Source organism: Enterobacter sp. MGH120, assembly GCF_001037725.1.
Taxonomy (GTDB): domain Bacteria; phylum Pseudomonadota; class Gammaproteobacteria; order Enterobacterales; family Enterobacteriaceae; genus Enterobacter; species Enterobacter hormaechei_C.
This window is the reverse complement of sequence record NZ_KQ089940.1, coordinates 2,493,856-2,609,198: the sequence shown is the minus strand read 5'-3', so window position 1 is coordinate 2,609,198 and position 115,343 is coordinate 2,493,856. Positions and strand designations below refer to the sequence as shown.

The 115,343-nt window shown below is 54.1% G+C and carries 110 protein-coding genes, 5 pseudogenes and 1 other annotated feature (2 of these 116 only partly in view); of the genes and pseudogenes, 43 read left to right on the top strand and 72 right to left on the bottom strand.

Annotation, left to right across the window (positions count from 1 at the left end; genetic code table 11):
- On the top strand, positions 1-2,326 hold the 3' portion of the coding sequence (nifJ, locus tag SK54_RS12245; protein ID WP_048247274.1) for a pyruvate:ferredoxin (flavodoxin) oxidoreductase. It extends 1,199 nt beyond the left edge of the window; only the last 2,326 of its 3,525 coding nucleotides appear in the window; its start codon lies off the left edge, out of view; its stop codon occupies positions 2,324-2,326.
- Between the two features lie 385 nt (positions 2,327-2,711).
- Complete coding sequence (gene ompC, locus SK54_RS12235) at positions 2,712-3,827, top strand: porin OmpC (protein ID WP_045339863.1); 1,116 nt, start codon at positions 2,712-2,714, stop codon at positions 3,825-3,827.
- A 34-nt stretch (positions 3,828-3,861) separates the two neighbouring features.
- On the opposite strand, the gene SK54_RS12230 is transcribed toward ompC, so the two are convergent.
- The 3 genes from SK54_RS12230 to SK54_RS22745 all read right to left on the bottom strand — a co-directional run bounded on the left by SK54_RS12230 (position 3,862) and on the right by SK54_RS22745 (position 4,835).
- The gene (locus SK54_RS12230; protein WP_045339865.1) at positions 3,862-4,284 is read right to left on the bottom strand and encodes a GFA family protein; all 423 of its coding nucleotides are present in this window, start codon (positions 4,282-4,284) and stop codon (positions 3,862-3,864) included.
- Positions 4,285-4,286: 2 nt separating this feature from the next.
- Positions 4,287-4,484 carry a hypothetical protein gene (locus SK54_RS12225; RefSeq protein WP_000790642.1) on the bottom strand — a complete coding sequence of 66 codons (198 nt, stop codon included), beginning with the start codon at positions 4,482-4,484 and terminating at the stop codon, positions 4,287-4,289.
- A gap of 219 nt (positions 4,485-4,703) precedes the next feature.
- Positions 4,704-4,835, bottom strand: coding sequence for a hypothetical protein (locus tag SK54_RS22745; protein ID WP_255248861.1), 132 nt, complete (start codon positions 4,833-4,835; stop codon positions 4,704-4,706).
- Between the two features lie 70 nt (positions 4,836-4,905).
- Between SK54_RS22745 and SK54_RS21965 the strand changes: the two are divergent.
- A pseudogene (locus SK54_RS21965) lies at positions 4,906-5,103 on the top strand (tyrosine-type recombinase/integrase); the annotation flags it as partial.
- A gap of 49 nt (positions 5,104-5,152) precedes the next feature.
- Positions 5,153-6,088, top strand: coding sequence for a tRNA 2-thiocytidine(32) synthetase TtcA (gene ttcA, locus SK54_RS12220; RefSeq protein ID WP_001186974.1), 936 nt, complete (start codon positions 5,153-5,155; stop codon positions 6,086-6,088).
- 43 nt (positions 6,089-6,131) lie between these two features.
- Here the strand turns inward: ttcA and dbpA are convergent, their stop codons facing one another.
- From dbpA to SK54_RS12130, 19 genes and pseudogenes are all read right to left on the bottom strand, one after another.
- Positions 6,132-7,505: an ATP-dependent RNA helicase DbpA gene (gene dbpA / locus SK54_RS12215; protein WP_017382257.1), complete on the bottom strand. Its 1,374-nt coding sequence runs from the start codon at positions 7,503-7,505 to the stop codon at positions 6,132-6,134.
- Between the two features lie 57 nt (positions 7,506-7,562).
- Positions 7,563-7,709, bottom strand: coding sequence for a proline-rich small protein YnaL (locus tag SK54_RS22530; protein ID WP_275427718.1), 147 nt, complete (start codon positions 7,707-7,709; stop codon positions 7,563-7,565).
- A 281-nt stretch (positions 7,710-7,990) separates the two neighbouring features.
- On the bottom strand, positions 7,991-8,974 hold the full coding sequence (gene zntB, locus SK54_RS12210; RefSeq protein ID WP_017382256.1) for a zinc transporter ZntB: 984 nt from the start codon (positions 8,972-8,974) through the stop codon (positions 7,991-7,993).
- Between the two features lie 90 nt (positions 8,975-9,064).
- Entirely contained in the window at positions 9,065-10,195 is a 1,131-nt protein-coding gene (locus SK54_RS12205; protein ID WP_082195372.1) for a methyl-accepting chemotaxis protein, read from the bottom strand.
- Between the two features lie 316 nt (positions 10,196-10,511).
- Complete coding sequence (locus SK54_RS12200; RefSeq protein ID WP_032103614.1) at positions 10,512-11,000, bottom strand: hypothetical protein; 489 nt, start codon at positions 10,998-11,000, stop codon at positions 10,512-10,514.
- A 28-nt stretch (positions 11,001-11,028) separates the two neighbouring features.
- Entirely contained in the window at positions 11,029-12,345 is a 1,317-nt protein-coding gene (locus SK54_RS12195) for a VasL domain-containing protein (RefSeq protein ID WP_048247271.1), read from the bottom strand.
- A gap of 23 nt (positions 12,346-12,368) precedes the next feature.
- Positions 12,369-12,824: a type VI secretion system baseplate subunit TssE gene (tssE, locus tag SK54_RS12190; RefSeq protein ID WP_015570427.1), complete on the bottom strand. Its 456-nt coding sequence runs from the start codon at positions 12,822-12,824 to the stop codon at positions 12,369-12,371.
- Positions 12,824-13,369 carry a type VI secretion system lipoprotein TssJ gene (gene tssJ, locus SK54_RS12185; protein ID WP_045333095.1) on the bottom strand — a complete coding sequence of 182 codons (546 nt, stop codon included), beginning with the start codon at positions 13,367-13,369 and terminating at the stop codon, positions 12,824-12,826. Before tssJ ends, tssE begins: the two co-directional genes overlap by 1 nt.
- On the bottom strand, positions 13,347-14,432 hold the full coding sequence (gene tssG, locus SK54_RS12180; protein WP_048247269.1) for a type VI secretion system baseplate subunit TssG: 1,086 nt from the start codon (positions 14,430-14,432) through the stop codon (positions 13,347-13,349). The genes tssJ and tssG overlap by 23 nt, the downstream gene beginning before the upstream one ends.
- Positions 14,396-16,150 (bottom strand): type VI secretion system baseplate subunit TssF, encoded by a 1,755-nt coding sequence (gene tssF / locus SK54_RS12175; RefSeq protein ID WP_048247267.1) that lies wholly within the window; start codon positions 16,148-16,150, stop codon positions 14,396-14,398. Before tssF ends, tssG begins: the two co-directional genes overlap by 37 nt.
- Positions 16,151-16,191: 41 nt before the next feature.
- Positions 16,192-17,403 (bottom strand): annotated as a pseudogene (gene tssA, locus SK54_RS12170) (type VI secretion system protein TssA); the annotation flags it as partial.
- A pseudogene (locus tag SK54_RS12165) lies at positions 17,372-18,883 on the bottom strand (AAA family ATPase); the annotation flags it as partial. The pseudogenes tssA and SK54_RS12165, both read right to left, overlap by 32 nt.
- A gap of 172 nt (positions 18,884-19,055) precedes the next feature.
- Complete coding sequence (gene hcp / locus SK54_RS12160) at positions 19,056-19,547, bottom strand: type VI secretion system effector Hcp (RefSeq protein WP_009653685.1); 492 nt, start codon at positions 19,545-19,547, stop codon at positions 19,056-19,058.
- Between the two features lie 5 nt (positions 19,548-19,552).
- Entirely contained in the window at positions 19,553-21,259 is a 1,707-nt protein-coding gene (locus SK54_RS12155; RefSeq protein WP_048247265.1) for an OmpA family protein, read from the bottom strand.
- Positions 21,256-21,945 carry a type VI secretion system protein TssL, short form gene (gene tssL / locus SK54_RS12150; RefSeq protein ID WP_032104876.1) on the bottom strand — a complete coding sequence of 230 codons (690 nt, stop codon included), beginning with the start codon at positions 21,943-21,945 and terminating at the stop codon, positions 21,256-21,258. The genes SK54_RS12155 and tssL overlap by 4 nt, the downstream gene beginning before the upstream one ends.
- Positions 21,942-23,282, bottom strand: a complete 1,341-nt coding sequence (gene tssK / locus SK54_RS12145; RefSeq protein ID WP_015570415.1) for a type VI secretion system baseplate subunit TssK — start codon at positions 23,280-23,282, stop codon at positions 21,942-21,944. Before tssK ends, tssL begins: the two co-directional genes overlap by 4 nt.
- A 15-nt stretch (positions 23,283-23,297) precedes the next feature.
- The gene (gene tssC / locus SK54_RS12140; protein ID WP_023324775.1) at positions 23,298-24,833 is read right to left on the bottom strand and encodes a type VI secretion system contractile sheath large subunit; all 1,536 of its coding nucleotides are present in this window, start codon (positions 24,831-24,833) and stop codon (positions 23,298-23,300) included.
- A 40-nt stretch (positions 24,834-24,873) separates the two neighbouring features.
- Positions 24,874-25,365, bottom strand: coding sequence for a type VI secretion system contractile sheath small subunit (tssB, locus tag SK54_RS12135; RefSeq protein WP_003856899.1), 492 nt, complete (start codon positions 25,363-25,365; stop codon positions 24,874-24,876).
- Between the two features lie 613 nt (positions 25,366-25,978).
- Entirely contained in the window at positions 25,979-27,595 is a 1,617-nt protein-coding gene (locus tag SK54_RS12130) for a peptide ABC transporter substrate-binding protein (protein WP_048247263.1), read from the bottom strand.
- A 183-nt stretch (positions 27,596-27,778) separates the two neighbouring features.
- Here SK54_RS12130 and mpaA point away from each other — a divergent pair, with 183 nt between their 5' ends.
- Positions 27,779-28,492 (top strand): murein tripeptide amidase MpaA, encoded by a 714-nt coding sequence (gene mpaA, locus SK54_RS12125; RefSeq protein WP_017382234.1) that lies wholly within the window; start codon positions 27,779-27,781, stop codon positions 28,490-28,492.
- Here the strand turns inward: mpaA and ycjG are convergent.
- Positions 28,483-29,448: an L-Ala-D/L-Glu epimerase gene (ycjG, locus tag SK54_RS12120; protein ID WP_017693343.1), complete on the bottom strand. Its 966-nt coding sequence runs from the start codon at positions 29,446-29,448 to the stop codon at positions 28,483-28,485. The genes mpaA and ycjG overlap by 10 nt on opposite strands.
- A gap of 106 nt (positions 29,449-29,554) precedes the next feature.
- On the opposite strand from ycjG, the gene tpx reads away from it, so the two are divergent.
- A complete protein-coding gene (gene tpx / locus SK54_RS12115) occupies positions 29,555-30,061 on the top strand; it encodes a thiol peroxidase (RefSeq protein ID WP_015570410.1) in 507 nt (168 codons plus the stop codon).
- Positions 30,062-30,095: 34 nt separating this feature from the next.
- On the opposite strand, the gene tyrR is transcribed toward tpx, so the two are convergent.
- From tyrR to SK54_RS12100, 3 genes are all read right to left on the bottom strand, one after another.
- Positions 30,096-31,637 (bottom strand): transcriptional regulator TyrR, encoded by a 1,542-nt coding sequence (gene tyrR / locus SK54_RS12110; protein ID WP_045142579.1) that lies wholly within the window; start codon positions 31,635-31,637, stop codon positions 30,096-30,098.
- A gap of 111 nt (positions 31,638-31,748) precedes the next feature.
- Positions 31,749-32,801 carry a YcjF family protein gene (locus tag SK54_RS12105; RefSeq protein ID WP_032669702.1) on the bottom strand — a complete coding sequence of 351 codons (1,053 nt, stop codon included), beginning with the start codon at positions 32,799-32,801 and terminating at the stop codon, positions 31,749-31,751.
- Positions 32,798-34,195 carry a YcjX family GTP-binding protein gene (locus SK54_RS12100; RefSeq protein WP_023296695.1) on the bottom strand — a complete coding sequence of 466 codons (1,398 nt, stop codon included), beginning with the start codon at positions 34,193-34,195 and terminating at the stop codon, positions 32,798-32,800. Before SK54_RS12100 ends, SK54_RS12105 begins: the two co-directional genes overlap by 4 nt.
- A 155-nt stretch (positions 34,196-34,350) precedes the next feature.
- Here SK54_RS12100 and SK54_RS12095 point away from each other — a divergent pair, with 155 nt between their 5' ends.
- Positions 34,351-35,361 (top strand): LacI family DNA-binding transcriptional regulator, encoded by a 1,011-nt coding sequence (locus SK54_RS12095; protein ID WP_017693340.1) that lies wholly within the window; start codon positions 34,351-34,353, stop codon positions 35,359-35,361.
- A 33-nt stretch (positions 35,362-35,394) separates the two neighbouring features.
- Here SK54_RS12095 and SK54_RS12090 read toward each other — a convergent pair whose 3' ends face one another.
- From SK54_RS12090 to pspA, 15 genes and pseudogenes are all read right to left on the bottom strand, one after another.
- Positions 35,395-36,309 (bottom strand): OmpG family monomeric porin, encoded by a 915-nt coding sequence (locus SK54_RS12090; RefSeq protein WP_023303821.1) that lies wholly within the window; start codon positions 36,307-36,309, stop codon positions 35,395-35,397.
- A 65-nt stretch (positions 36,310-36,374) separates the two neighbouring features.
- Positions 36,375-37,456, bottom strand: a pseudogene (locus SK54_RS12085) (ABC transporter ATP-binding protein).
- A 13-nt stretch (positions 37,457-37,469) separates the two neighbouring features.
- On the bottom strand, positions 37,470-38,135 hold the full coding sequence (pgmB, locus tag SK54_RS12080) for a beta-phosphoglucomutase (protein ID WP_022648295.1): 666 nt from the start codon (positions 38,133-38,135) through the stop codon (positions 37,470-37,472).
- The gene (locus tag SK54_RS12075; RefSeq protein ID WP_032619599.1) at positions 38,125-40,404 is read right to left on the bottom strand and encodes a glycoside hydrolase family 65 protein; all 2,280 of its coding nucleotides are present in this window, start codon (positions 40,402-40,404) and stop codon (positions 38,125-38,127) included. The genes pgmB and SK54_RS12075 overlap by 11 nt, the downstream gene beginning before the upstream one ends.
- Positions 40,398-41,156 carry a Gfo/Idh/MocA family protein gene (locus SK54_RS12070; protein WP_048247952.1) on the bottom strand — a complete coding sequence of 253 codons (759 nt, stop codon included), beginning with the start codon at positions 41,154-41,156 and terminating at the stop codon, positions 40,398-40,400. Before SK54_RS12070 ends, SK54_RS12075 begins: the two co-directional genes overlap by 7 nt.
- Positions 41,157-41,170: 14 nt before the next feature.
- Positions 41,171-41,959, bottom strand: coding sequence for a sugar phosphate isomerase/epimerase family protein (locus SK54_RS12065; RefSeq protein ID WP_048247260.1), 789 nt, complete (start codon positions 41,957-41,959; stop codon positions 41,171-41,173).
- 17 nt (positions 41,960-41,976) lie between these two features.
- Positions 41,977-43,029 (bottom strand): zinc-dependent alcohol dehydrogenase, encoded by a 1,053-nt coding sequence (locus SK54_RS12060; protein WP_048247258.1) that lies wholly within the window; start codon positions 43,027-43,029, stop codon positions 41,977-41,979.
- A 28-nt stretch (positions 43,030-43,057) separates the two neighbouring features.
- A complete protein-coding gene (locus tag SK54_RS12055) occupies positions 43,058-43,900 on the bottom strand; it encodes a carbohydrate ABC transporter permease (RefSeq protein WP_015570402.1) in 843 nt (280 codons plus the stop codon).
- Complete coding sequence (locus tag SK54_RS12050; protein ID WP_045349646.1) at positions 43,887-44,768, bottom strand: carbohydrate ABC transporter permease; 882 nt, start codon at positions 44,766-44,768, stop codon at positions 43,887-43,889. Before SK54_RS12050 ends, SK54_RS12055 begins: the two co-directional genes overlap by 14 nt.
- A gap of 21 nt (positions 44,769-44,789) precedes the next feature.
- Entirely contained in the window at positions 44,790-46,082 is a 1,293-nt protein-coding gene (locus tag SK54_RS12045; RefSeq protein ID WP_045335001.1) for an ABC transporter substrate-binding protein, read from the bottom strand.
- A gap of 13 nt (positions 46,083-46,095) precedes the next feature.
- Positions 46,096-47,793, bottom strand: coding sequence for a sugar phosphorylase (locus SK54_RS12040; RefSeq protein ID WP_048247256.1), 1,698 nt, complete (start codon positions 47,791-47,793; stop codon positions 46,096-46,098).
- A 195-nt stretch (positions 47,794-47,988) separates the two neighbouring features.
- Positions 47,989-48,213 (bottom strand): phage shock protein PspD, encoded by a 225-nt coding sequence (pspD, locus tag SK54_RS12035; protein WP_003856857.1) that lies wholly within the window; start codon positions 48,211-48,213, stop codon positions 47,989-47,991.
- Between the two features lie 12 nt (positions 48,214-48,225).
- Positions 48,226-48,585: an envelope stress response membrane protein PspC gene (gene pspC / locus SK54_RS12030; RefSeq protein WP_006810819.1), complete on the bottom strand. Its 360-nt coding sequence runs from the start codon at positions 48,583-48,585 to the stop codon at positions 48,226-48,228.
- Complete coding sequence (pspB, locus tag SK54_RS12025) at positions 48,585-48,809, bottom strand: envelope stress response membrane protein PspB (protein WP_003856853.1); 225 nt, start codon at positions 48,807-48,809, stop codon at positions 48,585-48,587. Before pspB ends, pspC begins: the two co-directional genes overlap by 1 nt.
- A 49-nt stretch (positions 48,810-48,858) precedes the next feature.
- The gene (pspA, locus tag SK54_RS12020; RefSeq protein WP_015570399.1) at positions 48,859-49,527 is read right to left on the bottom strand and encodes a phage shock protein PspA; all 669 of its coding nucleotides are present in this window, start codon (positions 49,525-49,527) and stop codon (positions 48,859-48,861) included.
- A gap of 151 nt (positions 49,528-49,678) precedes the next feature.
- Between pspA and pspF the strand changes: the two genes are divergently transcribed.
- From pspF to sapF, 6 genes are all read left to right on the top strand, one after another.
- The gene (gene pspF / locus SK54_RS12015; RefSeq protein ID WP_169809162.1) at positions 49,679-50,671 is read left to right on the top strand and encodes a phage shock protein operon transcriptional activator; all 993 of its coding nucleotides are present in this window, start codon (positions 49,679-49,681) and stop codon (positions 50,669-50,671) included.
- A gap of 88 nt (positions 50,672-50,759) precedes the next feature.
- A complete protein-coding gene (gene sapA, locus SK54_RS12010; protein WP_048247252.1) occupies positions 50,760-52,400 on the top strand; it encodes an ABC transporter substrate-binding protein SapA in 1,641 nt (546 codons plus the stop codon).
- Positions 52,397-53,362 (top strand): putrescine export ABC transporter permease SapB, encoded by a 966-nt coding sequence (gene sapB / locus SK54_RS12005; protein WP_017383081.1) that lies wholly within the window; start codon positions 52,397-52,399, stop codon positions 53,360-53,362. The genes sapA and sapB overlap by 4 nt, the downstream gene beginning before the upstream one ends.
- Positions 53,349-54,239, top strand: coding sequence for a putrescine export ABC transporter permease SapC (sapC, locus tag SK54_RS12000; protein ID WP_003856843.1), 891 nt, complete (start codon positions 53,349-53,351; stop codon positions 54,237-54,239). The genes sapB and sapC overlap by 14 nt, the downstream gene beginning before the upstream one ends.
- Positions 54,239-55,231, top strand: a complete 993-nt coding sequence (gene sapD / locus SK54_RS11995; protein ID WP_003856840.1) for a putrescine export ABC transporter ATP-binding protein SapD — start codon at positions 54,239-54,241, stop codon at positions 55,229-55,231. Before sapC ends, sapD begins: the two co-directional genes overlap by 1 nt.
- A gap of 1 nt (position 55,232) precedes the next feature.
- Positions 55,233-56,039, top strand: a complete 807-nt coding sequence (gene sapF, locus SK54_RS11990) for a putrescine export ABC transporter ATP-binding protein SapF (protein WP_003856838.1) — start codon at positions 55,233-55,235, stop codon at positions 56,037-56,039.
- Here the strand turns inward: sapF and SK54_RS11985 are convergent.
- Positions 56,036-56,626: a TetR/AcrR family transcriptional regulator gene (locus SK54_RS11985; protein ID WP_015570397.1), complete on the bottom strand. Its 591-nt coding sequence runs from the start codon at positions 56,624-56,626 to the stop codon at positions 56,036-56,038. The two genes, sapF and SK54_RS11985, sit on opposite strands and share 4 nt — an antisense overlap.
- Before the next feature lie 132 nt (positions 56,627-56,758).
- Here SK54_RS11985 and SK54_RS11980 point away from each other — a divergent pair, with 132 nt between their 5' ends.
- Positions 56,759-57,160: a RidA family protein gene (locus SK54_RS11980; RefSeq protein ID WP_023303828.1), complete on the top strand. Its 402-nt coding sequence runs from the start codon at positions 56,759-56,761 to the stop codon at positions 57,158-57,160.
- Positions 57,161-57,207: 47 nt separating this feature from the next.
- Positions 57,208-58,029: a helix-turn-helix transcriptional regulator gene (locus SK54_RS11975; RefSeq protein WP_048247250.1), complete on the top strand. Its 822-nt coding sequence runs from the start codon at positions 57,208-57,210 to the stop codon at positions 58,027-58,029.
- A 2-nt stretch (positions 58,030-58,031) separates the two neighbouring features.
- Here SK54_RS11975 and SK54_RS11970 read toward each other — a convergent pair whose 3' ends face one another.
- Positions 58,032-59,378 carry a sensor domain-containing diguanylate cyclase gene (locus tag SK54_RS11970; protein WP_048247247.1) on the bottom strand — a complete coding sequence of 449 codons (1,347 nt, stop codon included), beginning with the start codon at positions 59,376-59,378 and terminating at the stop codon, positions 58,032-58,034.
- A 393-nt stretch (positions 59,379-59,771) separates the two neighbouring features.
- Between SK54_RS11970 and fabI the strand changes: the two genes are divergently transcribed.
- The 4 genes from fabI (at position 59,772) to pdeR (ending at position 65,918) form a co-directional block, all read left to right on the top strand.
- Positions 59,772-60,560: an enoyl-ACP reductase FabI gene (gene fabI, locus SK54_RS11965; protein WP_047735488.1), complete on the top strand. Its 789-nt coding sequence runs from the start codon at positions 59,772-59,774 to the stop codon at positions 60,558-60,560.
- A gap of 152 nt (positions 60,561-60,712) precedes the next feature.
- Positions 60,713-61,699 carry a CMD domain-containing protein gene (locus tag SK54_RS11960; protein WP_048247245.1) on the top strand — a complete coding sequence of 329 codons (987 nt, stop codon included), beginning with the start codon at positions 60,713-60,715 and terminating at the stop codon, positions 61,697-61,699.
- 88 nt (positions 61,700-61,787) lie between these two features.
- A complete protein-coding gene (locus SK54_RS11955) occupies positions 61,788-63,722 on the top strand; it encodes an exoribonuclease II (RefSeq protein ID WP_047365568.1) in 1,935 nt (644 codons plus the stop codon).
- 204 nt (positions 63,723-63,926) lie between these two features.
- Complete coding sequence (gene pdeR / locus SK54_RS11950; protein ID WP_048247950.1) at positions 63,927-65,918, top strand: cyclic di-GMP phosphodiesterase; 1,992 nt, start codon at positions 63,927-63,929, stop codon at positions 65,916-65,918.
- Here the strand turns inward: pdeR and SK54_RS11945 are convergent.
- On the bottom strand, positions 65,915-66,784 hold the full coding sequence (locus SK54_RS11945) for a crotonase/enoyl-CoA hydratase family protein (protein WP_017384209.1): 870 nt from the start codon (positions 66,782-66,784) through the stop codon (positions 65,915-65,917). The genes pdeR and SK54_RS11945 overlap by 4 nt on opposite strands.
- A gap of 190 nt (positions 66,785-66,974) precedes the next feature.
- Here SK54_RS11945 and SK54_RS11940 point away from each other — a divergent pair, with 190 nt between their 5' ends.
- The 3 genes from SK54_RS11940 to osmB all read left to right on the top strand — a co-directional run bounded on the left by SK54_RS11940 (position 66,975) and on the right by osmB (position 68,428).
- A complete protein-coding gene (locus SK54_RS11940) occupies positions 66,975-67,157 on the top strand; it encodes a YciZ family protein (RefSeq protein ID WP_003856825.1) in 183 nt (60 codons plus the stop codon).
- Between the two features lie 37 nt (positions 67,158-67,194).
- On the top strand, positions 67,195-67,947 hold the full coding sequence (locus SK54_RS11935; RefSeq protein WP_048247243.1) for a DNA-binding transcriptional regulator YciT: 753 nt from the start codon (positions 67,195-67,197) through the stop codon (positions 67,945-67,947).
- Between the two features lie 262 nt (positions 67,948-68,209).
- Positions 68,210-68,428 carry an osmotically-inducible lipoprotein OsmB gene (osmB, locus tag SK54_RS11930; RefSeq protein WP_017384212.1) on the top strand — a complete coding sequence of 73 codons (219 nt, stop codon included), beginning with the start codon at positions 68,210-68,212 and terminating at the stop codon, positions 68,426-68,428.
- A 104-nt stretch (positions 68,429-68,532) separates the two neighbouring features.
- On the opposite strand, the gene yciH is transcribed toward osmB, so the two are convergent.
- The 5 genes from yciH to pgpB all read right to left on the bottom strand — a co-directional run bounded on the left by yciH (position 68,533) and on the right by pgpB (position 72,181).
- A complete protein-coding gene (yciH, locus tag SK54_RS11925; protein WP_003856822.1) occupies positions 68,533-68,859 on the bottom strand; it encodes a stress response translation initiation inhibitor YciH in 327 nt (108 codons plus the stop codon).
- Positions 68,859-69,596 (bottom strand): orotidine-5'-phosphate decarboxylase, encoded by a 738-nt coding sequence (gene pyrF / locus SK54_RS11920; RefSeq protein ID WP_048247241.1) that lies wholly within the window; start codon positions 69,594-69,596, stop codon positions 68,859-68,861. Before pyrF ends, yciH begins: the two co-directional genes overlap by 1 nt.
- Before the next feature lie 184 nt (positions 69,597-69,780).
- Positions 69,781-70,950 carry a lipopolysaccharide assembly protein LapB gene (gene lapB / locus SK54_RS11915; RefSeq protein ID WP_003856819.1) on the bottom strand — a complete coding sequence of 390 codons (1,170 nt, stop codon included), beginning with the start codon at positions 70,948-70,950 and terminating at the stop codon, positions 69,781-69,783.
- A 6-nt stretch (positions 70,951-70,956) separates the two neighbouring features.
- Positions 70,957-71,265: a LapA family protein gene (locus SK54_RS11910; protein WP_003856817.1), complete on the bottom strand. Its 309-nt coding sequence runs from the start codon at positions 71,263-71,265 to the stop codon at positions 70,957-70,959.
- 148 nt (positions 71,266-71,413) lie between these two features.
- Positions 71,414-72,181, bottom strand: coding sequence for a phosphatidylglycerophosphatase B (gene pgpB, locus SK54_RS11905; RefSeq protein ID WP_045345097.1), 768 nt, complete (start codon positions 72,179-72,181; stop codon positions 71,414-71,416).
- A gap of 197 nt (positions 72,182-72,378) precedes the next feature.
- Here pgpB and ribA point away from each other — a divergent pair, with 197 nt between their 5' ends.
- On the top strand, positions 72,379-72,969 hold the full coding sequence (gene ribA, locus SK54_RS11900) for a GTP cyclohydrolase II (protein ID WP_003856813.1): 591 nt from the start codon (positions 72,379-72,381) through the stop codon (positions 72,967-72,969).
- 37 nt (positions 72,970-73,006) lie between these two features.
- Here ribA and acnA read toward each other — a convergent pair whose 3' ends face one another.
- From acnA to topA, 6 genes are all read right to left on the bottom strand, one after another.
- Positions 73,007-75,682: an aconitate hydratase AcnA gene (gene acnA / locus SK54_RS11895; RefSeq protein WP_017693321.1), complete on the bottom strand. Its 2,676-nt coding sequence runs from the start codon at positions 75,680-75,682 to the stop codon at positions 73,007-73,009.
- A 164-nt stretch (positions 75,683-75,846) separates the two neighbouring features.
- Positions 75,847-75,945: a small membrane protein YmiC gene (gene ymiC, locus SK54_RS22740; RefSeq protein ID WP_032103392.1), complete on the bottom strand. Its 99-nt coding sequence runs from the start codon at positions 75,943-75,945 to the stop codon at positions 75,847-75,849.
- A gap of 137 nt (positions 75,946-76,082) precedes the next feature.
- Entirely contained in the window at positions 76,083-76,247 is a 165-nt protein-coding gene (locus SK54_RS22655; RefSeq protein ID WP_162183706.1) for a hypothetical protein, read from the bottom strand.
- 8 nt (positions 76,248-76,255) lie between these two features.
- Entirely contained in the window at positions 76,256-76,396 is a 141-nt protein-coding gene (locus tag SK54_RS11880; protein ID WP_213083754.1) for a YmiA family putative membrane protein, read from the bottom strand.
- 336 nt (positions 76,397-76,732) lie between these two features.
- The gene (gene cysB, locus SK54_RS11875; RefSeq protein ID WP_006810844.1) at positions 76,733-77,707 is read right to left on the bottom strand and encodes an HTH-type transcriptional regulator CysB; all 975 of its coding nucleotides are present in this window, start codon (positions 77,705-77,707) and stop codon (positions 76,733-76,735) included.
- 185 nt (positions 77,708-77,892) lie between these two features.
- The gene (topA, locus tag SK54_RS11870; protein ID WP_017384217.1) at positions 77,893-80,490 is read right to left on the bottom strand and encodes a type I DNA topoisomerase; all 2,598 of its coding nucleotides are present in this window, start codon (positions 80,488-80,490) and stop codon (positions 77,893-77,895) included.
- Between the two features lie 398 nt (positions 80,491-80,888).
- On the opposite strand from topA, the gene SK54_RS11865 reads away from it, so the two are divergent.
- Entirely contained in the window at positions 80,889-81,140 is a 252-nt protein-coding gene (locus tag SK54_RS11865; RefSeq protein WP_003856804.1) for a YciN family protein, read from the top strand.
- Positions 81,141-81,175: 35 nt separating this feature from the next.
- Here SK54_RS11865 and sohB read toward each other — a convergent pair whose 3' ends face one another.
- Entirely contained in the window at positions 81,176-82,222 is a 1,047-nt protein-coding gene (gene sohB, locus SK54_RS11860; protein ID WP_023296716.1) for a protease SohB, read from the bottom strand.
- A gap of 252 nt (positions 82,223-82,474) precedes the next feature.
- On the opposite strand from sohB, the gene SK54_RS11855 reads away from it, so the two are divergent.
- Positions 82,475-83,236 (top strand): YciK family oxidoreductase, encoded by a 762-nt coding sequence (locus SK54_RS11855; protein ID WP_048247239.1) that lies wholly within the window; start codon positions 82,475-82,477, stop codon positions 83,234-83,236.
- Complete coding sequence (gene cobO / locus SK54_RS11850) at positions 83,233-83,823, top strand: cob(I)yrinic acid a,c-diamide adenosyltransferase (protein ID WP_048247238.1); 591 nt, start codon at positions 83,233-83,235, stop codon at positions 83,821-83,823. Before SK54_RS11855 ends, cobO begins: the two co-directional genes overlap by 4 nt.
- Positions 83,824-83,857: 34 nt before the next feature.
- On the opposite strand, the gene rluB is transcribed toward cobO, so the two are convergent.
- The 3 genes from rluB to rnm all read right to left on the bottom strand — a co-directional run bounded on the left by rluB (position 83,858) and on the right by rnm (position 86,341).
- The gene (gene rluB, locus SK54_RS11845) at positions 83,858-84,733 is read right to left on the bottom strand and encodes a 23S rRNA pseudouridine(2605) synthase RluB (RefSeq protein ID WP_003856794.1); all 876 of its coding nucleotides are present in this window, start codon (positions 84,731-84,733) and stop codon (positions 83,858-83,860) included.
- Positions 84,734-84,830: 97 nt separating this feature from the next.
- Entirely contained in the window at positions 84,831-85,451 is a 621-nt protein-coding gene (locus SK54_RS11840) for an L-threonylcarbamoyladenylate synthase (RefSeq protein WP_003856793.1), read from the bottom strand.
- Entirely contained in the window at positions 85,448-86,341 is an 894-nt protein-coding gene (rnm, locus tag SK54_RS11835) for an RNase RNM (RefSeq protein WP_048247237.1), read from the bottom strand. Before rnm ends, SK54_RS11840 begins: the two co-directional genes overlap by 4 nt.
- Positions 86,342-86,468: 127 nt before the next feature.
- Between rnm and trpL the strand changes: the two genes are divergently transcribed.
- The 8 genes from trpL (at position 86,469) to yedF (ending at position 94,756) form a co-directional block, all read left to right on the top strand.
- A complete protein-coding gene (gene trpL, locus SK54_RS22525) occupies positions 86,469-86,513 on the top strand; it encodes a trp operon leader peptide (protein ID WP_071524153.1) in 45 nt (14 codons plus the stop codon).
- Positions 86,490-86,584, top strand: a sequence feature (Trp leader region). It overlaps the preceding gene by 24 nt.
- 23 nt (positions 86,585-86,607) lie before the next feature.
- Entirely contained in the window at positions 86,608-88,170 is a 1,563-nt protein-coding gene (locus SK54_RS22355; protein ID WP_048247235.1) for an anthranilate synthase component 1, read from the top strand.
- Positions 88,170-89,765, top strand: coding sequence for a bifunctional anthranilate synthase glutamate amidotransferase component TrpG/anthranilate phosphoribosyltransferase TrpD (gene trpD, locus SK54_RS11825; RefSeq protein ID WP_047738681.1), 1,596 nt, complete (start codon positions 88,170-88,172; stop codon positions 89,763-89,765). The genes SK54_RS22355 and trpD overlap by 1 nt, the downstream gene beginning before the upstream one ends.
- 3 nt (positions 89,766-89,768) lie before the next feature.
- Positions 89,769-91,127, top strand: a complete 1,359-nt coding sequence (trpCF, locus tag SK54_RS11820; RefSeq protein WP_048247233.1) for a bifunctional indole-3-glycerol-phosphate synthase TrpC/phosphoribosylanthranilate isomerase TrpF — start codon at positions 89,769-89,771, stop codon at positions 91,125-91,127.
- A 10-nt stretch (positions 91,128-91,137) separates the two neighbouring features.
- A complete protein-coding gene (trpB, locus tag SK54_RS11815) occupies positions 91,138-92,331 on the top strand; it encodes a tryptophan synthase subunit beta (RefSeq protein ID WP_003856780.1) in 1,194 nt (397 codons plus the stop codon).
- Positions 92,331-93,140: a tryptophan synthase subunit alpha gene (gene trpA / locus SK54_RS11810; RefSeq protein ID WP_045335032.1), complete on the top strand. Its 810-nt coding sequence runs from the start codon at positions 92,331-92,333 to the stop codon at positions 93,138-93,140. Before trpB ends, trpA begins: the two co-directional genes overlap by 1 nt.
- 174 nt (positions 93,141-93,314) lie before the next feature.
- Positions 93,315-94,526 carry a selenium metabolism membrane protein YedE/FdhT gene (gene yedE / locus SK54_RS11805; protein ID WP_023296721.1) on the top strand — a complete coding sequence of 404 codons (1,212 nt, stop codon included), beginning with the start codon at positions 93,315-93,317 and terminating at the stop codon, positions 94,524-94,526.
- On the top strand, positions 94,523-94,756 hold the full coding sequence (gene yedF, locus SK54_RS11800) for a sulfurtransferase-like selenium metabolism protein YedF (protein WP_003856774.1): 234 nt from the start codon (positions 94,523-94,525) through the stop codon (positions 94,754-94,756). Before yedE ends, yedF begins: the two co-directional genes overlap by 4 nt.
- A 286-nt stretch (positions 94,757-95,042) precedes the next feature.
- Here the strand turns inward: yedF and ompW are convergent, their stop codons facing one another.
- Positions 95,043-95,675, bottom strand: a complete 633-nt coding sequence (gene ompW, locus SK54_RS11795; protein WP_045345089.1) for an outer membrane protein OmpW — start codon at positions 95,673-95,675, stop codon at positions 95,043-95,045.
- Between the two features lie 282 nt (positions 95,676-95,957).
- Here ompW and SK54_RS11790 point away from each other — a divergent pair, with 282 nt between their 5' ends.
- The 5 genes from SK54_RS11790 (at position 95,958) to yciA (ending at position 100,545) form a co-directional block, all read left to right on the top strand.
- Positions 95,958-96,362 (top strand): YkgJ family cysteine cluster protein, encoded by a 405-nt coding sequence (locus SK54_RS11790; RefSeq protein ID WP_023296724.1) that lies wholly within the window; start codon positions 95,958-95,960, stop codon positions 96,360-96,362.
- Between the two features lie 25 nt (positions 96,363-96,387).
- Positions 96,388-97,131: a YciC family protein gene (locus SK54_RS11785; protein ID WP_045347760.1), complete on the top strand. Its 744-nt coding sequence runs from the start codon at positions 96,388-96,390 to the stop codon at positions 97,129-97,131.
- Between the two features lie 13 nt (positions 97,132-97,144).
- Positions 97,145-97,684, top strand: a complete 540-nt coding sequence (locus tag SK54_RS11780; protein ID WP_003856762.1) for a septation protein A — start codon at positions 97,145-97,147, stop codon at positions 97,682-97,684.
- A 180-nt stretch (positions 97,685-97,864) separates the two neighbouring features.
- On the top strand, positions 97,865-100,051 hold the full coding sequence (locus SK54_RS11775) for a TonB-dependent siderophore receptor (RefSeq protein WP_048247227.1): 2,187 nt from the start codon (positions 97,865-97,867) through the stop codon (positions 100,049-100,051).
- A gap of 98 nt (positions 100,052-100,149) precedes the next feature.
- The gene (gene yciA / locus SK54_RS11770) at positions 100,150-100,545 is read left to right on the top strand and encodes an acyl-CoA thioester hydrolase YciA (protein WP_003856759.1); all 396 of its coding nucleotides are present in this window, start codon (positions 100,150-100,152) and stop codon (positions 100,543-100,545) included.
- Between the two features lie 38 nt (positions 100,546-100,583).
- Here the strand turns inward: yciA and tonB are convergent, their stop codons facing one another.
- Complete coding sequence (tonB, locus tag SK54_RS11765; protein ID WP_017384230.1) at positions 100,584-101,312, bottom strand: TonB system transport protein TonB; 729 nt, start codon at positions 101,310-101,312, stop codon at positions 100,584-100,586.
- Positions 101,313-101,533: 221 nt separating this feature from the next.
- Here tonB and SK54_RS11760 point away from each other — a divergent pair, with 221 nt between their 5' ends.
- A complete protein-coding gene (locus tag SK54_RS11760) occupies positions 101,534-101,830 on the top strand; it encodes a YciI family protein (protein ID WP_003856755.1) in 297 nt (98 codons plus the stop codon).
- A gap of 33 nt (positions 101,831-101,863) precedes the next feature.
- Here SK54_RS11760 and leuE read toward each other — a convergent pair whose 3' ends face one another.
- From leuE to SK54_RS22520, 4 genes are all read right to left on the bottom strand, one after another.
- Positions 101,864-102,499, bottom strand: a complete 636-nt coding sequence (leuE, locus tag SK54_RS11755; RefSeq protein WP_006810877.1) for a leucine efflux protein LeuE — start codon at positions 102,497-102,499, stop codon at positions 101,864-101,866.
- A gap of 67 nt (positions 102,500-102,566) precedes the next feature.
- On the bottom strand, positions 102,567-102,977 hold the full coding sequence (locus SK54_RS11750; protein WP_015570374.1) for an Exc2 family lipoprotein: 411 nt from the start codon (positions 102,975-102,977) through the stop codon (positions 102,567-102,569).
- Positions 102,978-102,988: 11 nt separating this feature from the next.
- The gene (locus tag SK54_RS22795; RefSeq protein WP_213822333.1) at positions 102,989-103,114 is read right to left on the bottom strand and encodes a KPN_01571 family protein; all 126 of its coding nucleotides are present in this window, start codon (positions 103,112-103,114) and stop codon (positions 102,989-102,991) included.
- A gap of 118 nt (positions 103,115-103,232) precedes the next feature.
- Positions 103,233-103,406, bottom strand: coding sequence for a YciY family protein (locus SK54_RS22520; protein WP_017384232.1), 174 nt, complete (start codon positions 103,404-103,406; stop codon positions 103,233-103,235).
- A 143-nt stretch (positions 103,407-103,549) separates the two neighbouring features.
- Here SK54_RS22520 and cls point away from each other — a divergent pair, with 143 nt between their 5' ends.
- Complete coding sequence (gene cls / locus SK54_RS11745) at positions 103,550-105,010, top strand: cardiolipin synthase (RefSeq protein ID WP_003856750.1); 1,461 nt, start codon at positions 103,550-103,552, stop codon at positions 105,008-105,010.
- Between the two features lie 33 nt (positions 105,011-105,043).
- Positions 105,044-105,373, top strand: coding sequence for an HI1450 family dsDNA-mimic protein (locus tag SK54_RS11740; protein ID WP_003856748.1), 330 nt, complete (start codon positions 105,044-105,046; stop codon positions 105,371-105,373).
- A gap of 31 nt (positions 105,374-105,404) precedes the next feature.
- On the opposite strand, the pseudogene SK54_RS11735 reads toward SK54_RS11740, so the two are convergent.
- The 7 genes and pseudogenes from SK54_RS11735 to SK54_RS11705 all read right to left on the bottom strand — a co-directional run bounded on the left by SK54_RS11735 (position 105,405) and on the right by SK54_RS11705 (position 113,286).
- A pseudogene (locus SK54_RS11735) lies at positions 105,405-106,272 on the bottom strand (ion transporter).
- Positions 106,273-106,286: 14 nt separating this feature from the next.
- The gene (gene oppF, locus SK54_RS11730; protein WP_017384233.1) at positions 106,287-107,291 is read right to left on the bottom strand and encodes a murein tripeptide/oligopeptide ABC transporter ATP-binding protein OppF; all 1,005 of its coding nucleotides are present in this window, start codon (positions 107,289-107,291) and stop codon (positions 106,287-106,289) included.
- Positions 107,288-108,301, bottom strand: coding sequence for an ABC transporter ATP-binding protein (locus tag SK54_RS11725; protein WP_017384234.1), 1,014 nt, complete (start codon positions 108,299-108,301; stop codon positions 107,288-107,290). The genes oppF and SK54_RS11725 overlap by 4 nt, the downstream gene beginning before the upstream one ends.
- An 11-nt stretch (positions 108,302-108,312) precedes the next feature.
- Positions 108,313-109,221 (bottom strand): oligopeptide ABC transporter permease OppC, encoded by a 909-nt coding sequence (gene oppC, locus SK54_RS11720; RefSeq protein ID WP_003856740.1) that lies wholly within the window; start codon positions 109,219-109,221, stop codon positions 108,313-108,315.
- 12 nt (positions 109,222-109,233) lie between these two features.
- On the bottom strand, positions 109,234-110,154 hold the full coding sequence (gene oppB / locus SK54_RS11715; RefSeq protein ID WP_048247226.1) for an oligopeptide ABC transporter permease OppB: 921 nt from the start codon (positions 110,152-110,154) through the stop codon (positions 109,234-109,236).
- An 82-nt stretch (positions 110,155-110,236) separates the two neighbouring features.
- Entirely contained in the window at positions 110,237-111,868 is a 1,632-nt protein-coding gene (oppA, locus tag SK54_RS11710) for an oligopeptide ABC transporter substrate-binding protein OppA (RefSeq protein ID WP_048247223.1), read from the bottom strand.
- A 770-nt stretch (positions 111,869-112,638) separates the two neighbouring features.
- Complete coding sequence (locus SK54_RS11705; RefSeq protein WP_017384236.1) at positions 112,639-113,286, bottom strand: YchE family NAAT transporter; 648 nt, start codon at positions 113,284-113,286, stop codon at positions 112,639-112,641.
- Positions 113,287-113,766: 480 nt separating this feature from the next.
- Between SK54_RS11705 and adhE the strand changes: the two genes are divergently transcribed.
- Positions 113,767-115,343: the 5' portion of a bifunctional acetaldehyde-CoA/alcohol dehydrogenase gene (adhE, locus tag SK54_RS11700; protein WP_017693311.1), read on the top strand. Its footprint extends 1,105 nt past the window's final position; the window shows 1,577 of its 2,682 coding nt (coding positions 1-1,577); it begins with the start codon at positions 113,767-113,769; its stop codon lies off the right edge, out of view.

Here is a 115,343-nt window from a genome sequence, read left to right as displayed (position 1 = left end):
GACTAACCTTTCTCTCCCCTTGCCGGAAAACACCCTGCCCTCGAATGCGAAACTGGAAGCGCTGTTCTACGGTCTGGGTAGCGACGGCAGCGTCTCGGCGACCAAGAACAACATCAAAATTATCGGCAACTCTACGCCGTGGTATGCGCAAGGATATTTCGTCTACGACTCCAAAAAAGCGGGCGGACTGACCGTCTCCCATCTGCGCGTCAGCGAACACCCGATCCGCTCGGCATACCTGATTTCTCAGGCGGATTTTGTTGGCTGTCACCAGCTCCAGTTCATTGATAAATATCAGATGGCCGAGCGCCTGAAGCCCGGCGGTATTTTCCTGATCAACACCCCTTACAGCGCCGACGAGGTCTGGGCACGCCTGCCCCAGGAAGTGCAGGCGGTGCTTAACCAGAAACAGGCGCGCCTGTATGTCATTAACGCCGCGAAGATCGCCCGCGAATGCGGCCTGGCGGCGCGCATCAATACGGTTATGCAGATGGCGTTCTTCCACCTGACCAATATTCTGCCGGGCGACAGCGCGCTGATGGAGCTTCAGGGTGCAATCGCCAAAAGCTACAGCAGCAAAGGTCAGGAACTGGTTGAGCGCAACTGGCAGGCGCTGGCGCTGGCCCGCGAATCGCTGTTCGCGGTGCCGTTGCAGCCGGTCAATGCCAGCAGTCCGAACCGGCCGCCAGTGGTGTCTGACGCCGCCCCGGATTTCGTCAAAACCGTCACGGCGGCGATGCTTGCCGGACTGGGCGACACCCTTCCCGTCTCTGCGCTTCCGCCTGACGGAACCTGGCCGATGGGCACGACCCGCTGGGAAAAACGCAACATTGCCGAAGCGATTCCCATCTGGAAAGAAGAGCTGTGCACCCAGTGCAACCACTGCGTGGCGGCCTGCCCGCACTCGGCCATTCGCGCCAAAGTGGTGTCGCCAGAAGCGTTAGATGGCGCGCCGGAAAGTTTGCACTCGCTGGATGTAAAATCCCGCGATATGCGTGGTCAGAAATATGTCCTACAGGTGGCGCCGGAAGACTGCACCGGCTGTAACCTGTGCGTCGAGGTGTGCCCGGCGAAAGATCGTCAGGACCCGTCAATCAAAGCCATCAATATGATGTCGCGTCTTGAACATGTTGAAGAAGAGAAAGTGAATTATGATTTCTTCCTCGACCTACCTGAAATCGATCGCAACAAGCTGGAACGCATTGACATTCGTACCTCGCAGCTCATCACCCCACTCTTCGAGTACTCCGGGGCGTGCTCCGGCTGCGGCGAAACACCGTATATCAAACTGCTCACTCAGCTTTACGGTGACCGAATGCTGATTGCCAACGCGACGGGCTGCTCGTCAATCTATGGGGGTAACCTGCCGTCTACGCCATACACCACCGACGCGAACGGTCGCGGCCCGGCGTGGGCAAACTCGCTTTTCGAGGACAACGCAGAATTTGGTCTGGGATTCCGTCTGACGGTCGATCAGCACCGCGCCCGCGTAATGCGTCTGCTGGCACAGTTTGCCGATAAGATCCCGGCAGAACTGAATGATGCCCTGCATGCGGAGGGCACACCTGACGTTCGTCGCGCGCAGGTTGCTGAACTGCGCAACGCGCTTCAGGGTGTTGAAGGGGCTGAACAACTCCTGACTGATGCTGACGCGCTGGTTGAAAAATCTGTCTGGCTGATCGGCGGCGACGGGTGGGCCTACGATATTGGTTTCGGCGGTCTTGATCATGTCCTGAGCCTGACCGAAAACGTCAATATTCTGGTGCTTGATACTCAGTGCTATTCCAACACCGGCGGACAGGCCTCGAAAGCAACGCCATTGGGGGCGGTCACGAAATTTGGTGAGCACGGCAAGCGCAAGGCGCGTAAAGATTTGGGCGTCAGCATGATGATGTATGGACACGTCTACGTCGCGCAGATTTCGCTGGGGGCGCAGCTCAACCAGACGGTGAAAGCCATTCAGGAAGCGGAAGCGTATCCAGGCCCGTCGCTGATTATCGCCTACAGTCCGTGTGAGGAGCATGGCTACGATCTGGCGCTCAGCCACGACCAGATGCGTCAGCTCACCGCAACCGGCTTCTGGCCACTGTACCGCTTCGACCCGCGCCGTGCCGATGAAGGGAAATTGCCGCTGGCGCTGGATTCGCGTCCTCCGTCAGACGCCCTTGCCGAAACCTTACTTCAGGAGCAGCGTTTCCGCAGGCTGAACGCTCAACAGCCAGAAGTGGCAGAGCAGCTATGGAAGGATGCGGCAGCGGATCTACAGAAGCGTTATGACTTCCTGGCGCAACTGGCGAGGAAAGCCGAAAAATCGACCAGTGAATAACTTTATGCCCGGCTTGTCCGGGCATTTTTTTGCCAAAAAAAGCCCGATGCACGTGCACCGGGCGAATCCAGAAGATCGGTGAAAATTGCCTCAATGTTCTGAACAATATTCACGTGAATTATGGATGAAAAAATCTTAAAGGCATATAACGGCGTGGAGGTTACCTTGTTTTCCACGTAATTAATAATTTTTATTTTGTATTGATTATAATAATTCATTCATGGCATCAATCGTTATTTCTACCGCATCATTTAGTTTAGATTTTACTTAACCCGTAACAATTATATTTTATTCATCCGCCGTCAGAGTGATTTAGCATGGGACAGCTTTCCAGCCCGGAAAGTTCACGAAGTAATAAAAAAATAACTGCAAAGGAATAATCAAAATGCAAAGAAAAGTACTGGCACTGATGATCCCCGCTTTGTTAATGGCTGGCGCCGCTCACGCAGCTGAAATTTATAATAAAGACGGCAATAAACTGGATCTGTATGGCAAAGTAGATGGTCTGCATTATTTCTCTGACGACGCGTCTAAAGATGGCGATCAAACCTATATGCGACTGGGCTTCAAAGGTGAAACCCAAATCAACGACATGATGACCGGCTTCGCACAATGGGAATACAACATTCAGGCAAACAACACCGAAGGTTCTGACAATCAGTCCTGGACGCGTCTGGCCTTCGCGGGTGTGAAGGTGGGCGATTACGGCTCCTTCGATTACGGCCGTAACTATGGCGTCCTGTACGACGTTGAAGGCTGGACCGATATGCTGCCAGAATTTGGTGGCGACTCTTATACTTATGCCGATAACTTTATGACCGGTCGTGCAAACGGCGTGGCTACCTACCGTAACACCGACTTCTTTGGTCTGGTGCAGGGTCTGAACTTCGCGGTGCAGTATCAGGGTAATAATGAAGATGCCAGCAACAATCAGGAAGGCACCAATAACGGCCGCGATGTACGTCATGAGAATGGCGACGGTTATGGTCTGTCCGCGACTTATGATTTTGGCATGGGCTTCAGCGCGGGCGCGGCATATGCGTCATCTGACCGTACCAACGATCAGGAAATGCATACCACTGCGGGTGGTGATAAAGCGGATGCATGGACTGCTGGTCTGAAATACGATGCAAACAACATCTATCTGGCGGCGATGTATTCCGAAACACGTAATATGACGCCTTACGGTGATGCTCATGACGAAAACACCGTGGCAAACAAAACCCAGAACTTCGAAGTCACCGCACAATATCAGTTCGATTTCGGTCTGCGTCCGGCTATTTCCTATTTACAGTCCAAAGGTAAAGACCTGGGCAATGGCCAGGACGATAAAGATCTGGTGAAATACGCTGACGTCGGTGCTACCTACTATTTCAACAAAAACATGTCCACCTATGTTGATTATAAAATCAACCTGCTGGATGAAGATGATTCGTTCTACAAAAACAATGGCATCGGTACGGATGACATTGTAGCGTTAGGTCTGGTTTACCAGTTCTAATCCCGTTAGCCCGCAGCGATCTGCGGGCTAATTTTTATCGCTGTTTCGCCTGTTCTTTGCGGAAAGAGAGATAGCCAAATACTCCGCTGTCGCCATCCATAGGGTGATTAACTCCATCCATTACCACCACTTCCGGGAAGTCGAATGGCGTGACATTTTCCAGACAGGCAACATTCACACCATATTCATTGGGATTGGAACGTCGTTGATGGAACGTGTAAATACCGCAAATCGAACAGAAGAAATGGCGCGCCATGCCGGTGTTGAAACGGTACTCTGTGAGCGTGTCCGCGCCCTGCGTCACCTTAATGCCCGTCAAAGGCGCTGAAACCACTACCGCCCCACGCATCCTGCAAAACGAGCAGCTACATCGACGTGCGGTATTCAGGCCGTCCGTCAGCTCAACCGTAAATTTCACCGCCCCACAATGACACTGTGCATGACGAATGTCAGCCATCGTTATACTCCTTTTCTCACTAACTCAGCCGCTTTTAAAAAGACCTCATCTTCGACACCATCCCCCTTCTGCCTGCCGAGCCTTACCAGCTCAGCGACAATACTTTCACGGTTGATGATCTTCTGGGATGAAACCAGCCCGATAACGGCGGCACCAATCGCCAGCCCAACTAATCCTGTCTGCTCGTCTTTATTTTTCATAGAAGCGCTCCCTTGTCCCCCTCAAAAGCGTAGCAGAAGAAATGTAAAACGCGCTGGTACGCGGGAATGAGATCCGTGCTTTATCTCAGCTGTTCGCCAGGCAAAACAGGAGGGGTGCTGAGCGGTTATCAGACAACGTTGATGAGGACAACATGAATAGCGGTGCGCGTAGAGAGGCCGAATGGGTGTTAAAACCGCCTTCGAAAAGGCGGCAGGTCATTACTCTGGATCTTTATCGCCTGATTCAGGCGCTGAGCCAGGATCATCTTTCGCTTTTCTTCCATCCTTTTCCGGGTTATCCGGGCTGGGATTATAATCAGGATGGTCACCATTAACGGGACGGTCAGTCATTTTCACCTCCGTTTTTACTGCGTAAGCTGTAAGTGTAGACAACCCTTCAGTCTTAACCAAACTTCTCCTGTGGAGCTCATTTGTAAATCGTGCTGGCATTCGGCGCTGCAATCCGTACCATACACGACACACTTTCGCATGCTGGTTTTTACCGGTAGCCGCAAACCCGTCTTTTATCGCTAACCAGATGGGGCACGTAAATGCGCAGATGGTGTATGAAATCTATGCTACATGGATAGAAGAGATGAACACGAAGCTGACGCTTTGAAATCGTTTTCCTCACCCTGTGCCCCATTTGAGATCTGAGTAACGAATAGATGCAACAAAATCAAGAAATTAACAAGAAAGAACAGTACAACCTGAATAAACTGCAAAAGCGACTGCGCCGTAACGTGGGCGAAGCCATTGCAGACTTCAACATGATTGAAGAAGGCGATCGCATCATGGTCTGCCTGTCGGGCGGTAAAGACAGCTACACCATGCTGGAGATCCTGCGCAATCTACAGCAAAGCGCACCGGTGAACTTTTCCCTGGTCGCGGTTAACCTCGATCAGAAACAGCCCGGCTTCCCGGAACATATCCTGCCGGAGTACCTTGAGAACCTGGGCGTTGAGTACAAAATCGTAGAAGAGAATACCTACGGCATTGTTAAAGAGAAGATCCCAGAGGGCAAAACGACCTGCTCGCTCTGCTCACGTTTGCGTCGCGGCATTCTGTACCGCACCGCAACCGAACTGGGCGCCACCAAGATTGCGCTTGGTCATCACCGGGACGACATTCTGCAAACGCTGTTTCTGAATATGTTCTATGGCGGCAAAATGAAGGGAATGCCACCGAAGCTGATGAGCGACGACGGCAAACACATCGTGATCCGCCCACTCGCCTACTGCCGCGAGAAAGACATTGAGCGTTTCTCCCAGGCCAAAGCCTTCCCTATCATTCCGTGCAATCTGTGCGGCTCACAGCCGAACCTGCAACGTCAGGTCATTGGCGACATGCTGCGTGACTGGGATAAACGCTATCCGGGCCGCATCGAAACCATGTTCAGCGCCATGCAGAACGTGGTGCCTTCGCACCTGGCCGACGTTGAACTGTTCGATTTCAAAGGGATTAACCACGGTTCAGAGGTGGTGAATGGCGGGGATCTGGCGTTTGACCGCGAAGAGATCCCGATGCAGCCTGCTGGGTGGCAGCCAGAGGAAGAGGATGCGCAATTCGATGAACTGCGCCTGAACGTGGTAGAAGTCAAGTAACCTGGGAGCGTCTCAGATATCATTTCTGAGACGCGTTTTAAGCTTATTTCAGCAGTCGAACGCGGCAGGTCTTCCCTTTAATCTTCCCGCCCTGCAACTGTTTCCAGGCCTTATGCGCAACCGACTGGCGTACCGCTACGTAGACATGCGCAGGATGGACCGTGATCTTGCCAATATCTGCCCCGTCGAGACCGATATCCCCAGTTAACGCCCCCAGAACGTCACCGGGACGCATTTTGGCCTTTTTACCGCCGTCGATGCACAGGGTGGCCATTTCCGCCGCCAGCGGAGCGATGCTGATATTACCAGGGGTATTCACCCAGTTGAGTTTCAGTTGCAGCATTTCCGCAAGAATATTGGCGCGCTGCGCCTCTTCAGGTGCGCAGAAGCTGATGGCGAGACCACTGTTACCTGCGCGCGCGGTACGCCCGATGCGGTGGACATGCACTTCCGGATCCCATGCCAGTTCGAAATTCACCACCAGCTCAAGCGATTTAATATCCAGGCCACGGGCCGCCACATCCGTTGCAACCAGCACGCGTGCGCTGCCGTTAGCGAAACGCACCAGCGTCTGATCGCGATCGCGCTGTTCCAGATCGCCATGCAGCGATAATGCGCTCTGTCCCGCATCATTCAGGGCATCGCACACCGCCTGACAATCTTTTTTGGTATTACAGAACACCACGCAGGACGCTGGCTGGTGTTGGCTCAGCAATTTTTGTAGCAGTGGAATTTTGCCGTGCTGCGATGTCTCGAAGAACTGCTGCTCAATCGCCGGTAACGCATCGACAGTATCGATTTCAATGGTCAGCGGGTTCTTCTGCACGCGCCCGCTGATCGCCGCTATCGCCTCTGGCCAGGTGGCAGAAAAGAGCAGCGTCTGGCGTGTGGCTGGGGCAAAGCGGATCACTTCGTCAATCGCATCGCTGAAGCCCATATCCAGCATGCGGTCAGCTTCATCCATCACCAGCGTTTGCAGTGCATCGAGTGAAACGGTGCCTTTTTGCAGGTGATCGAGCAGACGGCCCGGCGTTGCCACAATGATATGCGGCGCGTGCTGAAGGGAATCGCGCTGCGCACCGAACGGTTGCCCGCCGCAGAGCGTTAAAATTTTAGTGTTAGGCAAAAAACGCGCCAGACGACGCAGCTCACCCGCGACCTGGTCGGCCAGCTCGCGCGTCGGGCAGAGTATCAGGGACTGGGTCTGAAACAGGGTTGCATCAATGTGTTGTAACAGGCCTAGCCCAAATGCAGCCGTTTTTCCACTGCCGGTTTTCGCCTGCACGCGCACGTCACGGCCTTCAAGGATAGCCGGCAGCGCGGCGGCCTGGACAGGGGTCATAGTGAGGTAGCCCAACTCATTCAGGTTAGTCAGTTGGGCTTCAGGCAGAACGTTCAGCGTGGAAAAAGCGGTCACAATATACTCTCGTGGTAATGATTGCAGTCAGATGGCGCGTATCCTCGCAGATCTGCGCTAACGATGCGACAATTTAATCGGTTCTTCATCGGGCGGCGGATCCGGCATCGGCTGCGGACGTGGGACAGGATCGGGTATCGGCGTCGGATCGGTGGGCACCGGATCGGACTGCCAGGTGTTGAGGCGTTGCAGGGCAAGTAGCATACTCATCTTTTCCTCCAGATTAGGGTGCTGACCCCTAAAGGGTAGACGCAGATAAACAGGAGGCAAAAAAAAAGCCGACTATGAAGTCGGCGTCGTACGAATCAATTGTGCTATGCAGTAATTCAAAAAAAGGAAGTAAGACAATATGGAGCGCAACGCCCATCGCTTGACGTTGCATTCACCTGCGGGAGTAATATTGCACCTAACATGGTCGGAGTTTATTGACTTCGCTCAATTAAAATGTCGTTTTGAAGCCGACTCTGCCTCAGAAAAGCGTAAATTTACAGCCATTTACTACGATGCAACCACCATGCAACACCCCCAATCAAAACCACTAACATGACGCAAAACGTGGTGAAGCCATAGTGATATTCACCGCCGGGGATCCCTCCGAGGTTTACGCCAAACAACCCCGTCAGGAAGGTACTCGGTAAAAAGACCATCGCCATCAGCGACATGGTGTACGTTCTCCTGGCTAACGACTCCTGCATTACCTGGGCTATCTCATCCGCCATGACTGCCGTTCTGGCAATACATGAGTCAATCTCGTCCAGTCCACGTCCGAGCCGGTCAGCGATATCCTGCATTCTGCGGCGTTGATCGTCGTTCATCCAGCTCATGCGTTCGCTGGCCAGCCGCGCATAAACGTCGCGCTGAGGGGTCATATAGCGGCGCATCACGATGAGCTGCTTACGCAGCAGCGCCAGAAAACCACGTGGGGGGATTTGCTGATCGAGCAGGTTATCTTCCAGATCGATGATTTTATCGTGAAGTTCTTCTATAAACTCGCTGGCATGATCGGTCAGCGCATCACACACATCCACCAGCCAGCTGCCGCAATCCGTAGGCCCCGTGCCCTCTTTCAGATCGTTAATGACGTCATCCAGCGCCAGCACTTTTCTCTGGCGGGTGGAAACAATCAGCCGTTCATCCATATAAACACGCATTGCCACCAACTGATCCGGACGCTCATCCGTACTGCCGTTTATACAACGCAGCGTAATTAACGTCCCCTCACCCATCCGGCTGACGCGGGGTCTGAGACTTTCTCCCGCCAGCGCATCCCGAACGTTGTTGGGCAATAGCGGCGTGGACGCGAGCCACTCGGCGCTGTCCGGGTGCGTGTAGTTGAGGTGCAGCCAGCATGGATGTTCGCTGTCGATGTGATCCTGATCTTCAAGCGGCCTTGCGCCGCCTTGTCCATCAAACACCCATGCAAAAACTGCGTCAGGTACGTTAACCTCAGACCCTTTAATGCTCTCCACAGCGCCTCCACCGTTTTATCTCTTTCGGTGTCAGTCTAGCTTTCGCCGAGGGTTAAGCAATAATTATGTGAGGCATCGTCCTGAATACGTTCAGGAATTCACCGCCCATTCGCGGCTTTTTAATGCATTATCAGTCTGGAACTCATTTTCCAGACGGAAATTACGTGTTCGTGTCTGGAGCTCAATCACCTGATTGCGCAGCACATCTGACGACCCATTGAGTTCCTCAACCATCGACACGTTGCTCTGCGTTACGCGTTCAAGCTCTGACAATGCCTGCGTAATTTGTGAAATACCTTTTTCCTGTTCTGATGTTGAGGCGGATATTTCATCCATCAGTCTGCTCACATTGCCCGAACCGGTAACAATGTCATGCATGTTTTTTTCGGCTTCAGAGACCACGTTAACGCCCTGCGTCACGTTATGGCTGGTAACTTCAATCAGTGACTTAATATTTTTTGCCGCTTCGGCGCTACGATGCGCCAGGCTTCTCACCTCACCCGCGACCACAGAAAACCCTTTACCATGGTCGCCCGCTCTTGCCGCTTCAACGGCGGCGTTAAGCGCCAGAATATTGGTCTGAAAAGCGATACCGTCAATCAGCGAGATAATCTCTGTCATTTGCTGGGCGCAGTCGGTAATCGACTGCATATTGTTCGCGACCTGCCCCATTAATTCTCCGCCTTTACGCGCCTGTAACGTCGCGATATTCGCCTGCTCGCTGGCTAAACGGGTATTGTCGGCATTATTTTTTGTACTTGCAGCCATCTCTTCCATGCTGGCTGCCGTTTGCACCAGCGAAGCTGACTGCTGTTCTGTTTTGACGGAAAGCTGCGCGCTGCGTGAAGAGAGTTGATCTGACAGGGTCATCGCGGTTTGCGAGGAGGCGCGGATCTCACGGACCAGGGTTGCAATGTTGCTGGAGAGACTATTAATCCCCGGGATCAGGCGTCCCGCACAATTGTTGCCAAATTCAGGTATCGACACGCCAAGTTTGCCTGACGTCACTTCTTCAATACTTTTTTTCACCGTATTGATCGGCGTCACAAGATATATGGTCATGTACGCCCAGAGTAAAAATAAGGCGATGAATTGTACAATTATGACTGCAATAAAAAGCGAAGAATTTCGTGAAAATAGCGCTATAACTCCATCACTTACCAAAAATACACATAAAAGGAAATAGACAATGAACGTTCTGACACTAATATTTCTTAGCATACGTTTTCCTGGGACATTATATTTTGGTTGGCATTAAGGGTTATAGCATTGCCATACGAATTTGTCCTCACGTTCGTCGCTGGTTTGTTGTTTTGCAGTTTGATTTGCGCAGTTTTACTTAAGGCGGATAAAAAGCATGTTTTACGCTAAATATCTGGCTTGTCGTTGGGTTACTGATACCCCTTCAAAAATGTTAATTATATATTTAAGGAGGGGTACTGTAGGCCGCCGGTGTGTAGTGGTGCTTAATAAGTTAACGTAGTTAATATATATTAACTACGTTAATGCGCGCTCCTTCCGTTAGGGTGACTTACGTTCAGGCCAGACAGTCGATAGCCTGGAAAAAACAGTCCTCAGTCATGAGAATATTCTCTTTTGCACTTTGATGCCCGCGACGAATATACCAGCCTGTATCAGGCGCCATGCTTAAATGGAATATCCTCGCCCCCGACAGACTATCGGGGACATTAATACTCATCGTCACACACCCCTTCTCCGGCCCCCTGATCACCTGTTCTGGCATAATGGTGACGCTGCGATCCCCATTTTGCAAAATGATCGTCGTAATGGCATAACGACATATACCGCTACTGAGGCTGTAGCCAACCGTACTTAAATCGGTGATATGTTTTTTAGATAAAAATATTTCAATACCAGAACCTTCAAACCATGTAATGATTTGCTGCGCAAGATCCTCCATCCGCTCACAAAACGCCCTGACTTCGGCCTCAGCCGTATTAACATAGATCGGTTTGTCCCCGATGCTCTGCTGCACTTTCTTAAAAAAACGCTCTCTTGCTGACATGTCAACTCCGTGTTTTTCGCCAGTCTCATTATTCTTTTTGGTGCTTCAGCAAGGCATAGCTGGCAATCAACTGCTGAAGATGCTGTTCGGCCTGGTTTAGCTGCGCTGCTGACACGGGTTGCCCGGCAGGTAAAATGGAAAGCAGACGAAGCTGCTCCTCAAGCGGAACGGTATGGCTGAAGGACTGCGACATGGCAAACACGGCTGATTTCAGTTCGCTGACCGTCATGTACTTCCCCTTCTGTTCATCCAGCGCGTTTAGCCTGTTCGTCAACTGCTGTAACTGCGTCATTCCCTGATGCCAGCCATTCAGCTCTGACTCTGCAAGTCCGGCAACGCTAATCTGCTTGTGCCACTGTTGCGCCAGGGGTTTGGCCTCTTCAGGCCACAGCGTCAGCGCCTGCTGCACCAGACGGTCGCCGTAGCTTACTGCCCAGTCTGGTTTCAGGTGTAAAAGCTGCGCTAACAGCTGCTGTGTCTTGCTGATCCCCGGTTCAGGTGGCGGTGACGTTTGTTGCAGCGCCTGCAACTGTGCTGTAGAGAGTCCATCAGGTAAAGGAGTCAGGGACGCGGCCAGCTGAGTTTGTACTGAATCTGGCGCATGCATCGTCTGCCATCCCACTGCGACAATGCTGGCTGCCACCAGCATGAACAACATACCCGCAGCAAATGGCTTCCACTGCTTCGCGGGTACAGGAGGCTCTTTATTCGGCAACGGCTCGGGCTGAACCACATAAACCCATTTACAACGCTCTGTCGGTTCTGTGAGGTGGAGTTCCGCGGCCCCTACCGCGTTACCCGGCAGACTTACGCCCGTATTTTCGCTGTTTTCCAGACGCACTGCTGCGTTCTGCATCATCGTGCGCAGAGCATCAAGCTGAGCAGCATGCTTAAGTTCGAGGCGCTGCAACATGTCACTCAGCGCGTTCAGATTCTCCTCAGCCTGATAAAGTTGTCCTAAATCGGCATACGTCAACGTCAGCGTTCGCACCACCTGTTGCAGGCGTTTGCTCAGTGCGCTGAGGATTTCAACTCGCGCATGGACAGGCTGTGGCCAGAGGCTACCCCACTGACGGACGACCAGTGCAGCCAGTAGCGCCAGCCCTTCATTCATGCCGTAGAGTCCGGCGAGATGCGTGCGGGCGAGCGTATACCAGGCAGCCGTTTGTAGCTCCACACCGTTATGCTCGAACAGTGACAGACAGAGCGTTTCCGCGTGTTGCCAGTTAACATCCGGGCGTGCCGGATGGGTGAGCTTGTTCATTTCTTCGAGCAAGGCAGCGTAATCCGCAAGTGTGCGCGGATCCCCGCCGGTTTTAAGTTGGCGTTCAGAATTTATTGTCATAACTGTTTTAACCTGAGTAATAACTAGATGGCGGCTCGTGCATCGAGGTATTGCTGTTGTTTCAGATGACGGATTAATACCCTGCCCTCGGGCATAAATTCCGTGCCGTAGCGCACCAGCCCGACCCCCTTCAGCTCCGCATCAATGGCGTAGCGGAGTTCACCGGGCTGAATCTGTTCCTGCATCACCACGTTAATCCGGCTCAGGCGCGGCTCATATTTCAGCAATATGGCCGACAGTGTGGTAATCAGCTGATGGGCGGTACCGGGCATTCCCTGGAGGATTTTTGTCATATCCGGCAGGCCGTAGTCCGGCAGGTGAGCCAGCGTACCGGCGCGGCAGTTGAGGATGCGCTGCATGTTATCGAGTACTGATAAAATCACCTGATTCTGTTCGCTGACCTGGTTGAGGCTCAGGCCACCTGAGAAATTGCCGCTCAGCATTTCATACAGCGATGGCGTATTATGTCCCTTAGGCATCAGTCATCCTTCAATGGCTGTAACGTCAGGTGGTTATTCCCGGCCTCCAGAATGCGCGGCTTATCCGGATCGAGATCTTCACGTTTTAGAACCTGCTTCCAGGTATTGTTTACCAGGTCCGGGTGACGAAACAGGCCGACTACCGCGACAAACTGCGTTTCTTCTTCCATTGGCATATCAAGATTTGTATCACCGCCCGGTTTTACGACCACATCGCGGGTCGCCATCAGGTCGGTTTTCAGAATAGTTTCGCCATCGTTCAGTAGTTGCTGGTAAACCGTTTTATCGAAGATTTTACGGTCTTTCAGCTGATAGACACGGACTACCACCGGCTCGGAGAGTGAGTTACTTTCGCGGGAATCGGTGTTTAGCGCTTCACGCGCCGTGAAATCCAGGTGCAGCATCTTAATTTTTTTGTAGAACACGGCGTTAAATGCCGATTTGGTGCCATCGGTGATACCCTGCGTCATCCCGCACCCCGTCAGGCTGAACGCCAGCAGTGCAGGCAACCAGCCTGCGGATTTAATCAAACTTGTACGTAACACGTCGGTTTCCTTGTTGTGGTATTGCCGGCTTCAGGCCAGTGTAATAGCCCAGTTCCGTCGTAAAGGTCGGTGGGATATCGTCTTTAAGTTCCCCCTCATCAGCACCCAGCACGCCGTTCATCCCGAGCCAGAAAGGGCCTTCGCCAAGCGGCGGAACGGCCAGCAGTCGGGTCCGTGTGGTCAGGGTGATCTTTGCTTTAAAACGCCAGCCGAGCCAGACACGAAGCATCACCAGAAAGTCCTGATACAGCAGACCGTCCGGCTTCCAGCCCTGTACCTCCTGTTCATTATCCGTTGTAAGCGCAACCAGCAGTTGGCTACCCGCATCCATCGCTTCGTCACCCAGTGGCGTGTTGCCGTCCAGCAGAAAATCGTCATCACCGTAAAAGCCCAGCGGCTGACCCATTTCCACCGGCCGCAGGCAGTATGGACTGACCTTCACGGTGGTATCCGGGGCCAGCAACGTCACCAGCGCCTGCATTCCCTCCTGAGTTTTGCCCGGTTGCTGTAGAACACCCAGCAGAGCCAGAAAACGGGATACCGGTGTGGCGATGTGGTCTGCTGTGCCGGGAATACCCAATCCCACCAGGCCCAGCAGTGACTGCGAGATGCTGTCCGTACCACCGGGTTCAAAGGTGGCCGGATAAGAGTATTTACGCCAGATACGGTAAAACTGCGTCAGAATGCGATGGCTGAAAATATCCAGAAAACCCTGTAGTGCGTCATGCCCTTCCCGACGCTGAGCGATGTCATCGAGATACGCCATCGGCAGGGGTGAGTCGACACCGTACATTCCCATAAAGGTCGTGCGGATAAGTGGTGGCCGGCTGTCATCATCCTCATCATACTCCACGGCTTTCAGCTCACTGGCCGGAAATCCCATGCCCGGATGCGGGGCAAAGCGTACCGGGTCATCGCCCGGGTGACTGGTCGAGCCCATCAGCGGCCTGCCCGGGTTACGCTTCTCCAGCAACTGGCATAAACGGTAAAAGTTAATACGATGCAGGTCGGCTTCCAGCCGTGGGCTCAGCCGGGAATGCGGCGGTTGTGCTTCTCTTCCCATTCCAGGCGTTCTCCGGTCGGTTGCAGAATGATAATCAGGCGGTTAAACAAATAGATGTCAGTGTATAGCGCAAAGAATCGGCTCAGCATCTCGCCAAATAAGCAGATGTCGCCGCTTCCGGCAAAGCCATTGCTGTCCAGCGTGACTTCAATCTGCACGCCACGGACCAGGTAGCCCTGTTCAAAGCGCTCCGTTTCACTGTGCTTCACCTCGAGGATGGCTTCCAGGCGGCGACGGTTCATCTCGCTGTCGGTCCATTCATACAGCGCCAGGGTACCGCGCAGCACGTCGGCATTATCCATCATCGACAGAAATCCGCTGCCAAGGTGACTCAGTACGCGCCAGTGGAAACGGTCCTGCGCAGGTGGGTAACAAGGCAGCGTCGGCGCACACAGGTTGCGCACGGCAATGCTGACCGAAGTGGTTTTCATCACCGTATCAAGTACGGTGCTTTGCAGCGCACGTCGTGGCAGTTGACCATTGGTGCCAGTTAGCGTCAGCGACAGGCTTTCGTCTTCCGGGACGGTATGATTATCAAATGCTTCGCCGCCAAGGATGAGCCAGGTGTTATGCAGACCGGACGGACCGCGGCGCACGCGGGTGTGGTAGTAATATTCCGGTGCTTCATGACGCATCATTCCTCCCTTATGACGGAAGCTCGAAAACGGCACGTAGGTGTGCTGGCTCGATGACATCACCGAATCCACGGTATATATCTCGGTATGGCCATCCTGCACGCGCATCGGGCGCAGCATGTATTCGGTTTGCAGAGAATTGAGCGTCAGCGGATCGGATTCCAGCGGGAACAGGTTAATGACCGGCACGCAATTCAGGCGCAGGTGCTTTTCGGTAAAGCTGAAGTCATGCTCCCAGCGTTCCGCCAGCACCACGTCGATTTCAAACCACGGGATCTCAGCCGGAAAGACCACGCTCTCCAGCCCGCGCAGCCCCGTAAACATGAATTTCTCGCGAAAGGTGAAGTACTCCAGCAGCAACTGGTAACCGCTGAAACTACTGTCCCCCTTCGGCCACAGCCTGTCATCATCACCAAACCCCAGTGCGGTGAAATACCCGTCCATCGGCCTTCTGTCCTTGTCACCCGGCATGCGCAGCCACAGACGCGCAGTATTCATGGTAAAAGCTTCATGCATAGCGCAGGCCAGCGGTGCGTCAGCATTGAAATAGAACGGGATCTGGCTGAGATCGACACGGCTCCAGTCAGCAAGATGGCTACAACTGAAGCGCAGGCTGATGACAGAGCGCCCGTCAGGATCAGTCGACAGGCGGGCATGCTCCAGCGCCAGTGGCTGAAGAGTTAGCTCTTTAGTTGTGGTGTAGCGACAACGCGTGCCTTTTTCACCGATCGGCCGCGAATTGACCTCGAAACCTCTGGCAATACGCATCGGTTCTTTCATCTCACGCCAGACAGGAGTGAACTCCACCACCGACATCGAGGGAATAGTGCGCAGGTAATGCGGCCACAGCAGACTGACCAGCCCTTCAGTTAGTTCAGGCAGGTCGTCATCAAGCTTCTCACGCAGGCGGCCCATCAGGAAGGCAAAGCCCTCGAACAGGCGCTCCACGTATGGGTCGCGCGCGCCCGCTTTATCGAGATTGAGCATTGCTGCCTGCTCCGGGTGAGCGCGGGCAAATTCTTCGCCGGCTTCCAGCAGGTAGCGCATTTCAGCGTCGTAATAACGCAGGGTTAAGTCGTCCATAAGAACCTGAATATGTGTGTTTTAAAGGTATGTCAGTCGCTTTACCCGCAAAGCACCGCACTGCCTGCCGGGTCAAGCGCAATCAGACCCGCCAGAAGCTGGTCCATCTCTGGCTGAAGCCGTGACTTGTCGGTTTCACTGCGGGCGGCTTTCATGCGCAGCAGCCTGAGACGGCGCGATTTCACTTCAAACAACAGCGCTGGCGTCCACTGAGTGAGGGTGATGGCCTGTGCTGCACCGTCAAGTTCACCCAGCAGATGCAGGGCCAGTTCATTCCTACCCTTCTGCTCCGCCACACGTGCCATCAGCAGGCGCACCAACCATTTGTCTTTTGTGGTTTCGGTGCCCGGGCGCGTTTGCAGCCAGTGGAGTGTGGCATCCAGACCAACCGTGTCAGCTTTCTCCAGTGCTTCCGGTTCAAGGGCCAGAATATCGTTGCCAGTTTCACTCACGGCATTGACAGGTTCATCCCGCCAGTTGGACATCTCGTCGAGCACGCTCTGGTTTATCCAGTTCAGCGTGACCTCATCAGCAAAGGGTGTGCCGTCATTAAAGGCCAGCGTTTCAAGTCCAGGGAGGCGCCGCAGCAGCCCTTTCAGGTCAGCGGTAATGATATCGGCCAGCACATCCTGGCCTGATTTAATCAGGGCCTGATGGATGTACCACTGCAAATCCAGCCAGAGATGATTGGCGCCACGCGAGAAAGTGCTATCCGCTTGTTCCAGTATCTCCAGCCAGCTCTGTTGCAAATACAGCCGTTTAAGCATTGCACGCTGGTCAGCCCGCGGCGGTTCGATGCGCGTTTTCCCTTCGGCATCCGGTGCCGGGATTGCTCTCAGCGTGTCGTGACGCAGACTTTTCATCAGCCGGTGTGCGGCAAGCCAGCCATCAGGTTGCTCACGCAAATATCCCGTCAGGGTTCGGGCCTGAGCCAGCAAATCCTGACCGGACGTGATGCGGCTCAGCACTGGCGCGTCCTGTTCTGCCGTGTGAGATGCCGACTGCGGGCGTGTCTGACTGCTGGCGTTCTGGGGTATTACCGCATCCACGCCACCGGCTTTCATCAGGCGGGCTCCCAGCGCGCTGTACAGGGCACTCAGATCTGGACGTGACGCTTCAGGCTCAGTTTCAAGACTGTCTCGGATGAGCAGCAACGCACCGGTCGTACGCTGGGCATCGTCGCGTACCACTTCTGGCCAGAGTAACAGGCTGTCAAGTAGACGAGAGCCTGCGAGCCACTCCAGCGCCGGTTTCCCGTTCGTCGAGCTGCAAAATGATGGCGACCTCTTCCTCTCCGATGGCGGCCAGACGTTCGCCGTGAGCGGTGTTGCTCACCGCGATATCCTCCAGCAACGCCTGCTTCTCCATAGTCAGTGCCGTGAGCTGCGCCTTCATGCGGGTCAGCGGCTCCGGCACCGTATCCAGGCTCATACGGACACGGGCAGAGGCAGTATCCAGCAAATCCACCGCCTTGTCAGGAAGCTGGCGTCCGGTCAGATAGCGTCTGGACAACGTGACGGCAGCTTTAACCGCCTCATCCGTAATGTGTACGCCATGGTGCTCCGCGTAGCGTGACTTGAGTCCGCGCAGCATCAGGCAGGCGGTGTCGTCGTCCGGCTCATCAACTTTAACCATCTGGAAACGACGCTCCAGCGCGGCGTCGCGCTCAAAGTACTGTTTGTACTCACTCCAGGTGGTGGCGGCGATGGTTCTGAGCTCACCGCGGGCGAGCGCCGGTTTCAGCAGGTTGGCCGCATCGGCGCCGCCCGCCTGGTTGCCCGAGCCGATAATGGTGTGCGCCTCGTCAATGAAGAGCAGAACCGGCTGGGGTGACTGCTGCACCGCGTCGATGATGTTTTTCAGGCGCTGCTCGAATTCCCCCTTCACACCCGCCCCGGCCTGTAACAGGCCGAGGTCAAGGGTGCGTACCGAGACCGGCTTCAGCGCGTCCGGCACATTGCCCTCATGAATGCGCAGCGCCAGTCCTTCCACGAGCGCGGTCTTACCCACCCCCGGTTCGCCGACCAGAATCGGGTTGTTCTTGCGGCGCCGGGAAAGAATGTCCACCATCTGGCGGATTTCATTGTCGCGGCCATAGACCGGGTCGATTCTGCCCTCACGGGCGCGGGCGGTGACGTCGAGGGTGAACCTGTCCAGCGCATTCTGCAACGCCGGGTTCAGCTCTCCTTTTATATCCGCATTCACCGGACGACCGACAAACTCCACCTCATCACCCTGCGTAAGCTCCGCTTCCTGCTGCACCTCCGGGCGTTCATCCGACTGCGCATCCAGAAGTCCACGCAGGCGCTCAAGCTGGCTCTGCGCCAGCGTCAGCAGCGGCCACAGGCCGTCGCAGCGCAGCAGTTTCGGTTTTTCCACCAGAGCCATCAGGAGGTGAATGCTGCGGATATGCTCTTCCTCCGCCAGCGAGGCGTGCAGCCAGGCATCCTGCATCAGTGACTGCACGCCCTCCGAAAGCTGCGGACGGCTGCGCACTGACCGTGGCAGGCTGTCCAGAAAACCCAGCATATCCTGCCATATCGTATCCATATCCCATTCGTAGCGCCGCGCCAGCACCGTCAGGTCGCCCTCACCCTGTTCCAGCAGTTTCAGCAGCCAGTGCTCAGGCAGGATTTCCGCATGGGCGCGGGTCTGGCACAGGGAAGCGGCCCCTTCCATCGCGCGGGCACAGTAAGGGTTAAGACGGCGTAACAGGATGGCTGGATTTTCCATGAGACTCTCTCTTTATCAGTTCCGGACACGCTACCGCCCGTCGCTGTTCCCTGTTATTCAGGAACCCAAAGCGCATCAGGTCGGGCAGGCAGATTGTGTTTTTCTTTGCTGACCACCCGTCAGTGCAGGCGCTCAGCAAAAAAAGCAGACGGCTGACCGTCTGCTCGGGGACTTACGCAGTGGCGCGTTCGTTCCAGGAATCGGAATGAATGATGTTGCCGTCCTTGTAGGTCCAGGTGATTTTTTCGTAGCGCAGTTCAATCTGCTCGAGGTGGTTGTGCTTCTCGAAAGCAGGATCCTTGATGTCATGCATCTTCGGATTCACTTTCACCAGCTTCACGTTCTCAAGCTTCGTGTTGAAGTACTCCACTTCCTGGCCTGCGTCATTGATTCTGTACCATTTGAACTCAGCAGATTTCAGGGTCTGGCCGGTCGTCACCGCCTTGTACAGGTACGGGCTGGAGGAGTCGATTTCCTTGGTGAACAGGAACGGGGTGTGGATACGGGTGCCGGTCAGCTTGCCGGTATTGTTATCGGTCGGGATGTACAGGTTGTGCTCCTGGGCCACCACTTCGATACTGCCTTCACGATCCTGAACGTCCACGGACCCTTTGATGTCCGCGCCGCCGTCGTCCTTCAGCCACAGATAGACTGGAATTGCCATGTTAATTACTCCGTTACATTGTTATCAGCGCCATCATCCTGAGATGACGCTTGGGTCGTGCCCGGCGCCTGACAGGCATTCGCCTGCGGTACCAGACTGATTTCGACACGGCGGTTCAGCGCCCGGCCTTCCGCCGTGTCGTTGGTGGCGACAGGACGGCTTTCACCATAGCCCTGCACCGCAAAACAGCTCTCCGGCACATCGCCGGTATCCCGCATCCAGTCGCGCACCGACTCCGCACGCTTAAGCGACAGCACCTGGTTGGACTGGTCATCCCCGGTGCTGTCGGTATGGCCCGCGACCACAATCAGCCAGCCGGGCTTCGCCTTGATCCCCACAAGCGAGTTCACCAGCAGCTTTGTTGAGGCGGGTTTAAGCGCCCACTTTCCGGTATCGAACAGCGACATGCTGTCGAGGCGGACAATTTTCGGTGCCGGTTTGAGTTCCGGTTCAGGCGGCGGAGGCGGAGGCACATAAGAGCGAATCGCATTCAGCACTGGCATACGCAGACGTCCGCCCTGATACAGACCCAGACTCAGCCGGGCCGGTACACCGTTACGTGCATGGTCGTCCAGCAATGCCGCATCCTCGCGCAGCACGGCAACGGCGTCAGCTTTCGGCCCGGAGTCATTCATCGGTATACGTTCATAGCGTGCAATATCGAAGCTCACGCGTTGCAACAGCTGGCGATTATTCCAGCCACTGCTGAGTAGCGCAGCAATGGTCGCCAGCGTTAAGATTCCGAGCGCACCGCGCCAGGTTCGACCATGCGGTGTCAGGCCTCGTCCTTCTGGCAGTAACGGGAGGACAAAATTCGGGAACAGGGAAATAACCGTACTGTCCGTTCCCGCCGGCTGCCAGCCAGACACCTGCTGCATCGCAGTATGGCGGGACAACCACGCTGTCCAGACAGAGGTGACCATGCTTCCGGTCAGGATCGGACCCAATCCCCACAGAACCGCAACAGGTTCAATGACAGGAATATCGGGGTTTTCATCCATAAGGACAGCCTGGACGTGCTGTTGGAACCAGCTCATCAGGCTGTTCATCAGCACCTGTTGCTGCATCGCAGGCGTTCCGCCAGTATTAACCCATTCAGCAACTGAGCCAGGCGCTGAAGTCCCACTCCAGACCTTTACCCCTTCCCCCAGGATCGCCGTCTGCCAGAGCATGTCATTCATCATCGCACTGCCGACCTGTCCATTCAGAACCAGTGGCACAGAATGGCCGGTTGCTTTACGCAACCGGCTAATCTGCCAGCGCAGGGCAAGCAAACGACTGGTAAGGCGCTCACTGTCAGGGTGCTGCTGCGGACAAACACTGACCATCACTGACAGCTGACGTCCCCAGTCGGGGCGCAACCACAGTACCTGACGGGCGGCCTGCTCCAGTTCCAGATGATCCTCCACACGGATCCAGCAGCCCTGCGTGACAGTAAGCACAGGTGACTGATGCGGCCAGGCAAGCGGCAGATCGCCACAGACCAGTACCACGGGCTGACAATAATTGGCTTCAGGCAGGTCCTCCAGACACAGGGTGAAATCGTGCTGCACGCGACGGCAGGCGACAGCCCAGAACGCTATGATGAGTCCCAGTACCGCCAGCAGGACGAGAATGGAAACCAGACGGGATGCTGGCAGAAACCACAGGCAGACCACTGCACTCAGCAGGGCAGCCCAGAGCGCAAGCCCGCGCTGTTGTGCAGGGCTCATTTCACGGCTCCCGGCAGCAGGGTAAGCAGTGTCTGATCCAGCCAGCAATCCAGTCCCCACCATAATGCGGTGACCACCACCACACTCAGGCCAATGCGCATAGGCCATGATGCCAGCCAACCCCCTATCCCCCGTCCGGCATGGCTTTCCGCCAGAACGGGATGGGGTTGTGAATAGCTGAACGGCGCAACATATTCATTCAGTGCATTCATGAGTTTCTGCCGCTCAGGATCGTTCAGGGAGCGGAAGTTGCCGAGGAATCCGAGCATCATGACTCGCTGGAAGCAGGTCACAACGGCGTGGTCAGGAGCCGGTTCACGCAGCACATCACGCATCCGATCGCATAACGTGTCACCGGCGTCCATGGTGCCAAGAAAGTATCCCTGTAAGGGAATGTCATACCACTGTATACAGGCGTCATCCGCTACACCGCGACCTTTGACCGCCTCATCAAGCAGCGCACACTGTGCCGTAAGAATATGCTGGCAGCTGGCTTCATCGAGTTCGCTCGCTTTCAGTTCTCGCTGCACACGCCCGACATCATCAATGCAGCGCTCCCAAAGCGTACGACCTTCCCCGTCCTGGAATGTCGGGCCGTGACGCAGACTGATCACCTGTAGCCAGGTGTCCTGTAACAGGGCATCAATATCAATGAACGCGGCAGTAGCGCGTTTACGATCATTCATGTTCTCAGTACCGCAAAGAGTTCAAGTTCAGGCTCGGCGAGCATTCCCGGAACGTAAAACATACAGGTGCCGCTCTGGAACATTTCGATGGCCAGAGGATGAGAGACATCAAGGCTGAAATACTGATTTTCCAGACGTAGTGGAATGGCTGCCGGCACATGGCGCAGCGGCATCAGAGGGACGCCCACCCGCGATGAATTGACGATACTCCTGACATGATCGGGACTGCCGACCTTGCACTGGCGCGGGAACTGCTCCTGCAATTGTGCCACCGGCATCGGTGAACGCACGGAGAGGTAATAATCAGCCCCTTCGCGCAGACGTGGATCATGCAGACGGGCCTGCCAGAAGTGAAGCCGGTCATCATGCTCAAGCTCAATTGCCACCACCCGCGACGGCAGGCTGGCTTCCAGAAGATCGCCAAGTAAATCAAACAGCGGCGGGAAGACGTTATTCAGCTGCTCATGCTGCCATGCCGGGATCGCACTGACCTGATGCTCCAGCGAGAATGTCAACAGGCTGCCTGCAAGCCTTGCCAGCTCCGGATAGAGACGCTCAGGCGGGCTTTGCGGGTGGCGCTGAAACTGACCCAGTACGGGCTCAGCACTGTTCAGGGCATTGAGCAGCCAGAACAATGAAACATCGGCTACGGCAAAATCCGCCATGCGCTCATTACTTTCCCGGCGCATGTCCATCAGGCGGCCCAGACGGGCGCGCAGTTGCGTCAACAGTTGCTCCAGCTGGGTCATCAGCCAGCGACTGCCCAGTAACGCCAACAGCGGCGGAAGGTATGTCTCATCAAGTGCCCAGTTCCCCTGCGAATCTTGTTGCAGGCGGGCAACCGGACAGGTCAGGTAATCGCTGTTGTTCTGATGGGCAAATCGCAACGTCAGCTCTGGCCGCATCACTGCAATCTGGCGGGTATCATCGCCAAAAAGGTTGCGGACATCCCGCCAGCGCTGGCGATAGCGAACAGGACGCGCGGCCACCTCATCGGGCTTAAGGCAGTTGCCACCATTCGCGCGCAGCAGCGGAAGAGCCAGAACCACCACCACGTCCTGTGTTTCACTCTCAAGCGCCAGCACCGGTGGCAGGTCGTCAGCATTATCCGTATCGATTAATGTCCCGTCAGGGAACCGGAGGTGCAGATGACGGGCCTGTAGACGGCCCAACTTCAGTACATCCGGTTCGAAAGTGGCATTAATCACCCCCCAGGGATGGGAGAGACCCAGTCGGGCGATACATTCCGCAGACCAGGCCGCATAGGCGGCCTGTTGCTGGAAGTGCTGGGGAGAGACCATCTGGCCCCTGCCCCATAACGGTTGTTCCGTTTTCATGCTTCCTGCCTTACGTTACGCTTTCGCTTTCGGCATCTGGCTCACCAGAGACAGGTTCACATCCATGCCTTCCACCTGGAAGTGCGGCACCGCAAACAGCTTCACGCGGAAGAAACCCGGGTTGTCTTCGATATCTTCCACCACCACCTTCGCGTCACGCAGCGGATGAGAAGCCTGCAACTCATCGCCCGGATCGGTCATTTCCGTCACCAGACTACGCACCCAGGTATTCAGCTCCAGCTCCAGCAGACGGCGGTCCTTGGTGGTGCCAATGTTCTCGCGCTGGATGAGCTTCAGGTAGTGCGCAATACGCGACAGCAGGAAGATATACGGCAGACGGGCGTTGATGCGGCTGTTGGCCGTGGCATCTGCGGTGTCATACAGCGCCGGTTTCTGCGCGGAGTTCGCCGAGAAGAAGCAGGCATAGTCGCGGTTTTTGTAATACGAGAGCGGGATAAAGCCGAGGTTGGCAAACTCAAACTCGCGGGTCTCCGGGATCATCACCTCAGACGGGATTTTCACCTGGTTGCCGGTACCCAGATCGTACAGATGAATAGGCAGGTCTTTCACCGCCCCGCCCGCCTGCGGGCCACGGATCTGCACGCACCAGCCGTTATTGATGAAGCTCTTCACCATGTTTGACGCGAAGGAGAACGACGCGCTGGTCCACAGGTATTTCTCGTGATCCGGGCCTTTCACCTGCTCAACGTAGTTAAAGCTGCGTACAGGTACGGTGTCCGGGCCATACGGCAGACGCCCCAGCACGCGCGGCATCACGAGGCCGATGTAGCGGGCGTCGTCGGTGTCGCGGAAGGATTTCCACTTGATGTATTCCGCGCGGTCGAAGTAGTTGCCGATATCCTTAATTGCAGCCACCTCTTCCATGGAGTCTTTCAGGAAGAATTTCGGCCCGACAGAGCCAATAAACGGCATATGTGCGGCAGCTGACACTTTAGAGATGTTGCGCAGCAGCGCCACATCCTGCGGGCTGGCGTCAAATTCATAGGATGAAATCACGGAACCAATCGGCTCTCCGCCCGGGGTGTCGTATTCGGCGGTATAGGTGTGCCAGTAGAGGCCGCTCTGGATAAGTTCCGGCGCGTCTTCAAAGTCCTGACGCAGATCTTCTTTCGACACATCCAGAATTTCGGTTTTCACGTTCTGGCGGTAGTCGGTGCTGTCCACCAGCTGCTTCAGGCCGCGCCACAGGGACTCCACCTTCTGGAACTCCTGGTGATGCATTACGGCATCCAGCTGACGGCTGATCTGGAAATCCAGCTCAGCGATATGGTGGTCAATCAGCGTTTTGTCGAGCTTCTCCACAGGCTGACCGGATTTGCGGATGCAGTCCATAAACACCTGCATCGCCGCCGTCAGGCGTTCACCCGCCGGAGCGTCAGAAAGCGCGGCGTCATCCAGAAACGCATTGATATCCCCCAGGCTGGAGGCCGGGGTCAGGTTGATTTTTTCAAACAGGGAGGCGTAAACGCCCTCTTTTTCCAGTACGGTGGTCTGCCCCTGCGCGGAGGCGGTTTCAGTATTCACAGACATCAGCATATTCCCGGTTAATCCATTAAATTACACATGCCGCTTATTTCGGGGCCAGTGCACTCATTTCGTCGCGTAATTCCTGAGACAGCGCCGGGTCTTTAAGAATTTTCTCAAGTTCTTTTCTGAAAGTGGCGTTATCAAGAAGATTGGATTTGAGATCGCGTAATAAATTACGCATGGCCAGCATGGCGCGGAGCTGGGGGATCTGGCGGGCAACCTGTTCAGGTTCGAAATCCTTAATATCGGAGAAATTCAGTTTTATGCTTTCTTCCGAACCATCCCCGGCCATTGTGTTAGGAACCGTCAGATTCACTTCCGGGTTAAATTCCGAAAGTACGCTGTTGAAGTTATTTTTATTGACGTTAATTTTCTCCCTTTCCGATAATGGACGATTCTCTTTTCCATTACTGAAATCACCGACGGTGAGGAGTTTAAGCGGCAGTTCGATTTTCTTCTGCGCGCCACCTGTATGCAGAGCCAGCTTTAAGTTTATGCGTGCCTTGGGCACCTCATTCTGGAATGAATCGGCCATAGCAGTCCCTTTCTTTAAAAGAAATAAATGTTAAGTGAGTGACGTTTCTTTACAAAACCATATTAGAGCAAAAGCCCATTTAAAATCAACTTATCAGATCAAAGATCTACCATTAGACTTTTCTTAAGAATATTCCACTAAATTATTGTACTCATAAATGCCATAGATACATGACACACAGTAAAAATTAACTATTTATTCACATTAATTTGGCAGAAATGACTGCTTTGATTGGAAATATTGAACTTATTGTTCCATGAGGTTGAATAATTGATTTACATCAATGCATTTATTAACGCGTCCCTTAACAGTGCAGAGAAATAAGGTTTTAATTCAATAAATGGCCTGAATATGAAAAATCCTGTATCGGACAAATTTAATCTTAAAAAAAGTAATGACTACACTGCTACTGGAATGGCGAATAAATGACTACGCGTTTTTCGATAAACGGGAGGAAGAATCTCTCTGAAGATATTCATCATGACAATGAGTGATGGGCTGATATGAAGGGGATATTCGGAAATAACCAGGCTGTAAAACAATCAACCCTGAGAGCGGGCGCTTATGCGGTTAATGGATGTTAACCATAATCACGTAGCGCCCTGAGCTCTTTTTAGTGCTTTTCAATATACATTGTACGGCTGTACGCAACATCCTCTGGGTTATTTATCGGATAACCTTTAACCCATGGTTTGATGAGACGGCCATTGGTGTACTGATAAATAGGGGCAATCGGTGCTTTCTCGGTGAGGATCTTCTCGGCCATGTTGTAGTCGGCATTACGCGCTTTTTCAGTAGTTTCGAGCGTCGCCTGATGAATAATCTTATCGTAAGCAGGATCGTTGAATCGTGAGATATTCCCGCTATGGGAGGATGTCAGCAGCGACAGGAATGTTGACGGCTCATTGTAGTCCCCTACCCACGATGCACGGATGACGTCAAAATTCCCGGTATTGCGGCTGTCGATGTAGGTTTTCCACTCCTGATTCTGCAACTTAACGTCAACACCCAGATTTTTCTTCCACATGGATGCAACGGCAATCGCAATTTTCTGATGGTTTTCAGACGTGTTGTACAGCAGCGTTAATTTAAGCGGGCGCTGAGGGCCATAGCCTGCCGCCTGCAACAACGTTTTCGCCTGCGCATTTAGCTCCTGTTGCGACATCTGCTCAAATGGCGAGGTTTCCGGCGTAAAACCCGCAGTGACATCGGGAGTAAAATGCCAGGCCGGTTTCTCGCCGGTCCCCAGGACTTTTTCCGCCATAATACGTCTGTCGATAGTCATGCTGAGCGCGAGACGTACGCGGGCATCCGCGGTTGGGCCTTTTTGCGTATTAAACGCGTAGTAATAGGTCCCAAGCTGTGGCGGTGTGTATACCTGTCCCGGAATATCTTTAAGCAGCTTCTGGTACATGTTTTTCGGAAACGATTCTGTAATATCGATATCGCCCGCCAGATAGCGTTTGGTCGCTGAGGACTCCTGGTTGATTGGCACAAAGGTGACTTTTTTAAGCACCGTCCTGCCGTTATCCCAGTAATGAGAATTTGGCTCAACCACCAGTTTTTCATTCACCACGCGATCTTTCAGCACATACGCACCGTTGCCAATGAGCGCGCCAGGGCGCGTCCATTCCTTACCGCTTTCCACATTGGCCTTTTGAACAGGATAAAACGCGAAGTTAGCCGTCAGATTGCTGAACCAGGGCAGCGGTTTGTCCAGCTGCACGCGCAACGTTTTAGCATCCACCGCCGTCACGCCGAGGGTATCCGGAGCAGCTTTGCCGTCGATAATGGCCTGGGCATTGTTAATGCCCGCCAGCGCCGCAAACCAGGCGAAAGGTGACGTTGTTTTAGGATCAACCAGACGACGCCAGCTATAGACAAAATCTTGTGCCGTCACCGGGGTTCCGTCAGACCACTTAGCGTTATCCCGCAACGTGAACGTCCAGACGCGGTTGTCATTGCTCTGCCAGCGCGTCGCCACGCCGGGAACTAACTCCCCTTTTTCGTTCTGATTTACCAGCCCTTCATAGAGGTCGCGGATCACCTGTATCTCGGGCAACCCCACCGCTTTTGCCGGATCGAGCGAAGCGGGCTCATCTTTAATATGTCGAACCAGCTCCTGCTTTTGCGCCAGAACCGTTCCTTCGGGAACCTCCGCGGCATATGAAAGTGAAGAAAGCCCGCACAGCCACAGCGCAGTACAAAGAAGCGAAACAGGATGCTTCATACGATCCCCTTAATGATGTCAGGTAACAGGCAGATGCGTAATTATTTGTTTCGAAACGGAGAAATGCAAATGCTTCCTCCGGAAAGTTGATGTCAGGCAATTTTCCACACACACGGAAACTATTTGATTAAGCGCGGCTTTTGCACAACACTGCCAGAAGTGACTTTATCATCAGGGTTTACTATGGCAACTACCCGACCAAGAACGGAACGCGGCGCCTTCCCGCCCGGGACTGAACATTATGGACGCTCGTTTTTAGGCGCGCCGCTGATCTGGTTTCCGGCACCCGAGGCCGATCGCAATAGCGGCTTAATCATTGCGGGCACGCATGGCGATGAAAACTCGTCTGTCGTGACGCTCTCGTGCGCGCTACGTACGCTGGCCCCCGATTTACGACGTCATCATGTGATTTTGACCGTCAATCCGGACGGTTGTCAGCTTGGATTACGGGCGAATGCACGCGGCGTTGACCTGAACAGGAACTTCCCGGCGGCAAACTGGCGCGCCGGTGAAACGGTGTATCGCTGGAACAGTTCGGCGCAGGAGCGAGATGTTGTCCTGCTCACGGGAGACAAACCCGGTTCCGAACCGGAGACTCAGGCATTGTGCCAGCTTATTCATAAGATCCACCCGGCCTGGGTTGTCTCTTTCCACGATCCCCTCGCCTGTATTGAAGATCCTCGTAATACGGCGCTCGGGCAGTGGCTGGCGGATGCGTTTGCTCTACCTCTGGTGAGCAGCGTTGGCTATGAAACACCCGGGTCGTTTGGCAGCTGGTGCGCAGACCTCAGCCTTCACTGTATCACCGCAGAGTTTCCGCCCATCTCCTCGGATGAAGCGAGCGAAAAATACCTGCGGGCGATGACAGATCTCCTGCGCTGGCAGCCTCAAAGATGAAGTACGCCGGAGGTAAAATTCAGGGCGGGTGATACGTCAACCGCCAGCCAGGTTGGGCCGTCCAGATCGGCAAAACGCACGCTGTTCACCAGCGGGAGCGCAGCGCCGATCGCTCTGGACGTGCACAACATGCAGCCCAGCATCAGAGCAAAGCCTTGCGCCTGCGCATCTTGTGCCAGTGCCAGGGCCTCGGTTAATCCACCTGTTTTATCCAGCTTAATGTTCACCATCTCGTAGCGTCCCTTGAGAGCTGACAGGCTCTCACGGGTATGACAGCTTTCATCTGCACAGACGGGAAGCGGATGAATAAAATTCGCCAGGGCGGCATCGTCTTCTGCCGGGAGGGGTTGCTCCAGCATGGCAACGCCCAGATCGGCAAGCAGCTGACAACGGGCTGCCAGCCCTTCGCTATGCCATGATTCGTTCGCATCGACGATAAGAGTGGCATCAGGCACCGCCGCACGAATGGCGACCATGCGTTCGCTAATCAGACGATCGTCGAGCTTCACCTTTAATAATGTTGCACCGGTGGCATACAACGCCTGAGCGCTGGCGGCCATTTGCTCTGGTTCACCGATGACCACCGTTTGCGCGGTGACGATCGATTGCGGCAGCGTAACGTCCAGCAGCGCAGGCAGCGGTTTTTGTTGTTTCGCCGCTTCCAGACTCCAGAGTGCGCAGTCAATCGCGTTGCGTGCCGCGCCGGCCGGCAACCGAAGCTGAAGAGCCTCGCGCGTCAGACCCGCCTGCAACTCGGGCACCACCGTCATAATTTGCGCCATGACTGACGCCAGGCTTTCTCCGTAGCGAGGATAAGGGGTACATTCCCCGACGCCTTTTACGCCGTCCTCTTCACATTCAACCACGACCACACAGGCCTCATTACGGCTGCCACGCGAGATCACAAACGGGGTGTGCAATGGCCAGGCTTCTTCATAGACCTTAACGCTTCTCATCACTGACTCCTTGCAGGCCGGAAAGGCAGAAAATTGGTTTGCCGTGCTAACTGCGGATGACATACACTAGCCACGACGTTAACTATTTGTAAACAGGAAGATATCTATGTCACAACTCGTTCATTTCCAGGGCAACCCGGTTGCTGTTGCAGGTTCCATCCCACAGTCTGGCAGCAAAGCACAGCCTTTTACTCTGGTGGCTAAAGATCTGTCTGACGTCACGCTGAGCCAGTTTGCTGGCAAACGTAAAGTCCTGAACATTTTCCCAAGCATCGATACTGGCGTTTGCGCTGCATCAGTGCGTAAATTCAACCAGCTGGCGACCGAAATGAACAACACCGTAGTGCTGTGCATTTCTGCTGACCTGCCGTTTGCCCAGTCCCGCTTCTGCGGCGCTGAAGGCCTGAGCAACGTCATCACCCTTTCCACTCTGCGCAGCCCGGATTTCCTGGAAAAATACGGTGTTGCCATCTCCGAAGGCGCGCTGAAAGGTCTGGCTGCTCGTGCGGTGCTGGTGATCGACGAAAACGACAACGTTGTTTTCAGTGAGCTGGTTAACGAAATCACTACCGAACCGGATTACACCGCTGCACTTGAGGCGCTTAAAGCCTAAACGTAAAAAAGCCTCTGCAAAGAGGCTTTTTTATTTATTCGTCACCCTTCTTCTGATTTAACCCATACTCGCGCAGCTTATTCGCAATCGCGGTATGAGACACCCCAAGACGTTTAGCCAGCTTGCGCGTGCTCGGATAGCTGCGATAAAGCTGCGTTAACACCGAACGCTCGAAACGGCTGGTGATGTCATCCAGCGAGCCTTCCATTGCCTCTTCGCCTACCGAGACCGTCCCGGCATCGTAATCCGGCAACAGAATATCCTGAGGGCGCAGTTCATACCCTTCAAGCTGAGTTAATGCGCGATAGACCGCATTTTTAAGCTGACGAATATTGCCCGGCCAGCCGTAACGCGTCAGCACGGTGCCCAGGTCGGCAGAGAGCTTCGGACGCGGCACGCCCTGCTCGTCGGCAAAACGGGCCACGAACAGTTCTGTCAACGGCATGATGTCCTGCGGGCAATCGCGCAGCGGCGGAATATTGAGCGTCAGAACGTTGAGACGATAGTAGAGATCTTCGCGGAATACCCCTTTCTGCACCAGCTCCACCAGGTTTTTCTGGGTGGCGCAGATGACGCGCACATCCACGTGTACTTCATGATCTTCCCCCACGCGGCGAAACGTGCCGTCATTGAGAAAACGAAGCAGTTTCGCCTGCATGCGTGGCGACATTTCGCCAATCTCGTCCAGCAGCACCGAGCCGCCATTCGCCTGTTCAAAGAAGCCTTTTTTACCTTCCGGCGCATGCCCGAACAGCTCACTTTCCACCGCATCTTCAGGAATAGAGGCGCAGTTCAGCGCCAGATACGGTTTTGCCGCACGCGGGCTGGCCATGTGCACAGCATGCGCCAGCAGATCTTTCCCCGTACCGGTATCCCCGGTAATCAGCAGCGGCGCCGTAAGATTTGCCAGCTTGCGCGCCTGGTCGATTACATGACGCATCTTCGGGCTCACCGCAATAATCTGGCTGAATGCGCAGACGTCCTGGCTGGAAAGGTTCTGTAACTGACGCCCCATGCGCACCGTGGAGCGCAACATGATCACTGCGCCGGTCAGCACCCGCGCGGCATTTTCCCCTTTCAGGTAGACCGGCGTGATCTCCATCAGGAAATTCTGTCCGTTGATGACGACGTGCTCGCTATGGGTATTTTGCGGGTTGCTGTCCAGCCAGCGCTGGAAATTAAACCCGGTGATCAGTTGCGTGGCGTGGTGCCCGATAAGTTTTTCCTGAGTCTGCGCAAACAGCTGGCAGCTGGCCTGGTTAACGCGCTCGACTTTATTTTTCAGATCGAGAGAGAGAAACGGCTCCGGCATTGCTTCCAGCAGCGCGCTCAGCGCAAGATGTTCCCGCTCGGACGGCATCCAGGGGATGGTGCGTACATCCGTAACGCCAGCGATACGGCGGATTTCCGCCATCAGGCTACTGAAGGTATTAAATTCAATTTCGGCAAAATTGAGGTAAATTCGCCCGACAGGGTCGATCTCTATGCCACGTAAATCAATGCTACGTAAAACAAGAAGATCGAGTAACTCGCGGGTCAGACCGAGACGGTCCTCACAAAAGACTTCCAGACGCATGGGAAATTCACCGTTTAAGCCAATAACAGTAAAATGATATGTCAGATCACGGTGTTCGGGAAGGTGGCTGTCAACAAATATTGACAGCCCGCACGATTAGTAAACAAAACCTCACTGAGCAGGTTTTTTATTGAGCGTCTCTTTAAGCTGGCCAATTAATTCGCGACGGAAATCCCCCAGCCGCGGCTTATCGCCATCGATCCAGGGGAGTGGACGACAAACTTCCATCGCTTTGATGCCCAGGCGTGCCGTCAGCAGACCGGCACCAATCCCCTGCGCCGCCCGGGCAGAGAGACGCGCCGCAAGATCCTGCGACATCCAGTCCATCCCGACCTCCCGCACCAGTTCGCTTGCCCCGGCGAAGGCGATATTCAGCAATACCAGTTTGAACAGGCGCAGTCGGCTGTAATAGCCAAGCTCAATGCCATACAGTCTGGCGATGCGGTTGATCAGGCGCAGGTTGCGCCAGGCAATAAAGGCCATGTCCACCATTGCCAGCGGACTGACGGCGATCATCAGGGTAGATTCCGCCGCCGAGCGGCTGATCTCACGACGAGCCTGCGCATCCAGCACCGGCTGAACAATGTGGGCATAGAGCGTGACCACTTCCTGGTCATTCTGGGTTTCGTGGATCGCCGCATACCAGCGCTGAAGCGCCGGGTGAGAGTGATCAATCCCGGCCTGAGCCGCAAGCTTTTCACAAAAAGCACGCCCTTTTCCTGTGCCGTGACTGTGCAGCAGATCCCGCGCTTCATCGCGTTCGTGGGCACGCTGACGCAAACGCCAGAGGCGACGCCACTCGGTGACGACTGAGCCAACGCCCGCACCAACAATCAACGCCCCGGCGGCGCATCCCCCCAGCGCCACCCAGTCCTGCGTTTGCCAGGCATTGACGCCCCACTGCACGCCCTGACCGATTACGCTCACCCCAAAAAGGGCTAACCCGGCGGTCACCATCTTGCGCCACAGGCTGCGTTTCGGGCGCAGTGCCGCATCAACAACCGCTTCCGCCTGCCCCTCTTCAACCATCGGTTCGTCTGCCAGCACGGGAGCAAAGTTGTCGGCCTGCGGCCCGCTGAAGGTTTGCGCCGTTTTAAACGCCTCATGCGGGGACTGCTCAAGCTGGCCGGTAAAATCAATGCGTGGTTTTAACGGTTCCGTCATCGCAATTTATCTCCAATTAAAAACTCCAGCGCGGCATCCAGACGGATATGCGGCAATGGCTGGTCAACGTTCATACTCTGCGGACGGAAGGCTTCGAACTGAAAACCCTGGCTTTGCCAGAAAGCCTGGCCCGGCAGACGCGCCGGAACTTCCCCCGGATAGACCGTGAGCGGCGCACCGTCGCTGAGACGGTTGCCCCGCAGGGCCGGAATTTTCTCGCCATTCAGGTCAATCAACCCACTCTGCGTAGCCTGTACGGACGCCAGCCCCAGACAATCCATACTGATCCCTTCGAAGGCCGCATTCTGCCAGGCATCCTGCACCAGCTGTTGCAGCAGGGATACCATGTTGGCGTGCTGATCGACCGTCACATGGTCAGCTTTTGTGGCGGCAAACAGCAGCTTGTCGATGACCGGCGAGAACAAACGGCGAAACAGCGTACGCTGGCCATAATGAAAGCTTTGCATCAGCTGCGTCAGCGCCAGCCGCATATCATTGAACGCCTGCGGCCCGCTGTTGAGCGGTTGCAGGCAGTCCACCAGCACGATCTGGCGGTCAAAGCGTAAAAAGTGATTTTTATAAAAGCCCTTAACCACCTTCTCACAGTAATAATTGTATCGCTCGCGGAGCATACCGGCGTTGGTGGTCTTGTCCGCCTGCGCCAGTTTCGATTCACCGATGCTGTCAACGTCCGGCCACGGGAAAAACTGTAGCGCGGGAGCACCGGCTAAATCACCCGGCAGAACAAAGCGGCCCGGCTGAATAAAATGCAACCCCTCCTGCTTGCACTGATGCAGGTAATCCGTCCAGGCTTCGGCTATGACGGCCAGACGGTTTTCATCCGCCGGTGCCAGCGGATCCAGCCCTTCGCAAAGCTGGCGCCATTTGGTCGACCACTCTGCCCGCTGCCCCTGCAACAGACCGGTCATCTGTCGGGACCAGCTCAGGTAATCCTGCGCCAGCATCGGTAAATCGAGCAGCCATTCTCCCGGGTAATCCACAATTTCGAGATAGAGCGTGGACGTTTCTTTGAAGTGACGCATCAGGGATTCATTCGAGCGGAAACGAAGCGCAAGCCGGATTTCGCTCACGCCACGCGTCGGGGTGGGCCAGGCGGGAGGCTCCCCGTATAACTGCGCCAGACCTTCATCATAGGTGAAACGGGGTATGCCAAAATCACGTTGCGGTACGCGTTTCACCCCAAGCAACCGCTCCTCGCGCACTGCGCTAAGCAGTGGCAGGCGCGCCCCTGCATGCAGGTTCAACAGCTGATTGACCATCGCCGTAATGAATGCTGTCTTACCGCTGCGGCTCAGCCCCGTCACGGCAAGACGCAGATGGCGATCAACGCCACGGTTCACCAGAGAATTGAATTCGTTTTTAAGTCGCTTCATCGCCGTCCTTCATTGCCTGGAACCCTGAAAAAAGTCACTTCAGAATACAGTAAATTGGGGCAGATCGTTGATTATCAATTCTTAATTATTGCTATTGCCGTTTTCTCTCCAGTAAGATGGGCGCAATTGCTGTCCGTCTGGAGTGAGTAAGGTGTATGTCACCCACCATCTATGATATTGCCCGCGTTGCTGGCGTTTCGAAATCAACCGTGTCGCGCGTTCTGAATAAACAAACGAATATTTCTCCTGAAGCGCGCGAAAAGGTGTTGAAGGCGATAGAAGAATTAAATTATCAACCGAATAAACTTGCCCGCGCACTCACCTCTTCTGGCTTCGACGCCATTATGGTTATTTCGACCCGTTCAACCAAAACCACCGCAGGCAATCCGTTTTTCTCTGATGTACTACATGCCATTACGGCAAAAGCAGAAGAAGAGGGTTTTGATGTTATTTTACAAACGTCCAAAAGCAGCGAAGATGATCTGCAAAAATGCGTGGGTAAAATAAAGCAGAAGATGATCAAGGGGATCATCATGCTAAGCTCGCCGGCGAACGAGTCTTTTTTCGCGACGCTGGACGAATATGGCGTGCCCGTGGTCGTTATTGGTAAAGTGGAAGGTAATTACCAGAATATCTATTCTGTCGACACGGATAATTTCCGCGACAGCGCCATATTAACCGACTCATTTATCAAACATGGTCGCACTAAAATTGCCTGCCTGCATGCCCCGCTCGATTATCACGTTTCTATCGATCGCCTGGCGGGCTATAAATCGAGTCTTGAGAAGCAGGGTATTGCAGTTAACCCGGACTGGGTTATTGATGGCGGATATACCCATGAAAGCGCGCTTCAGGCGGCCTGTCAGCTACTCTCTTCAGACAACCCGCCCGATGCGGTTTTTGCGACAGACAGTATGAAATTGCTGAGTCTTTATCGTGCCGCGGATGCGCTAAACCTGACGATCCCCGAACAGGTCGCAATGGCAGGATACAGCGACCCAATGCTATCTCTCATTTTAACCCCTGCGCCTGGCGGCTTTGATATCCCCACCAGAAAGCTGGGCGAAGAGAGCTGCGATGTGTTGTTCAGGTGCATAGCGGGTAAACCTGCCCCGCATAAGATATTGGTTGAAACGCATTTTTCAGATGCGGCTTCATTACGCTAAAAACCAGGGGCAAACGCCCCTGGTGAAGTGTTATCAAAACGCGTAATTCACGCCGATACCGGCATAGTGGAAGCGGTCACTTTCCCCTTCGTCATGGTTTTCCCATTCGTAGGCATATTCCAGCGTCATGGATAAACCATTGTTAAAATCATAGGCGTACAGCATACCCAAACGGTTGAAATCATGTCCTTCACGCTCAGGATCGTCTTGCCAGTCCCAGTTTGACCAGCGATCGAGTCCCAGACGGGTATAAGGCGTTAGCGTCGTCTGACCCAATGAAATCGGCAGATAGGCGCGAATTTCCTGAGTGGAGAATTCACCGTTATTTCGTGAGCCGTCCATATTAAAACCGCGCTCTAAATAGTAATTAACTTTTGCCGAGACCGTTTCGTTAATTGTCCAGGTAAAACCGGTTTCGGTCTCGACGCGGCTGTCAGAATAGCCGGTTTTTTCCAGATCGTTGGCAAACTGATACATGGCAAACCAGCCGCCAAAACGCCAGTCGTCGGTTAGTTTAATATCCCAGTCAGGCTGAACTTTATAGCGCTGCATATTAGCACTACCGTCTTTAGCACCATGCTCATCCTTAAAGTGATAGCCATAATTACGGAAGCCACCGGTCAGGCCGAACGTAAAATCATCGGTGCCGATAAAACGATAGCGTAATTCTACTTCAGGACGATCGAAATAGGTGCCGCGCGTCATGCTACTGTAATCGACCGGCCCTTCCTGATACATAGCCAGCGAAATGGTCCAGGCATCCCATGTGGCATTAAACCACACGGAGGGTTCATATAATCCATCTTTATCGTCGGCCTGACCTTCGACGTTTTCAATTTCATACATGGCGCCAATATTAAATTCCCACTGTTTGGCTGATTCTGTTGCTTGCGCGCAGCTCACCCCTGCGCACAGGACGAGCGCAGCACTTCTTAGTAGAGTACTCATTAAAATATTCCTTTATAATTAACACACAAAAAACCGGAAACTTTCATTTCCGGCGAACACCTTTCTTATCTAATAGCTGTTTCAGTATCAGCATCGAAGAAATGGCACTTATTCATATCGAACTGGATGCCGATATTATCTCCGGCAACGTAATCATCCGCCGCTCCCGCACGGACAACCAGTTCATGCCCACCCACGGTGGCATAAAGCATAAATTCAGCCCCGGTCAGCTCAGCAACGCTGATCTTCGCCGTGATGTTTTCACCGCTTCGCTGTGCGGTGAGAATGTCTTCCGGACGGATCCCAAAGACAACCGCTTTACGCTGGTAACCTTGCGCATTCAGTACGGCCAGCTTGTCCTCCGGGATCTCCAGGCGCAGCGTTTCCGTCACAAAGTAGCGGTCGTCGATCGCGCCACGAATGAAGTTCATCGCAGGCGAACCAATAAACCCTGCAACGAACATATTCGCCGGCTCGTTGTATACCTGCTTCGGCGCGCCCACCTGCTGAATGATGTCGTCCTTTAAAATCACGATGCGGGTCGCCATCGTCATGGCTTCCGTCTGATCGTGCGTCACGTAAATCATGGTGGTATTAAGCTTCTGGTGCAGCTTGCTGATTTCAGCGCGCATCTGCACACGAAGTTTGGCATCGAGATTGGATAAAGGCTCATCCATCAGGAAGACCCCCGCTTCGCGCACTATCGCCCTGCCTAACGCCACGCGCTGGCGCTGACCGCCGGACAACGCACCAGGTTTACGCTGGAGATAGTCGCGCAAGCCCAGGATCTGTGCCGCCCAGGTAACGCGTTCTTCAATGACGGAGGGCGCAATTTTTGCATTTTCAGGCCAAACGCCATGTTGTCGTAGACCGTCATATGCGGATAGAGCGCATAGTTCTGGAAGACCATCGCAATATCACGGGACTTGGCGGGAACATCATTCATGCAAACCCCGTCAATAATCAGTTCACCCGCGCTGATCTCCTCGAGGCCGGCAATCATTCGCAGCGTCGTGGATTTCCCACAGCCCGATGGACCGACGAAGACAATAAATTCTTTGTCTTCAATTTCGAGGTTGAAATCCTTCACCACGTGGACCTGGTTATCATAGATTTTCTGAATGTGTTTCAGAGACAGTTGAGCCATTATTAATTCCTTATCAATACGCCCGGGATGCCCAGAACGCCGTCAGGCGTTCCCAGGTCAGTTCCTGCGTTGAATGAAGTTGTAATCCCGCATGGTTCAGGCCAGGCCCAATCCCGACCGACAGCATTCCTGCGGCGTTAATCGCATCTACTCCTGCGGCGGCATCTTCGATACCAATGGCCTCTTCAGGACGCACGTTCAGTCCTTTACAGGCCGCAAGGAAGATTTCCGGGTCCGGCTTTGAGCGGCAAATGCGCGAAGCATCGGCGCAAAAATCGAAAGCCTGATGAATACCCAACGCGTGCAAAATCCCAGGAGCATTAAGCGATACGGATGCCAGGCCAATTTTGACCTTCGCGGCGCGAATATCCGCCAGCACGTCGCGAATACCCGGCAGCAGCGAATCCTGCGTCAGTGATGCCAGCGACTGGACGTAAAGCGCGTTTTTTTTCGTCGCCAGCGCCAGGCGCTGCTCGTCACTGAACATCCCCTCTTTCCCGCCATGTTTCAGAATGCGCTGGAGGGAGTCCATACGGCTTATTCCCTTCAGCTGTTCGTTAAATACTTCATCGAAGGTGATACCAATCTCCTCCGCCACGGCGCGCCAGGCCAGAAAGTGAAGATGCGCGGTATCGGTGATCACCCCGTCCAGATCGAATACAACAGCGTTAAGTGTCATGGCGCCCCTCCGTGGTAGCGGTCCCATTAACAGATGCAAGAAAGTCCTTACGCTCACAGACCTTTCGCCCTGATACGTGCAGCGTTTTACCCCACAGCGTCAACGTGACAGGTGCGGTGGTTTCAATGGTTAACTGGTCATCTTCACAGGTAATGTGCATCGTTGCGTCCCGCCACCGCAGCGGAAAGGCGAGTTTCTGCCAGTGAGCAGGCAGCTTCGGCGCAAGATGCAGCTCCCCTTCGCTAATGTGCAGGCCAGCAAATCCCTGAATGGCGCCCAACCAGATCGCACCGGTGGCGGCGGCATGAATACCATCATCGCTGCTGTGCGGGTCGTCCCCCAGGTCGATGGCAATCCCATCACGCCAGAAGGCATACGCCCCGTCGGTGTCACCGCAGCGTGCGAGCACAATGCCGTGAATGGCTTTACTCAGGGATGAATCATGGATCGTGCGTGGCTCGTAGAACGCCAGATTGGCGGCACATTGCTGCGGCGTAAACCGTTCCGGCAGCAGGTAGTTAAGCATCACCACGTCGGCCTGCTTCAGGATCTGCATCTCGTTCACTTCCGCGCGAGAGTAATCAAGCAGAATGGTTTGCTTACCCGCTTTGGCTTTATAGCGGCTCAGATCGATGGCAGGTTTTGCCATGAAGGTATCATCCTGCGGGATCACACCCTCTGCGTCGGCCTCTGGCAGCCACAGGCGCGCCAGAAACGTCCCGGCATTCTCCGTAAAACGCGCATCTTCACGCCCAAACATCGCCATAAACTGACGCGCGCAGGCAACGTTGTGCCAGGCCAGATAGTTGGTGTAGGCGTTGTTGTTGACATGCTCGGTGTATTCATCCGGTCCGATTACGTCATGGATCTCAAGACGACCATTAATTTCCGCCGCGCGTCCCATCCAGAACGAAGCGGTTTCCATCAGCAGCGTCAGGCCCTCATTGCGCATAAAGGCATCGTCGTGTGTTGCCTGCCAGTAAGCGACAACGGCCCAGGCAATATCAGCCACGATGTGGTGTTCAGCGAGTGCGGAGGCGACCTTCTGGCGAACCCCGGTGCGGATGTTAATGGCCGCAAATTCTGGCGTCTCTTCCTGTCCGCTGGCGGCGCTTTCCCACGGGAACAACGCGCCCGGCCAACCGTTACGGCGTGCTTTTTCACGCGCGCCCGAAAGATTGAGCCAGCGATAGCGCAGCAGACTGCGGGCAATCTGTGGACGGGTAAACAGATGGAACGGCAGCAGGAAAATTTCGGTATCCCAGAAGACGTGTCCCTTATACCCCTCACCCGTCAGCCCTTTCGCCGCAATACTGCTTCGCTCATCATGAGCAGGCGTCATTGTCGTCAGATGCCAGACGGCGTAATCCAGCGCCAGCTGATCCTGCTGTTCTGCACACGTCACTTCCACCCGAGCGTCACGCCATACCGCTTTCCAGGCGTACGCTGAGCTTTCAAGCAACGCATCGTAGCCTCTTGCGGCGCAGACTTTGAGATCGGCCAGCGCGTTGCGGGCGAAAGACTCCTGAGAGAGCGATTTATCGCAGCGATGCGTCAGCCAGACGATTTTTTCAAGCGTGACAGTGTCACCTTGCGAGATAGTCAGAGAATGATGAACGCTGAGGCGACGATTTTTGGCGGTGAAACAACTGTCGCTCTTAGCGGAGAGCTGACAAAACGCCGAAACAACAACTTCAGACGCCCGGTCCTGCGTTTCATACACACCCTGCATGTAGTGCTGGTCAAAGACCCTGACCGAGATTTCATCCAGGTGCTGCCTGCCGCTGTTCGTTTGTGTCGCATCTATGCCGGTTTTCAGCACGGCCTGAGCGGCGCCGTCAAGCGGTGTGATCGAGAGCTGCATTACCACTAAGGGCAACTGGTCCAGCGAAACAAAACGACGGCTCTCGAGGCGATAGCGTTTTCCGTCCGGCGAACGCCAGACAACGTTACGATGCAGTTCGCCGTTAGCAAAGGCCAGCTCGCGTTGCCACTCAAGAATTTCGCCTGAAAGGAGCGTGAAATTGACGCCGTCCAGCTCAACTTCAATCCCGGTGACATCCGGCAGATTGATCAGCTCAGTGGTTTCGTTGCGTCCCGCGCGATGATACAGCCCCGCGAGATACATGCCTCTGGTCTGCTGGGTGTAATCTTCTTCATGCGTGGCGCGCATGCCCATGTAGCCATTGCCGCAGGCCATAATGGACGCGTACTTATTCAGACTATGCGGGCAAAAGCCCGGATCGGTTAATACAGACTGGTTCAGCATAACGTCACGCTTTCCCCTGTTTCCGCGGCTTCATATAACGCCGCGACTAATTGCTGGATCACCAGCCCCTGCTCCGCATCGGCAATCATGACCGGCTCGCCCAATACGTGGCGAACAAACGCGTCCATACTGCGCAGATGTCTCCGATCGTCAGCTTCTTCACGCTGGATCAGCGTCTGCAAAACACCGGCTTCGTCGTTATAAATGTGTGCCGGGAACAGCGTTGCACCCGCCTTCTCACCGCAGAAAGAAACGTTCATGATCGACAGCTCGCGGATATTAAGCGCAAAAGAGGTGTCCAGACGCAGAATGCCACCGTTGCAGAACTCAATCGTGCCAAACAGGGCATCTTCCACGGTAAACTGCGCAGGATCCCATTCGCCAAACTGGCCGGTGTGTTTCCGGTTCCCCAGTCTCTGGAAGCTGTGCGCGGTTATCGCCGGCGGCTTTTCACACATCACATGACAGCCTGCTTCGAGAGCCGCCATCACATGTTCAAAATGGAACCGGTTAGGCGAACAGACGCTCACCACATCCGGTTTTACTTCCTGCAACATCTCGTGAGCGTCCTGCCATGCCGATGGAATAGCATAACGTTCCGCGAACGCCTGTGCCTGCTCAAGGCGGCTGTCCATGACAGCCACCATTTGAACATCACTGCGCGTGGCGTAATACGAGGCATGCACTTTGTCTGCAACCTGCCCGGCGCCAATAATGGCGACGCGCAGAGGCAAAGGTGTAGAAGCACTCATCACGCTCGTCATCCTTAGCATTCACGCAAGTAAGTGAGAGAGTCCTTATAGGCCTGAGCCGGATCGTCGGCACGCACCCGGCACTCGTACACGACGTAACCCTGATAGTTATCGGCACGCAGCTGATCGAACAGGCTGGCGAAATCGAGGCTGCCGCTGCCCGGCTGATAGCGGTGGTTATCAGCAATGTGCACATGACCCAGCAGGTCGCGGTTGTGATGCAGCGCTTCCGTCAGGGAGTCTTCTTCAATATTCATGTGGTAGAAATCACCGATGATCTGCACGTGCTTCAGGCCGTTCTCTACGATATAACGACGCGCGTCGGCCAGGGTGTTGATCATATGATCCTGATAGCGGTTCAGCGGCTCCAGGTAGACGGTAGTACCGGTGCGCGCTGCCACCTCATCCAGCCAGCGCAGGGAAGCGCTGACCGCTTTGCGATCGCCGTCCAGGCTACGTGGCGAAGTCATTGGCGGCAGACGGAAGGTAAACATCCCCCAGGCAGCCGGAACGATAATCCCCTTTCCGCCCACTTCTGCCAGCGCTTCCAGAATGCGTTCAATCTGCTGTATACCGTTCAGGCGGCGTTCTTCGATGAAATCCCCGATCCAGCCATCGTATCCGCCACAGGCCGTCGTGACCGGCAGGCCGGTGGCTTTGATAGCCGCTTTTACTTCGTCGAGATTTTCCACCAGCAGTCGGCCATCGATTTCGTAGCCATCAAATCCCATCGCTTTGATGTATTCGAATTTTTCCATGATAGCGGTCGGGAAAAAGGCCTGGTTTTGTGTTGCGATTTTCATGATTTGCTGTCCTTAGCTTAAAAAGTGACGCCCATTTTGATACTGAGTTCCGGGTGCTGATCGACATACTTCATATAGCTTTCCGGGCTGGTGGTGAAGGTGACGACCGGGTCGATCAGATCTTCGCAATTGAGATAACCGTTCATCAGCAATTCCCAGCAGGTCTCTTCAATACGCTTGCGGCTCCAGCGCGGATAATCCGGGTTGGGTTCACTGCATGCGCGGGAGAAGACAATTTTGGCGTTGTTGAAGTGTGCCTCGCGACCAAGGTTGAAGCCCGCCGCAAACGGCTTGGCGAAGGCCACGTAGGAGATTGTTCCTCCGTAGGCGAGACCGCGCAGCGCAGATTGCAGCGCATCTGCAAATCCGCTGGTTTCGATGATCACATCCGCGCCCTGCTTGCCGGTCAGTTTCTTAATTTCCAGACCGACATCGGTACCGATTGGGTTCAGGCAGTGGTCTGCACCGTGACGGCGGGCGATCTCACAGCGATGTTCGATAGGATCGACACCAATAACCACTGACGCGCCGGCTTTTTTCGCCAGCTGAATCGCAATCTGACCAATCGCGCCCAGTCCCACAATCACGACGAAATCCCCTACGCGGACGTTAGCATCACGCACGCCGCTCATGGCGAACTGCGCCGGATCGTAGCAAACGGCGTTTTTCCAGGATGCGCCCTGCGGCATTTTGCGCAGCTTATAGTTGTTCACCGCGTTAACAATGACCGTTTCCTGCAACGGGCCGTAGCAGCAGACGCTGTCGCCGATCTGGTATTCCGTCACGTCCGCACCACATTCGATGATGTCGCCGACGATCATGTTCCCCAGCTGGAATTTACCAAATTCGATGCCGCGCGCTGCACCTTCTTCACGCGGGGTAAACATCTGCCACTCCGCGTTGAACTCTTCATCGATGAACGGGCTTGCCGCGCGGAAATCCACGACTTCAGTGCCGTGTTTTGGGGCGCCATAACGGGCACGAATCTTCACCTCGTGTGCTGCAACAGGACGATCTTCGTATTCCACCAGCGCCGCTACACGAGGCGCTGTCGCAACTAATTTTTTCATGACTGACTCCTTGTTAAAATCGGCCGCCTCAGCCCTTCACGCCGCCGGCGGTCAAACCACTTTTAATGAAACGTTCAGACAGGGCATACATAATGACGACCGGAAGTGCCGTTACCAGCGATGCAGCCATCATGCGACCCCAGATGTAATCTGGCGTACTGAAGAGCGTGTTCAGCCCGACCGGCAACGTGAAGTTGCTGGCGCTGGACAGGAAAATGGAGGCGAACAGATAGTCATTCCACGCCACCATGAAGCAGTAGACAAAGACCGACACCAGACCCGAGATCGCCAGCGGCACGGTGATGCGAAAGATGATTTGCAGGCGGTTCAGGCCGTCCATCATCGCGGCTTCTTCGATTTCGTCCGGGATGGTGTCGAAATAGCTGCGCAGCATAAAGACCGCGGTAGGCAACGTCTGCGTCACCATGGTGATGATCAGCGCCAGTTCGGTGTCATAAATGCCGAGCGCGGTGATGATTTTGAACAGCGGCACCACCAGCAGGATCCCGGAGAACATATAGACGGTGTAGAAGCTCGCATTGATCGTCGTGCGCCCTTTAAAGCGCAGTTTGGATAACGCATACGCGCCCAGCGTGCCGAGAAACACCGCAATGACCGAGGAGGTCAGCGACACCACCATGCTGTTACGGAAGTAATCCACAAACGGGAAAATCAGCGGGTTAAAGATGTCGATGTAGTGCTGTAGCGTCCACTCCTGCGGCAGAATGGTCGGGTGCAGCGAGATCGCCTCTTTCGCGCTTTTGAACGACGTCATCAACATCACAAAAAACGGAAACAGCGTGATAATCAGAAATAGCGCCAGTCCCAGATAAAAACCGATACGGCCCAGAACGCGTTTATTTGTTGCCATTGAGGTTTACCCTTTTTCTGGTCAGCAGAATGACCGCGAAGATGATCACAAACAGCACAACGGAAATGGCGGCTGCTTTACCCAGGTCATTGAACGCAAAGGCGGTTTTGTAGAGATATACGCCAAGAATGTCGACCTTGGTGGTGAGCAGATACACATCCGCAAACATGTAGAACATCCAGATGGTTCGCAGCGTGACCACCGTGGCCAGCACCGGCATGATGGCGGGCAACGTCACGATACGAAAACGCTGCCAGGCATTTGCTCCGTCCATCTCTGCCGCTTCGTACAATGATTTATCAATGGTCTGTAAAATCGCGAGGAACGAGATAAAGGCATACGGGAAGTAACGCCAGATGGCGAACAGCACAACCAGGACAAAACTGCTGCCAGGATTATCGAACCACAGCGGCGCCTGATCGTAGAGATGCAGCAGATCAACGCCCAGGTAGTTCACAATCCCGTAGCCGTTGTTGAACATATATTTCCAGGCAAATACCAGTGAAATAGACGGCGTCACGTAGGACAGGATCACCAGTGAACGTGCCGTTTTCCGCATGCGGAATTCACGGTTAAAGAAGATCGCTACGGCCAGCCCCAGCCCGGTGCTGCCGAGCACGACCAGCGCCGTGTACCAGAACGTCATCCACAGGGAGTGCCAGAACGCAGCATCGCCCAGAATGCGAATGTAGTTATCCAGGCCGACAAACACCGCATCAATACGCGGGTTCAGCGGTAAACGTAAAAAACTGATTTCAATGTTGGAAATCATTGGCCAGGCCACCAGGGCCCCCAGCAAAATCAGGCTGGGGGCCAACAGCAGCATGGCGAAAGGCATATCTGAACGACCAGAAAACAACGTCTTCATAATTCCCTTCGCAAAGCGCTCCTATCGTTGTGATATCAGGTCAGTCAGTTTCTTCTGGCTGTTGCTTAACGTCGCATTGAGATCTTTTCGTCCCACCGTCACGTTATGCACCATGGAACTGATAATGCCGGACCCGGTAACGTCTCCCATGCGGGTAAAGTTTTTATCGCCCACGGCGCCAAATACCTGGACGTTCGGGAACTGCGCAATCAGCTCGTAAGGCAGTTGGCCAAAGGCTTTGATCACGTCGTTGTTTTTCCAGCTCTCAGTGCCCACCACGAGTTTGTTCACCGGCAGCGCCGCGCCAGGGGACATCATCACCCAGTCAGACGCGTTTTGAGCCTGCTCCATCCAGGTCACAAATTTTTCTGCCGCCTGCGTTTCCTCTTCGGTCTGGCCGGTCGTGATCGTCAACGAGGTGATCATGCCGTACACGGCTGATGATTTTTCCGTCGGGACCACGAACCCCAGGTTGGCCGGATTGCCATCTTTGTAGACCGCGGGCAGGATATAGGTGGAGTAAACGGCCATAGGCGCAGAGCCGTTCATGAAGGCGTCTTTGATCTCCATGACATCATTGGAGCCCGGCATGGTGTTCGCGGCCAGTGCCCGATAAAACGCCAACGCTTTCGACATTTCAGGGGTATCGATTTTCACGTTGCCGTTTGCATCAAAGACGTTGGCTCCGCCTGACAACGCAAACTGCGAGAAGGCCTGCTCCGTCATGACGCTTTCTGCGGTTGGAAGCGCGATACCGTAATGTTTTTTCGCCGGATCGTTGAGCGCCTGACTGGCTTTCAGCAGTCGCTCCCAGTTGTGCGGTTCTTCGATTCCCGCTGCCGCGAGCGCATCTTTGTGATACCAGACGCCGGACAGCCACGCGCTAACCGGCACCCCCGTCCATGCCTTGCCGTCTTCGGTGCGAACAACGCGTAAAATACCGTCGTAAAAGGTATCTTCACCGACGGCGTTAATCGCGTTGCCGATCGCGTCACGGTCCAGCAGTTGCTCTTTATCCATGACTTTGGCGTAGTCATGGCTGACTTCAATCACTTCCGGCAGCGCGCCGGTACGGGCCAACGTAATGACCTTGGTGTTATAGGCATCTTCCTCAACGGGGACCTGTTTCACCGTAATAGTCGGGTTTTCTTTCTCGAATTTTTCGATCAGTTTCGTAATAACTGCCTGACGCTCCTGTTCTACCGACGAGTGCATAAACTCAATGGTGACCTGAGATGCTTTATCGTCCTTACAGCCTGCTAACAGGGCGCACGAAACCAGTGCTGATAACAGCACAATTTTGGGCATTTTCATTTTAGGGTCCTTTTTAGTTTTCTTTAATCCACATTACCTGCCATGGATTGAGGGTCAGTTCCGTACCGCTAATATCTTGTCCTGAGAGTAATTCCCTACCAAAGAGCGTTTGTCCATAAACGGTCAGCATTTTATTGCTAAAATTAAATAATGCTGTCATTCGCTCGCCATTTTCAGCAACACGAACAATTTTAAGAATATGTTCACCGATTGCGTCAAAAATAGCCTGACTATCCGGATGGAACGCACGCTCGCCGCGACGAATAGCAATAAGCTCACTCAAACGAGAATAAATCTGATAACGTATACTCTTATTATTATTAAGCTCCCGATCAACCTGACCTGCGGTGTATTTCTTCCTGTTTATCGCGCGATTATATCCGAGACGTTCGACACCTTCATAATCGTTACGCGAACCAAGAATGCTTTGAATATATACAGCCGGTACGCCAGGAAAACTTAATAACACAGCATGCGCCAGGATGAACCGCGCAATGCGCTCATCATCTGAGCTGTCTCGCAAACTCAACGCATCAAGATAGGTGACATTAATTTCATAGGGGCTTCGCGTTCCGTCAGGATTATTTTTCCAGTTGACCAGCGCGCCTTCCTGCTGAAGCTTTTCGACCAGCGAAAGGATCTCTGATTCCGGAAGGATGCCGCGTAACGGGTTCAATCCGATACCATCATGTGAAGCCAGGAAATTAAACCAGGTGGTGTAAGTTGAAGGCAGCGCCAGCGAGCCCGCCCACCGGCACAGGGCTTTGACATCCTGACGATGAACGGCGTGCAGCACCAGCGGTGGTAAGGAAAACTGATAGACCATCTGGGCTTCATTTTCACCATCACCGAAGTAAGAGATATTGTCTTTGTGGGGAACATTTGTCTCAGTGATGATCACCGTTCCAGGCGCCACGGCGTCCGTAATGGCGCGGAACAGCTGGATAAGGCAATGGGTTTGTTCCAGATGGATACAGGTGGTTCCCGGGATCTTCCACATAAACCCGACCGCATCCAGACGGATATAACGCGCCCCTTCCATGAGGTAATGGAGCAGAACGTCAACCATGGCAATCAGCACCTGCGGCGAGGCGAAATTGAGATCGATCTGGTCATCGCTGAATGTGGTCCACAGATGACGAACGCTGCCATCATTAAGCGTGAACGGCGTCAGCAGCGGTAATGCGCGGGGACGCGTCACCGCCGATAAATCGGTTTCGGGATCGACAGAAATAAAGAAATCTTCGTAGCCCGGCTTCTGCGCCAGATAATTAGCAAACCATTCGCTTTTCGCTGACATATGGTTGCAAACGAAGTCAAACATTAAGCTGGCAGACTGTTTTAATTCCGCGACATCTCGCCAGGTTCCGGTTTCAGGTGCAACTTCGTGATAATCAATAACGGAAAATCCATCATCCGACGACCACGGATAAAACGGTAACAGATGGACATGAGAAAACGTGCGAGAAAGCCATTCATTATAGAAACGGGTAAATACCGGCAACGCTTTCTCCCCTTTCGCGGAGAACTGATCGGCATAGGTAATCAGCACAACGTCTTTTTCATCCCAGCCTGACTTACGCTTTTCTGTAATATTAACCGCCGCCTTTTCAAGCTTAGTTAATAACACGTTAAGGTGTGCATCTGAAAATGATTCACCGTAAATATGATTGATAAGTTTTTTAATTTTTGCGTTCACATTATTTTCCATGGTAGCGGTCCCACGGATTGGCAATCTACTCCCATGTAAAATATCTGTCAACGGACCCGGGGGCAGAAAGCAGCAATCTCAGCGCAGCGCAACGCATTATTGTGAGCTGCCGCAAAGAAAGCAGAAAAGCAGAAGAAACGCAGAAGGGAAAGTCATGCCCCTTCTCTGGGCGAGAAAGGGCTAATGCGGGAGAAACTAGCGTGACAGGTAGCGCCGGGAAACGCGTTTTGCCAGCTTCTGTAACAGCGGCTCCAGAGCGACCGCCAGCATCATTCTGACCGGCTTGCGGGCAACAGACTTGATCGCCCAACCCGCCACACCGGCCGGGCCATAACGTAACGCCGTCATCAGAACCAGTTTACCTGCGATTTTCAGGCCGGGTTTTACCTTCTGACCGGCCTGTTGCCAGTTTTGTTTCATGTAAGTTCTCTCTTAAAGCTGACGAAAACGACTTCTCAGCGTAAAGGTATCGGAGGTGACATAACGTTCCATCTCGCGCAATCGCTTCTCCCCTGCGCTCAGCTGTTCATCCACCGCGTTCAGGAGATCGCTGCTGGTTGGCGTGTTCTCCGCATCCAGCTCACCTTCCGGCATAGGATCGAGCACAAACGACAGAATGATGTATGCCACCAGCGTAATAAAGGCCAGACCGAAGAAAATCGATAATACAGTAACCACACGCACCAGTTTTACCGGAACATCCAGATAGTGCGCCAGCCCGGCGCAAACACCCCGAACCATGCCCTGCTGTGGGATCCGCCACAGTTTTTTATTCAGATTCAGTCCAGCCATTACCGTTCCCTCCAGTTCGGGTGTTCCGCGTCCAGGATCGCTTCCAGCGCCTGAATACGTTCGCGCATTTTATTTGCCTCGGCAGAGAGCTGCGCCAGCCGCTGTTGTTCACTCTGCGACAGCTCACCGCGTGAAGAGCGGTTGCTGTAGTGCAGCCATAACCAGATGGGCAGAACAAACAGCACGAAAATGGTCAGGGGTATAGCCAGAAAAAGCGCGCTCATGTGTACTCCTTGTCTTACGATGCGGCACGCTCAGGTGCCGCAGGAATTATTATTGGTTGTCTTGTTTCATTTTGGCTTTCAGCGCAGCCAGTTGCTCGCTAATTTCATCATCGGCTTTCAGGTCAGCAAACTGCTGATCGAGGGTTTTCTGTTTACCGATGCTGTGGCTCTCGGCTTCAGCTTCCATGTGGTCGATACGACGTTCAAACGATTCGAAACGGGCCATCGCTTCATCCAGCTTGCCGCTGTCCAGCTGGCGACGCACGTCGCGGGACGAGCTTGCAGCCTGGTGGCGCAGCGCCAGCGCCTGTTGACGTGCACGGGTTTCGCTGAGTTTGTTTTCAAGCTCACCAATCTCTTTCTTCATACGCGCCAGAGTATCATCCACCAGCGTCACTTCGTGTTCCAGCGTGGCAACCATGTCGGTCAGCTTCTGCTTCTCAATCAGCGCAGCGCGAGCCAGATCTTCTTTATCTTTACGCAGCGCCAGTTCCGCTTTTTCCTGCCATTCGTTAAGCTGGGCAGTTGCCTGCTCGATACGACGCGTTAACTGCTTTTTCTCTGCCAGCGCGCGGGCGGAGGTGGAGCGTACTTCAACCAGCGTGTCTTCCATCTCCTGAATCATCAGGCGCACCAGCTTCTGCGGATCTTCCGCTTTCTCCAGCAGCGAGTTGATGTTGGCGTTCACGATGTCGGCAAAACGAGAAAAAATACCCATAATTCAATCCTCATAGTTCTGTTATCGGGCGATGCCCTGCTGAGTAGTTAATACAAATCCCATGCCAACTTTTTATCTTATTGATTTTACTGAGTGTGATTGATATTTATCCAGCCAGCAGCTATTCTCACTTGGTGAATATCACTAAGGAGTGGTTAATTTCATCATGGCTGAATATAAAGATAATTTGCTTGGCGAAGCTAACAGCTTCCTGGAAGTGCTTGAACAGGTATCGCGGCTCGCACCGCTGAATAAACCGGTGCTGATTATCGGTGAGCGCGGAACGGGTAAAGAACTTATCGCTAACCGCCTGCACTTTCTGTCTGGCCGCTGGGACGGTCCTTTTATTTCCCTTAACTGCGCCGCGTTGAATGAAAATCTGCTCGACACCGAGCTGTTTGGTCATGAAGCTGGCGCCTTCACCGGCGCACAAAAACGCCATCCCGGACGCTTTGAGCGCGCCGATGGCGGAACGCTCTTTCTCGACGAGCTGGCGACCGCGCCGATGCTGGTGCAGGAAAAACTGCTGCGCGTCATTGAGTACGGTGAACTGGAACGCGTTGGCGGCAGTCAGCCCCTCCAGGTCAACGTTCGCCTGGTATGCGCCACCAACGCCGACCTGCCCGCGATGGTGGCTGAGGACAAATTCCGCGCCGACCTGCTGGACAGGCTGGCTTTCGATGTTGTACAGCTGCCGCCGCTGCGGGAGCGGCGCAGCGATATCATGCTGCTGGCCGATCAGTTTGCCATTCAGATGTGCCGGGAACTGGGTCTGCCTCTCTTTCCGGGCTTCAGCGAACGGGCCACCGGGACCCTGTTCGGTTACCACTGGCCGGGCAATATTCGTGAACTGAAAAACGTGGTGGAACGGTCCGTTTACCGGCATGGCAGCAGCGAGACCGAACTGGACAACATTATTCTCGATCCTTTTCGGCGCGAGGATAAACAGCTCCCTGCTCCGGCGACGCGCCAGCAGGCTCCGGCGTTGCCGCTCGATTTACGCCAGTTCCAGCATCAGCAGGAGCAACAGCTGCTTGAGCAGAGCCTGAAAGAGGCGAAATATAATCAGAAACGGGCGGCTGAACTGCTGGGCCTGACCTACCATCAGTTAAGGGCATTGCTCAAAAAACATCAAATGCGCTGACATTATCAGCACTTACCCCCAGACATTTTTACGAAGCAGGCGTAAGTGCGATACACTTTGCAGATCGAATCTAAAAACCTTAAAAACTATGCGCCTGGTTTTATCGTCCCTGTTTGCACTCGGTTTGTTCAGCAATCTGGCCTTTGCTGCGCCCGATCGCGCTGTGCCTCCTGATATCCGTGATAGTGGTTTCGTCTACTGCGTCAGCGGGCAAGTTGATATTTTTAATCCGCAAAAAGCGGGGAGTGGCCTGATTGTCGATACGCTGGCCGCACAGCTCTACGATCGCCTGCTCGACGTCGATCCTTATACCTATCGGCTGGTTCCGGAGCTTGCTGAAAGTTGGGAAGTGCTTGATAACGGCGCCACATACCGCTTTCGTCTACGCGATGATGTCGCATTTCAGCACACCCCGTGGTTTACCCCAACCCGTAAGCTCAACGCGGATGACGTGGTTTTCACCTTCCAGCGCATATTCAACCGCAATCATCCGTGGCATAACGTTAATGGCGGGAACTTCCCCTATTTCGACAGTCTGCAATTCGCGGACTCGGTCAAAAGCGTTCGCAAACTGGATAACCGTACGGTTGAGTTTCGTCTGAATCGCCCGGATGCCTCCTTCCTCTGGCATCTGGCGACGCACTACGCCTCGGTCATGTCAGCCGAATACGCGGATCAGCTGACGAAAAAGGATCGTCAGGAACGTCTCGATCGTGAGCCTGTAGGCACCGGTCCGTTCCAGTTAGCAGAGTTCCGCGCCGGACAATACATTCGCCTGCAACGCCACGATCGTTTCTGGCGCGGCAAGCCGCTGATGCCGCAGGTTATTGTTGATCTGGGTTCAGGTGGAACAGGCCGACTCTCCAAACTGCTGACCGGCGAGTGCGACGTGCTTGCCTGGCCTGCGGCCAGCCAGTTGACCATTTTGCGCGACGACCCACGCCTGCGCCTGACCCTGCGCCCGGGCATGAACATCGCTTATCTGGCGTTTAACACCGATAAGCCGCCGCTGAATAATCCGGCCGTGCGCCATGCGCTGGCGTTAGCGATCAACAACCAGCGTCTGATGCAGTCGATTTACTACGGTACCGCGGAAACCGCCGCCTCTATTCTTCCGCGCGCCTCCTGGGCCTATGACGGCGAGGCGAAGATTACGGAATATAATCCGGCGAAAGCGCGCGAACAGCTTAAAGCGCTGGGGGCAGAAAACCTGACGCTACAGCTGTGGGTGCCCACCAGCTCTCAGGCGTGGAACCCCAGCCCGCTGAAAACGGCTGAGCTGTTGCAGGCTGATATGGCGCAGGTGGGCGTTAAGGTGATCATCGTGCCTGTCGAAGGCCGTTTCCAGGAGGCGCGTCTGATGGACATGAATCACGACTTAACGCTGGCTGGCTGGTCCACCGACAGTAACGACCCGGACAGCTTCTTCCATCCGCTGCTGAGCTGTGCGGCAATCAACTCCCAGACCAACTACGCCCACTGGTGTAACCGGGAATTTGATGCCGTGCTGCAAAAAGCGCTGGCGTCTCAACAGCTTGCCTCACGCATTGAGGCCTACGATGAAGCGCAAAATATTCTGGCCAGAGAACTTCCCGTGTTGCCGCTTGCCTCTTCCCTGCGCCTCCAGGCCTACCGTTACGATATTAAAGGGCTGGTACTCAGCCCGTTTGGTAACGCCTCCTTCGCGGGCGTGACCCGTGAGAAAGAACAAGAGGTGAAGAAACCATGATTATATTTACCTTGCGTCGGCTACTGTTACTGCTGGTGACCCTGTTCTTCCTGACCTTTGTCGGCTTTAGCCTGAGCTACTTTACGCCGCACGCCCCGCTTCAGGGCTCATCTCTCTGGGACGCCTGGCTGTTCTGGTTTAATGGCCTGCTGCACTGGGATTTTGGCGTGTCCAGCATCAACGGACAGCTCATCTCCGAACAGCTGAAAGTGGTTTTCCCGGCCACCATGGAGCTGTGTATACTCGCCTTTGGCTTTGCCCTCATGGTGGGGATCCCGGTGGGAATGCTGGCGGGAATTTATCGTAATAAATGGCAGGATAAATTTATTAGCGCGCTTGCCTTAATTGGCTTTTCCATCCCTGTTTTCTGGCTGGCGCTGCTGCTTACCCTCTTCTTCTCACTGACGTTAGGCTGGCTGCCGGTATCTGGCCGTTTTGACCTGCTGTATAACGTGCAAACGGTTAGCGGCTTCGCCATCGTTGACGCCTGGCTTTCTGATTCAGTCTGGCGCGACGAAATGATCGTGAGTGCGCTGCGCCACATGGTGCTGCCGGTGCTTACGCTGGCCGTCGCGCCGACGACCGAGGTGATCCGCCTGATGCGCATCAGCACTATCGACGTCTTCGATCAAAACTATGTGAAAGCCGCCGCCACGCGCGGACTGTCTCGCCTGACGATTTTACGTCGCCATGTGCTGCACAATGCGTTGCCCCCCGTAATCCCACGTCTTGGGCTGCAATTCTCAACCATGCTGACGCTGGCGATGATCACCGAGATGGTTTTCAGCTGGCCGGGCCTTGGGCGCTGGATGATCAATGCCATTCGCCAGCAGGATTATGCGGCGATCTCCGCCGGCGTGATGGTGATTGGCTCGCTGGTCATTATTGTTAACGTTATTTCCGATATTTTGGGTGCCATGGCCAACCCATTGAAGCATAAGGAATGGTATGCCTTACGATAACGTCTACAGCGAAAAGCGCACGCCCGGTGCGCTACGCACCGTGTGGCGTAATTTTTACGGCGACACCACGGCGATGATCGGCTTTTACGGCTGCATTGGCCTCGTGTTGCTGTGCGTTTTGGGTTCGTGGTTTGCGCCGTATGGCATCGATCAGCAGTTCCTTGGCTATCAGCTTTTACCGCCGTCGTGGTCGCGCTACGGGGAGGTTTCGTTCTTCCTGGGGACTGACGATCTCGGACGCGACGTGCTAAGTCGTTTGCTGAGCGGCGCCGCACCTACGGTGGGCGGCGCGTTCGTGGTCACCCTGGCTGCCGCGATCTGCGGCCTGGCGCTGGGCATTTTTGCCGGCTCAACCCACGGGCTGCGGTCGGCCGTGCTTAACCATATTCTTGATACCCTGCTCTCTATTCCTTCGCTGCTGCTGGCGATTATCGTCGTGGCCTTCGCGGGGCCGCACCTCACCCATGCGATGTTCGCCGTCTGGCTGGCCATTCTGCCGCGCATGGTGCGCTCGGTTTACAGCCTGGTTCACGACGAGCTGGAGAAAGAGTATGTCGTCGCCGCCCGTCTGGATGGCGCCACCACGTTTAATATTTTGTGGTTTGCCGTGCTGCCTAACATTGCCGCCGGGCTGGTGACGGAGATCACCCGCGCCCTGTCGATGGCGATTCTGGATATCGCAGCGCTGGGCTTCCTGGACCTTGGCGCGCAGCTCCCTTCCCCGGAATGGGGCGCTATGCTTGGCGATGCGCTGGAGCTGATTTACGTTGCGCCGTGGACGGTCATGCTGCCGGGCGCGGCCATCATGGTGAGCGTGCTGCTCGTTAACCTGCTGGGCGACGGGATCCGCCGCGCAATCAATGCGGGGGTGCAATAATGCCGTTACTCGATATCCGCAACCTCACGATCGAAATTAAAACGGGCGAAGGCTGGGTCAAGGCCGTGGATCGCATCAGTATTACGCTCGCAGAGGGCGAAATCCGCGGGCTGGTGGGCGAATCGGGTTCAGGGAAAAGTCTGATCGCCAAGGCCATTTGCGGCGTGGCGAAGGACAACTGGCGGGTGACCGCCGATCGTATGCGCTTCGACGACATCGATCTGTTGCGTCTCTCCCCGCGCGAACGCCGTAAACTGGTGGGCCATAACGTCTCGATGATTTTCCAGGAGCCTCAATCCTGTCTCGATCCGTCCGAGCGCGTCGGGAAACAGCTGATGCAGAACATCCCCGGGTGGACCTATAAAGGCCGCTGGTGGCAGCGTTTCGGCTGGCGTAAACGCCGTGCCATTGAGCTGTTGCACCGTGTCGGGATCAAAGACCATAAAGACGCGATGCGCAGTTTCCCCTACGAACTGACCGACGGTGAATGCCAGAAAGTGATGATTGCCATCGCCCTGGCGAATCAGCCGCGTCTGCTGATTGCGGACGAACCAACGAACGCGATGGAGCCAACCACCCAGGCCCAGATTTTCCGCCTGCTCACGCGTCTGAACCAGAATAACAACACCACCATTTTGCTGATCAGCCACGACCTGCAAATGCTGAGCAAATGGGCGGATAAAATTGATGTAATGTATTGCGGCCAGACGGTAGAAACCGCGCCAAGCGAAGACCTGGTGACGACGCCGCATCATCCCTACACGCAGGCGCTGATCAGGGCGATCCCGGACTTTGGCAGCGCGATGCCGCACAAAAGCCGGCTGAATACACTGCCTGGCGCGATACCGCTGCTGGAATCGCTGCCCATTGGCTGCCGTCTGGGTCCGCGTTGCCCGTATGCTCAGCGCAAATGCATTGAAACACCGCGCCTGACAGGGCCGAAAAACCATCTGTTTGCCTGTCATTTCCCGCTGAACATGGAGAGAGAGTGAAATGGTCGAAACCTTACTGGAAGTACGTAACCTGAGTAAGACCTTTCGCTATCGCACCGGCCTGTTTCACCGTCAGACCGTCGAGGCTGTTAAACCGCTGAGCTTTACGCTGCGCGAAAAGCAGACGCTGGCGATTATCGGTGAAAACGGCTCGGGCAAATCGACCCTGGCAAAAATGCTCGCGGGTATGGTCGAGCCGAGCGGCGGTGAAATACTGATTGACGATCATCCTCTGGAATTTGGGGACTACTCTTTTCGCAGTCAGCGCATCCGGATGATTTTTCAGGATCCGTCGACGTCCCTGAACCCGCGTCAGCGTATTTCCCAGATCCTGGATTTCCCGCTGCGGTTGAATACCGACCTGGAGCCGGAAGCGCGTCGCAAACGGATTGTCGAAACCCTGCGTCTGGTAGGCCTCCTGCCCGACCATGTCAGCTATTACCCGCACATGCTGGCCCCGGGCCAAAAACAGCGTCTCGGTCTGGCCCGCGCGCTGATCCTGCGCCCGAAGGTCATCATCGCCGACGAAGCGCTGGCGTCGCTGGATATGTCGATGCGTTCGCAGCTCATTAACCTGATGCTGGAGTTACAGGAAAAGCAGGGGATCTCGTATATTTACGTGACTCAGCATCTGGGCATGATGAAGCACATAAGCGACCAGGTGCTGGTGATGCACCAGGGAGAAGTTGTCGAGCGCGGCAGTACCGCTGACGTACTGGCCTCCCCGCTCCATGACCTGACGAAACGCCTGATTGCCGGACACTTTGGTGAAGCGTTGACGGCGGACGCGTGGCGTAAAGATCGTTAGCCGCTGCGTAACCCGCTTGCCAGCAGAGTAAACACCTCTATGGCATGCGGGAGAGTCTTCTGCGGTTCATCACTCGCGGCAATCAGCAGAGCCGCATTCAGAGCAGCGCCATTCAGCAGATGGGCTGCGACTCTGGCATCCATCTTTTTGATTACGTTGCACTCCATCATTTTTTCGATGGTCTGACGGGTCGACTCAAGGCAGCTGTTCTGGCTGGGCCATTGCGCCGGGTCGCCCAGAACAGCCGGACCGTCAAGAAGGACGATACGCTGAACTTCAGGAACGAGCGCCATTTTGATATAGGCGATGCCCTCCGCCAGCAGTCGCTCCCAGTCATCTTCGGCGGCGGCGGCAATCGCTTTTGCGTTTGCTGCCATTTCGCTGTCTATCTGCGCGACCACCGCCGCCAGTAATCCCTTCTTATCGTTGAAATTATGATATAGCGCGCCGCGTGTTAACCCCACGCTTGCCGTGAGTTCATCCATTGACGCTGCGGCATAGCCTTTTTCAGCAAACGCCTTCCGCGCCGCCTGAATCATTTTCTCGCGATTTTCCTGGGCCGTTTCAGCGCGACGTTTTGTAGCCATGGGACTTCCTTAATTAAGCGATAACTATAATTTGACATACGCGACGTATGTGAATTACATTTTTCACATACATCGCGTATGTTACTTCTACCGCGTAAGCACAACAATACCTCTGACAGAAAAGGAAAAGCCATGCCTTCACGTGATCCCGTCTTCCCGGCTAACCGACATGCCCTCTATGAAGAGCATGGCTATTCAGCTGCAATCCGCTCTGGCGATCTGTTATTTGTTTCCGGTCAGGTTGGCAGCCGCAGCGATGGCACACCTGAACCCGACTTTCCCGCTCAGGTGCAGCTGGCGTTCGATAATTTACGGGCGATCCTGGCAGCCGCGGGATGTACTTTTGACGATCTGATTGATGTCACGACGTTTCATACCGATCCTGAAAACCAGTTTCCCGTCATCATGGAGGCGAAAAAACTGGCATTTCCGCACGCTCCTTACCCAAACTGGACAGCAATAGGCGTTAACTGGCTTGCGGGTTTTGATTTCGAAATTAAGGTTATCGCCAGGATCCCTACGCCCGCGAATTAACATCTGGCAGCAAACTGATTTACCGTTAAACTATCACTGACGCACAAATGAAAGACAGCATCAGTAACTATATTCTCTCCTGGGTAGAAGAAAATAACTTTACTATTTTACACATTGATGATTTGGTTGCAGATATTGGATACAGCAGAAGAACCATCGAAACATGGTTTAAAGAGAAGTATCGGCTCTCTCTAGGTGAGTATATTCTCCGACGGAGGTTAAGCCGTGCCGCCATTATGCTGAGAATGACGTCGATTCCGGTGACGGATATTGCGTATTTATTCCATTACCAGAGCAGCCAGGGATTCTCCAGAGCCTTTAAAAAAATGATGGGGCTGACACCCTCTGAGTACAGATGTGCCAGAGGGTGGAATTTTGACATCTTACAGCCCTCTTTTTTATTAAGCGAACTGGAAACGCCTGAGCTCGAGGTCTGCTTTCTAGATGAAACGTTTGTCTATACGCATGAAATTATCGAGCACGATCATCTTTTTGATACCTCGGTGCATGATATTACTAAAAAAATCAAAAAGCTCCTGACAGAAAACCGCCATGATATCGATAAAATTATTCTGATGCCCCGCCGCCCCGAGTTAGGCAAAAGCCGATCGTATCTGGTCGAGGTATTAATATCGTACGCTTTACAAAGCGACACGGTGACAAATAAAAAATCCCGCGTTGTGCGTGGGAGATACGCAAGAATGCCCTTTAGCGGTAGCTGGGAAAGCTACAGCGCGTTTAACAAGATTGGCTTCGTTAAGGCGATGGTAAATAAACGCCGAACGTTGCGCGACGGTATTTACCTGATGAAAATTAATGCGTACAGCGATGAGCGTGTCGATTTTGATGTTTTCATCCCCATCCTGTAACCTCAGCTGCATTCCGCCTGTCTGGTAACGATTCTGTTTTTACCGTTGTGCTTAGCCTCATACAAAGCCTCGTCCACGTCACGCATAATATCATTGCTGTTGACGTTATTCTGAATGGCTGAGCACACGCCGATACTTAATGTGACCTTTACAGGGAGAGCATAATGGTAGCCCGGCCCGGTGCGCTGTTGAACGTTCTGGCGAATACGTTCCGCGACGGCAATAGCCTGCCTACTGTCCGTATCCGGCAGCAGAAGACCAAATTCCTCGCCTCCCAGTCGGGCAAAGATGTCGTTATCGCGAATGCTGTCTTTGATAATATCCACGACCGCCAGAATCACGCGATCCCCCACAAGATGGCCCCAGTTATCGTTAATCGACTTAAAGTTGTCGATGTCCAGCATCATGATGCTGGCCCCCTTTTCTGTCCTGAGCGAGCGGATCCGCGGAAGTGCCTCGTAAAAATATTTACGGTTGTAGATCTGAGTAAGCGGATCGCGATCAACCCGATCGCCGAAAATTTTCAACAGGTTAAAGACATGGAACATTAAGGTACAAATCACAAATAATTTACTGAGGACCTCTACTGCCCGGCTGATATACCAGAGCGACAGATTGTAGGTATCAAGCAGTAAGAGGAAAAAATTGTAAACGATGGCGGAAAGGCAGACCACAATAATACTGTTCCAGATCCCGGACGCCAGGCGTGTCACTGAAATCATATAACAAAGTAAAGCCGACCAGAGCAGGATCAGAACGTTTACGTACCTGATATCCCAGACAGGATGATGATGTTCATCTTCGTATGCTGCAATCGTTAATGTCCAGGCCGGATGGTAGCTGCTGAGATAATGGGCCAGCATCGGAAACATAACCAGTGACATCATTAATGCTAACGTCATGCTGATCTTATTTCGGAATCTGAGCGTAGATCGTATCGTGATTTTCTCCACACGGACCGCCAGCGCCAGTAATACGATAAAGCTCAGCTGCCGGAAAAAATAGAATACCGCCGTATCGTTGGTTTTTGCCGCCTGGGTAAAACCAGCATGCTCCGGAAGCTGAATAACAATGATCGTCTCAATAAAATAAACCAGCCCACTAAGAAATGCCAGGCTCAGAATGAATAATGAAAAACGCGTTCGGTCGGAGGCATACAGCATCTGGATAAAAATAAAGATAATGGTATCCAGAAAGAACAGCGCAATCATGACGATCAAATAGGTGGTCATAGGCACCCTGAAACCAGGATTATCATTCACGCAAAAGGAATTCACCGCGATCATAAGCGCAAAAAGCACCGTACCTGACAGCATGATCAGTTTTTCGGCCAACGTAATATTTTTCATCTTCCTACTTACCGCACACAGATAAAGACGCAAAATGGCATAGCCGTTATCAACCCTCGCGCAATTTTAAAGCGTTTAAAGGGCTAAACGGATCATTTTGCGCAAAAGGCGCTGGACACATCAGCATGAGGGCGGCGTCACGGTGCCCGCTGGTTGGATGAGGCGAACCCCGCGTGCGGTGATATACTGCTGAAATACACACGAAACAGCCTGATGAAGAGCCAGTTCAACCTCTTCCGTGAGCCCATTCACGGCGCAGGAGCGAGAAATATCGTGACACATGGGGCTGTGAGTGGGCTATAATTTCGAGCTAATTTCGAATGATTTTGAAATACTGCCTGTAACGCTATGAATTACAAGGCAAAATAAGCAATGAATATAAGGATTAAAGCTATGGGTTTTCTTTCCGGTAAGCGCATTCTGGTGACTGGCGTTGCCAGCAAACTGTCCATCGCATACGGCATCGCACAGGCAATGCATCGCGAAGGCGCTGAGCTGGCGTTCACCTACCAGAACGACAAGCTGAAAGGCCGTGTTGAAGAATTTGCCGCGCAGCTGGGTTCCAGCATTATTCTGGAATGTGACGTTGCACAAGACGAAAGCATTGATGGCATGTTTGCTGAACTGGCAAAAGCATGGCCGAAATTCGACGGTTTTGTTCACTCCATCGGCTTCGCTCCTGGCGACCAGCTGGACGGCGACTACGTGAACGCGGTTACCCGTGATGGCTTCAAAATCGCCCACGACATCAGCTCCTACAGCTTCGTTGCAATGGCAAAATCCTGCCGCGCGATGCTGAACCCGGGCGCAGCCCTGCTGACTCTGTCCTACCTCGGCGCAGAACGTGCTATCCCTAACTACAACGTTATGGGTCTGGCGAAAGCGTCTCTGGAAGCCAACGTGCGCTACATGGCGAACGCGATGGGTCCTGAAGGCGTGCGTGTTAACGCTATTTCTGCGGGTCCAATCCGTACCCTGGCCGCTTCCGGTATCAAAGATTTCCGTAAAATGCTGGCACACTGCGAAGCGGTTACCCCGATTCGTCGTACCGTTACCATCGAAGATGTGGGTAACTCTGCGGCATTCCTGTGCTCTGACCTTTCCGCGGGCATCTCCGGCGAAGTGGTTCACGTTGACGGCGGCTTCAACATCGCTGCAATGAACGAGCTGGAAATCAAATAAGCTTGTCACTCTCTTCCCGCCAGGGAAGAGAGTTTCCTCCCGCCCCGCCCCTCGTTATTCCGTTCAGCTATTTGTTATCACCTAACAATATTTTTCCCCTCATCCGCCTTACGCCAGGATATTGATCGCCATTTTGAGATCAAGGAACGCCCATGGAACAACGCCGTTTTTCCGGCAAAGGCCACTGGTATCATGAAACCCAGTCGAATCATTCGCAGACGGACGTTCTGCCGCTGGTGCCCGAAGCCGCTAACGTCAACGACCGTTTTTTGCTCGATCTAGCCCTGCCCGATGACATTCTCGCAAGCTGTGCTTGTTGGCTTACGCCTGCCCGAACCCTCTGTCATCTTTTGTTCCCGCTTGATACTCCCGTGAACCGTCTGCATACGCTCAGCGCCTACGACAGGCTGAGCACGGCATTAACGGTTGCCCAGGCGTGTGGCGTTCAGCGGCTCTGTAACCACTACGCTGCTCTGCTCGCCCCTCTTCCGGGGCCGGACTCCTCCCGGGAAAGCAATCGACGCCTTGCAGAAATTACCCAGTATGCCCGCCAGTTAGCCAGCTCACCCGATGTCATCGATGATAAAGCCCAAAACCAGCTTGATGAGGTTGGACTCACAACGTATGACATTGTGCTTATCAACCAGATCATCGGCTTTGTCGGTTTTCAGGCGCGAGTGGTCGCGGTATTTCAGGCATTGCTTGGCCATCCGGTACGCTGGCTGCCCGGGCATCACATTCAGCCCCATACGCTGCCGGTCAGCTTCAGCAGATGGACCGCCACGCTACCCGCGGTTGAGCTAAAATATGCCAGTGCGCTTCAGCTTGAGGCGCTCTCACGCTGGCAGGCGGAACCGGCACTCGAAGCGCTTACTCCTGTGCTGTGTCATGAGCCGATGCTGCTTGATCTGACGGGCGAAATTCTGCTTAACCATCCGCGAAGTGAAGGTCCCGCCTCTTCGATGCTCTCAGCCGCTCGTGCGCTGCTTGTCGCCTCTCCGGATCGCTTTAGCGCCGCCCAGTTAACGCCCCTGACCGGGTCAGGTCTCTCGCCAGAGAAGGCCATCAACCTGCTTACGCGAGATGCATTTTATGGCTGGCTGGACCGTCTGCGCGTGGCGCTCGGTAAAGAGGAATAACCATACTCTTTACCTAAAGAGCGCTTGCTGTAGCAGTGAGATTCGCGTAAAACTGTCAGCCGCTCAATGGCTACGAAAATAGAACATTATGTTTCAGGACAACCCGCTGCTAGCGCAGCTTAAACAGCAACTGCATTCCCAGACGCCGCGTGCAGAAGGGGTCGTAAAAGCCACGGAAAAGGGCTTTGGCTTTCTTGAAGTTGACGGGCAGAAGAGCTACTTCATTCCGCCTCCTCAGATGAAGAAAGTGATGCATGGCGACCGCATTTCGGCCGTTATTCATACCGAAAAGGAACGAGAGTCTGCCGAGCCGGAAGCACTGATCGAACCTTTCCTGACCCGCTTTGTCGGGAAAGTGCATAAAAAAGACGATCGTCTTTCTGTCGTGCCGGACCATCCTCTCCTGAAAGATGCTATTCCGTGCCGCGCCGCGCGTGGCGTTGAGCATGATTTTGTTGAGGGTGACTGGGCGGTTGCTGAGATGCGCCGTCATCCTTTAAAAGGCGATCGCGGTTTTTACGCCGAGCTTACCCAATACATTACCTTCGGCGACGACCATTTCGTCCCATGGTGGGTGACGCTGGCGCGCCACAACCTCGAAAAAGAAGCGCCTGAGGGCGTGGCGACTGAAATGCAGGACGAAGGTCTGGAACGTCGCGATCTGACGGCGCTGGACTTTGTCACCATTGACAGCGCCAGCACCGAGGATATGGACGATGCGTTGTATGCCGAAGATACAGCCGATGGCAAACTGCATCTGACCGTCGCCATTGCCGACCCTACCGCATGGATTGTCGAAGGCAGCAAGCTGGACGAGATGGCCAAAGTGCGCTCGTTCACCAACTACCTGCCGGGCTTTAACATTCCGATGCTGCCGCGTGAACTCTCCGACGATCTTTGCTCGCTGCGTGCGCATGAAGTGCGTCCGGTGCTGGCCTGTCGGATGACCATTGCGGCTGATGGTACCATTGAAGAAGATATTGAATTCTTCGCCGCCACCATCGAATCCAAAGCCAAGCTGGCCTATGACGACGTGTCCGACTGGCTGGAGAACACGGGTAGCTGGAAACCTGAGTCCGACAACATTGCCGCACAAATTCGTCTGCTGCACCGCGTCTGCCTGAGCCGCAGCGAATGGCGTCAAACTCACGCGCTGGTCTTCAAAGATCGTCCGGACTACCGTTTTGTGCTGGGTGAAAAAGGTGAAGTGCTGAATATCGTCGCTGAGCCGCGCCGTATTGCCAACCGCATCGTTGAAGAAGCGATGATATCCGCCAACATTTGTGCCGCCCGCGTGCTGCGCGACAAATTAGGCTTTGGCATTTACAACGTGCACACCGGGTTTGATCCGGCGAACACCGAAGCGCTGGCTGCCCTGCTGAAAACCCATGACGTACACGTCGATCCTGAGGAAGTGCTGACCCTGCAAGGTTTCTGCAAACTGCGCCGCGAGCTGGACGCGCAGCCTTCAGGGTTCCTTGACAGCCGTATTCGCCGCTTCCAGTCCTTTGCGGAAATCAGCACCGAGCCAGGCCCGCACTTCGGCCTTGGCCTTGAGGCTTACGCGACCTGGACCTCCCCGATCCGTAAGTACGGCGACATGGTTAACCATCGTCTGCTGAAAGCGATCATCAAAGGGGAATCAGTTGCCCGCCCACAGGATGATACGACATTGCAGATGGCAGAACGTCGCCGTCTCAACCGTATGGCGGAGCGTGATGTCGGCGACTGGTTGTACGCGCGCTTCCTGAATGATAAGGCAGGGACTGACACCCGTTTCCCGGCTGAAATCATTGACATCAGCCGCGGCGGTATGCGCGTTCGTCTGGTGGATAATGGCGCCGTTGCCTTTATTCCTGCCCCGTTCCTGCATGCCGTTCGCGACGAACTGGTTTGTAGCCAGGAAAACGGGACCGTGCAAATTAAAGGCGAAACGGTTTACAAGGTCACTGACGTGATTGATGTCACCATCGCTGAAGTGCGCATGGAAACCCGCAGTATTATCGCGCGCCCTGCCGCCTGATAACCGCGTAAACTTCCGGCCGTTCCGTTAAGGGGTGGCCGGGAGTTCTCACCTGAATTATCTCCCGCAAAATCATCGTTTTTTCTCACACTTTTCTGTTTCCCATCGCCACATTTCGCCAGAATTATCTACAGTAAAAGAGAGCCGTCATTGTCGACTGCAAATGAATAATTTGTGCGCTACTCAGCAGCCGCGGGAGAAAACGTGATGGACGATCTGGAGCAGAATTTGCTGTTTCGTTACATGGGTACGCATAGCCCCTGGTGGCGACTGACAGCAGACAGCAATGCTCTGCATCTTGCTGCCAGTGAAAGCGCTGACATCATTCAGGTGGTTGCGCTGGATGATGAGCAGGCCGCGCTGATCCGCCAGCTCACCGTGATAACCTCCAGCATTGCCATGACCCTGCCCTTGTACGGTGTGGACGTTCCCGTTCATCTTGTCGGCCGTAAAATTAACAAAAATGAGTGGGCAGGAACGGCATCAGCCTGGAACGATACTCCTTCCGTGGCGCGGGACCTGGCGCAGGGGCTCTCCTTCGCCGAACAGGTAGTGTCCGAAGCTAACTCCGTGATTGTGATCCTCGACCAGAACGGGAATATTCAGCGCTTCAACCGTTTAAGTGAAGAATATACGGGCCTGAAGGAACAGGAAGTTATCGGGCAAAACGTGTTCAAACTGTTTATGAGTCGTAGCGAAGCCGCGGCCTCCAAACGCAACATCACCGGTTTTTTTCGTAACGGCAGCTCGTACGAAGTTGAACGCTGGATCAAGACCCGCAAAGGGCAGCGCCTGTTTCTCTTCAGAAATAAATTTGTTCACAGCGGCAGCGGGAAAAATGAAATCTTCCTCATCTGTTCAGGTACCGATATAACCGAAGAGCGTCGGGCCCAGGAGCGCCTGCGCGTACTCGCCAATACGGATACGATTACCGGTTTGCCTAACCGAAACGCCATCCATGAGCTGATCTCTGATGCCATCACCGCTCGGGGTGACACCCAGGTAGGCGTGGTTTATCTCGATCTGGATAACTTTAAAAAAGTGAATGATGCCTATGGGCATATGTTTGGCGACCAGCTGCTACAGGCCGTTGCGCTGGCGATCCTGAGCTGCCTGGACGAAGGACAAATCCTGGCGCGCCTGGGTGGGGATGAGTTTATCGTGCTGGCCACCGATACCTCGCAGGGCGCGCTGGAAGCCATGGCATCGCGCATACTGACCCGACTTCGTCAGCCTTTCCGCATCGGGCTGATAGAGGTTTACACCGGCTGCTCGCTGGGCATCGCGCTTGCGCCCCAGCACGGTAACGATCGCGAAAGCGTCATTCGTAATGCCGACACCGCCATGTACACCGCCAAAGAAAATGGCCGGGGCAAATTCTGCGTCTTCTCGCCAGAGATGAACCAGCGCGTATTTGAATACCTGTGGCTGGATACCAACCTGCGTAAAGCGCTGGATAACGATCAGCTGTTAATCCACTACCAACCCAAAATAACCTGGCGCGGCGAAGTCAGAAGTCTGGAGGCGCTGGTGCGCTGGCAGTCGCCAGAGCGTGGCCTGATCCCGCCGATGGAATTTATCTCCTATGCTGAGGAGTCAGGGCTGATTGTGCCCCTGGGCCGCTGGGTTATGCTTGATGTGGTGCGCCAGGTGGCGAAATGGCGCGACAAGGGGATCAACCTTCGCGTCGCGGTCAACGTCTCCGCCCGTCAGCTGGCGGACCAGACCATCTTCAGCGACCTGAAGCAGGCGCTGAAAGACCTGAGTTTTGAATACTGCCCGATTGACGTGGAATTGACCGAAAGCTGTCTCATTGAAAATGAAGAGTTGGCCCTGTCAGTGATCCAGCAGTTTAGCCGCCTGGGAGCGCAAATTCACCTGGATGACTTTGGTACGGGGTACTCTTCCCTGTCGCAGCTGGCGCGCTTCCCTATCGATGCCATTAAGCTTGACCAGGCTTTCGTGCGGGACATCCATAAGCAGTCCATTTCACAGTCGCTGGTGCGTGCGATAGTCGCCGTGGCGCAGGCGTTAAATTTGCAGGTCATTGCTGAAGGGGTGGAAAGTGCAAAAGAAGACGCCTTTCTGACGAAGAATGGCGTCAACGAACGGCAGGGTTATCTTTTTGCTAAGCCCATGCCCGCTGCCGCATTCGAGCGATGGCTAAAGCGCTATCAGGCCAGAAATGTCCGTTAGCTGGCTTTGCGTAAGCCCGTCGCCTGATGGCGATTTTGCAGCATAACCAGCCGCTCCATGTAGGCGATATCCTTCGGTTCAAGGCAGAAGGCGGCATCAACCCAATCCTCAGTAATGTCCATCAGCTCGCTTCGCGGAAGTGGCAGCACGCGCGTACGCGCACGCAGCATGGCCCTTACGCCGTTGAGCTTCGGCTGTAGCGTGTCGATAAACGTCCGCACCGAAACATAGCTCTGTAACGGCTCGAATAAGAGATCCACAAGACCATACTGCTCATACCATTCCGCCGTATGCGTCTCACCTTTGTAGATCAGCGCCTCCGCCATTTTCATGCCGGCGCGACGCGCCACCAGTGAATAGCCGCCCATGCCCGGGAACAGATTGAACGCGATTTCCGGAAAGCCTAATCGGGCATCGCGCTGGGCCAGAATGAAATGATGCGCCAGCGCGGCTTCAAACCCGCCCCCTAACGCGCTTCCTTCCACCATAGCCAGCGTGACAGCACCGGTATCAAACCCTCGCGAGGCGGCATGAACGCAGTCCACACAGGCCCGGGCATAGGCGCGTAACGCTTCGCGTCGGTTGTTTTTGATGCACTCAACGAAGAACTGTAAATCACCGCCGGTATTGTAGATGTCGGGGACCAGCGATCCGGTGACCCAAAAATCAACGACAAATCCGGACTGTCGAACCAGCCAGGAGAGATTCATGATCTCCTCGATCAGCGCATGATTGAAGCAAGGCCGTGGCGTGGCACGTAACATCATCCACACCGTACGCCGTTCGGCCTCATAATAAGCCGCCAGTTGAGTGAATCGTTCAGCATCAGTAAACAATGTGCAGGTTGTCTGGTTGATAACTGTCATAGTCGAATTCCTCTTATAAAAAGCGCGTTGCGCGCAGTTTTAGACTAATCCACCCCTACAACCCGCAGCATACGGGGGCCAAATTTATCACTTTCATTTATGAACTTTGGTTATTGCATTTTTTACCTTCTCTTTTGAATCAATTTTCTGCATCATTGATAATATTAACTTTTCGCTTCAGGGTGAGCTTATGTCTAACATTGATGCAACAGCCGTGGCACAGCGTATTGATACTGTGCTGGATATTCTTGTCGCAGGCGATTATCACTCTGCTATCCGTAACCTTGAAATCCTCAAGTCTGAACTGCTGGCTGAGAACGGCGCTGATAACGCTCCAGAATCCACTCAACCTAAAGCCCCGTGGGAAGTGTAGCCACGTCGTTTCCGCCCTTGCCTTTTAAATGGATGCTATGAATTCCCGACAACAAATCATTTTGCAGATGGTGATCGATCAGGGACGCGTAAGCGTGGTCGATCTCGCTAAAGCCACCGGCGTTTCTGAAGTCACCATTCGTCAGGATCTGAATCTGCTGGAAAAACAGAGCTACCTGCGGCGTGCGCACGGATATGCCGTTCCACTGGACAGCGACGACGTCGAAACCCGCATGATGAACAATTATGCGCTCAAGCGGGAGCTGGCGGAGTTTGCTGCATCCTTAGTGAATAACGGTGAGACCGTCTTTATTGAAAATGGCAGCAGTAATGCCCTTCTGGCGCGCACGCTCGCCGATCAAAAAGACGTTACCATCATCACCGTAAGCAGCTATATCGCCCATCTGTTGAAGGAAACTCAGTGCGAGGTGATACTGCTGGGCGGCATTTACCAGAAGAAAAGCGAAAGCATGGTGGGGCCATTAACGCGTCAATATGTTCAGCAGGTTCACTTCAGTAAGGCATTCATTGGTATTGACGGCTGGCAGCCCGACACCGGCTTTACCGGTCGCGACATGATGCGTACAGACGTGGTTAACGCAGTGCTCGCCAAAGAGTGTGAAGCGATAGTGCTGACCGACAGCTCTAAGTTTGGCGCCGTACACCCTTATACGATGGGTCCGGCTTCACGCTTCAGCCGTGTGATTACGGATGAGCGTTTGCGCGATGAATATCGCCAGCAATTAGAACAAGACGGCCTGACTGTCGATATCGTGAAAAAAACGGCCTGATTATCCTGCTGCGCCCGAATAATGGGCGCACTTAAACCTTTCTCTGAGAGTATTCTGACCCTGCCTTTAAGAGTTTTTACCTGTTGAAACCGTTCTAAACACGTAAAATTAATATTAGCGATATAACAGGAAGTGACTATCACCTGCGTGATGATGAAACACCTGCGCGACCAGCTTTCACGGGAACAGAATTTAAGTATGGATATTGTCTATACTTAAAGTGCATTCCTTTCCGTGAATCGATAATTCAGGAGAAAGTATTATGACCTTTACCAGCAAAAAATTAGCCGCCGCTGTTCTGGCAATCACTGTAGCAATGTCCCTGAGCGCTTGCTCTAACTGGTCTAAACGTGACCGTAACACCGCGATTGGTGCCGGTGCTGGTGCGCTTGGTGGTGCAGTATTAACGGATGGTAGTACGCTGGGTACATTAGGTGGTGCTGCCGTAGGTGGTGTTATCGGTCACCAGGTGGGCAAATAATCACCATAACGGCTCTCACCGGTATAATAATATATTTTGTATTTTCAGGTCTGACTTACGCACGTAAAAAAAAGAGCCACGGCAATGTCCGTGGCTCATTTATTTTAGCCGCCCGCCAGTTTAACTTTCATTCCTTTGGCTTCCAGCAGCGTTTTAATTAAATCCCGTTTATCACCCTGAATCTCAATAATGCCGTCTTTTACTGCCCCACCGCATCCGCACTTCTTTTTAAGTTCAGCGGCGAGCTTTACCAGGTCTGCATCATCCAGATCAATGCCAGTGACAAGGCAAACCCCTTTACCTTTCCTGCCGCTGGTCTGGCGCTGAATTCGCACGATACCATCGCCTTTCGGACGTTCAGCTTTCTCTTTTGGCTCTTCAATGCGCCCGGTATCCGTTGAATAGACCAGACGACTGTTGGCGTCACGCATTATGCCCCCTTTTTCAGTGATGCATTAATCGCTTTCAGGGTCTCTGCCGGATGAGCGGATTGCGTCACCGGGCGACCAATCACCATATAGTCTACACCCGCGCTCAGCGCCTGCTCTGGCGTCATGATGCGTCGCTGATCCCCAGACTCGGTGCCTGCCGGACGGATGCCCGGCGTTACCAGTTTAAAGTCGCGGCCTAGCTCAGATTTGAAGCGAACCGCCTCCTGAGCCGAACAGACCACGCCATCGAGACCACACTGTTGCGTGAGGCGCGCCAGACGCTCCGCGTGTTCGGCAGGTGACAACGTCACACCCAGATCGCGCAGGTCGGATTCATCCATACTGGTCAGCACGGTGACGGCGATCAGAAGCGGAGCGTCATTGCCAAACGGCACCAGCGCTTCGCGCGCAGCCGTCATCATGCGTGCCCCGCCGGATGCATGAACGTTAACCATCCACACGCCCAGTTCAGCCGCCGCAGCTACGGCGTGCGCAGTGGTATTTGGAATATCATGGAATTTCAGGTCGAGGAAAACGTCGAAGCCACGCTGGTGCAGATCGCGGACGATTTGTGGGCCGAACAGCGTAAACATCTCTTTGCCTACTTTCAGACGGCAATCGCGGGGATCAATGCCATCAACAAAGGCCAGTGCGGCGTCACGGTTATTGTAATCCAGAGCAACAACTACGGGAGAATCGGTAACTACGCGGGAAGTGGAGGATGTAACAGACGTCATGACCAGCCCTTTTCGTCTATGGGCGCGCAGCGGCGCGGAACAGATAAACGGCGTGCATTCTACCTGCCCTCGGGGTAAATGAACAGAATCGAATGATTTTCCTGCCGAACCCCAGACCGCACGGTGCTGACGAAATCACTGTAACCATTAGTATGTTGTAACTAAAATGCGGAGTTTTAAAAAATCACTGCCCGTCCAGACCTCGGATTGGCTTAATGGTGGACCACGCCCGGCAGGAAGGGCAATGCCAGTAAAGCGAATAGGCGGTGAAGCCGCATTTCTGGCAGCGATAGCGCGGTTTGCTCCGCACCTGCTCACCCACCATGTCTCGCAGCACCATCAGGCTCTCTTTAGCGCGCCCTTCTTCTGCGTCATTAAGGTGGTAATCCATCAGCTTATGGAATACCCGCATGGTAGGATGACGCTGCAACTGACGGGTAATGTATACCTGGGCGGTATCACTCCCTTCGTGCTCTTCAACGACGTCGGACAGCATCAGCTCGGCTGTGGCACCGGTGTTTTCTTCAACGCAGCGACGCAGAAACGCAACCCACTCGTCCTGCTTACCTAACTGCTGATAGCAGGTTTGCAGCATTTCCAGCGTTTCGCTGACCAGCTCTTTGTCCTGATCGATAACGCGAAGCAGGCTCTCCACGGCTTTGGCGTAATCACCGTTAGCCATAAAGACCCGCCCCATCATGATCGAGATGCGCGCGCTGTTGCGATCGGCCGCGGCGCCTTTCTTTAACAATGCCATGGCTTTATCCATGTCATCGCTACCCATCTGCTGGAGAGCCAGCTCGCAATAGAAGTGGGCAATTTCGACGCGCTGTTTGTCTTTACCGAGTTTGACCAGCCGTTCAGCAGTATCAATCGCTTTTTGCCAGTCGCTGGTGGCCTGATAGATTTGCAAAAGCTGCTGAAGCGCACCGATACGGAAGTCCGTCTCATCCACCAGCTGAGAGAACATATCCTCGGCGCGATCGTAAAGCCCCGCGGCCATGTAATCCCGCCCAAGTTGCTGCACGGCCAGCAACCGTTGCTCATAGGTCAACGAAGCGCTTTCCATCAGGGTCTGGTGGATACGAATGGCACGGTCAACCTCTCCGCGCGAGCGGAACAGGTTTCCCAGGGTGAGATGCGCCTCAACGGTGCCGGTATCCTCTTTAAGCATGTCGAGGAACAGATCCACCGCTTTGTCCTGCTGATTGCTCAGCAGGAAGTTCACCCCCGCTACGTAGTCACGGGAGAGTCGGTTTGCTTCATCCTGTTTTGTTTGTTGCGCGCTTCTGCGGCCCATATACCAGCCATAGGCTGCGGCGACAGGCAAAAGCAGAAACAACAACTCCAGCATATTCGATTATTCCTTGACTACCGGCACACCAGAGCTCGCCGGAATGTCAGACGCAGGCGTAAGTTGATGTTCAAGTCGTTTAATTTTACGTTCAGCGCGAACAAGAGAAACACGAACCTTAAGCCAGAACAGGCCGCATACAAGCCAGCCGATGACAAAACCCGCCGCGAATAACACCGCCAGCAGGCTCGACACCCGGTACTCGCCCTGCGCCAGCAGATAGTTAAAACTTACCTGTTGATCGTTTTGCGCGCCCAATGTGACTGAAATGACAAAAATCGCCAACACCAGTAAGAAAATGAGTAAATATTTCACATGACTTCCCGTTATGTGGTTCGAGCGTATAAAGCGTGTTCAACTCACTGCAATCAGCCTTATAAGCTACCATTTTAGTGGCGGGCGCGAAATGGAAAAAGTAACGCGCCCAACATGGATTTATGGTCAAAATGCGGAATATCAACCTTCAGGTTCCGCCAGACTCCCTTTCGGCTATTTCTTCCTTCTCTTCCGGCGGCGGCGTCAATGGTCCGCAAAAACGTTGTGCAAGCCAGGTCGCCAGCGTCACCAGTACCCACGAGATCAGCGTTGCCACCACCAAATCACGCGGCCAGTGCATCCCCAACAGCATCCGGCTGCCCATTACGCCTGTCGCCCAGACCAGCAAAATCGCAATCGTGAGGGTACGCCGACGCGGCCACAGCAGTCCCACGCCAAGTAGCGCCCAGCTGGCAGCAAACATCGTATGCCCGGAAGGAAACGCAAAGCCGGTCTCTTTTTGCCAGTGTTTGCGTATAAAGGTCGGGATATCCTGCTGTTCTGCAAGCTGCTCCTTTACCAACGCACCGCGATCTTTACGCTTTAAATTGTAGAACTCATCCACCGGAACATGATGCGTTTTTTCCAGCCAGACGACGAAAGGACGGGGTTCCTGCACACGATCCTTGACCCACGACTTCACCCCTTGCCCGATAAGTATGGCGCCGCCGAGAATAGCGAACAGTACCAGCGCCGCGCGAAGGCGAAAGCGCAGGCACCACAGGAACCAGCCACAGAGCAGCACGTGCGTAATAATCCCCCACGGCTGGGTGACCGTCTCGGTTATCCAGTATAAGGCTTTCAGCCACGTCTCGTTTTGTCCGGGCTGCCACATCCAGCCGGAGAACCAAACGACCAGGGGTATAACGAGCAATACGGCAGCTCCTGCGGCCGTTCGTCTGGCAATTGAAAGCATGTCCTCTCCTTTTTCACTAAGCACCACAATCATAACTGAATTTCATCATTCTGGTGGATATGTCGGATTGTGCGTTTAACGTTTGTAAAGCGTGGTGGTGATTAGGTGAAGTTGCCGGGCTTGTGGCAAAATAGTCCGATACAGAAAGCATAATGGGGCAAAGGCACGAAACGTGTCAGCCTGGTCTGGAGAATCACATGCAGCTTAAACGTGTGGCAGAAGCCAAACTGCCAACCCCATGGGGCGATTTCCTGATGGTGGGTTTTGAAGAACTGGCAACCGGGCAAGATCACGTCGCCCTGGTGTTCGGCGACATTTCGGGGCAAACGCCGGTGCTGTCCCGCGTTCATTCAGAATGTCTGACCGGTGACGCGCTGTTCAGTCTGCGGTGCGACTGCGGTTTTCAGCTTGAAGCCGCCCTTTCTCATATCGCAGAGGAAGGACGTGGCGTTCTGCTGTATCACCGTCAGGAAGGTCGCAATATTGGACTGCTGAATAAAATCCGCGCCTACGCGTTGCAGGATCAGGGCTACGATACCGTCGAAGCGAACCATCAGCTCGGCTTTGCTGCTGACGAGCGCGATTTCACCCTGTGCGCGGATATGTTCAAGCTGCTGGGCGTGGACGAAGTGCGTCTGTTGACCAATAACCCGAAAAAGGTGGAAATCCTCACTGAAGCGGGCATCAATATTGTGGAACGCGTACCGCTGATTGTCGGCCGCAACCCGAAAAACGCGCACTACCTCGATACCAAAGCTGCCAAAATGGGGCATCTGCTGAGCGAGTAAACGCAAAACGCCCGGCACATGTGCCGGGCGAGTTTTATCAGTCCAACATCTTACGAATCACATAATGTAAAATGCCGTCGTTCTGATAATAGGTCAGCTCTGTTGCCGTATCAATACGACACCGGCAATCCAGCACTTCTGTCGTTCCATCTGCGCGCGTTAACTTCACCGGAACGGTTTTACCCGGTTGCAGATTTTGCAGACCGCTGATATCAATCTGCTCTTCCCCGGTCAAACCCAGCGTTTTACGCGTTACGCCCTGCGGGAACTCCAGCGGCAGGATCCCCATCCCGATCAGGTTTGAGCGGTGGATACGTTCAAAGGATTCGGCAATCACCACGCGAACCCCGAGCAGACGCGGACCTTTTGCCGCCCAGTCGCGACTGGAACCGGAGCCGTACTCTTTACCGGCAATAACGGCCAGCGGCGTACCCTGCTGCTGATACTTCATGGCTGCGTCATAAATTGAAATGACCTCTGTATCCGGCAGGTGGCGCGTCATACCCCCTTCCACGCCTGGGACCATTTCATTGCGAATGCGGATGTTGGCAAAGGTCCCGCGCATCATCACTTCGTGGTTACCGCGGCGCGAACCGTAGGAGTTGAAATCGCGACGTTCCACGCCACGACTTTGCAGATACCGACCTGCCGGACTGTCCGCCTTGATGCTACCCGCAGGGGAGATATGGTCGGTGGTGACGGAATCGCCCAGCATCGCCAGAATGCGCGCGCCGTGAATATCTTTCAGCGGTGCAGGCTCCGCCAGCATTTCGTCGAAGAATGGCGACAGGCGAATATAGGTGGAATCATCCTGCCAGTCATAGGTATCGGAACCCACCACGTCGATCGCTTTCCATTCCGCTGTGCCTTCGAACACTTCCGCATACTCTTTGCGGAACATCTCGGTGGAAACTTTCTCTACCGCGCGCGCAATTTCGCGCGATGATGGCCAGATGTCTTTCAGATAGACCGGTTCATTTTTGCGATCGTGACCAATCGGATCGGTCGCCAGGTTAATGTTCATGTTTCCGGCCAGCGCATAGGCTACAACCAGCGGCGGCGAGGCCAGCCAGTTGGTTTTCACTAGCGGATGAATACGCCCTTCAAAGTTTCGGTTACCGGAAAGTACCGCGCCAACGGTCAAATCCCCCTGCTTGATCGCCATTTCAATAGGTTCAGGCAGTGGACCAGAGTTACCGATGCAGGTCGTACAGCCGTAGCCCACCAGGTTAAAGCCCAGCTCGTCGAGGTAAGGCGTGAGTCTGGCCTGTGCCAGGTAATCGGATACCACTTTCGAACCAGGCGCCAGGGAGGCTTTAACCCAAGGCTGTGGCTTGAGCCCCAGCTCTACCGCTTTTTTTGCCAGCAGCCCGGCAGCCATTAACACACTCGGGTTGGACGTGTTGGTACAGGAAGTGATAGCGGCGATCACCACGGCGCCGTCAGGGAGCTGATACTGATGCCCGTTCAGAACATAGTCCACCGGACGGTGATCTTTTTGTGCGGCGTTAACTTCCAGCTCATTGCTGGCGGCAAAGGCTTTCGGAACGTTGCTCAGGGCGACGCGGTCCTGCGGACGTTTTGGCCCTGCGAGGCTTGCCTCAACTGTGCCCATATCCAGCTCCAGCGTACTGGTAAATACCGGCTCGTCACCCGGGTTACGCCACATGCCCTGCGCTTTGGTATAAGCCTCAACGAGAGCCACCTGCTCCTCGCTGCGACCGCTGAGGCGCATATACTCCAGCGTAACGCTATCAATCGGGAAAAAGCCGCAGGTCGCGCCATATTCCGGAGCCATGTTGGCGATGGTGGCCCGGTCCGCCAGCGGCAGTGAATCCAGACCATCGCCATAAAATTCAACGAATTTGCCCACCACGCCATGCTTACGCAGCATCTGGGTGACCGTCAGAACCAGATCCGTGGCGGTAATGCCTTCGGACAATTTACCGGTCAGCTTAAAGCCCACCACATCGGGAATGAGCATTGATACCGGCTGGCCGAGCATGGCCGCTTCCGCTTCAATACCACCGACGCCCCAGCCCAGAACGCCAAGGCCGTTAATCATGGTTGTGTGTGAATCGGTACCCACCAGCGTATCCGGGTAAGCCACCCACTCTTTATCCTGCAATTCACTCCAGACGGCTTTGCCGAGATATTCCAGGTTGACCTGGTGACAAATGCCGGTGCCCGGTGGAACAACGCTGAAGCGGCTGAACGCCTGCTGACCCCATTTCAGAAATACGTAGCGTTCATGGTTACGTTCCATCTCCAGACGGACGTTTTCGCCGAAAGCATCGTCGTCACCAAAGTGATCGACGGTGACGGAGTGGTCAATGACGAGGTCTACCGGGGACAGGGGGTTAACCTTAGCAGTATCGCCCCCAAGACGCTTAACGGCTTCACGCATAGCTGCCAAATCCACCACCGCTGGCACGCCGGTGAAATCCTGCATTAGCACCCTGGCCGGGCGATAGGCAATTTCTCTGTCTGCATGAGCATTTTTAAGCCACCCTGCCAGAGCCTGGATATCCTCCTCGGTAACCGAGTCGCCATCCTGCCAGCGCAAGAGGTTTTCCAGTAAGACTTTCAACGACTTGGGTAACCGCGAAATGTCCCCAAGCGTTCTGGCAGCCAGCGGTAAGCTGTAGTAGCGCCAGGTTTTATTTTCCGCCTGTAATGTGTCCTTACTGGCTTCGCGTAGGGTTAACGACATAAGCTCCTCCTTAAAAACAGGGATGTCCTGACAATCATCAGGGCTGTAATTAAAGATAACACAAAGATGTCGTAACGTTTTGATAACAACCCAAATTGATAAATTTAGGAATGGTCCAACGCGAGGGATAAAACAAAAACCCCGCCGTGGCGAGGTTTTACGATTTAGTGCAAGGCCAGCCAGAGGAGCTGACACCAGAAGAGGATCGACGCTGAGAATACGCCGAGCCATGACCAGTATTTTACGGTTGTCATGTTATTCATCATAGGGACACCAGACTTTAATTATTTAAGGTTGCGAGGTCTGCCCTCGTTCTATATTGCTGATGTGTATTTATTAAGGAGTACAAAAGTGCACAGTCTATATTCAGACTATTTGCATCATTACGCAAAAATCAAAATTATTGTTTTTTGGGTTCGTCTTCCGCGAACACATCAATAAAGGCCTGCTGCTGCGGCGTCAGTTTCCAGGAAGCTGGCACGCTGGTTGCTGGCGCCTTACGGGCTTTGTGAGCATTGTCACGAAGCTGACACATCTCTTTTCTCGCTTCTGTACGCACCGTCATGACCATAATCAACCCCAGTAATTCCAGACAAGAAGAGCAACCACCACCCAGAATAGGGCAGAGCCAAGAAAGACCGCCAGCCAGGCTTTACGCTTAAGCGCGGGATCCCTTTGCGGTTCTTCACTTCCTGACGGCATTGCTAACCTCATACAATCGATATCGCTTATCATTTAGAGACCAAACAATTGGCACAAGTAATCATCTGATGAGATAAATCCTAAAGAAACTTTAGCCGAAAAGCCAGTGAATTTACGTATCCGAGCCCGGGAAAATTCAATCTTTTGACCCGAAATAAATAATTGAAAAGAATAATTTGCACAGCTGTAAATTAGTTTCTACTTTTGTCGCAAATTTGCGACAGTAAAACCATAGTCATCAAATGGGTTATGACGATATATGACAGTGGGCGTAGATGATGATAATTCTAATTCAGGTTTAAAGCGGAATGACGGTATCTTTCCGCAAGAGAAAGATACCGGGAGTGATTATTTGGCTGGAAGTTTAATGTCTTTAAACATCTCTTCGATGTCTTCATTGGAGCGTAACGCCACAGCTGTATCCACCACATCGCGCGTTAAATGTGGCGCAAAGCGTTGAATAAAATCATACATATAGCTGCGCAGGAACGTGCTGCGACGAAAACCTATCTTGGTGGTGCTGTGACTGAAAATATCATGCGCATCCAGACGCACCAGATCCGGGTCTGAGACAGGATCCACCGCCATGCTGGCAATAACCCCAACGCCCAGGCCCAGACGTACATACGTTTTTATGACGTCCGCATCCGTCGCCGTAAAGACAATCCGTGGCGTTAATCCGGCGCGGTTAAACGCGGTGTCCAGTTCAGACCGGCCCGTAAAGCCGAACGTATAGGTCACCAGCGGGTATTGCGCCAGTTCTTCGATTGTCACTTCGCCCTTCCCCGCCAGCGGGTGATCCGGGGTCACGACAATAGAGCGGTTCCAGTGGTAGCACGGGAGCATGACCAGATCATCGTACAGATGGAGCGCTTCCGTCGCGATAGCGAAGTCTGCATTGCCTTTAGACACGGCCTCTGCGATTTGCGTCGGTGATCCCTGATGCATATGCAGGGAAACGCGGGGATAGCGTTCGATGAAGCCTTTGATTACCCCGGGAAGCGCATAACGCGCCTGTGTGTGCGTGGTGGCAATATACAGAGAACCTTTATCCGGCCAGGTATGTTCCCCGGCGACGGATTTAATGGCGTCGACTTTGGAGAGCACTTCCCGTGCGATGCGTATGATTTCCTGTCCTGCCGGCGTGACCTGAGTCAGGTGCTTACCGCTGCGGGCAAATATCTGAATACCTAACTCATCCTCCAGCATACGCACCTGCTTACTGATGCCGGGCTGAGAGGTATAAAGACCTTCTGCGGTGGAAGAGACATTGAGGTTATGATTGACGACCTCAACGATATAGCGAAGCTGCTGTAATTTCATGCCAGACCATCCGATTTAGCGCATGCGTCAATCGCTTAAGACGATTTGATAATAAGAAACGGGTTAACTATAACCACTATATCATTTATAGCCAGGCTGTATAGTACGGAACAAAAAATAATAACTACGTAATAAAAAAGGGCCGGAAGTCCGGCCCTTTACAGGTAAGTTACGGTAAGGGAAGATTATTTCTTGCCTTCAACCCATTTCCCGTCGACAAAGAAGGCTGACCATCCGGTCGCTTTGCCCTCTTTCTCTGCCGCCACGTACTGCTGCTTCGTTTTACGGCTGAAGCGCACCACGGTTTTGTTGCCTTCCGGATCCTGCTGTGGCGCATCGGCCAGGTAACGCAGTTTCTCCGGCAGACGGTCGCGGAAGCGGTACAGCTCTTCTACCAGCGGCGCACGGGTTTCGCGCGATTTCGGGAAGGTGTTGGCCGCCAGGAATACCCCGGCAGCACCGTCACGCAGCACGAAATACGCGTCTGACTTCTCGCACGGCAGCTCAGGAAGCGGAACCGGATCTTCCTTCGGCGGCGCCACTTCACCGTTACGCAGGATCTTACGCGTGTTTTTACAGTCGTCGTTGGTGCATGCCATGTACTTACCGAAGCGTCCCATTTTCAGGTGCATTTCGGAACCACATTTCTCACACTCAACGATTGGACCGTCATAGCCCTTAATACGGAACTCACCTTCTTCGATCTCATAACCATCGCAGGTCGGGTTATTGCCACAAACGTGCAGTTTGCGTTTTGGATCGATCAGGTAGCTGTCCATCGCCGTGCCGCATTTCTTACAGCGGCGTTTGGCGCGCAGTGCGTTGGTCTCCGCATCGTCACCTTCCAGCACGTTGAGAACTTCGTTCTCCGGCACGAGGTTGATGGTGGTTTTGCAACGCTCTTTCGGCGACAGCGCATAGCCAGAGCAACCGAGGAACACGCCCGTGGTCGCGGTACGGATCCCCATTTTACGGCCGCAGGTTGGGCAGTCGATGCTCGTCAGTACCATCTGGTTAGGCAGCATGCCGCCCTCTTCAGGATCTTTCTCGGCTTTCTCAAGCTGATTGGTAAAATCGCTGAAGAAGCTGTCGAGAACTTTCTTCCACTCTGCCTTATGGCTGGCAACCTCATCGAGGCTGTCTTCCATCTGCGCGGTGAAGTCATAGTTCATCAACTCGCGGAAGTTCGCTTCCAGACGGTCGGTGACAATCTCACCCATTTTTTCAGCATAGAAACGACGGTTCTCGACGCGAACGTATCCACGATCCTGAATGGTCGAAATGATTGACGCATAGGTGGACGGGCGACCGATGCCGCGTTTTTCCAGCTCTTTCACCAGCGATGCTTCGCTGAAGCGCGCAGGTGGCTTGGTGAAGTGCTGAGCCGGGACCAGATCAACCAGCGACAGCTCGTCACCTTTGTTGACTGAAGGCAGCGTTCTGTCTTCATCGCCTTTACGCAGCGCTGGCATCACTTTTGTCCAGCCGTCGAAGCGCAGAATGCGGCCGCGCGCTTTCAGGCGGAAATCACCCGCGCCGACCGTCAGCGTGGTGGAGTCGTATTTCGCTGGCGTCATCTGGCAAGCTACGAACTGGCGCCAGATCAGCTGATACAGCTTCTGGGCGTCCGCTTCCATATCTTTCAGCGATTCAGCCAGAACAGAAACGTCAGAAGGACGAATCGCTTCGTGCGCTTCCTGAGAATTCTCTTTGCTGGCGTACTGATTAGGCCCGTCCGGCAGGTATTTCTTACCGAAGTTGTCCTCGATATAGCCACGCACCATGTTGACAGCGTCCTGGCTCAGGTTGGTGGAGTCAGTACGCATGTAGGTGATGTAACCCGCTTCATACAAGCGCTGGGCCATCATCATGGTTTTCTTCACGCCGTAACCCAGACGGGTACTTGCCGCCTGCTGGAGAGTTGACGTGATAAACGGTGCGCCAGGCTTGCTGCTGGTTGGTTTATCTTCACGATCCAGAACCTGATAACGCGCTTTTTCCAGCAGCGCCACGGCGGCCATGGTCTGATCGCGATTTTCAGGACGGAACGGTTTGTCGTTGTGATGGCTCACCTGCAACGGCAGCGCATCGCCGCCCGGCGTGGTGACATTCGCATCCACTTCCCAGAACTCTTCCGGGACGAACGCTTTGATCTCGCGTTCACGCTCAACAACAAGACGAACAGCCACAGACTGCACACGCCCCGCAGACAGGCCGCGAGCGACCTTTTTCCACAGCAACGGCGAGACCATGTAGCCTACAACGCGGTCCATAAAGCGACGCGCCTGCTGAGCGTTAACACGGTCGATATTCAGTTCACCCGGCTTTTCAAACGCCTGACGAATCGCATTCTTTGTAATTTCGTTGAACACTACACGGCTGTAGCGTTTGTCATCACCCCCGATCACTTCCCGCAGGTGCCATGCAATGGCCTCCCCTTCGCGGTCAAGGTCGGTTGCGAGATAAATGTGGTCTGCTTTTTCAGCAAGCTGTTTCAGCTCGTTAACGACTTTTTCTTTGCCTGGCAGCACTTCGTAATGTGCATCCCAGTTGTGCCATGGGTTAACACCCATGCGGTTGACAAGCGCGCTACGTTCATCCTTTTTAGGCTTTTTAGCCCCTTTGGTGGAGGTAGAGTCTGCGCTCTTTTTGCTGGCTGAGCCACTGGTCGGCAAATCGCGAATGTGACCAACGCTGGACTTAACCACGTAGTCATTGCCCAGATATTTATTGATCGTTTTGGCTTTTGCCGGGGACTCAACGATGACGAGAGCTTTACCCATATTCACCTTTACCTAATTTAATTCTTCCAGGAATACGCCGCACGTTGATTTCCCTTCCGCTGACGATGAGCCATTGATATTGCGACATCGTCAGGGGATATCAACCCCTATGTGTTACCGAACGTCAGAATGGCGACATCCAGGTCATTGAGTTTTCGGGTATTTTTCTCACATCAAAGTTCATTCGTGACGAATTCCCGGTCGAATGTCAAGCAATTCTGTTGCCAGAATGACGAAAGCGCACACTGTACCTGATAAAATTCGTTACGCAACTTTATTAGCATGCAAAAGCAAATCCCGCCAGCCAGCCCCTGTTTCTTATCCCCTCGGATAACAGGGAAAATTTGCCCCCGAAGCGACCCAGGCGTAGACTATTGTCACTGTTTAAGGAGTGGAATATGCAGAATACGACCCAACCCATTGACCGAGCTTCATTGCTTATCGAAGCAAACAAACTCATTCGCGACCATGAAGACACCCTGGCGGGAATTGAAGCGACTGGCGTGGAACAACGTAATGGCGTGCTGGTGTTCAGCGGTGAATACTTCCTTGATGAACAAGGGCTACCCACCCCGAAAAGCACCGCCGTGTTTAACATGTTTAAATACCTGGCGCATACCCTCTCAGAGAAGTACCACCTGGTCGATTAAAACGAAAACGCGAGGCATCTGCCTCGCGTTTTTCTTTACAGCAGCGGCTTTTGGCCGCGCTGCAACCAGCGTAGCAGCAGGCGATCAGCGCTTTCTGCCGCGCTATTGGTAAAACGGTCGAGCAGGCGCTTACGTCGGGTGAAGCGCACCCCCACCAGCTCACGGCCTTCCATCAGGTTGAGCAGGAGGTCGTCGCTGGTACCCACCTCATCCACCAGCCCTTTCTCCTGCGCCTGCGTGCCGTACCAGTGCTCGCCCGTAGCCACCTGCTCAATGTCCAGCGTTGGGCGCATGCGGTGCACGAAATCTTTGAACAGATGGTGGGTTTCGTTCAGATCTTCCCGGAATTTCTGCCGTCCCTCTTCGGTATTTTCACCGAGCAGCGTCAGCGTACGTTTGTACTGACCCGCCGTATGCAGTTCGATGTCGATCTCTTTATTTTTCAGGAAACGATTGAAGTTAGGGATCTGCGCGACCACCCCAATCGAGCCGATAATGGAGAACGGTGCCGCGACGATTTTATCCGCCACGCACGCCATCATATAGCCGCCACTCGCCGCGACCTTATCTACCGCAACGGTGAGCGGGATCTGTTTATCCCGCAGACGTTGTAACTGCGAAGCCGCCAGTCCATACCCATGCACTACGCCGCCCGGGCTTTCAAGGCGTACCACCACCTGATCCTGGGCTGTCGCCACGGCCAGCACCGCCGTCACTTCTTCACGCAGAGAGGAGACTTCATGCGCATCCATGCTACCTTTAAAATCGAGCACATAGACGCGCGGTTTTGCGTCAGCCTGTGGCGTGGCGAGCTTAGCTTTCGCCTTCGCGGCTTTGGCGTCCTGCTTATGTTTTTTCTTCTGGGCTTTTAGCCACAGCTTCTGTTGATGATCGTCAAGCAGCGCCAGAGACATCTCCTCCTGCATCTCTTTATACTGCTCGCTCAGGCGGGTAATGCGTAACTCACCACGCTGACGCTTACGCTGCGTCAGGTTGACAATCAGGACGGCAATCACCGCGACAGCAATAACCACCGTCGCGATTTTGGCCAAAAACAACCCATACTGAGAAAGTAATTCCACGCGTTCCACCTTGATTTAACCACGAATCTTTCACGCCAGTGTACAACAGCCCTGCGCAGGCGTCTCGCTCTGGACATTACCTCTGCGAGGCGGCTTCAGGAATCCCCCGCTTCTGGTTTAAATCTTTGCAAATTGTTAATTTCCCAGCGTTCTGTCCTGTAGACTGATTGAATTCTGACGCTGTTTCGGGCATAAAGCCGAAAAGTCATAAATAAAGGTGCAAGTCACGCCCAATGCGCCTGAGGAGCCACCGTGCATTATCAGCCACAAAAAAACCTTCTACAGAACCGCATCATTCTGGTTACCGGTGCCAGCGACGGGATTGGTCGCGAAGCGGCGCTGACCTATTCTGAATACGGTGCGAGCCTTATTCTGCTGGGACGTAATGAAGAAAAGCTCAAGACCGTCGCCCGTGAAATCGAAAACGCCGGCGGTACCCCCACGCCCTGGTATACGCTCGATCTGCTGACCTGCACGCCAGCGTCATGTCAGGCCCTTGCCCAGCGGATCAGCACACATTATCCGCGTCTGGACGGCGTACTGCACAACGCGGGGTTACTGGGCGAAGTGCGCCCGATGGATGAACAGGATCCGGAAATTTGGCAACAGGTGATGCAGGTTAACGTCAACGGGACGTTTTTCCTGACCCAGGCCTTGCTTCCTTTATTACTCAACTCCGATTCCGGCTCGCTGGTATTTACCTCCTCCAGCGTGGGGCGTCAGGGGCGTGCGAACTGGGGGGCTTACGCCGTCTCAAAATTTGCCACCGAAGGAATGATGCAGGTGCTGGCCGAAGAGTACCAAAGCCGCCACCTGCGGGTTAACTGTATTAATCCAGGCGGTACGCGCACCAAAATGCGCGCCAGCGCCTTCCCGACAGAAGATCCGCAGAAGCTTAAAACCCCGGCCGATATCATGCCCCTTTACCTGTGGCTGATGGGTGACGACAGCCGTCGCAAAACCGGAATGACCTTCGATGCCCAGCCAGGCCGCAAACCGGGGATATCGCAATGAGTGATGATCGTCATCAGCAGCGCCAGCAGCGTCTGAAAGAACAGGTTGATGCACGCGTGGCGGCCGCTAAGGACGAGCGCGGTATCCTAGTCGTGTTCACCGGCAACGGCAAAGGCAAAACCACCGCCGCATTTGGGACCGCCACCCGCGCAGTCGGGCATGGGCAGAAAGTGGGCGTGATCCAGTTTATCAAGGGTGAATGGCCCAACGGCGAGCGTAATCTGCTCGAGCCGCATGGCGTTGAGTTTCAGGTAATGGCAACCGGTTTTACCTGGGATACCCAGAACCGGGAAACCGATACCGCAGCCTGCCTCGCCGTCTGGGAGCATGCCAAAAGAATGCTTTCAGACCCGTCGCTGAACATGGTGTTGCTGGATGAGATCACCTATATGGTGGCGTATGACTACCTGCCGCTGCAAGCCGTGCTGGAGGCCCTCAGGAACCGCCCTGCACACCAGACGGCGATCGTCACGGGGCGCGGGTGTCATCGGGACATTCTGGAGCTGGCCGATACCGTCAGCGAGCTGCGTCCGGTTAAGCATGCGTTCGATGCGGGTATCAAAGCGCAAATTGGGATTGATTACTGAAAAAAAAGCCCGGTATATTCACCGGGCTTTTCAATTAACCGTTGTTATTACGGCTGCCAGAGCGGCGATTGCTGCTGACCTGGCTATGACGTTTCACCGCACGGCGGATTTGATTCGCCTTCATGCGACGACGATCTTTCTCTACCGCCACTTTCGACGTGGTTTCTGGCGTCAGGCCAACCAGATCGCGCAGGTAGTTGGTTTGCGTCAGATCCAGTTCGGTATAGCCGCCACGTGGCAGGCCTTTCGGCAGCAGAATGTCGCCATAGCGGACGCGAATCAAGCGACTCACCTGGACACCGACCGCTTCCCACAGACGACGCACCTCGCGGTTACGTCCCTCTGTCAGGGTAACGTTGTACCACTGGTTAATGCCTTCACCACCGGTAAACTTGATGGTTTTGAACGCCGCAGGGCCGTCCTCCAGCTGAACGCCACGCGACAGGTCGCGCAGTTTATTCTCATCAACCTGGCCGAAAACACGAACGGCGTATTCACGTTCCACTTCACGACTCGGGTGCATCAGACGGTTTGCCAGTTCACCATCGGTGGTGAACAGCAGCAGGCCGCAGGTGTTCACGTCCAGACGCCCTACGGCAATCCAGCGGGCGCCACGCAATTTTGGCAGACGGTCAAACACCGTCGGGCGACCTTCCGGGTCGTTGCGGGTACACAGTTCGCCTTCCGGCTTGTAGTAAGCCAGTACGCGGCAGATCTGTTCAGCAGACTCTTTCACGGAGATAAGATGGCCGTCAATGCGGATCTTCAGCCCCGGTACGATTTCAACGCGGTCACCGAGCGTGGCGATTTTACCGTCCACACTCACGCGGCCTGCTTCAATAATGGCTTCGATTTCACGGCGCGAACCGTGGCCGGCGCGCGCCAGCACTTTCTGTAACTTCTCGCTCATTGAGCTTCCTCAGGTGTCGCCTTCACAGGCGTCGAATCAGGTCAAAAACAGGGCGGCGCCCTGCTTTGATGGCCGCGTAGTATACCTGCTTACACCCTTACAAGAAAGGCTTAACATCGCCCACGCCTTCACGAATCACTTCTGGCGCGTCTTCGGTGAGATCCACCACGGTGGTCGGCTGCTGGCCAAGATAGCCGCCATGAATAATCAGCTCCACCACCTTCTCCAGACGATCTTTGATCTCTTCCGGGTCGGACTCGGTAAACTCACTGCCCGGCAGCATCAGCGATGTGGAGAGCATCGGCTCGCCGAGGGTTTCCAGTAGCGCCTGGGCAATCGGGTTCGACGGCACGCGCATGCCGATGGTTTTACGTTTTTCCTGCAACAGACGACGCGGCACCTCTTTTGTCCCCTTCAGAATGAAGGTGTAGTTACCCGGCGTGTTGTTTTTAATCAGACGAAAGGCCACGTTATCAACATAAGCATAGGTCGACAGCTCAGAGAGATCGCGACACATCAGGGTGAAGTTGTGGCCATCCGGCAGCTGGCGGATGCGACAGATGCGCTCCATCGCCCCTTTATCCTCAATTTTACAGCCCAGCGCGTAGCCAGAATCGGTTGGGTAGACAATAACGCCGCCTTTGCGGACGATCTCCACGGCCTGATTAATCAGACGTGGCTGGGGGTTATCCGGATGGATATAGAAAAACTGACTCATACTTCCCTCTCTTCAATTTGCTGTGGCTGATCCCAGAGCTGCCAGACAGGCTCAACGCCCGCGGGTAACCAGAGCTTGCGCCCCAGTTCAATCCACGCGCAGGGCTGATGGAAATCTGAACCCTGTGACCCAAGCAGACCAAACTGACGGGCGTAGGTCGCGAGCTGCGAACGCTCATTGGGTGCCTGCTGACACTGGGCAACTTCCATCGCCTCACCGCCGCAGTCGGCAAAGTGTGCCAGCAGTCTTTTCAGCCATTTAGCAGAAAGATTATACCGCCCCGGATGGGCCAGCACGGCCTTACCGCCAGAATGATGAATCACATCAATAGCTTGTTTTATTGTACACCACTGTGGGGGAACGTATCCGGTTTTCCCGCGCGCCAGATACTTTTTAAAGACATTCGCCATGGTCGTCGCCTTACCGGCATCCACCAGAAAACGGGCGAAATGGCCGCGCGTCACCGCCCCACCGTTCGCCAGCGTTCGCGCGCCTTCCAGCGCACCGGGGATATGCGCTTTTTCCAGACGTTCGCCAATCATCTCCGCGCGTTGATTGCGGCGTGTTTTTTGTTCTTGCAAAAAAGCACGCATGGCCGGATGTTCTGTATCGATATTCAGGCCAACGATATGAATTTCGTGGTTTTCCCAGACCGTCGAGATCTCAACCCCGGCCACCAGATCCAGCGCCAGTCCGCTGCGGGCAATCTCGGCGCGCGCGGCGGGAATGCCGTCAGTGGTATCGTGATCGGTTATTGCCAGCGTGCCGACACGCATTTCAACGGCGCGATGGACCAGAGCTTCGGGTGTCAGCAGGCCATCTGAAGCCTGCGTATGGCTATGTAAATCATAAATTACGGCGTAGGTGGTATCGCTCAAAGCACTTCCCATAACAGGTTGGAGACATCCGAAGCCCCTATGATACCGACTAACCGTGAAATACTGAAATCAGGGGTTGACAACACGCCATCGAACTAGTTAACTAGTACGCAAGTTCACACGAGAAAGGTATCTGAAAATGACAGCACATTTCGCTCTGCACGGTTGGTGGCGTACTTCCTGATCTTCGGGCAGTGTCACGCGTCTGCGAAATGCAAACAGATACCCGGCCCGCTACCCAGCGGGCTTTTTTTTGAACAGAATATGAGAACAACAACATGCAAACAGCCAAACCTCATCTCGAACTGCTGACCTGCGAGGCGGCCTATCGCCATAACCCTACCGCGCTGTTTCATCAGGTGTGCGGCGCACGTCCCGCGACGCTGCTGCTGGAGTCAGCTGATATCGACAGTAAGGACGACCTCAAAAGCCTGCTGCTGGTTGACAGCGCGCTGCGCATTACCGCGTTAGGTGACACCGTCACTATCAGGGCGTTGTCTGACAATGGCGCGTCGCTCCTGCCGCTGCTGGATGCGGCGCTGCCTTCAGGCATTGAAAATGAACGCCACCCGGACCTGCGTATTCTGCATTTCCCGCCGGTGAGCCAGCTGCTGGATGAGGATGCCCGCCTCTGCTCGCTCTCCGTTTTTGACGCCTTTCGCCTGCTGCAAAATCTGGTGGCCGTGCCGGAAGTTGAGCGCGAAGCAATGTTTTTTGGCGGGCTGTTTGCTTACGACCTGGTTGCTGGCTTTGAAGATTTACCGGAAACCGAGCAGGGAAACCGCTGCCCGGACTACTGTTTCTACCTGGCCGAAACCCTGCTGGTGATCGACCATCAGAAAAAATATACCCGCATCCAGGCCAGCCTTTTCACGCCGTCTGAGTCTGAGAAAAATCGCCTCGCGCAGCGCATCGCCCAACTGCAACAGCAGATGTCAGAAGCACCGCCCGCGCTCCCGATGCAGCGTGTTGAAAAGATGACCTGCGAGGTGAGTCAGACCGACGATCAGTACGGCGCGGTGGTACGTCAGATGCAAAAAGCGATTCGTGCCGGGGAGATTTTCCAGGTAGTGCCGTCCCGTCGCTTCACACTGCCCTGCCCGTCGCCGCTGGCGGCTTACGATGTGCTGAAAAAGAGCAACCCAAGCCCGTACATGTTCTTTATGCAGGACAATGATTTCACCCTGTTTGGCGCGTCGCCGGAAAGCTCCCTCAAGTACGACGCCACCAGCCGCCAGATTGAGATCTACCCGATAGCGGGAACCCGTCCACGCGGCCGTCGTGCCGATGGTTCCCTGGACCGCGATCTCGACAGCCGCATCGAACTGGAAATGCGTACCGACCATAAAGAGCTCTCCGAACACCTGATGCTGGTTGACCTGGCGCGTAACGATCTGGCACGCATTTGTACGCCTGGCAGCCGCTACGTGGCGGACCTGACCAAAGTCGACCGCTACTCCTTCGTCATGCACCTGGTCTCCCGGGTGGTGGGTGAACTGCGCCACGACCTCGACGTTCTGCATGCCTACCGCGCCTGCATGAACATGGGCACCCTGAGCGGCGCGCCGAAAGTCCGCGCCATGCAGCTGATCGCCGAAGCGGAAGGACGCCGTCGCGGCAGCTACGGTGGTGCAGTGGGCTATTTCACCGCTCACGGTGACCTTGATACCTGCATCGTGATCCGCTCCGCCTACGTTGAGGACGGCATTGCGACCGTCCAGGCCGGGGCCGGGATTGTGCTGGATTCTGTTCCGCAGTCGGAAGCCGACGAAACCCGCAGTAAGGCGCGCGCGGTACTGCGCGCTATTGCTACCGCACACCATGCACAGGAGATTTTCTGATGGCTGACATTCTGCTGCTCGATAATATCGACTCCTTTACCTACAACCTGGCAGATCAGCTGCGTGCGAATGGTCACAATGTCGTTATCTATCGCAACCACGTTCCGGCCCAGACGCTAATTGACCGTCTGGCGACCATGCAAAACCCGGTGCTGATGCTCTCCCCGGGCCCAGGCGCACCGAGCGAAGCAGGCTGTATGCCTGAGCTGTTGACCCGTATGCGCGGCAAGCTGCCGATTATCGGCATCTGCCTCGGCCACCAGGCGATTGTCGAAGCCTACGGCGGTTACGTGGGTCAGGCGGGGGAGATCCTCCATGGTAAAGCGTCAAGTATTGAACATGACGGTCAGGCGATGTTTGCCGGTCTGCCGAACCCGCTTCCGGTAGCGCGTTACCACTCGCTGGTCGGCAGCAACATTCCGGCCGGGCTGACCATTAACGCCTCGTTTGAAGGGATGGTGATGGCGGTGCGTCACGATGCGGATCGCGTCTGCGGGATGCAGTTCCACCCGGAATCTATCCTGACGTCCAACGGCGCGCGTCTGCTGGAGCAAACGCTCGACTGGGCGCTACAAAAGCTGGAGCAGACCAACACCCTGCAACCGATTCTGGAAAAACTGTATCAGGCTCAGACCCTGAGCCAGCAGGAGAGCCATCAGCTGTTCTCCGCCGTCGTGCGCGGCGAGCTGAAGCCTGAGCAGCTGGCCGCTGCGCTGGTGAGCATGAAGGTACGTGGCGAAAGCCCGCAGGAGATCGCCGGCGCGGCAACCGCGCTGCTGGAAAATGCCGCCCCGTTCCCGCGCCCGGACTATCCGTTTGCCGATATTGTCGGGACCGGTGGCGACGGCAGTAACAGTATCAATATTTCCACCGCCAGCGCCTTTGTGGCCGCGGCATGCGGTCTGAAGGTGGCGAAACACGGCAACCGCAGCGTGTCCAGCCGTTCAGGATCGTCCGACCTGCTGGCGGCTTTCGGTATCAACCTGGACATGAACGCCGAGCGTTCCCGTGAAGCGCTGGATGACCTGGGCGTCTGTTTCCTGTTCGCGCCGAAGTATCACACCGGTTTCCGCCACGCGATGCCGGTTCGCCAGCAGCTCAAAACCCGTACGCTGTTTAACGTGCTCGGTCCACTCATTAACCCGGCGCACCCGCCGCTGGCGCTGATTGGCGTTTACAGCCCGGAGCTGGTCCTGCCGATTGCGGAGACGCTGCGCGTCCTCGGTTACCAACGCGCCGCCGTGGTACACAGCGGCGGGATGGATGAAGTTTCCCTGCATGCGCCCACGCTGGTGGCGGAACTGAATAACGGCGAAGTGCTGAACTATCAGCTTGAGGCCGCTGACTTCGGGTTGACCTCGTACCATCAGGACGCCCTGGCGGGCGGCACGCCGGAAGAAAACCGTGACATTCTCACGCGCTTATTACAAGGTAAAGGTGAGGCCGCCCATGAGGCCGCCGTGGCGGCCAACGTAGCCATGCTGATGCGTTTACATGGCGAGGAAGATCTGAAAGCCAACGCCCAAAAAGTTCTGGACGTACTGCGCTCCGGTGCAGCTTACGATCGCGTTACCGCACTTGCGGCAAGAGGGTAAATAATGCAGACCGTTTTAGCGAAAATCGTCGCCGATAAGGCCATCTGGGTGGAAGCCCGTAAGCAACAGCAGCCGCTCGCCAGTTTTCAGAATGACGTCGTTCCGAGCAGCCGTCGTTTTTATGATGCGCTCCAGGGCGCGCGTACCGCGTTTATTCTGGAGTGTAAAAAAGCGTCTCCGTCCAAAGGCGTGATCCGCGACGATTTCGACCCGGCGCGTATTGCCGGTATCTACAAGCATCATGCGTCTGCCATTTCTGTGCTGACGGATGAGAAATATTTCCAGGGCAGCTTCGATTTTCTGCCCGTTGTCAGCGGCATCGCGCCGCAGCCGATTCTGTGCAAAGACTTTATTATCGACCCGTATCAGATCTGGCTGGCGCGCTTTTACCAGGCAGATGCCTGCCTGCTGATGCTCTCCGTTCTGGATGACGAGCAGTATCGCCAGCTCTCCGCCGTCGCGCACAGCCTGAATATGGGCGTGCTGACCGAAGTGAGCAACGAAGAGGAGCTGGAGCGCGCCATCGCGCTGGAAGCCAAAGTGGTCGGCATTAACAACCGCGACCTGCGCGACCTGTCGATTGACCTCAACCGTACGCGCCAGCTTGCGCCGCGTCTGGGCGCGGGCGTCACGGTGATCAGCGAATCCGGGATTAACAGCTACGCTCAGGTGCGCGAACTCAGCCACTTTGCCAACGGTTTCCTGATCGGCTCCGCGATGATGGAACACGACGATCTTAATGCGGCCGTGCGCCGCGTGCTGTTGGGTGAGAACAAAGTCTGCGGCCTGACCCGTGAACAGGATGCGCAGGCCGCATATGAAGCGGGCGCGATCTATGGTGGTCTGATCTTTGTTGAGTCCTCTCCTCGCGCCGTTAATGAGGAACAGGCGCACAAGGTGATGGCGGCTGCGCCTCTGAGCTACGTGGGCGTGTTCCGCAATGCGGATATTAACGACGTTGCGGCAAAAGCGGACGCGTTATCCCTGAGCGCGGTCCAGCTGCACGGCGATGAAGATCAGGCGTACATCGATGCTCTGCGACATGTTCTGGCGCCTCAGGTTCAGATCTGGAAAGCGCAAAGCGTTGGCGCCACCCTGCCCGCGCGTAACCTGAAGCATGTTGATAAATACGTGCTCGACAACGGCCAGGGCGGCACGGGGCAGCGTTTTGACTGGTCACTGCTGCGTGGCGAAGTGCTGGACAATGTCCTGCTGGCGGGGGGATTAAGCCCCGATAACTGTGTGGAAGCGGCCAAAACCGGCTGCGCAGGCCTCGATTTCAATTCAGGCGTAGAGTCCCAACCGGGCATTAAAGACGCCAGCAAGCTGGCATCGGTATTTAAAACTCTGCGTGCATATTAAGGAAGAGAAGATGACGACATTACTTAACCCGTATTTTGGTGAGTTCGGTGGGATGTATGTCCCACAAATCCTGATGCCCGCGCTGCGCCAGCTGGAAGAAGCGTTCGTGAGCGCACAGAAAGATCCGGCGTTTCAGGCGGAGTTTACCGACCTGCTGAAAAACTACGCCGGTCGTCCGACGGCGCTGACAAAGTGCCGCAACCTGACCGAAGGCACTAAAACTACGCTGTATCTTAAGCGTGAAGATCTGCTGCACGGTGGCGCGCATAAAACTAACCAGGTGCTTGGCCAGGCGCTGCTCGCGAAGCGGATGGGTAAAACCGAAATCATCGCCGAAACCGGCGCGGGACAGCACGGTGTGGCCTCAGCGCTCGCCAGCGCCCTGCTCGGTCTGAAATGCCGCATTTACATGGGGGCGAAGGACGTTGAGCGCCAGTCGCCAAACGTGTTCCGTATGCGTCTTATGGGGGCGGAAGTGATCCCGGTGCACAGCGGTTCTGCCACGCTGAAAGATGCCTGTAATGAAGCGCTTCGCGACTGGTCTGGCAGCTACGAAACCGCCCACTACATGCTCGGTACCGCCGCGGGCCCGCACCCGTTCCCGACCATCGTGCGTGAATTCCAGCGCATGATCGGCGAAGAGACTAAAGCGCAGATCCTCGAAAAAGAGGGTCGCCTGCCGGATGCGGTGATCGCCTGCGTTGGCGGCGGATCTAACGCCATCGGCATGTTTGCCGATTTTATCGACGAAACCAGCGTTGGGCTGATTGGCGTTGAGCCTGCCGGCCACGGTATTGAAACGGGCGAGCATGGTGCGCCGCTGAAGCATGGCCGCGTGGGGATCTACTTCGGCATGAAGGCCCCGATGATGCAGACCGATGAAGGGCAGATTGAAGAGTCTTACTCAATCTCTGCCGGGCTGGATTTCCCGTCCGTAGGGCCGCAGCACGCGTTCCTGAACAGCACCGGCCGCGCGGATTATGTCTCCATCACCGATGACGAAGCGCTGGAGGCCTTCAAAACGCTGTGCCGCAATGAAGGGATCATCCCGGCGCTGGAGTCTTCCCACGCGCTGGCGCACGCGCTGAAAATGATGAAGGAAAACCCGGAAAAAGAGCAGCTGCTGGTGGTAAACCTTTCCGGGCGCGGTGACAAAGATATCTTCACCGTTCACGATATTCTGAAAGCACGAGGGGAAATCTGATGGAACGCTACGACAACGCATTTGCACAACTGAAAGCTCGCCAGGAAGGCGCCTTCGTTCCCTTCGTGACGCTGGGCGACCCCGGCCTGGAGCAGTCGCTGAAGATTATCGACACCCTGATTGATGCCGGTGCCGACGCGCTGGAGCTCGGTATTCCGTTCTCCGATCCGCTGGCGGATGGCCCGACCATTCAGAACGCAACGCTACGCGCGTTTGCCGCGGGCGTGACGCCGAGCCAGTGCTTTGAAATGCTGGCGGCGATCCGTCAGAAGCACCCGACCATTCCGATCGGCCTGCTGATGTACGCCAACCTGGTGTTCAGCCGCGGTATTGATGCGTTTTACGCAGAGTGCGCCCGCGTGGGCGTTGACTCCGTGCTGGTGGCTGACGTGCCCGTTGAAGAGTCTGCGCCATTCCGTCAGGCGGCAATGCGCCACAACGTCGCGCCGATTTTCATCTGTCCACCGAATGCCGATGACGATCTGTTGCGCCAGATTGCCTCTTACGGACGAGGTTACACCTACCTGCTCTCCCGTGCGGGCGTCACCGGTGCGGAAAACAAAGCCGCGCTGCCGCTGCATCATCTGGTGGAGAAGCTGGCAGAATACCATGCTGCACCGCCGCTTCAGGGCTTTGGCATTTCTTCACCGGATCAGGTTACTGCGGCGATTGACGCGAAAGCCGCCGGAGCCATTTCCGGTTCGGCTATCGTGAAAATTATCGAGAAGAACGTGGATAAGCCAGAGCAGATGCTGGCTGAGTTACACGCATTCGTCACATCCATGAAAGCGGCCACGCGCAAGGCGTAACCGTTAACACCGTCTGGCCCCGGCGTCAGGCGGTTTTCCCTTCTCTCTTCCTGAAAGAAGCAGGTCAAAATTGATCCTGTCGATATTTTCGGTGTGAATGACTTTCCAAACTTTCGCGTAAGCGTATGATCTGGGCTCTTTTTAGCGTTACCCTTCTGAGTTCAGAGGTTATTCATGTCATGGCATTCCTTCAAACAGACTTACCTGGTTAAGTTCTGGTCACCTGTTCCGGCCGTTATCGCGGCAGGCATTCTCTCTACTTATTATTTCGGTATTACCGGCACCTTCTGGGCTGTTACGGGCGAGTTTACCCGCTGGGGTGGGCAGCTATTACAGCTGGCAGGCGTCCATGCCGAAGAGTGGGGCTACTTCAAACTGATCCATCTTGAGGGCACACCGCTGACCCGCATCGACGGGATGATGATCATTGGCATGTTCGGCGGCTGTTTTGCGGCCGCGCTGTGGGCCAACAACGTTAAGTTGCGCATGCCGAAAAGCCGCATCCGCATTATGCAGGCCGTGGTCGGCGGCATCATTGCCGGGTTTGGCGCCCGCCTGGCGATGGGCTGTAATCTGGCCGCGTTCTTTACCGGTATTCCGCAGTTCTCGCTGCATGCCTGGTTCTTTGCCGTCGCCACCGCCATCGGCTCCTACTTCGGTGCTAAATTCACCCTGCTGCCGCTGTTCCGCATTCCGGTGAAAATGACGAAAGTTAGCGCTGCCTCTCCGTTAACGCAAAAACCCGATCAGGCGCGTCGTCGCTTCCGCCTCGGTATGCTGGTCTTTTTTGCCATGGTTGCCTGGGCGATTTGCACGGCGATGAATCAGCCAAAACTTGGCCTGGCCATGCTGTTCGGCGTCGGTTTTGGTCTGCTGATTGAACGCGCGCAGATCTGCTTTACCTCCGCGTTTCGCGATATGTGGATCACCGGACGCACCATGATGGCGAAGGCGATCATTGCCGGTATGGCCGTGAGCGCGATCGGCATCTTCAGCTACGTTCAGCTCGGCGTGGAACCGAAAATCATGTGGGCGGGCCCAAATGCCGTCATTGGCGGGCTGCTGTTTGGTTTTGGCATCGTGCTGGCGGGCGGGTGTGAAACCGGCTGGATGTATCGCGCTGTGGAAGGCCAGGTGCATTACTGGTGGGTGGGTCTGGGTAACGTGATTGGCTCTACCATTCTGGCCTACTACTGGGATGACGTCTCTCCGGTACTGGCAACAAACTGGGACAAGGTCAACCTGCTGAATACCTTTGGTCCACTCGGGGGGCTCCTGGTGACCTACGCCCTGCTGCTTATCGCCTTCTTACTGGTTGTTGCACAAGAGAAGCGCTTCTTCCGACGCGCCACCGCCAAAACTGAAACTCAGGAGAATGCCGCATGAAAGAGATCGTGCCTGATTATCGTCTCGATATGGTGGGTGAACCTTGCCCTTACCCGGCCGTCGCCACGCTTGAAGCGCTACCGCAGCTAAAGAAAGGTGAAATTCTGGAAGTGGTGAGCGATTGCCCCCAGTCGATCAATAACATTCCTCTTGATGCCAAAAATCACGGCTATACCGTGCTGGATATCCAGCAGGACGGACCAACCATTCGTTATTTAATTCAGAAGTGACTTCACGATCTAAAAAGGCCTCTCAGAGGCCTTTTCTAGTTTACTGGCTTTGGCCACCGTCGTCGTCTGAGCTTCGGCAGGCATGAATGAATGGTGAGACGTGTTCCGCAAACGGAACAGATAGCACCGTGAGGTAGGCTATGTGCTGGGCTGAACGTCGTGAACTGAAACTGTTTACCTGCACAAACCGGACACTCAAATTTGATGTTGGGGATATCCCCTCCAGCCAGGTGTATGGAACAACCACCTTACAGCAATCACCGGCTGACAGGGGATATATCTTCTGTCAGAAACGATAGCCTGCTGAGAACATAAATACCCACGGATCCAGATGGGTATTGATACTTTGCTGCTGCCCGTCAGCTTTAAAGCGCACGTCCGTATCAATGTCCATATACCAGACCGAGGCGTTGATCAGCCAGTCACGGTTAATCAGATAATCCAGACCAACCTGCCCCGCCATGCCCCACGAGTCTTTCAGGCTGAGATCGGAGAGCCCGGCCTCTTTACCGGTATCGTTAAATTTCTCATCAAAGAAGGTGGTGTAGTTAACGCCTGCACCAATATAAGGGCGCACCTTGCTGCTGGAATCGCCGAAGTACCACTGCGCCATCAGCGTTGGTGGCAAATGGTGAACCGTGGCAATGTCCCCGGTCGGTCCTAAACCGACGCGGTGACGGAATGGCGTGGCGGCTAAAAGCTCGACGCCAACGTTATCCGTTGCCATATACGTAAACGTCAGGCCTAACTGGGTGTTATTGCTGACGTTAAACCCGCCCATACCCAGTACATTATCGGACCCTTCCGTTGGACGTACCGTTGCCGAACCGGCACGAATAAAGAATTCGCCTGCTTCATGCGCGTACGCGCCGCCAGAGAGACTGCTTAAGATAAGGGCTGCCACCGCTAATTTTTTCATATCCGCTCCATCGTTGTGGTTTTAATTGCGGAGGAGAATATACTCACAAATGAGTAATAAGTGATCTAACACAGATCACATTAAAACCAGTAAGTTAACATTCATTGATCTAGGTTAATTTTTGGTGACGCCTCATAAAGCAATAAGTTGTTACCGCGTCAATTTTTGGCATTTCATGGTTACAAAATTTTCTGTCTTCCCTCTCTTGCGCTTCCTGTAGCGGCTGGATAATTTATCGCTCTCACAATGTGATTTGATGCGTTCTACTTTTGCAGGTGTGCCATGAGTGATCATAACCCGTGCATGACGTGCGGAGCCTGTTGTGCGTATTTTCGAGTCTCTTTCTACTGGGCTGAAGCCAGCGATGGCGGCGGCACCGTTCCGGTTGATCTCACGGAACCCTTAACCCCTTTTCTGCGCTGTATGCGCGGCACCAACCAAAAACAGAGCCGCTGTGTGGCACTGCAAGGTGAGCCTGGGGTATCCACCCGCTGTTCCATTTACGCGGATCGCCCCAGCCCGTGTCGCACTTTCGCGATGTCGGGAAAGGATGGGCAGGTCAATGAGGCATGCAATCGCGCCCGCGCCCGCTATGGATTACCGCCGCTTTACAAAGATATGCTTTTCCATACAAGCCTTGATGCTGCCACCAGCGTGTTATCCGGTGTACAATTGCCGGCTAATTAACACCTGCAATACTCAAGGAGAGTGCATGTCTATCACGGCGAAGTCTGTCTACCGTGACACGGGAAATTTTTTCCGCAATCAGTTCATTACCTTTTTACTGATCGCGTTGTTGTGCGCCTTTATTACGGTGGTGCTGGGTCATGCGTTCTCACCCAGTGATGAACAGATTGCCACGCTGAGCCAGGGGGATCATCTTGCAGGCAGCGCAGGGTTGTTTGACCTTGTACAGAATATGACGCCAGAGCAACAGCAAATCTTGCTGCGCGCATCTGCGGCATCTACCTTCTCGGGCCTGATTGGCAACGCCATTCTGGCGGGTGGCGTGTTGCTGATGATCCAGCTGGTGTCTGCCGGCCAACGCGTCAGCGCGTTACGTGCAATCGGGGCCAGCGCTCCGGTGCTGCCAAAACTGTTTATCCTCATCTTCCTGACCACGCTGCTGGTCCAGATGGGGATAATGTTGGTTGTCGTTCCGGGCGTGCTGCTGGCTATCGTGCTTTCATTCGCGCCAGTAATGGTTGTGCAGGACAAAATGGGCATTTTCACCGCCATGCGCAGCAGCATCAGGCTCGCATGGGCCAATATGCGACTGGTCGCCCCGGCCGTTATCAGCTGGCTGCTGGCCAAAACTCTGCTGTTGCTGTTTGCGCCGAATTTTGCGGTGTTAACACCAAACGTCGGAGCGGTTGTCGCCAATACGCTGAGCAATCTGATTTCAGCCGTGCTGCTGGTCTATTTGTTCCGCCTGTACATGTTAATTCGTCAGTAACTGGGATCGCAGAATGAAGCAGTTTCTTGATTTTTTACCGCTGATCGTATTTTTCGCTTTTTATAAGCTGTACGACATTTATGCCGGCACGCTGGCGCTGATTGTGGCAACGGCTGTGGTGCTGATTTACAGCTGGGTTCGCTATCGCAAAGTTGAAAAGATGGCGCTCATCACCTTCCTGATGGTGGCGGTGTTTGGTGGTCTGACGTTGTTCTTCCACAATGATGAATTTATCAAATGGAAGGTCACGGTGATTTACGGCCTGTTTGCGGGCGCACTCCTCATCAGCCAGTGGGTGATGAAGAAGCCGCTGATCCAGCGCATGCTGGGGAAAGAACTGACCCTGCCACAGGCTGTGTGGGGGCGTCTAAATATCGCCTGGGCGCTATTTTTTATTCTGTGTGGTCTGGCGAATATCTATATCGCATTCTGGCTGCCGCAGAATATCTGGGTCAACTTCAAGGTGTTTGGCCTGACGGCGCTGACTCTTATCTTCACCCTGCTCAGCGGCGTTTATATTTATCGCCACATGCCGCAGGATGACAAGCACTGATCCTTCTGGCCAGATCGCCACGCGGTCTGGCCTCTTTTCCCGCCTTCTCTTTTCTCTACACCCTTCCTGCGAAAATGTCTGAATCATGAAGATTTTATGGAGTTTGCTGTCACTTTATTGTAATGAGAATGACTATCATTAATATTCGTCATCGCATTTTTAACAAATGGAAATGAGTTGATGAATAACATAATAAGATTTGCCCCGGCTACACTTACGCTCGCCATTCTTTCAACGCTTTATCAGAGCGCACACGCAGCGGAAGATCCTCTCGCCGATGGTGAAACAATGGTTGTTCAGGCCACCGCTGAAGAGGCGCTGAAGCAACAGCCGGGGGTATCCATCATCACGGCAAAGGACATAGAAAAGGATCCACCGGTTAACGATCTTTCAGAAATTATTCGCAAAATGCCCGGGGTTAACCTCACCGGAAACAGCGCGACAGGCAGCCGCGGTAACAACCGCCAGATCGACATCCGCGGTATGGGGCCGGAGAACACGCTGATTCTGATTGACGGTGTGCCGGTGACGTCACGTAACTCGGTGCGCTACAGCTGGCGCGGGGAGCGCGACACCCGCGGGGATACCAACTGGGTTCCGCCAGAGATGGTTGAGCGCATTGAAGTGCTCCGGGGACCTGCTGCCGCCCGCTATGGTTCGGGGGCGGCCGGCGGCGTCGTCAACATCATTACCAAACGCCCGACCAACGACTGGCACGGCTCGCTCTCCCTGTACACTAACCAGCCTGAAAATGATAAAGAGGGAGCGACGAAACGCGCTAATTTTGATCTGAGCGGCCCCCTTGCGGGCGATGCGTTAACGATGCGCCTGTACGGGAATATCAACAAAACTGACGCAGATGCTCAGGACATCAACACCGCGCAAAACGGTTCTTACGCCGCCGGACGTGAAGGCGTGCGCAACAAGGACATTAATGCCCTGCTCTCCTGGAAACTCACGCCACAGCAGATTATCGATTTCGACTACAGCTACAGCCGCCAGGGCAATATCTACGCGGGTGATACTCAATACAGCAACAGCAACGTCAGCCCTGACGGTCTGGTGTCGTCCCTGTATGGACACGAAACGAACCGAATGTACCGCCAGTCTTATGGCATTACGCACAACGGCATCTGGGACTGGGGTCAGTCAAAGTTCGGTGTTTATTATGAAAAGACCAACAACACCCGCCTGGAAGAAGGCTCTACGGGCAAAGTTGAGGGGATGATCAATAGCGATAAATACGATACCAGCCGGCTGGAGTCATACCGTTCAACGGGTGAACTGAACATGCCTTTCTTCTGGCTGGTCGAACAGACGCTAACCGTGGGTGCAGAATGGAACCGTGATGAACTGAACGATCCGGCCTCAATGCAGGCGACAAATGTGTCGGGAGAAGTGATTAACGGCGTTCCCGGTACGGCTTCTGAGCGCAACAGCAAAAACAGCGCTGACCTCACTGGCATCTATCTTGAGGACAATATTGAAGCGCGCCAGGGCACCAACCTGATCCCAGGGCTCCGCTTTGATTATCACAATCAGTTTGGCAGCAACTGGAGTCCTAGCCTGAACCTCTCTCAGGATTTGGGTGACATGTTCAAGGTTAAAGCGGGTATCGCTCGGGTATTTAAAGCGCCAAACCTGTATCAATCCAGCGAAGGCTATCTGCTTTCCACCCGCGGTAATGGCTGCCCGAACAACGTTTCCGAAGGAAGCTGTTACCTGTTAGGTAACCCGGATCTGGATCCTGAAATCAGCGTGAACAAAGAGATTGGCCTGGCCTTTGCGCTGGAAGGCTACGAGGCTGGCATAACCTGGTTCCGCAACGATTACAAAAACAAGATTGTTTCGGGAACGGACGTGCTGGGCCAGACAAGCAGCGGCGCAAATATCCTTCAGTGGCAGAACGGAGGAAAGGCTGTTATTGAGGGGCTGGAAGGCAACCTCACCGTCCCGGTTATCCGCGACACGCTAACCTGGCGCACCAATGCGACGTATATGATTCAGTCTGAAAGTAAGGACACCGGCAACCCTCTGTCGATTATCCCAAAATATACCGTCAACACGATGCTCGACTGGCAGGTTAACAGCAAACTTTCAGCGAACATTGGCTGGACGATGTATGGTCGCCAGAAGCCAAGAGAAAATGCTGAAATCCGCAAAGAGCAGAATGCGATGTCAGATAAAGAGATTGGCGCCTATTCCATCGTTGGGATCGGTAGTAACTATCAACTGACAAAAGATCTCCGCCTGAATGCCGGGATCAGCAACCTCTTTGATAAGCAGATTTACCGAGAAAATGACGGTGCATCGACCTATAACGAACCAGGCCGTGCGTATTACGCCGGCGTGACCCTGTCCTTCTGACCCTAAGGCGCCTGCTCTGCGGGCGCTAACCCTATTCTCTCCAGCCAGAAATCATAGTAGCATCCCGCCTGAAGTCTTCAGTTACGAGTTTAAAAACAATGACAACAAATGACGCCCCACAGGGCGAACTGGTTTTACGCACACTGGCAATGCCTGCGGATACGAATGCCAATGGCGATATTTTTGGCGGCTGGTTGATGTCGCAGATGGATATGGGCGGTGCAATCCTGGCAAAAGAGATTGCACACGGGCGCGTGGTGACAGTCCGGGTCGATGGCATGACCTTTCTGCGCCCTGTCGCGGTGGGGGACGTGGTGTGCTGTTACGCACGCTGCGTAAAACGCGGCAATACGTCTGTCTCCATCAACATTGAAGTATGGGTGAAAAAAGTCTCTTCTGAGCCGATTGGTCAGCGCTATAAGGCGACGGAGGCATTATTTATCTATGTGGCGGTGGATAGCGACGGTAAGCCCCGCCAGCTCCCACGGAGCTGATCCTCAGGTAAAAAAAAGCCTCCTTGCGGAGGCTTCTTTTATTCCATCTGTGCCCCGCCGTTCAGGCGGAAGACAATGTTCACAATCAACCCATTGCCGGGTTTACCGGCTTCATAGCGCCACCTGCGCATGGCCGATTTAACTTCGCGTTCAAACATATTCGCCGGCTGTGCGGACAGGATTTCCACGTTATCGACACGTCCATCGGCCGTAACGTCGAATTTCACCCGTACACGCCCTTCAATACGTAACGCCTGAGCACGTGCCGGGTACTGCGGCTGGTTACGGCTCAGCGCGCGCGGGCCCGCGGGCGCCGTTACCGTCGGTTTTGTCGCGGTCGTGGTGTTATTCATCAGCGGACGTGACGGGGCGGCATTTTCAACCGGCTGCGTGGCGCGTGGCTCAACCGGACGCACTTCGCGTTTCGGACGCTCTTCCACCTTTTTGACCGGCTTGGGTTTTGGCTTCGGCTTAGGTTTCGGCTCCGGCTTATGGATCACTACCGGCGCTTCTTTCGGCGGTTCAGGAACCGGCTCGGGCTCTGGCTCCGGCTCGGGTTCAACAACGGGCTGTGGCGGCGGCGGCGCAACCTGCGGCGGCTCAAGATCCGCAGGCGATACCATGGTCACAGAAATTGGCTGCGCTGGCGCCGGCATTTCAATAACCTGATGAACCGAGGTATAGAGCAGACCCGCCACGACAGCACCGTGAATAACGACGGAAAGCAGCGTCGGCCATGGAAAGCGGCGAGGTAAATCAAGGGTCATCGAAGTCATAATCATCAACGTTAAAAAACCGAACCTCGATTTTAAATGCAAATAGCAATCATATTCAATAAGACACTTTGTCCTTGCGCAATTTAAGCGTACATGAGGGCAAAAAAGGGGCATCCAGATCAGGGTTTTAACATTGTTATTATCTTTACATTGCAGTCATTTGCGCTTTCACATAACGTAATTGTCACTTTTACCGGTTAAGGAGCTTTGCCGTGCTTTACGTGATTTACGCTGAAGATGTACCTGATTCTCTGGAAAAACGTCTTTCCGTTCGCCCTGCTCATCTGGCGCGTTTACAGTTGCTACAGGATGAAGGTCGGTTGCTGACCGCAGGCCCGATGCCTGCCGTTGACAGCAACGATCCGGGCGCGGCGGGTTTTACCGGCTCCACGGTGATTGCCGAGTTTGAATCTCTGGAAGCCGCGCAGGCCTGGGCAGAAGCAGACCCGTACGTCGCAGCCGGCGTGTACGAGAAAGTCACGGTTCGTCCGTATAAAAAAGTATTCTGAAACGAAAGGCTCCCTCGGGAGCCTTTTCTTCATTCAGTGCAGCGACGCCAGCCTCGCCGCAAATCCGACAAACAGCAGACCTATCAGCCCGTTCCCCAGCTTCGCCAGTTTCTTTTTGGTTTTGAGGTAACGCGTGACAAACGCGCCTGAGAAAATCAGGAAGCTCATGTACATGAAGCTGATCAGCTCAAGCGTTGTGGCGAGGATCAGGAACGACGTGCCGGTATTCTTCGCATTGACATCAATGAACTGCACGAAGAACGACACGTAAAAGAGAATCGCTTTCGGGTTCGTCAGGCTCAGCACCAGCGAACGCTTAAGGATTGCGCTTGCCGGTTCGGCGCTACTTTCGTGCGCATTTTTTTGACGCGTCATAACGGACCAGAGCATTTTTCCGCCCAGCCACAGCAGATAAAACGCGCCCAGATAGCGGACAATATTAAATAAAACCGGAGTGGTCTGGATCAACGCGGCGACGCCCGCCCAGGCCAGAAACATCAGCACGGCATCACCAATAAACACACCGGTGGCTGCCAGATAGCCTTTCTTAACGCCGTGGCCAATCCCTGTTTTCAGCACAAACAAGGTGTTCGGTCCTGGAACCAGCACGATAAAAAATGCGCCGACAACATAGGTCCAGAAATTCAGTACACCAAACTCCGCAAACACGTCTCACTCCTTTCGCTCAAAAACAGCGGGGATACCGGTAATTACGGTATCCCCTGAATCAGTTGCGCTATTGTACGCCGTTATAGCCATCAAGATAAGTCGCGGCCAGTTCGTTACCAAATAATAGGGCGTCTTTACTGTCCATGTCCGAAGACCATTTATCCTTCGCGTTGCCTGCGAACAATTCCTGCGACTTCGCATTTTCTTTTAGCTGATCGCGAATGCTTTGCGCGTATTCACTGGCTTCAGCCTCAGTCCGCCCTTCCGCGCGGTCAGCTTTGCCACGGGCATAAAGCTCGCGGAACTGCGCCACGTTCAGCTGATAATTTTTCTGCACGCTGGAGGTGTAATTGCCGCCAGTAAAGCTGGACTGATGCGACACGAAATAAAACGCGTGCCGTTCGGGTGAGGTTTTGCTGCTGGCACAACCGCTTAATATCGCAATCCCAAAGAGTGCTGCCATTACTTTTCCGTTCATCCTTTTTTCCTTTAATAACAATGTATTCCCCATGCGAAAACATAATCTGCCAATGAGGAAAATGACGAAAGTCCTAAATCTTCCCTGAGCGCATCCAGCGCCAAAAGTACAATAAAAATCCAGAGATAAGGATTCATCTTTTAATATCATGACGTTATGGGGACTCAGTATATCGCGGAAAGCAGATGGGAAGAGACTGCAAAAATTGATAGCCTGGATGTTTAATGGGCACCTTTACGGTGCCCTTCATGCTTTTCAGATGTCCTGGACCGCGAACAACAGCGCGTTACGGTGTCTGTTCAGGCCACATTTTCTGATGGCGTGGATACGCATATTGCGGCGGGATTGTGCTTCAAGCCAACGAGCCTTACGACGACTCACCTGTCGCAACATGCGCCAGCGCCCAACTTCAGTTCTACTGCGCTTCATGTCTACAACTCTTTCTCTAACAGAGATGCCATTATATGCCTAAGCAGGCGGCAAACCAGCGCTTTTATCTGCCGTTTTTATTTGCCAGATGAATCCTGATGCGTAAACTCATAACAATACGCTTTCAAAAGGATTTTTTATTTATGACAACCTTCTACACCGTGGTGAGTTGGCTGGTCATTTTAGGATACTGGCTGTTAATTGCCGGGGTGACGTTGCGCATTCTGATGAAACGCAGAGCGGTACCTTCCGCCATGGCCTGGCTTCTGATTATCTACATTCTGCCGCTGGTGGGCATCATCGCCTATCTCTCTTTCGGTGAACTTCATCTGGGTAAACGCCGCGCCGAACGCGCCCGCGCCATGTGGCCCTCCACGGCGAAATGGCTTGCCGACCTTAAAGCCTGCAAGCATATCTTCGCTGAAGAGAACAGTAGCGTGGCCGCATCTCTGTTCAAGCTGTGCGAACGCCGCCAGGGGATTGCTGGGGTAAAAGGCAATCAGCTGCAACTGATGACCTCTTCTGATGATGTGATGCAGGCGCTGATCCGTGATATCCAGCTCGCCCGGCATAATATCGAGATGGTGTTTTATATCTGGCAGCCGGGCGGCATGGCGGACCAGGTCGCCGAATCGCTAATGGCCGCTGCACGTCGCGGTATCCACTGCCGCCTGATGCTGGACTCCGCCGGCAGCGTGGCCTTTTTCCGTAGCCCGTGGGCAGGTATGATGCGCAACGCCGGTATCGAGGTGGTCGAGGCGCTAAAAGTGAATCTTTTCCGCGTCTTTCTGCGCCGCATGGATCTCCGCCAGCACCGGAAAATGGTTCTGATCGATAACTACATCGCCTACACCGGCAGCATGAACATGGTTGACCCCCGCTTCTTCAAGCAGGATTCCGGCGTGGGGCAATGGATCGATCTGATGGCGCGGATGGAGGGACCGATCGCGACCTCAATGGGCATCGTCTACTCCTGCGACTGGGAAATTGAAACCGGTAAACGCATTCTTCCCCCACCGCCGGATGGCAATATCATGCCGTTTGAGGAAGCCAGCGGGCACACTATCCACACTATCGCCTCCGGTCCTGGCTTCCCGGAAGATCTGATCCATCAGGCACTGCTGACCGCCGCGTACTCCGCGCGGGAATATCTGATCATGACCACGCCCTATTTCGTTCCCAGCGACGACCTTCTGCATGCCATCTGTACAGCGGCACAGCGCGGAGTGGATGTGAGCATTATTATGCCGCGCAAGAACGATTCGCTGCTGGTGGGATGGGCAAGCCGCGCGTTCTTTAGTGAGCTGCTGGCCGCAGGCGTTAAAATTTATCAGTTCGAAGGCGGCCTGTTACACACCAAGAGCGTGCTGGTGGACGGAGAGCTGAGCCTGGTGGGTACCGTCAACCTCGATATGCGCAGTCTGTGGCTGAATTTTGAAATTACGCTGGTCATTGATGACGCCGGGTTCGGTGGCGATCTGGCGGCGGTTCAGGACGATTATATCTCCCGCTCACGCCTGCTGGACGCCAGACTGTGGGCGAAACGTCCGCTGTGGCAGCGAATTGCCGAACGACTGTTTTACTTCTTTAGTCCGTTGCTGTAAAACGTGCCCAACGATGTTTAACAGGTAGTCATCATGGAAATGGATCTGAACAATCGCCTGACCGAAGACGAAACGCTCGAACAGGCCTACGATATTTTTCTCGAGCTGGCGGTCGATAATCTCGACCCTGCTGACGTCATTCTTTTCAACCTGCAATTCGAAGAGCGTGGCGGTGCTGAGCTGTTCGATCCGGCTGAAGACTGGGCCGAACATGTCGATTTTGATCTCAACCCGGACTTCTTCGCCGAGGTGGTGATTGGCCTGGCAGATGAAGACGGCGGAGAAATTAACGACATCTTTGCTCGCGTCCTGCTGTGCCGCGAGAAAGATCACAAACTGTGCCATATCCTCTGGCGCGAATAATAAAAAAGGCTGCCCGCGCAGCCTTTTTTATTTAATCCGGTAAGGCATTTCCACAGCGGTGACAAAACCGCGCGCCGGGTTCATGATTCCCCTGCTGACAATTCGGACATTTGCGTTGCTGCTTGCTGTTCTGGAAGGCGCTGCTCATATGGGTGGTAATTAACCCCGTCGGAATCGCTATCACAGAATAGCCGATCAGGATAAGAACCGATGCCACAATACGTCCGAGCGGCGTATGCGGGGTAATATCGCCATAGCCCACGGTGGTCACCGTGACGATAGCCCAGTAAACAGACGCATTAAGCGTGGTAAACCCGTATTTCGGCCCTTCGATTAAATACATCAGGGAGCCAAAAACGATCATCACGATAGCAATAAACGAATAGAAGAGAATCAGCTGGTGGCGGGCGCTGACAATGGCAACCCAAAAAACCCGCAGCGACGGCATAAAGCGCAGCAGTTTGAGAATCCGTAACACACGAATCGCCCGCATTGCACGCCAGGCAAACACATAATTCAGGCTGATCTCAGGCCACAGCCACATGACATACAGCGGCAGGATGGTGGCTAAATCAATAAATCCCCAGAAGCTGAAAACGTATTTCGCCGGATTTGGCCAGCTAATGACCCTCAGCACATATTCCGCAGTAAACACCAGCGTGACAATCAATTCCAGCCAGACGAAAACGTGCCACTCCTCATACGTCATGTGGTACTGCGTTCCGGCGCCGGATTCGATAAAGATAATAATGACGCTAATCAGCGCAAATAAACCACACAGACCTTCGAAGCGGCGACCGGAAACCGTTTCAGGATCAAATAAAAGGTGATACAGCCGCTGACGGGCCGACGTGAATAATCGCGACACATTAACCTCGAAAAATAAGGGCTGACATCATGTCAGCCCTTGCGATTATAACGGGTCTACTTTCAGGCAGGAAACCGCATGTCGGAAACTGCCCTCCAGAACCGGCCGTGTTTTTGCACATTCCGGCCCGGCTATTGGGCATCGCGTACGGAATACGCAGCCTGAAGGCGGGTTGATTGGCGAAGGCAGTTCACCTTCCAGAAGCTGAATGGTTTTATTTTTTTCCAGATCGGGGTCCGGAACGGGAACCGCAGACATCAGCGCTTTGGTATAAGGGTGCAGAGGATTGTGGTACACCTCATCATACGTGCCCAGCTCCACGGCGTGGCCCAGATACATGACCAGCACACGGTCCGAAATGTGTTTTACCACCGCCAGATCGTGGGCGATGAAGATCAGCGACAGCCCCATTTCCCGTTGCAGTTTCTGTAGCAGGTTAACCACCTGGGCCTGGATGGAAACGTCCAGCGCCGAAACCGGCTCATCACAGATAATCAGTTTTGGTTCAAGGATCAACGCGCGTGCGATACCGATACGCTGGCACTGACCGCCGGAAAACTCGTGTGGGTAGCGGTTGATGAGGTTAGGCAGCAGACCCACCTTGAGCATCATCGCTTTCACCCGATCGCGAATTTCCTGGCGCGGCATCTTCGGATGATAGGTGCGCAGCGGCTCGGCAATGATTTCGCCAATGGTCATACGCGGGTTCAGGGACGCAAGCGGATCCTGGAAAATCATCTGGATGTCGCTGCGCACGTCGCGCCATTCATCCGGCTTCATCCCCAGCAGATCTTTGCCAAGCCAGGCCACTTTCCCGTCGGTGGCTTTCACCAGGCCGATGATCGCCCGCGCAAACGTCGATTTGCCGCAGCCGGATTCGCCTACCACGCCCAGGGTCTCGCCTTCGTACAGGCGTAGCGTGACGCCATCCACCGCTTTCAGGGTTTTGGCAGGCTGCCAGAACCACTGTTTACCGTCTTTGATATCGAAATGGACCTTCAGGTCAGCGATTTCGAGCAGCACATTTCTTTTTTCGTCGATCGCGTTCATACCAGCTCCTCCAGCGGCTTAAAGCAGGCGCGCAGACGGCCTGGGGCAAACGCTTCCAGCGGCGGTGCGCTGTTACAGATTTCCATCGCATGCGGACAACGCGGCTGGAACGGGCAGCCTTTTGGCAGACGCAGCAGGTTTGGCGGGTTACCCGGGATAGTCAGCAGCGACTCCCCTTCCGCATCAAGACGCGGAACGGCATTCAGCAGCCCGATAGAGTACGGATGGGCTGGCTGATAGAACACATCGCGGGCATTACCGTATTCCATCGTGCGGCCTGCATACATGACTAACACTTTGTCGCAGATCCCGGCAACGACGCCTAAATCGTGGGTGATCATAATGATGGCGGTGTTGAACTCGCGCTTCAGCTCGTTCAGCAACGTCATGATCTGCGCCTGGACGGTCACGTCCAGGGCGGTGGTTGGTTCATCAGCGATCAGCAGTTTTGGCCGACAAAGCAATGCCATCGCGATCATGACGCGCTGGCGCATACCGCCGGAGAATTCGTGCGGATACATGCGCATGCGCTTGCGTGCCTCAGGCATTTTCACCGCATCCAGCATTTTGACGGACTCTTCAAACGCTTCGGCTTTGCCCAGCCCCTTGTGGAGCATCAGCACTTCCATCAGCTGTTCGCCCACCCGCATATAGGGGTTCAGGGACGTCATCGGATCCTGGAAAATCATTGAAATCTGCTCGGCGCGCAGCTTGTTCAGCTCATGTTCCGGCAAATTCAGGATCTCTTTCCCGTTAAACGTCGCCGAACCGCCGATCACGCCGTTTGACGCCAGCAGGCCCATCAGCGCGAATGCGGTCTGGGATTTACCGGAACCGGATTCGCCCACAATGCCCAGCGTTTCACCGGCACGCAGGTCGAAGTTGAGATCGTTAACGGCAGTAACATCACCGTCAGGGGTTTTAAACGTCACGCGGAGGTCTTTAACGTCCAGCAGTGCGCTGGTCCGCTGTTGCGCCTGTGGCGCGGTTGCCGTTTCAATAATGGTCATGACGGCGCTCCTTAACGGTCTTTCGGGTCGAGGGCATCACGCAGGCCATCGCCGATAAAGTTGAAACAGAACAGGGTGACGACCAGGAAGCCCGCCGGATACAGCAGTAACCACGGTGACACTTCCATGGAGTTTGCGCCATCACTTAACAGAGCGCCCCAGCTACTCAACGGCTCTTGCGTACCTAATCCCAGGAAGCTCAGGAAAGATTCAAACAGGATCATACTTGGCACCAGCAGGGAGGCGTACACCACCACCACGCCCAGCACGTTAGGAACGATATGACGCACCACAATATTGGCGGTAGAAACGCCGCCAACCTGTGCGGCTTCGATAAACTCCTTACGTTTGAGGCTCAGCGTCTGGCCGCGCACAATACGCGCCATATCCAGCCAGGACACCATCCCGATCGCCACGAAGATTAGCAGGATATTTTGACCAAAGAAGGTCACCAGCAGAATGACGAAGAACATGAACGGGAAGGAGTTCAGGATTTCTAGCAGACGCATCATCACGGAGTCCACTTTCCCGCCGAGGTAACCGGAAAGCGAGCCGTAAAGCGTGCCGACAATCACCGCCACCAGCGCCGCCGCGATGCCAACCATCAGGGAGATACGGCCGCCAATCGCCACACGCACCAGCAAATCACGCCCGGAGGAGTCGGTGCCGAAATAGTGCCCGGATTCCATATCCGGCGCGCTGGACATCATGCCCCAGTCCGTATCGAAATAGGTGAACTGAGAGAGCATTGGTGCCAGGGTTACGAACAGCGCGATTAGCACCAGCACGACCAGGCTGGCAACGGCGGCACGGTTATGCATAAAACGACGGCGGGCGTCCTGCCAAAGGCTACGACCTTCGACCTCCAGCTTTTCACTGAAGTTTTCCAGCGCCTCGCTGTTTTTCTTACTCAACATCATGGCGTGCTCCAGTTAGTAACGGATTTTCGGGTCGATAACGGCATACAGCACATCGACAACGGCATTAAACAGAATGGTCAGCGCGCCCACGAGGATCGTCAGGCTCAGCACCAGCGAATAGTCACGGTTAAGCGCCCCGTTAACAAACAGCTGCCCGATGCCCGGCAGGCCATAAATGGTTTCTATCACCATTGAACCCGTGATAATGCCGACAAAAGCCGGACCCATATAGGAGAGTACCGGTAACAGTGCAGGCTTGAGGGCATGACGGAAAATAATCCGGCGCATCGGCAGCCCTTTCGCACGGGCGGTACGGATGAAGTTCGAGTGCAGGACTTCAATCATTGAACCGCGGGTAATACGGGCGATACTGGCGATGTAGGCCAGAGATAATGCCACCATCGGCAATATCATGAACTTCAGCGCCCCGCCGTTCCAGCCGCCCCCGGGAAGCCATTTCAGGGTTATGGCGAATATCATGACCAGCAACGGCGCGACAACGAAGCTGGGGATAACCACCCCGGTCATTGCGACCCCCATTACGGCGTAATCCCATCGGGTATTTTGTTTTAGCGCAGCGATAACGCCCGCAGTGACACCGAGAACAACGGCCAGGATAAATGCAGCAGCCCCTAATTTAGCCGATACCGGGAAGCTGGACGCCACCAGGTCGTTAACGGAATAGTCTTTATATTTAAATGACGGACCAAAATCACCGTGTGCAAGTTGCTTCATATAGTTGAAGTACTGCGTGGTGATAGGATCGTTTAAATGGTATTTCGCTTCGATGTTGGCCATAACTTCTGGCGGAAGCGTGCGTTCACCGGTAAAAGGACTGCCCGGTGCAAGACGCATCATGAAGAAGGAAATTGTAATTAGAATAAATAACGTTGGAATCGCTTCAAGACAGCGACGCAGGATAAATTTCAACATTGCCCGTACCTTCTGGCGTGTGCCTGATGAATGTTACAAAATAGACACAGTGGGGCAAGCTCGCTCGCCCCACGTATTGCCATTAATGCTTGATAATATAAAGATTCTTAACGGAAATATTATCCAACGGGTCTTTACCGGTATAACCCCCTACCCATGGTTTCACCAGGCGGGCGTTAACGTAGTAGTAAACCGGAACGATCGCAGAGTCTTTATCGAGCTGTTGTTCTGATTTCGCGTACAGATCGGCGCGCTGGGCTTCATCTGCCACCTTCAGGGTTTCGCCAATCAGCTTATCAAACGCCGGGCTCTTATAGTGTGCGGTGTTGTTCGAACTGTCGCTCAGCATGGTGTTCAGGAATGAGGTCGGTTCGTTATAGTCCGCACACCATCCTGCACGTGCCACGTCAAAGGTTCCCTGGTGGCGCGTATCGAGGAAGGTTTTCCATTCCTGGTTTTCCAGCTTCACGTTCACGCCGAGGTTTTTCTTCCAGATTGACGCGACGGCAATAGCCAGCTTTTTATGCAGATCGGAGGTGTTGTACAGCAGGCTAAAGGTCAGCGGCTTGTCGGCGGTATAGCCAGCTTCAGCCAGCAGTTTTTTCGCTTCTTCGTTACGTTTTTCCTGGGACCATTTGAACCATTCAGGTTCAACCAGCTTCATACCGTCGGTGTAAGGCGGGGTGTAGCTGTAAGCCGGCAGGTCGCCCTGATTCTTCACTTTATTCACGATAATGTCGCGATCCAGAGCCAGCTTCAGTGCGGTACGAACACGTACGTCGGTGAACGGTGCTTTCTGGTTGTTAATTTCGTAATAGTAGGTGCACAGATACGGATCGACGTGAACTTCTTTAGGTATCTCTTTTTTCAGCTTCTGGAACAGTTCAATCGGCATATTGTTATAGGTCATGTCGATTTCACCGCTGCGGTAGCGGTTTACGTCCGTCACTTCAGAAGAGATTGGCAGGTAGGTGACCTGATTGATAACGGTCTTCGCATTATCCCAATACTGCGGGTTGCGCTCCAGCACCATACGTTCGTTAACGACCCAGTCCTTCAGCTTATATGCACCGTTGGTCACGATATTCGCAGGCTGCGTCCATTTTTCACCAAATTTTTCTACTGCGGATTTTGGTACCGGGGAGACGGACGGGTGAACCAGCAGCTTATAGAAGTACGGAACAGGTTCGCTCAACGTCACTTCAAAGGTGTTGGCATCGATGGCTTTTACGCCCAGGTCGGTAACTGGCTTTTTACCCGTGATGATGTCATCGATATTGGCAATATGGCCATACTGGAGGTAACTCGCATACGGGGAGGCGGTATTCGGATCCGCCAGACGCTGCCAGCTATAGACGAAATCTTCGGCGGTAACCGGCGTACCGTCGGACCATTTCGCATCTTTACGCAGATGGAAGGTCCAGACTTTAAAATCTTTGTTGTCCCATTTTTCCGCCACGCCCGGAGCCGGGTGGCCGTCTACGTCAGTCACCAGCAGACCTTCAAACAGATCGCGGTTAACGTTAGACTCTGGAACACCTTCAATTTTGTGCGGATCAAGAGACTGCACTTCCGCACCGTTATTACGTACCAGCGTTTGCTTCTCAGCCAGTTGAACACCAGCAGGAACGTCCGCAGCCATTGCAGCGTTGCCCGCGATTAGCGCAGTTAAAATCCCCGCCGCTACCAGATTTTTTTTTGTGATGATGGACATTGTGTTGATACTCCACTCATTATAATGACCGGCCTTCGCCAGTTGTGTAATCCCCTGTTGGGGCCTGTACAGCGCAGGAGTTTTTTTTGCTACTGTCAGGTTCTTTTTTTACTTCTTGCTATCACCGACTTCATTATTACTGACCGCTCATACGGCGGTCTTGCGTCGATTCTTTACACCTCTCCCCTGTCAGAGAGATGCGTTGGATATCTTATGTGAGGGCTATATGAAAATAGTTCTCATCAACTTGTTTAATGCTGCAAAATATAAGGCCGGAAAGTACCAAATGGTGCCAACTCTCGCCAATACATTTTGCAAATTTGTTAAGCATTTCTCTTTTACGATGGCTGGCATAACTGTGGTGCCAACCCTGGCTTACGCCGAAATCAACAAAAAGAGATGTAATTCATACAGATAAGAAATTTTGTTGCTACAAACGCGACGACAAAGCTTGGCTGAACGATTTTTCACGATAATTTAACAATTGATTATTATTTAGCACATTCGTCTGAGTCAGCGTCGAAATTACTAATATCATTTCGGTTATCTGTCAGCAAGCCCCAGAGTATCATGTGAGTAAAATAACAAAGGGTTTGAGGGATTTATGCGCGGCAAGGGGAAATGAAAATAAACAACCCCTTGAAAAACAACAGAAGAGGATTATTAGTAGAACTTATTATGACTGGCGCCTATTTCAACTTTATTTATATGATTTGCAGATAATCACGTAAAAAAAACGGAGCCGCTGGCTCCGCTCTTTCAAATGAAAGTCAGTGTACTAACCCGGGGAATATACTTTTAATACCGGTAACGATAAATTCGATGCCCAACGCCATTAACAACAGACCCATGATACGGGTAATCACGTTGATGCCCGTTTGTCCCAGCAAGCGAACCAGCCATGGCGCCATACGAAATACACCCCAGCAGCACAGCGCGAACAGCGCAATAGCGACGGAAAAGCCAATCAGGTGCATCAGGCTGTGGTAGCGCGTTCCCCAGACAATAGTGGAACTGATCGCCCCCGGGCCCGCCATCAGCGGCAGTGCCAGTGGCACGACCCCGATGCTCTCGCGGATAGCTGTCTCTGATTTTTCCTGCTTGTTCTGTTTATCCTCCCCCAGCTTGCCGCTGATCATCGACATGGCAATCGTCACCACCAGGATCCCGCCTGCTATACGGAACGAATCAATCGAGATGCCGAAGACCTGAAGAATGGCGTCCCCGAGATAAAGAGACGTAAGCAGGATGATCGCCACCGACAGGTTTGCCGTCAGGTTGGTTTTATTTCGTGCCGCAGCCGTCTGATAGCTGGTCATACTAATGAAGACAGGGATGATCCCTACCGGGTTAACCAGAGCAAACAAGCCGATAAAAAACTTGAAATATGTAGGGAAATCAAAGAGCGTTTGAATCACATTAAGCTCCGCAATTGAGCATGGCCAGGGAGAAACTGCGTGTCATGATAAATCCGCGCTGAAGATACGCTTTTTAGCCGCATACTTCACCAGAAATCTGTTCTTAAACGTTATCAATTCATGATGTTAAACATTTGTGTAATCAATGATATCGCTGCTTCCAATAGTTACTTAATTATTTAACAGTAGAATAATTAGCACAAAATAACCCTGCTGAAAGGTATCAGCTTAGGACAAAATTGATCTCGATCATAATTTTCGTACTCAGAAGTGAGTAATCTTGGTTACGCCGCCAGGGAGATCACCTATCAAAAAGGTATGATGCTAAGGTAAGGCTCTTTTAGTAAATTAGTGAGCTGGAGCAGTGAGTAATCCTTTGTTTTACTGTGTGTTACGCAAGTGGGATCGGCTCTGACTATACTGTCAGACGTATCGAGCGCTGGTTTACTAAAAGAGTTTAAACATTATCAGGAGAGCATTATGGCTGTTACCAATATCGCTGAACTGAACGCCCTCGTCGAGCGCGTAAAAAAAGCCCAGCGTGAATATGCCAATTTCACCCAAGAACAGGTTGATAAAATCTTCCGCGCGGCCGCTCTGGCTGCTGCTGATGCTCGAATCCCTCTCGCTAAAATGGCCGTTGCCGAATCCGGCATGGGTATAGTTGAAGATAAAGTGATCAAAAACCACTTTGCTTCAGAGTATATCTACAACGCCTATAAAGATGAGAAAACCTGCGGTGTGCTGTCAGAAGACGATACTTTCGGCACCATCACCATCGCAGAACCGATCGGCATCATTTGCGGTATCGTTCCAACCACTAACCCAACCTCTACCGCCATCTTCAAATCTCTCATCAGTCTGAAGACACGTAACGCAATCATTTTCTCCCCGCATCCACGTGCGAAGGACGCCACCAACAAAGCAGCAGATATCGTGCTTCAGGCTGCCATTGCGGCGGGTGCGCCAAAAGATCTCATCGGCTGGATCGACCAACCTTCTGTTGAACTGTCCAACGCACTGATGCATCACCCGGACATTAACCTGATTCTGGCGACCGGTGGTCCTGGTATGGTTAAAGCTGCGTACAGCTCCGGTAAACCAGCCATCGGCGTAGGCGCAGGTAATACCCCTGTGGTGATCGACGAAACGGCTGATATCAAGCGTGCTGTTGCCTCTGTGCTGATGTCTAAAACCTTCGATAACGGCGTTATCTGTGCATCTGAACAGTCTGTTGTCGTGGTTGATTCGGTATACGACGCCGTTCGTGAACGTTTCGCCAGCCACGGCGGCTACCTGTTGCAAGGTAAAGAACTGAAAGCCGTTCAGGACGTGATTCTGAAAAATGGTGCGCTGAACGCGGCTATCGTAGGTCAGCCTGCGTATAAAATCGCTGAGCTCGCTGGCTTTAGCGTCCCTGCTACCACCAAGATTCTGATTGGTGAAGTGAAAGTCGTTGATGAAAGTGAGCCGTTTGCTCACGAGAAACTCTCCCCGACGCTGGCAATGTACCGTGCGAAAGATTTCGATGACGCGGTAGATAAAGCAGAGAAGCTGGTGGCGATGGGCGGTATCGGCCACACCTCTTGCCTGTACACCGACCAGGATAACCAGCCTGAGCGTGTTGCTTACTTCGGTCAGAAGATGAAGACGGCACGTATCCTGATCAACACCCCTGCTTCTCAGGGTGGTATCGGTGACCTGTACAACTTCAAACTCGCACCTTCCCTGACTCTGGGTTGTGGTTCCTGGGGTGGTAACTCCATCTCTGAAAACGTTGGTCCAAAACACCTGATCAACAAGAAAACCGTTGCTAAGCGAGCTGAAAACATGTTGTGGCACAAACTTCCGAAATCTATCTACTTCCGCCGCGGCTCTCTGCCAATCGCGCTGGATGAAGTGATTACTGATGGCCACAAACGTGCGCTCATCGTGACCGACCGTTTCCTGTTCAACAATGGCTATGCAGACCAGATCACCTCTGTTCTGAAAGCGGCTGGCGTCGAAACTGAAGTCTTCTTTGAAGTTGAAGCTGACCCAACCCTGAGCGTTGTACG

Coding starts and splice junctions, on each gene's coding strand:
- SK54_RS22530 (WP_275427718.1), bottom strand. CDS start 7,709: ATGCTACTTGCCCTGCAACGCCTCAACACCTGGCAGTCCGATCCGGTG.
- SK54_RS11960 (WP_048247245.1), top strand. CDS start 60,713: ATGGAACAACGCCGTTTTTCCGGCAAAGGCCACTGGTATCATGAAACC.
- pgmB (WP_022648295.1), bottom strand. CDS start 38,135: ATGACACTTAACGCTGTTGTATTCGATCTGGACGGGGTGATCACCGAT.
- SK54_RS11740 (WP_003856748.1), top strand. CDS start 105,044: ATGGAAATGGATCTGAACAATCGCCTGACCGAAGACGAAACGCTCGAA.
- sapA (WP_048247252.1), top strand. CDS start 50,760: ATGCGCCTGGTTTTATCGTCCCTGTTTGCACTCGGTTTGTTCAGCAAT.
- tssK (WP_015570415.1), bottom strand. CDS start 23,282: ATGAAAACGGAACAACCGTTATGGGGCAGGGGCCAGATGGTCTCTCCC.
- yciH (WP_003856822.1), bottom strand. CDS start 68,859: ATGCGTGACGCCAACAGTCGTCTGGTCTATTCAACGGATACCGGGCGC.
- SK54_RS12050 (WP_045349646.1), bottom strand. CDS start 44,768: ATGAAGACGTTGTTTTCTGGTCGTTCAGATATGCCTTTCGCCATGCTG.
- SK54_RS12205 (WP_082195372.1), bottom strand. CDS start 10,195: ATGCTAAGAAATATTAGTGTCAGAACGTTCATTGTCTATTTCCTTTTA.
- pspB (WP_003856853.1), bottom strand. CDS start 48,809: ATGAGCGCGCTTTTTCTGGCTATACCCCTGACCATTTTCGTGCTGTTT.
- pspC (WP_006810819.1), bottom strand. CDS start 48,585: ATGGCTGGACTGAATCTGAATAAAAAACTGTGGCGGATCCCACAGCAG.
- pspA (WP_015570399.1), bottom strand. CDS start 49,527: ATGGGTATTTTTTCTCGTTTTGCCGACATCGTGAACGCCAACATCAAC.
- SK54_RS12200 (WP_032103614.1), bottom strand. CDS start 11,000: ATGTCAGCAAGAGAGCGTTTTTTTAAGAAAGTGCAGCAGAGCATCGGG.
- tonB (WP_017384230.1), bottom strand. CDS start 101,312: ATGACCCTTGATTTACCTCGCCGCTTTCCATGGCCGACGCTGCTTTCC.
- SK54_RS12055 (WP_015570402.1), bottom strand. CDS start 43,900: ATGGCAACAAATAAACGCGTTCTGGGCCGTATCGGTTTTTATCTGGGA.
- tssG (WP_048247269.1), bottom strand. CDS start 14,432: ATGGGAAGAGAAGCACAACCGCCGCATTCCCGGCTGAGCCCACGGCTG.
- SK54_RS12195 (WP_048247271.1), bottom strand. CDS start 12,345: ATGACAATAAATTCTGAACGCCAACTTAAAACCGGCGGGGATCCGCGC.
- SK54_RS11940 (WP_003856825.1), top strand. CDS start 66,975: ATGTCTAACATTGATGCAACAGCCGTGGCACAGCGTATTGATACTGTG.
- SK54_RS11840 (WP_003856793.1), bottom strand. CDS start 85,451: ATGAGTCAGTTTTTCTATATCCATCCGGATAACCCCCAGCCACGTCTG.
- pspD (WP_003856857.1), bottom strand. CDS start 48,213: ATGAAACAAAACTGGCAACAGGCCGGTCAGAAGGTAAAACCCGGCCTG.
- SK54_RS12065 (WP_048247260.1), bottom strand. CDS start 41,959: ATGAAAATCGCAACACAAAACCAGGCCTTTTTCCCGACCGCTATCATG.
- tssB (WP_003856899.1), bottom strand. CDS start 25,365: ATGGCCGATTCATTCCAGAATGAGGTGCCCAAGGCACGCATAAACTTA.
- SK54_RS22355 (WP_048247235.1), top strand. CDS start 86,608: ATGCAAACAGCCAAACCTCATCTCGAACTGCTGACCTGCGAGGCGGCC.
- ycjG (WP_017693343.1), bottom strand. CDS start 29,448: ATGAGAAGCGTTAAGGTCTATGAAGAAGCCTGGCCATTGCACACCCCG.
- SK54_RS11955 (WP_047365568.1), top strand. CDS start 61,788: ATGTTTCAGGACAACCCGCTGCTAGCGCAGCTTAAACAGCAACTGCAT.
- sapB (WP_017383081.1), top strand. CDS start 52,397: ATGATTATATTTACCTTGCGTCGGCTACTGTTACTGCTGGTGACCCTG.
- yciA (WP_003856759.1), top strand. CDS start 100,150: ATGACAACAAATGACGCCCCACAGGGCGAACTGGTTTTACGCACACTG.
- ribA (WP_003856813.1), top strand. CDS start 72,379: ATGCAGCTTAAACGTGTGGCAGAAGCCAAACTGCCAACCCCATGGGGC.
- tssF (WP_048247267.1), bottom strand. CDS start 16,150: ATGGACGACTTAACCCTGCGTTATTACGACGCTGAAATGCGCTACCTG.
- ymiC (WP_032103392.1), bottom strand. CDS start 75,945: ATGAATAACATGACAACCGTAAAATACTGGTCATGGCTCGGCGTATTC.
- ompC (WP_045339863.1), top strand. CDS start 2,712: ATGCAAAGAAAAGTACTGGCACTGATGATCCCCGCTTTGTTAATGGCT.
- yedE (WP_023296721.1), top strand. CDS start 93,315: ATGTCATGGCATTCCTTCAAACAGACTTACCTGGTTAAGTTCTGGTCA.
- SK54_RS12105 (WP_032669702.1), bottom strand. CDS start 32,801: ATGACGGAACCGTTAAAACCACGCATTGATTTTACCGGCCAGCTTGAG.
- rnm (WP_048247237.1), bottom strand. CDS start 86,341: ATGGGAAGTGCTTTGAGCGATACCACCTACGCCGTAATTTATGATTTA.
- oppB (WP_048247226.1), bottom strand. CDS start 110,154: ATGTTGAAATTTATCCTGCGTCGCTGTCTTGAAGCGATTCCAACGTTA.
- trpB (WP_003856780.1), top strand. CDS start 91,138: ATGACGACATTACTTAACCCGTATTTTGGTGAGTTCGGTGGGATGTAT.
- tpx (WP_015570410.1), top strand. CDS start 29,555: ATGTCACAACTCGTTCATTTCCAGGGCAACCCGGTTGCTGTTGCAGGT.
- SK54_RS22795 (WP_213822333.1), bottom strand. CDS start 103,114: ATGAATCCTTATCTCTGGATTTTTATTGTACTTTTGGCGCTGGATGCG.
- sapF (WP_003856838.1), top strand. CDS start 55,233: ATGGTCGAAACCTTACTGGAAGTACGTAACCTGAGTAAGACCTTTCGC.
- SK54_RS11750 (WP_015570374.1), bottom strand. CDS start 102,977: ATGAACGGAAAAGTAATGGCAGCACTCTTTGGGATTGCGATATTAAGC.
- SK54_RS22655 (WP_162183706.1), bottom strand. CDS start 76,247: ATGACGGTGCGTACAGAAGCGAGAAAAGAGATGTGTCAGCTTCGTGAC.
- rluB (WP_003856794.1), bottom strand. CDS start 84,733: ATGAGCGAGAAGTTACAGAAAGTGCTGGCGCGCGCCGGCCACGGTTCG.
- oppA (WP_048247223.1), bottom strand. CDS start 111,868: ATGTCCATCATCACAAAAAAAAATCTGGTAGCGGCGGGGATTTTAACT.
- SK54_RS12060 (WP_048247258.1), bottom strand. CDS start 43,029: ATGAAAAAATTAGTTGCGACAGCGCCTCGTGTAGCGGCGCTGGTGGAA.
- tssL (WP_032104876.1), bottom strand. CDS start 21,945: ATGAATGATCGTAAACGCGCTACTGCCGCGTTCATTGATATTGATGCC.
- SK54_RS12095 (WP_017693340.1), top strand. CDS start 34,351: ATGTCACCCACCATCTATGATATTGCCCGCGTTGCTGGCGTTTCGAAA.
- SK54_RS12070 (WP_048247952.1), bottom strand. CDS start 41,156: ATGAGTGCTTCTACACCTTTGCCTCTGCGCGTCGCCATTATTGGCGCC.
- pyrF (WP_048247241.1), bottom strand. CDS start 69,596: ATGACGTCTGTTACATCCTCCACTTCCCGCGTAGTTACCGATTCTCCC.
- SK54_RS22520 (WP_017384232.1), bottom strand. CDS start 103,406: ATGAAGCGCAGTAGAACTGAAGTTGGGCGCTGGCGCATGTTGCGACAG.
- tyrR (WP_045142579.1), bottom strand. CDS start 31,637: ATGCGTCTGGAAGTCTTTTGTGAGGACCGTCTCGGTCTGACCCGCGAG.
- trpD (WP_047738681.1), top strand. CDS start 88,170: ATGGCTGACATTCTGCTGCTCGATAATATCGACTCCTTTACCTACAAC.
- sapC (WP_003856843.1), top strand. CDS start 53,349: ATGCCTTACGATAACGTCTACAGCGAAAAGCGCACGCCCGGTGCGCTA.
- SK54_RS22745 (WP_255248861.1), bottom strand. CDS start 4,835: ATGACTGACCGTCCCGTTAATGGTGACCATCCTGATTATAATCCCAGC.
- SK54_RS11975 (WP_048247250.1), top strand. CDS start 57,208: ATGAAAGACAGCATCAGTAACTATATTCTCTCCTGGGTAGAAGAAAAT.
- SK54_RS11945 (WP_017384209.1), bottom strand. CDS start 66,784: ATGACAGTTATCAACCAGACAACCTGCACATTGTTTACTGATGCTGAA.
- cobO (WP_048247238.1), top strand. CDS start 83,233: ATGAGTGATGATCGTCATCAGCAGCGCCAGCAGCGTCTGAAAGAACAG.
- ttcA (WP_001186974.1), top strand. CDS start 5,153: ATGCAACAAAATCAAGAAATTAACAAGAAAGAACAGTACAACCTGAAT.
- sapD (WP_003856840.1), top strand. CDS start 54,239: ATGCCGTTACTCGATATCCGCAACCTCACGATCGAAATTAAAACGGGC.
- SK54_RS11985 (WP_015570397.1), bottom strand. CDS start 56,626: ATGGCTACAAAACGTCGCGCTGAAACGGCCCAGGAAAATCGCGAGAAA.
- trpCF (WP_048247233.1), top strand. CDS start 89,769: ATGCAGACCGTTTTAGCGAAAATCGTCGCCGATAAGGCCATCTGGGTG.
- SK54_RS11785 (WP_045347760.1), top strand. CDS start 96,388: ATGTCTATCACGGCGAAGTCTGTCTACCGTGACACGGGAAATTTTTTC.
- SK54_RS12040 (WP_048247256.1), bottom strand. CDS start 47,793: ATGGAAAATAATGTGAACGCAAAAATTAAAAAACTTATCAATCATATT.
- ompW (WP_045345089.1), bottom strand. CDS start 95,675: ATGAAAAAATTAGCGGTGGCAGCCCTTATCTTAAGCAGTCTCTCTGGC.
- fabI (WP_047735488.1), top strand. CDS start 59,772: ATGGGTTTTCTTTCCGGTAAGCGCATTCTGGTGACTGGCGTTGCCAGC.
- oppF (WP_017384233.1), bottom strand. CDS start 107,291: ATGAACGCGATCGACGAAAAAAGAAATGTGCTGCTCGAAATCGCTGAC.
- SK54_RS11980 (WP_023303828.1), top strand. CDS start 56,759: ATGCCTTCACGTGATCCCGTCTTCCCGGCTAACCGACATGCCCTCTAT.
- yedF (WP_003856774.1), top strand. CDS start 94,523: ATGAAAGAGATCGTGCCTGATTATCGTCTCGATATGGTGGGTGAACCT.
- SK54_RS12090 (WP_023303821.1), bottom strand. CDS start 36,309: ATGAGTACTCTACTAAGAAGTGCTGCGCTCGTCCTGTGCGCAGGGGTG.
- cysB (WP_006810844.1), bottom strand. CDS start 77,707: ATGAAATTACAGCAGCTTCGCTATATCGTTGAGGTCGTCAATCATAAC.
- mpaA (WP_017382234.1), top strand. CDS start 27,779: ATGGCAACTACCCGACCAAGAACGGAACGCGGCGCCTTCCCGCCCGGG.
- trpA (WP_045335032.1), top strand. CDS start 92,331: ATGGAACGCTACGACAACGCATTTGCACAACTGAAAGCTCGCCAGGAA.
- SK54_RS12075 (WP_032619599.1), bottom strand. CDS start 40,404: ATGCTGAACCAGTCTGTATTAACCGATCCGGGCTTTTGCCCGCATAGT.
- osmB (WP_017384212.1), top strand. CDS start 68,210: ATGACCTTTACCAGCAAAAAATTAGCCGCCGCTGTTCTGGCAATCACT.
- SK54_RS11865 (WP_003856804.1), top strand. CDS start 80,889: ATGCAGAATACGACCCAACCCATTGACCGAGCTTCATTGCTTATCGAA.
- oppC (WP_003856740.1), bottom strand. CDS start 109,221: ATGATGTTGAGTAAGAAAAACAGCGAGGCGCTGGAAAACTTCAGTGAA.
- cls (WP_003856750.1), top strand. CDS start 103,550: ATGACAACCTTCTACACCGTGGTGAGTTGGCTGGTCATTTTAGGATAC.
- SK54_RS11880 (WP_213083754.1), bottom strand. CDS start 76,396: ATGAGGTTAGCAATGCCGTCAGGAAGTGAAGAACCGCAAAGGGATCCC.
- tssE (WP_015570427.1), bottom strand. CDS start 12,824: ATGCCTAAGGGACATAATACGCCATCGCTGTATGAAATGCTGAGCGGC.
- topA (WP_017384217.1), bottom strand. CDS start 80,490: ATGGGTAAAGCTCTCGTCATCGTTGAGTCCCCGGCAAAAGCCAAAACG.
- acnA (WP_017693321.1), bottom strand. CDS start 75,682: ATGTCGTTAACCCTACGCGAAGCCAGTAAGGACACATTACAGGCGGAA.
- SK54_RS11970 (WP_048247247.1), bottom strand. CDS start 59,378: ATGAAAAATATTACGTTGGCCGAAAAACTGATCATGCTGTCAGGTACG.
- SK54_RS12225 (WP_000790642.1), bottom strand. CDS start 4,484: ATGAAAAATAAAGACGAGCAGACAGGATTAGTTGGGCTGGCGATTGGT.
- hcp (WP_009653685.1), bottom strand. CDS start 19,547: ATGGCAATTCCAGTCTATCTGTGGCTGAAGGACGACGGCGGCGCGGAC.
- SK54_RS11725 (WP_017384234.1), bottom strand. CDS start 108,301: ATGACCATTATTGAAACGGCAACCGCGCCACAGGCGCAACAGCGGACC.
- SK54_RS12230 (WP_045339865.1), bottom strand. CDS start 4,284: ATGGCTGACATTCGTCATGCACAGTGTCATTGTGGGGCGGTGAAATTT.
- SK54_RS11790 (WP_023296724.1), top strand. CDS start 95,958: ATGAGTGATCATAACCCGTGCATGACGTGCGGAGCCTGTTGTGCGTAT.
- SK54_RS11775 (WP_048247227.1), top strand. CDS start 97,865: ATGAATAACATAATAAGATTTGCCCCGGCTACACTTACGCTCGCCATT.
- SK54_RS11780 (WP_003856762.1), top strand. CDS start 97,145: ATGAAGCAGTTTCTTGATTTTTTACCGCTGATCGTATTTTTCGCTTTT.
- SK54_RS12045 (WP_045335001.1), bottom strand. CDS start 46,082: ATGAAAATGCCCAAAATTGTGCTGTTATCAGCACTGGTTTCGTGCGCC.
- lapB (WP_003856819.1), bottom strand. CDS start 70,950: ATGCTGGAGTTGTTGTTTCTGCTTTTGCCTGTCGCCGCAGCCTATGGC.
- SK54_RS12155 (WP_048247265.1), bottom strand. CDS start 21,259: ATGAGCCCTGCACAACAGCGCGGGCTTGCGCTCTGGGCTGCCCTGCTG.
- tssC (WP_023324775.1), bottom strand. CDS start 24,833: ATGTCTGTGAATACTGAAACCGCCTCCGCGCAGGGGCAGACCACCGTA.
- pgpB (WP_045345097.1), bottom strand. CDS start 72,181: ATGCTTTCAATTGCCAGACGAACGGCCGCAGGAGCTGCCGTATTGCTC.
- SK54_RS11935 (WP_048247243.1), top strand. CDS start 67,195: ATGAATTCCCGACAACAAATCATTTTGCAGATGGTGATCGATCAGGGA.
- SK54_RS12130 (WP_048247263.1), bottom strand. CDS start 27,595: ATGAAGCATCCTGTTTCGCTTCTTTGTACTGCGCTGTGGCTGTGCGGG.
- SK54_RS12100 (WP_023296695.1), bottom strand. CDS start 34,195: ATGAAGCGACTTAAAAACGAATTCAATTCTCTGGTGAACCGTGGCGTT.